The sequence below is a fragment of the Cytobacillus citreus genome (assembly GCF_018343665.1).
GTDB classification, from domain to species: Bacteria; Bacillota; Bacilli; order Bacillales; family Cytobacillaceae; genus Cytobacillus; species Cytobacillus citreus.
Map to the genome: position 1 here is coordinate 388,371 of NZ_JAGYPM010000002.1, position 87,598 is coordinate 475,968.

60 protein-coding genes and 4 pseudogenes are annotated in these 87,598 nt (G+C 37.8%); 45 read left to right on the forward strand and 19 right to left on the reverse strand.

The window, feature by feature from the left end:
• The first annotated feature begins 458 nt into the window (after positions 1-458).
• Both KHA94_RS08085 and KHA94_RS26635 read left to right on the forward strand, forming a co-directional pair.
• Positions 459-1,991, forward strand: a pseudogene (locus KHA94_RS08085) (YifB family Mg chelatase-like AAA ATPase).
• Positions 1,991-2,540, forward strand: a pseudogene (locus KHA94_RS26635) (transposase). The pseudogenes KHA94_RS08085 and KHA94_RS26635 overlap by 1 nt, the downstream one beginning before the upstream one ends.
• Positions 2,541-2,741: 201 nt before the next feature.
• On the opposite strand, the gene KHA94_RS08095 reads toward KHA94_RS26635, so the two are convergent.
• A complete protein-coding gene (locus tag KHA94_RS08095) occupies positions 2,742-5,303 on the reverse strand; it encodes an Ig-like domain-containing protein (protein ID WP_213101634.1) in 2,562 nt (853 codons plus the stop codon).
• Between the two features lie 284 nt (positions 5,304-5,587).
• On the opposite strand from KHA94_RS08095, the gene KHA94_RS08100 reads away from it, so the two are divergent.
• Positions 5,588-7,636, forward strand: a complete 2,049-nt coding sequence (locus KHA94_RS08100) for a WD40 repeat domain-containing protein (protein WP_213101635.1) — start codon at positions 5,588-5,590, stop codon at positions 7,634-7,636.
• A gap of 175 nt (positions 7,637-7,811) precedes the next feature.
• Here KHA94_RS08100 and KHA94_RS08105 read toward each other — a convergent pair whose 3' ends face one another.
• A complete protein-coding gene (locus KHA94_RS08105; RefSeq protein ID WP_213101636.1) occupies positions 7,812-8,630 on the reverse strand; it encodes a M55 family metallopeptidase in 819 nt (272 codons plus the stop codon).
• Positions 8,631-8,801: 171 nt separating this feature from the next.
• Here KHA94_RS08105 and KHA94_RS08110 point away from each other — a divergent pair, with 171 nt between their 5' ends.
• The 8 genes from KHA94_RS08110 to KHA94_RS08145 all read left to right on the forward strand — a co-directional run bounded on the left by KHA94_RS08110 (position 8,802) and on the right by KHA94_RS08145 (position 19,818).
• Entirely contained in the window at positions 8,802-9,836 is a 1,035-nt protein-coding gene (locus KHA94_RS08110) for an asparaginase (RefSeq protein WP_213101637.1), read from the forward strand.
• A 15-nt stretch (positions 9,837-9,851) separates the two neighbouring features.
• Positions 9,852-11,462: a glutathione ABC transporter substrate-binding protein GsiB gene (gsiB, locus tag KHA94_RS08115; RefSeq protein WP_213101638.1), complete on the forward strand. Its 1,611-nt coding sequence runs from the start codon at positions 9,852-9,854 to the stop codon at positions 11,460-11,462.
• A gap of 83 nt (positions 11,463-11,545) precedes the next feature.
• Positions 11,546-12,466, forward strand: coding sequence for a glutathione ABC transporter permease GsiC (gsiC, locus tag KHA94_RS08120; RefSeq protein WP_213101639.1), 921 nt, complete (start codon positions 11,546-11,548; stop codon positions 12,464-12,466).
• A gap of 59 nt (positions 12,467-12,525) precedes the next feature.
• Positions 12,526-13,389, forward strand: a complete 864-nt coding sequence (locus KHA94_RS08125) for an ABC transporter permease subunit (RefSeq protein ID WP_338030760.1) — start codon at positions 12,526-12,528, stop codon at positions 13,387-13,389.
• A gap of 18 nt (positions 13,390-13,407) precedes the next feature.
• The gene (locus KHA94_RS08130) at positions 13,408-14,400 is read left to right on the forward strand and encodes an ABC transporter ATP-binding protein (RefSeq protein ID WP_213101641.1); all 993 of its coding nucleotides are present in this window, start codon (positions 13,408-13,410) and stop codon (positions 14,398-14,400) included.
• Positions 14,401-14,402: 2 nt separating this feature from the next.
• The gene (locus KHA94_RS08135) at positions 14,403-15,383 is read left to right on the forward strand and encodes an ABC transporter ATP-binding protein (RefSeq protein WP_213101642.1); all 981 of its coding nucleotides are present in this window, start codon (positions 14,403-14,405) and stop codon (positions 15,381-15,383) included.
• Positions 15,384-15,822: 439 nt separating this feature from the next.
• Positions 15,823-17,583, forward strand: coding sequence for a sigma 54-interacting transcriptional regulator (locus KHA94_RS08140; protein ID WP_213101643.1), 1,761 nt, complete (start codon positions 15,823-15,825; stop codon positions 17,581-17,583).
• A gap of 399 nt (positions 17,584-17,982) precedes the next feature.
• Positions 17,983-19,818 (forward strand): glycosyl hydrolase family 28-related protein, encoded by a 1,836-nt coding sequence (locus KHA94_RS08145; RefSeq protein ID WP_213101644.1) that lies wholly within the window; start codon positions 17,983-17,985, stop codon positions 19,816-19,818.
• Positions 19,819-20,257: 439 nt separating this feature from the next.
• Here the strand turns inward: KHA94_RS08145 and tagU are convergent, their stop codons facing one another.
• The 4 genes from tagU to KHA94_RS08165 form a co-directional block, all read right to left on the reverse strand.
• A complete protein-coding gene (gene tagU, locus KHA94_RS08150; RefSeq protein ID WP_213101645.1) occupies positions 20,258-21,181 on the reverse strand; it encodes a polyisoprenyl-teichoic acid--peptidoglycan teichoic acid transferase TagU in 924 nt (307 codons plus the stop codon).
• Between the two features lie 975 nt (positions 21,182-22,156).
• Positions 22,157-22,537, reverse strand: coding sequence for a RidA family protein (locus KHA94_RS08155; protein ID WP_249365401.1), 381 nt, complete (start codon positions 22,535-22,537; stop codon positions 22,157-22,159).
• Positions 22,538-22,699: 162 nt separating this feature from the next.
• Positions 22,700-23,350 carry a helix-turn-helix transcriptional regulator gene (locus KHA94_RS08160; protein WP_213101646.1) on the reverse strand — a complete coding sequence of 217 codons (651 nt, stop codon included), beginning with the start codon at positions 23,348-23,350 and terminating at the stop codon, positions 22,700-22,702.
• Between the two features lie 51 nt (positions 23,351-23,401).
• Positions 23,402-24,583 carry a MalY/PatB family protein gene (locus tag KHA94_RS08165; protein ID WP_213101647.1) on the reverse strand — a complete coding sequence of 394 codons (1,182 nt, stop codon included), beginning with the start codon at positions 24,581-24,583 and terminating at the stop codon, positions 23,402-23,404.
• 230 nt (positions 24,584-24,813) lie between these two features.
• On the opposite strand from KHA94_RS08165, the gene KHA94_RS08170 reads away from it, so the two are divergent.
• The 3 genes from KHA94_RS08170 (at position 24,814) to KHA94_RS08180 (ending at position 27,509) form a co-directional block, all read left to right on the forward strand.
• On the forward strand, positions 24,814-26,100 hold the full coding sequence (locus tag KHA94_RS08170) for a cation:dicarboxylate symporter family transporter (RefSeq protein ID WP_213101648.1): 1,287 nt from the start codon (positions 24,814-24,816) through the stop codon (positions 26,098-26,100).
• A 244-nt stretch (positions 26,101-26,344) separates the two neighbouring features.
• Positions 26,345-27,121 (forward strand): sulfite exporter TauE/SafE family protein, encoded by a 777-nt coding sequence (locus KHA94_RS08175; RefSeq protein ID WP_213101649.1) that lies wholly within the window; start codon positions 26,345-26,347, stop codon positions 27,119-27,121.
• A gap of 190 nt (positions 27,122-27,311) precedes the next feature.
• Positions 27,312-27,509: a hypothetical protein gene (locus KHA94_RS08180; RefSeq protein WP_249365402.1), complete on the forward strand. Its 198-nt coding sequence runs from the start codon at positions 27,312-27,314 to the stop codon at positions 27,507-27,509.
• A gap of 249 nt (positions 27,510-27,758) precedes the next feature.
• On the opposite strand, the gene KHA94_RS08185 is transcribed toward KHA94_RS08180, so the two are convergent.
• The 5 genes from KHA94_RS08185 to KHA94_RS08205 all read right to left on the reverse strand — a co-directional run bounded on the left by KHA94_RS08185 (position 27,759) and on the right by KHA94_RS08205 (position 33,350).
• On the reverse strand, positions 27,759-28,631 hold the full coding sequence (locus KHA94_RS08185; protein WP_213101650.1) for a Gfo/Idh/MocA family oxidoreductase: 873 nt from the start codon (positions 28,629-28,631) through the stop codon (positions 27,759-27,761).
• Positions 28,632-28,633: 2 nt separating this feature from the next.
• A complete protein-coding gene (locus KHA94_RS08190; RefSeq protein ID WP_213101651.1) occupies positions 28,634-29,947 on the reverse strand; it encodes a GGDEF domain-containing protein in 1,314 nt (437 codons plus the stop codon).
• 63 nt (positions 29,948-30,010) lie between these two features.
• Positions 30,011-31,069: a dihydrodipicolinate synthase family protein gene (locus tag KHA94_RS08195; protein ID WP_213101652.1), complete on the reverse strand. Its 1,059-nt coding sequence runs from the start codon at positions 31,067-31,069 to the stop codon at positions 30,011-30,013.
• A complete protein-coding gene (locus KHA94_RS08200) occupies positions 31,069-32,085 on the reverse strand; it encodes an NAD-dependent epimerase/dehydratase family protein (RefSeq protein ID WP_213101653.1) in 1,017 nt (338 codons plus the stop codon). Before KHA94_RS08200 ends, KHA94_RS08195 begins: the two co-directional genes overlap by 1 nt.
• 20 nt (positions 32,086-32,105) lie before the next feature.
• Positions 32,106-33,350 (reverse strand): Nramp family divalent metal transporter, encoded by a 1,245-nt coding sequence (locus tag KHA94_RS08205; RefSeq protein WP_213101654.1) that lies wholly within the window; start codon positions 33,348-33,350, stop codon positions 32,106-32,108.
• A gap of 325 nt (positions 33,351-33,675) precedes the next feature.
• On the opposite strand from KHA94_RS08205, the gene KHA94_RS08210 reads away from it, so the two are divergent.
• A complete protein-coding gene (locus KHA94_RS08210; RefSeq protein WP_213101655.1) occupies positions 33,676-34,074 on the forward strand; it encodes a DUF3139 domain-containing protein in 399 nt (132 codons plus the stop codon).
• A gap of 143 nt (positions 34,075-34,217) precedes the next feature.
• On the opposite strand, the gene KHA94_RS08215 is transcribed toward KHA94_RS08210, so the two are convergent.
• Both KHA94_RS08215 and KHA94_RS08220 read right to left on the reverse strand, forming a co-directional pair.
• Positions 34,218-34,379: a type II toxin-antitoxin system antitoxin gene (locus tag KHA94_RS08215; RefSeq protein ID WP_075209255.1), complete on the reverse strand. Its 162-nt coding sequence runs from the start codon at positions 34,377-34,379 to the stop codon at positions 34,218-34,220.
• A gap of 12 nt (positions 34,380-34,391) precedes the next feature.
• Positions 34,392-35,234 (reverse strand): SPFH domain-containing protein, encoded by an 843-nt coding sequence (locus tag KHA94_RS08220; protein WP_213101656.1) that lies wholly within the window; start codon positions 35,232-35,234, stop codon positions 34,392-34,394.
• Positions 35,235-35,327: 93 nt separating this feature from the next.
• Here KHA94_RS08220 and KHA94_RS08225 point away from each other — a divergent pair, with 93 nt between their 5' ends.
• The 6 genes from KHA94_RS08225 (at position 35,328) to cydC (ending at position 44,461) form a co-directional block, all read left to right on the forward strand.
• Positions 35,328-35,507: a peptidase dimerization domain-containing protein gene (locus tag KHA94_RS08225; protein ID WP_213102249.1), complete on the forward strand. Its 180-nt coding sequence runs from the start codon at positions 35,328-35,330 to the stop codon at positions 35,505-35,507.
• A 673-nt stretch (positions 35,508-36,180) separates the two neighbouring features.
• The gene (locus KHA94_RS08230; protein WP_213101657.1) at positions 36,181-37,119 is read left to right on the forward strand and encodes a nuclease-related domain-containing protein; all 939 of its coding nucleotides are present in this window, start codon (positions 36,181-36,183) and stop codon (positions 37,117-37,119) included.
• Positions 37,120-38,603: 1,484 nt separating this feature from the next.
• The gene (locus KHA94_RS08235; protein ID WP_213101658.1) at positions 38,604-40,007 is read left to right on the forward strand and encodes a cytochrome ubiquinol oxidase subunit I; all 1,404 of its coding nucleotides are present in this window, start codon (positions 38,604-38,606) and stop codon (positions 40,005-40,007) included.
• Positions 39,994-41,007: a cytochrome d ubiquinol oxidase subunit II gene (gene cydB / locus KHA94_RS08240; protein WP_213101659.1), complete on the forward strand. Its 1,014-nt coding sequence runs from the start codon at positions 39,994-39,996 to the stop codon at positions 41,005-41,007. The genes KHA94_RS08235 and cydB overlap by 14 nt, the downstream gene beginning before the upstream one ends.
• Positions 41,007-42,734: a thiol reductant ABC exporter subunit CydD gene (cydD, locus tag KHA94_RS08245; protein WP_213101660.1), complete on the forward strand. Its 1,728-nt coding sequence runs from the start codon at positions 41,007-41,009 to the stop codon at positions 42,732-42,734. Before cydB ends, cydD begins: the two co-directional genes overlap by 1 nt.
• Positions 42,731-44,461, forward strand: coding sequence for a thiol reductant ABC exporter subunit CydC (gene cydC / locus KHA94_RS08250; RefSeq protein ID WP_213101661.1), 1,731 nt, complete (start codon positions 42,731-42,733; stop codon positions 44,459-44,461). The genes cydD and cydC overlap by 4 nt, the downstream gene beginning before the upstream one ends.
• 38 nt (positions 44,462-44,499) lie before the next feature.
• Here cydC and KHA94_RS08255 read toward each other — a convergent pair whose 3' ends face one another.
• The 3 genes from KHA94_RS08255 to KHA94_RS08265 form a co-directional block, all read right to left on the reverse strand.
• Positions 44,500-47,058, reverse strand: a complete 2,559-nt coding sequence (locus KHA94_RS08255) for an Ig-like domain-containing protein (RefSeq protein ID WP_213101662.1) — start codon at positions 47,056-47,058, stop codon at positions 44,500-44,502.
• A 309-nt stretch (positions 47,059-47,367) separates the two neighbouring features.
• Positions 47,368-48,282, reverse strand: a complete 915-nt coding sequence (locus KHA94_RS08260) for a DUF3298 and DUF4163 domain-containing protein (protein WP_213101663.1) — start codon at positions 48,280-48,282, stop codon at positions 47,368-47,370.
• A gap of 243 nt (positions 48,283-48,525) precedes the next feature.
• On the reverse strand, positions 48,526-48,909 hold the full coding sequence (locus KHA94_RS08265; protein WP_213101664.1) for a hypothetical protein: 384 nt from the start codon (positions 48,907-48,909) through the stop codon (positions 48,526-48,528).
• A gap of 235 nt (positions 48,910-49,144) precedes the next feature.
• On the opposite strand from KHA94_RS08265, the gene iolG (KHA94_RS08270) reads away from it, so the two are divergent.
• The 4 genes from iolG (KHA94_RS08270) (at position 49,145) to iolG (KHA94_RS08285) (ending at position 54,059) form a co-directional block, all read left to right on the forward strand.
• Positions 49,145-50,167, forward strand: coding sequence for an inositol 2-dehydrogenase (gene iolG / locus KHA94_RS08270; protein ID WP_213101665.1), 1,023 nt, complete (start codon positions 49,145-49,147; stop codon positions 50,165-50,167).
• A 142-nt stretch (positions 50,168-50,309) separates the two neighbouring features.
• The gene (iolE, locus tag KHA94_RS08275) at positions 50,310-51,218 is read left to right on the forward strand and encodes a myo-inosose-2 dehydratase (protein ID WP_213101666.1); all 909 of its coding nucleotides are present in this window, start codon (positions 50,310-50,312) and stop codon (positions 51,216-51,218) included.
• A gap of 151 nt (positions 51,219-51,369) precedes the next feature.
• Positions 51,370-52,995 carry a solute:sodium symporter family transporter gene (locus KHA94_RS08280; protein ID WP_420828152.1) on the forward strand — a complete coding sequence of 542 codons (1,626 nt, stop codon included), beginning with the start codon at positions 51,370-51,372 and terminating at the stop codon, positions 52,993-52,995.
• A 47-nt stretch (positions 52,996-53,042) separates the two neighbouring features.
• Positions 53,043-54,059 (forward strand): inositol 2-dehydrogenase, encoded by a 1,017-nt coding sequence (gene iolG / locus KHA94_RS08285; RefSeq protein WP_213101668.1) that lies wholly within the window; start codon positions 53,043-53,045, stop codon positions 54,057-54,059.
• Positions 54,060-54,638: 579 nt separating this feature from the next.
• Here the strand turns inward: iolG (KHA94_RS08285) and KHA94_RS08290 are convergent.
• Positions 54,639-55,403, reverse strand: coding sequence for a DeoR/GlpR family DNA-binding transcription regulator (locus KHA94_RS08290; protein ID WP_213101669.1), 765 nt, complete (start codon positions 55,401-55,403; stop codon positions 54,639-54,641).
• A 408-nt stretch (positions 55,404-55,811) separates the two neighbouring features.
• Between KHA94_RS08290 and KHA94_RS08295 the strand changes: the two genes are divergently transcribed.
• From KHA94_RS08295 to fba, 6 genes are all read left to right on the forward strand, one after another.
• The gene (locus KHA94_RS08295; RefSeq protein WP_213101670.1) at positions 55,812-56,201 is read left to right on the forward strand and encodes a tautomerase family protein; all 390 of its coding nucleotides are present in this window, start codon (positions 55,812-55,814) and stop codon (positions 56,199-56,201) included.
• Positions 56,202-56,471: 270 nt separating this feature from the next.
• A complete protein-coding gene (locus KHA94_RS08300) occupies positions 56,472-57,935 on the forward strand; it encodes a CoA-acylating methylmalonate-semialdehyde dehydrogenase (protein ID WP_213102250.1) in 1,464 nt (487 codons plus the stop codon).
• 82 nt (positions 57,936-58,017) lie between these two features.
• Positions 58,018-58,836: a 5-deoxy-glucuronate isomerase gene (gene iolB, locus KHA94_RS08305; protein ID WP_213101671.1), complete on the forward strand. Its 819-nt coding sequence runs from the start codon at positions 58,018-58,020 to the stop codon at positions 58,834-58,836.
• Between the two features lie 23 nt (positions 58,837-58,859).
• Positions 58,860-59,858 carry a 5-dehydro-2-deoxygluconokinase gene (gene iolC, locus KHA94_RS08310; RefSeq protein ID WP_213101672.1) on the forward strand — a complete coding sequence of 333 codons (999 nt, stop codon included), beginning with the start codon at positions 58,860-58,862 and terminating at the stop codon, positions 59,856-59,858.
• Positions 59,859-59,872: 14 nt separating this feature from the next.
• Entirely contained in the window at positions 59,873-61,783 is a 1,911-nt protein-coding gene (gene iolD / locus KHA94_RS08315) for a 3D-(3,5/4)-trihydroxycyclohexane-1,2-dione acylhydrolase (decyclizing) (RefSeq protein ID WP_213101673.1), read from the forward strand.
• A 113-nt stretch (positions 61,784-61,896) separates the two neighbouring features.
• Complete coding sequence (fba, locus tag KHA94_RS08320; protein WP_213102251.1) at positions 61,897-62,736, forward strand: class II fructose-1,6-bisphosphate aldolase; 840 nt, start codon at positions 61,897-61,899, stop codon at positions 62,734-62,736.
• A gap of 1,176 nt (positions 62,737-63,912) precedes the next feature.
• Here fba and KHA94_RS26475 read toward each other — a convergent pair.
• Positions 63,913-64,752: pseudogene (locus KHA94_RS26475) on the reverse strand (M15 family metallopeptidase).
• A gap of 94 nt (positions 64,753-64,846) precedes the next feature.
• Positions 64,847-65,155, reverse strand: a pseudogene (locus KHA94_RS08330) (ATP-binding protein); the annotation flags it as partial.
• Positions 65,156-65,437: 282 nt separating this feature from the next.
• Between KHA94_RS08330 and KHA94_RS08335 the strand changes: the two are divergent.
• The 14 genes from KHA94_RS08335 (at position 65,438) to KHA94_RS08400 (ending at position 87,530) form a co-directional block, all read left to right on the forward strand.
• On the forward strand, positions 65,438-65,887 hold the full coding sequence (locus tag KHA94_RS08335; RefSeq protein ID WP_213101675.1) for a YncE family protein: 450 nt from the start codon (positions 65,438-65,440) through the stop codon (positions 65,885-65,887).
• A gap of 515 nt (positions 65,888-66,402) precedes the next feature.
• A complete protein-coding gene (locus KHA94_RS08340) occupies positions 66,403-67,866 on the forward strand; it encodes a transposase (RefSeq protein ID WP_213100793.1) in 1,464 nt (487 codons plus the stop codon).
• A gap of 221 nt (positions 67,867-68,087) precedes the next feature.
• Positions 68,088-68,708: a hypothetical protein gene (locus KHA94_RS08345; protein WP_213101676.1), complete on the forward strand. Its 621-nt coding sequence runs from the start codon at positions 68,088-68,090 to the stop codon at positions 68,706-68,708.
• Positions 68,709-69,264: 556 nt separating this feature from the next.
• Positions 69,265-71,127, forward strand: a complete 1,863-nt coding sequence (locus KHA94_RS08350) for a bifunctional metallophosphatase/5'-nucleotidase (protein WP_213101677.1) — start codon at positions 69,265-69,267, stop codon at positions 71,125-71,127.
• Positions 71,128-71,491: 364 nt separating this feature from the next.
• Complete coding sequence (locus KHA94_RS08355; protein ID WP_213101678.1) at positions 71,492-72,631, forward strand: glucosaminidase domain-containing protein; 1,140 nt, start codon at positions 71,492-71,494, stop codon at positions 72,629-72,631.
• A gap of 486 nt (positions 72,632-73,117) precedes the next feature.
• Complete coding sequence (locus tag KHA94_RS08360) at positions 73,118-73,780, forward strand: hypothetical protein (protein WP_213101679.1); 663 nt, start codon at positions 73,118-73,120, stop codon at positions 73,778-73,780.
• Between the two features lie 16 nt (positions 73,781-73,796).
• Positions 73,797-74,999, forward strand: coding sequence for an efflux RND transporter periplasmic adaptor subunit (locus KHA94_RS08365; RefSeq protein ID WP_213101680.1), 1,203 nt, complete (start codon positions 73,797-73,799; stop codon positions 74,997-74,999).
• Between the two features lie 195 nt (positions 75,000-75,194).
• A complete protein-coding gene (locus tag KHA94_RS08370) occupies positions 75,195-78,650 on the forward strand; it encodes a S8 family peptidase (protein WP_213101681.1) in 3,456 nt (1,151 codons plus the stop codon).
• A gap of 843 nt (positions 78,651-79,493) precedes the next feature.
• On the forward strand, positions 79,494-80,402 hold the full coding sequence (locus tag KHA94_RS08375; RefSeq protein WP_249365403.1) for an anthrax toxin lethal factor-related metalloendopeptidase: 909 nt from the start codon (positions 79,494-79,496) through the stop codon (positions 80,400-80,402).
• Positions 80,403-80,870: 468 nt separating this feature from the next.
• The gene (locus KHA94_RS08380) at positions 80,871-83,357 is read left to right on the forward strand and encodes a phosphodiester glycosidase family protein (protein WP_213101683.1); all 2,487 of its coding nucleotides are present in this window, start codon (positions 80,871-80,873) and stop codon (positions 83,355-83,357) included.
• Between the two features lie 498 nt (positions 83,358-83,855).
• Positions 83,856-84,263 carry a hypothetical protein gene (locus KHA94_RS08385; protein WP_213101684.1) on the forward strand — a complete coding sequence of 136 codons (408 nt, stop codon included), beginning with the start codon at positions 83,856-83,858 and terminating at the stop codon, positions 84,261-84,263.
• Between the two features lie 131 nt (positions 84,264-84,394).
• On the forward strand, positions 84,395-84,910 hold the full coding sequence (locus tag KHA94_RS08390) for a GNAT family N-acetyltransferase (protein WP_213101685.1): 516 nt from the start codon (positions 84,395-84,397) through the stop codon (positions 84,908-84,910).
• Positions 84,911-85,299: 389 nt separating this feature from the next.
• Entirely contained in the window at positions 85,300-86,028 is a 729-nt protein-coding gene (locus tag KHA94_RS08395; protein ID WP_213101686.1) for a C40 family peptidase, read from the forward strand.
• 332 nt (positions 86,029-86,360) lie between these two features.
• Positions 86,361-87,530, forward strand: a complete 1,170-nt coding sequence (locus KHA94_RS08400) for an IS256 family transposase (RefSeq protein ID WP_213101687.1) — start codon at positions 86,361-86,363, stop codon at positions 87,528-87,530.
• The last annotated feature ends 68 nt before the right edge of the window (positions 87,531-87,598 follow it).

Here is an 87,598-nt window from a genome sequence, read left to right on the forward strand (position 1 = left end):
GTATCACGGTGTAAATTTAGTCCTCTAGCAGCCTCTATTACTGATTTCTCCCCATCTATTATCTGAAGTACAGCTTTTAACTTAGTTTCGACACTTGTATGTTTTCTTGTCATTTTGTATGTCCCCCCAATAATGTAGATATGTCGTATCTTTATCTATCCTATATGTCCATTATAAGGGGGGCAACCACAGTCACCACCCGAATTTTGTCGAAAGGTAGTAGACAAATAGAATGTTTGGAAAAGCTCTGTGGGGCTTCTTTTTTGAGTTTTTTAGAAATTTTGAAGGGTTTTGTAACTTTATGACGAATAGTTAAGTTTGAATAGCTCCTATTTCTTCTTCGAAAATCTACTTTTCAATTCCTACATGTATGATCTTAATTACTTTAAACATTTCTTATTTACACATTAATTTTTCAGAGGTTTTATCAATTGTATTAGCAAAAGGAGGTTTTTTGTTTGACTGTAAAAGTCTCTCGTATTGGTCTAAAAGGTTTGGAAGGCTACTGGGTGAAGGTAGAGGTGCAAATTTCGCCTGGGACGGAATCGATGGTCATTGTCGGTTTGCCAGATACATCAGTAAAGGAATCGAAAGAAAGAGTGTTATCTGCTATTCGTACTCTACATTGTGATGTAACGGATCAAAAGATTGTTGTCAATTTGTCGCCGTCTGAACAAAAGAAAAATGGTCCAATATTTGATTTAGCGATTGCAATAGGGGTGTTAAAGGAATCAAACTTATTAAAGGATGCAATTCCTGAAAAAGTGGCTTTTATTGGTGTTCTGTCGCTAGATGGTTCAATTGAGACAGTTGAAGGCTTACTTCCTGCTCTTATAGCAGCCAAGGATCTAGGGTTCAAGAAAGTATATCTTCCATTTGATCCTTTTATTCCCCTTGATATGCTGGAGGGGCTAGATTGCATTATTGTTCGGCATTTATCTGATGTTTTACATGATTTGTCCGGACAAGCATCTCTCCTGTTAACTCCTAACACACATAAAACTTATCAAGCTTCTTCTGCCTATGAATTTCAAAAAGATTTCTCTCATATTATCGGTCACTAGCAAGCAAAATACGCATTAGAAGTAGCGGCTGCCGGTGGTCACAATGTGTTAATGAGTGGTCCTCCAGTTGTGGTAAAAGTCTGCTTGCCGAAACGTTTCCTTCCGTCCTTCCACCATTGACAAAAAAAGCACAGTTGGAAGTTATTAGCTTATATCAACTTGCTAGAGAAAAACAAGTAGCCCCACAAATAGCTCCATACAGGCACCCCTATCATTCCGCTTCATCGGTTGCCATCATTGGAGGAGGATCCTATCCGAAACCAGGGGAAATATCATTAGCACATAATGGCGTTTTATTTTTAGACGAAATGGCTGAATTTACAAAAAAGACATTGGATATGCTTCGGCAGCCGATTGAAACGGGAAAAGTTACCATTAGCCGCGCACATTCCACAGTCACTTATCCTGCCTCATTTCTCCTTATTGGCGCAATGAATCCGTCCCCATGTGGCTACTTAGGCTCTAATTCCTACTATTGTACTTGTTCACCCAAACAAATCCAATCTTATAAAAACCGAGTTTCAGGTCCTGTCTATGATCGAATTGATATTCTACTATATTTACTGCCAGGTAATATTGAACAGCAAAAGAAAAAATACGAGAAATCATCTGAAATTAGAAGCAGAGTTGCAAGAGTAAGAGAACTGCTAATATAAACTCTATCAAGAGCAAATATGTAACGCAAAAGTACCCTTCGAGAGATTAACTGAGTCTAGCCCCTTACAAGAAAATCAACTGAAAATGATATCTCAAGTATCAAACAAGCAGCAATGGAGCAACCGTATCCAATTTAAAATCATTCAATTAGCAAGGACGATTTCAGATTTAGCTGGTGACACAGCCATAACCGATGAATCAATTTGGAAAGCGATGACTTTGAGAAGGATGAGTTATGACCAATATCAGTCCGCCGTGAGGGAGAGATAATGGCAAGAAGACAAAGAATCTGGATTCCAAATCGTTTCTACCATATTGTTTGCCGCGGCAAGCGTAGAGATCCTCTATTCAGAAATACTACGGATTTCTCCGCATTTTTCCTCATCCTTCAACAGCTATATGAAAAAATTCCAATTGAAATAGCAGCCTATTTGTTTAATGACCAATCACTTCCACCTTCAACTGCGTTCAAAGGAAGTGCCAATCTCTAAAGTGATGTCATTGATAAATAAGCGATATGCAAACTATTATAATACCCGTTATCGCTTAACCGGACATGTTTTTGAAAAACGATTTTTTGATAATATCATTGAGGGGATGATTGAAGTGAGTCGCTATATCCATCTCAACCCAATTGAAGCGAAGATGGTAAAGAAACCAGAACATTATCCATGAAGTAGCTTTCATCGTTTCCAATACCCAAATGCGATTCAACAAAGCTATATGGATATTCATCATATTCTTGACTATTATTGTGGCTCGATAGAAGAAAAAAGAGAAAGATACTGTCGAGGAATTGAAGAATACTTAACGAATTAGGTAGTAGATTCAAGAGAATTAAATACAAAAAGGAAAGCCAAGTGATTTTTTTCTTACACAGAGCTTTCCTTTTTATTTTTTTTGGAAATTGAAAGACTGCTTTAATCCTTATGAAACAAACCTGTGAAACAAGATTATTCGGGGAGTGACAGGCACCAACTCACGAGAGTTCGTGAAACAAGAAAATCGGGTGCAAGCTTCCTAAATCCCTTTCTTAATTCCCGCTATTATTGTATTTCCAGCATCATCTCTAATCGTTGCTCTATTGCTTGTTTCGATTGAAATACTTCCTGATTTAAATAACTCACTATCATTTACAGGAGAAATAATAATTTCCCTTTTGTTGCTAGAGTTGCTCTCTACGCTATATTCACTTCCTGTAACTGAGTTATTATCAATCGTAATATTAAAACTAGTTTTCCCGCTATCTAAAAGCTGAATGTTCTCTGAGAATGTAAGCTTAATATTACTACCTACAAGTACAGCAGACTCGAGCTCAGGCTCCTTATTTTCTTTAATAGTAATTGAAAGTGAGGTATTGGCCATTACATTTCCAGAAGGATCCTTTACACTAGTAACTGTAATTGTGTATGTTCCTGATTTTTCAATATGACCTTCAGGTAAGGTAATCGTGACGAGTTTTTTGTCACTGCTGATGTCAAACTGGGTATCAGCAGGTAACGAAATATTATTTAATTGGTAATTTGAATATAAAGTCGCTGACTCCTCTGTTACTGGCTCATTAAATGAGACTTTGAATTGACCATTTACCGATGATGCAAGGATTGTAGCCTTTGGTTTTTCCATATCCTCTCTTTTTGTAATCGAGGTTGTAAACCATTCATTCCCATTTTGAGAGCTCGAATTATCCTTAACTGTTCCTTCTTTAACGTTAAAAGTATAATCTCCATCAGGCAGATTTTTTGCATCAATGATCATTTTGTTGTCACTGTTCGCTTTTAGTTTTGCTGCAAATGTCTTTCCATCTGGACCATAAGCAGTAATGTTCGTTGCTAAAGGTGTCCCTGTTTTTAGCGGTTTGTCGAAAAATATATGAAACTCATTTGCTTTATTATCATAGACTGCACGAGTAAACTTAAGAGGTGCTACATCTTTCGTCAAGTTTACTGTATTGTCAGTTGTCCGCCCAACATTATTAGCTAGGTCCTTATAATCTTTCACTTGTACATTCAATCGAACAGAGCTCTCGTTTGTCCCATAAACCGAAATCGGTAGTTCGATTTCAAATTTTGTTTTATTCCCTGAAATGTCTTTAACAGATGTAGGGCGAATGGTTGTGTTGCCTTTTGTAATAACAAAATTGCTAGCGGTAAGGTCAATAAGAGTTTCGTTAAATTCAATAGTGAACGTTCTCTCACCTTTAGTTTGTACACTTCTTACTATTGGGAGCGAAGTATCTGCTAAAGAGTTATAGTGAAATGTGCCACTATACGTATTCATCGTATTTGGTGAGTTGACGACTAAATCTCTAGCACCAGTAACTACGATAGAATAGTTCTTTCCTTTTTGTAAACCTAGGCGATCAAGTTCAGCTTTTGGAATAACAGCCGTATCCGTATCATCATAAAGTGTATTAATACTAGCTGTTTTTCCATTGAGAGTAACATTTATCGGTGAGTTTGCATCAATCATCTCTGAGAATTTTATCTCAAGATTTCCTTTCGAATCAGTCGTTACAAATGTAACGGTCGGCTTTACATTGTCAGCAAAAGTAAAGGAAGTGACATAATCATTCGTGCTTAATGTTACATAGTCAGCAGTTTGAATATTCTTCTTCACTGTTACTGTATAGGCTGAATTTGTGTAAAGTGGTTCATATAACTCGATTAGTGCAGATTTTTTATCATCTGCCAGCTTAACGCTTTTTATCGTTCTGCCAGAAACCGAGTAATTAGAAGTGTTTTCTGCTCCGTTTGTTCCACTTCCAGTTAGCATGGCTTTGTTAAATTCAACCTTTATCCGCTTTGGTTCGGCAGCACTAACTTTTACAACCTTAGGCGTAAAATTTGTTTCAATTTTACTTAAGCGATCAGTTAATTCCTTTTTGATAACAGCATTGTCTACATACTTTAAGTATTTTTTCGCTTCTGCGATATGTTTTTCAGCTGTACTGGAATTATTAGCGGACAGTGCTTTTGTAGTTAAGTCAATTTCGATTTTCACAGTAACTGGATACATTGCCTGATCACGAACTTTTTCGGCGGCTTGCTTATATTGAGAACGAATAAGGTCACGTGTTGATTGTCCGTAAACACGATCGAGAAGGATCGCTTGCTTGCGAATCTCTGTTGAAAGCTCATGATAGGCTTTTTCTGTTTGATCATTGATTGTATTTTGATCCAGCAGATAAGCTAATGTCTGTTGTTTTTCTTTAATCTTTTCCCCAGCAGTAATCGCATCGATATAACGCATTGTGCGATCAATATGGAGCTTTACCTCTGCATCGAGCTGAGCCATATATTTATTCTTTTGGGCTGCAGGTAGAGTATTAACCGCTTTAACAGCATTGTTGTATGCTGCTTTGGCATTGTTATAAGCAGCCCACGGACGTGTTTTGCCATCAGCTGTTCCTTCGATAGAAATGGCCCATTTTAATACAGTACCAGCATCTTTAGCTGTTTGGACAAGCTTCTCAACCTGGTTGACTGTTGCAGCTTTAGCATCAGTTGATACCGTTGATACAAAAGCTGAAGCTGCAATGACAGAAGCGCTAATGACTTTTATCGCTTTTTTATTTTTCATGAATAAACCCCCTGATATGAAATAAGTGGAATATGTGGGAACATAATGAATTTACCATAATCCTATTGTAAAAGATTATTTAATATAGTGAAATAGATAAGATAATTTTTAGAAAAATATTCATATATTAATAGAATTTACTATTTATTACATTACTAACGCCCTATGTAGGTAAATATCTGTAGGGCTTTTTTTTTATTTTTATTGAAATTATGTGGTTTTGAGGAAAAACATTCCTATTAGAGTAATATTTGTTATAATATAAAAAGAAAGGAGAAGATTGGATGAGAAGAAAGATATTTATGCTGCTAATGATTCTTCCTCTATTCTTGTCACTTGGACAAACAACGGGATTTGCTAAGGACGACAATTATGATGAAATCGTAGATGAAGAAATTTTTGGTGAAGAATTTGTTGATGGAGAAATTGTTGAGAAGGAAACGAATAATGCAACTTTAATTGGCCCACAGGTGTTTCAAACATCTGCTTTAACTGCGGCTGCTGGTAAGGATGATAACGGGAATTCCTATATGTATTTTGTCATGCATGGCACACCGTCTGCTTTAGCGGTTGTTGACTTAAATAGTAATGAGTTAAAGAATACATATACTTTGTCCAATTCTACAAGTGCTTGGGGTCTGGATGTGGATAAGGATGGAACCGTTTGGGTTGGTGGAACAACGGACGGTAATTTGTACAGCTTTAACCCGAATACGGAAGAGTTTCGTGATCATGGGAATAAGCTGACACTGCCAAAGGATACAGCCATTCAAGATATTGATGCAGTGGACGGTGTTGTGTATGGTTCGACAGCATATGGTGGTTCAGTATTCAAATATGATTCTCATACCGATGAACTCGTGAATTTTGGTCAAGTTTTATACAAAAAGGAATTTGCTAAGTCGCTTGCTTATGACGAAGAGAATGATACTTTGTATATAGGGGTCGGGTCAAAGGCTGATTTAGTCAAGTTTGATTTAAAGACAAAGAAGAAAACAGCATTTCTTCCAGATGACTACAAGAATGATAAGTATGTTCGAGATATCCGTTTAATTGGGGACGAGATCTATGCTCGAATGGATCCCTCTAATCGATTAGTTGTTTTTGATAAGGAGACATTAGAGAAGGTTGATGAAGTTGAGTTAAATTCAAGAACCGTTTCTTTAAAGTCACCAAATGAGGATGCGATCTATTTTTCAAAGCAAAACAGTCTATACAAGTATGATTTAACAACGAAAGAACAGATTGATTTACAGGTTCCATTATTAAAGGGAACAGAAATGCTTGCGCTTGATTACGTCGAATTAAATGATCCTAATTATCCAGGCTACACGCTAGTTGGCCTAATCGATAATGCAGGAAATGTATTAAAGTATAACTTAGAAACAGGATTTAACGAGATTACTAAGGTGAACTTACCTCAACAGCCAGTAACCTTGTATACAATGATTCAAGATGAAAAAAGAGAGAATATTTACATTAATGGCTATATGTCTGGCGGATTGGCGATTTATAATACAAAAACGAACCAATCTGTTCTTCATCAAGATATTAGCCAAATTGAGTCCATGACAATCATAGGGGATAAGCTTTACATTGGTGCCTATCCGAAATCTCGTGTGTTAGAGCTTGATTTAACGCAGCCATGGAGTTCGACGAATCCAAGAGAGCTTATGCGACTAGGTGATTATGGTCAAGAACGTTCTACTGCGATTACAGCTGTTCCTAAGCTAAATAAAGTGTTTGTTGGAACTTACCCTGAAACAAGCATGGGCGGCGGTGCGTTAGCCGTTTATGATTTGAAGGAGAATAAACAAGAGGTTTATGAGAACTATATTTACAACCAAAGCCTTGTTTCCTTCTTACATCAGGATGAATATATTTATGGTGGCACTTCCATTCATGCAAATTATCAGGTAAATGAACGTGGAGCAAGATTTTTCCGATTTAGACCTGACTATCCGGAAGAGAAAGAGTATATTCATTTGCCTTTCCAAGCAAGTATGATTACAAGTCTAATCGCTGATAAGCAAGGAACCATTTGGGGAATGGCCGATGGAACACTTTTCTCCTATAATCCTAAGACAAAGGAAATTAGATCGCAGCAGATTTTAGAATTAATCTCAGGCCGCTTCCGTAATGCAAAGATCATTGAAGGTATTGACGGAAATATTTACGGAACTGTGGAAGGAAAAATGTTTAAAGCAGATCCGAAGACAATGGAAGTAGAGATTCTGTTAGAAGAAGGTGCTTACGAAATTGCACAAGATTCGGAAGGGAATCTATATTTCCGAAATCAAGCAGACCTTTGGAAATATACAATGAAAGAATAATAAAAAACAGCCTACAATTTTTTGTAGGTTGTTTTTTTGTCCCATATATTATAGTAGGAACTCGACTTGGGCTTCAAAAAATATCCTTTATATCCAATATAATAATAGATTGGTATATTTTAAGCATTTAACTAAATTTCAATATAAATGGATATCAATTAACTAAAAGACTATTTTAATTTAATGAACCAGCTATTGCTATTAAACTGCGAATAAATCTAAATGCTGTGATAAAATCATCTGTTTCAAAGCGATGGGTTATAGGATTTACCCTTTCGACAATTGGCAAAATTGAGGCTGCATCCGCTAAACCTGAATGGAGATAGGTGATTTCAACAAGAAAAGGTCCTTGCATGGATAAAGGTTGGATTTTCTGGATGCTTGATAGGGCTGAAATTGTTTTATCTTTTATCAGGTTTTGTGCACTTTGAGGACTTAGATTTCGTGCAGATTGCCGATTAATAGTGCGCTTGACAATTGCTGTTTCAATTCCTTGCACGATTTCTTGAGCTTCAGCAGCTGCATGCTGGCAACCTGTAACTAAAACGACTGGCACACCAAAACAACCAGATATACCGGCGTTTAGCGCGAATTCCCCCATGTCCCTTTGGTTAATTTTTATATTTTGAATGACTCCTCCGTGAAAAGTATGGTTCAAAACACCGTCATTTCCCATTCTAGAGTGATATCCTAAAAAAATGGCTGCATCGAATTCATGATTAATCCCTTCCATCATGGCAAATATTTTTGGAGAACCCGTTATATATTCGGCTTTTGGATGAATAGATTCTGGGATTAAATTTCGCATCGTACCGTGAGAATCATTTACGACAATTTCAGTAGCACCACAAGATAAAGCTCCTTCTATACATGCATTTACCTCATCTGTCATTAACATTCTAGCTCGGTCATGTTCTCTTCCGTCTCTAGCAGTATGCTCACGGTGAACTACGCCAGCAACCCCTTCTATGTCCGCAGATATAAAAATTTTCAATTTCGTCCCCCCTATTAAAACCTGTTTTAATTAGAGCATGCTATATTCATTAATTCTATAAGGGTTAATTAAAAACCTTTTTTAAAAAAATAGGTTGAAATGGGTTTTTGTTTGTAATATAATATGACAAAAGATTCTGAAAATATAAAAATGTCAAAAGAGGTGCAAAATATGGTTCCAACCAAACTGGTAGATGTATACCGTGGCAGAAGAGTAGAAAGCTCGCATTATGGACATGTAGCTGTAGTTAATGCAGAGGGACAGTTATTATATTCAGCTGGGGATCCTTATAGGGTAACTTATGCCCGATCTGCGGTTAAGCCTATTCAAACCATACCGGTAGTCGAAACAGGTGCTGCAGACTATTATGAGTTAAGCAATCCGGATCTATCACTATGTTGTGCGTCACATAGCGGAGAAGCACAACATACAGACAGAGTTTTAGCAATTCTTAAAAGAGCTGGGATTGAAGACGTTGCTTTACAGTGTGGCACACATATTCCACATGCACAAGATACATATAAGTCTTTAATTGCTGCGGGCAAGGACTTAACTCCTTTATATAACAATTGCTCGGGCAAGCATTCAGGTATGTTAGTAACCGCTAAATTTATGGGAGAAACGTTAGAAGATTACTATTTACCAGACCATCCAGTACAACAAAGAATTTTGAAAGCAATTTCTGAGGTAACTGATTTTCCGATGGAGAAAATTGAAATGGGAACAGATGGATGTGGGGTACCAGTACATGCACTGCCACTTGAAAGATTGGCTTATGGATTTGCTAGAATGGCTGATCCTAAATCTTTGGGAGAAGAGAGAGCAAAGGTTGTTAATAGAATAACGACAGCTATGATGGAGTTCCCGGAGATGGTTGGAGGGACAGGAAGATTTTGTACTGACTTTATGAAATCCTCTAATGGACGATTATTTGGCAAGGCAGGAGCTGAAGGCGTCTATTTAATTGGAGATAGAGAGACTGGAATTGGAATAGCCATCAAGATAGAAGATGGAAATGGACGAGCAGCGTATCCAACAGCACTTAAGACATTAAAGCAAATTGGCCTAATAGAAGAAGAGCAGATTAATAGTTTAATGCATCATTACCGGCCGGCTCTAAAAAATGCCCGCCAAGAAAATATAGGCGAATTGGTTCCATCATTTACGTTACAAAAGTGCTCTAGCGCCATTGTAAATAAAAATTAATAAGGGGGAAACAAAATGTTTAAAAGAAAGTATTTAGCAACCTTTTTAACTAGTTTATTAGCTGTAATGCTTGTAATTTCTGGTTGTTCTGGACAGTCAAGTACAGAAACGAACCAGAAAAAAGCCACAGATGATAAACAGGATCAACCAATTGCGAAAAAAGAAGGGAATTCCATAACAATTGCTATCAAAGATAACCTCATAAGTATGGATCCCCAGGACACGAATGACACTCTATCAGGTTCTATCCAATCAACAATGTTAGAAGGGCTAGTTGGTTTTGACAAGGACATGAAAATGATCCCTGTTTTAGCAGAAAGCTATGAAGCTAGCGAAGACGCGAAGGTATTTATTTTCAAATTAAGAGAAGGGGTTAAGTTCCACGACGGTACACCTTTCAACGCTGAAGCTGTAAAAGTAAACATTGACCGAGTTTCCAATCCAGATAACAAATTAAAACGCTACAGCATGTTTGAACTTGTAGAAAAGACTGAGGCAGTAGATGAGTACACAGTTAAAGTTACATTAAAAGAACCATTTGGAGCTATGTTAAATAACTTCGCTCACCCTGCAGCAAGGATTGTTAGTCCAGAGGCAATAAAGAAATATGGAAAAGACATTGCCATGCATCCAGTTGGTACCGGGCCATTTAAATTTCTTGAGTGGGATCAAAGTGACCATTTAACTGTTGAAAAGAATCCGGAATACTGGCAAGAAGGCTTACCAAAGGTTGATGGTATTAAATTTAAGCCTGTACCTGAAAATGGTGCGCGTGTAGCAATGCTACAAACAGGAGAAGCCGATTTCATTTATCCTATACCTACTGAGCAGGCAGAATCAATAAATGGAAAAGACGGTATTGTGGTTGAAAATAGACCTTCTATTGTAGCTCGTTATATGGCAATCAATACAACTAAGAAACCATTTGACAATGTTAAAGTACGCCAGGCAATAAACTACGCAATTAATAAGGAAGCATTCTTAAAGGTAGTATACAGGGGCTATGGAAGTGAAATGGACTCCATTATCCCAGAAGGACTTCAATTTTATTCTAAACAAACACCATATCCATATGACCCTGAAAAAGCAAAGGAATTGTTAAAAGAGGCAGGATATGAAAAAGGATTTGAAACAACTGTATGGGGTGGAAACAACTCAGATGCTATTAAGGCAATGGAGTTTATACAGCAACAATTAGGACTAGTTGGCATCAAAGTAAACGTTATACCAATGGAGTCAGGTACGCTCTCTGATAAAATTTGGTCTGTTCAAAATGAAGAAGATGCAGAAGTAGAGCTTTACTATGGAGGCTGGTCTTCTTCAACGGGAGATGCAGATTGGGGAATTCGCCCATTGTTAGCTGGTGGTTCAATCCCTCCTAAATCATATAACGTTGCCTATTACCAAAATGAAAAGGCAGACCAATTAATTAATGCGGCTCTGCAAACAGCAGATCCAGAAAAGCGTAAAGCAGCTTATGCAGAAGTACAGGAAATGATTTGGGAAGATGCGCCTTGGGCATTCCTAGTTGTAGAAGATACAATGGCGGGGATGAAGAATTATCTTCACGGAGTTTACTTGCTTCCTGATGGGTCTATGAGTGCAAGAGAGGCTGAAATTAAATAATAAGGAAATTGAAGATGAGCGCTAATGTTAAATTAGCGCTCGTTACATCTTAAATAAAAGAGGAAGAGAAGGAGACGGGTGTTATGTTTCGTTATATAGTTAGACGGTTGTTGGGTATAGTCCCTACTCTTTTAATAGTTTCTATTTTCATATTTCTGTTTGTCCATATGATACCTGGAGATCCAGCGAGGCTTGTGGCAGGACCAGATGCAAGTTATCAAGATGTAGAGCTTGTGCGTCAGGAATTAGGATTAGATAAACCACTTGTATCACAATACTTCACCTATATAAGCAACTTGGCTCAGGCTGATTTAGGTACATCCATGAAAACAAAGCGACCTGTTTTTGATGAAATTGCAGCTAGATTTATGCCTACATTTTGGTTAACCGTTTGGAGTATGGCTTGGGCTATTGTATTCGGTCTTTTAATAGGTGTCATCTCAGCTACCAAACGAAATAAATGGCAAGATTATACTGGTATGTTTAGTGCTGTATCTGGAATTTCATTACCATCCTTTTGGCTTGGTTTAATGCTAATACAACTATTTTCTGTCCAGTTAGGCTGGTTTCCGACCGGGGGTAATGAATCTTGGACAGGATATATATTGCCTTCGATTACTCTAGGTGCGGGAGTAGCTGCTGTTATCGCACGTTTTACACGTTCTTCTCTAATGGATATTTTAAGAGAAGACTATATTCGTACCGGAAGAGCAAAAGGTTTAAAGGAAAATGTAGTAGTGTGGAAGCATGCTTTAAAGAATGCGATGATCCCTGTTGTTACGATGACAGGATTACAGTTCGGATTTTTACTAGGCGGATCAATCGTTGTAGAGACTGTATTCAGTTGGCCAGGCTTGGGACGGTTATTAATTGATTCTGTATCGTTCCGTGACTACCCAGTGATACAAGCAGAAATGCTGCTATTTGCTTTAGAGTTTATTTTGATAAATCTAATTGTTGACATCTTGTATGGTGTAATGAATCCGCAGATTCGTTATGAGTAGTGAAAGGGGGAAGGGAATTGGAAAACGGTACTGTAATTGTCCAATCGGAAGATCAGGTTATTCAACATGAAGCAGAAAATGTGCGGACCCCATTATTGGAGTTTTGGAGGAAATTTAAAAAACAGCGAATGGCCATGATTGCGTCATCCTTTATTTTATTGCTTTTTGTTGTTGCTCTTATAGGCCCCTTTATTGCACCTTATTCGGCAGTTGAGCCAGACTATAATAATATTTTGAGCCCTCCATCAATGGAGCATTTGGCAGGAACAGATGCTTTTGGAAGAGATATCTTTAGCCGTATTATCGAAGGAACTAGAATTTCTCTATTTGTAGGATTAAGCTCTGTGTTTGTGGGAGCTGTTGTTGGAACGGTCTTAGGATTAATTAGTGGTTTTTACGGTGGACGGTTAGATAGTATAATCATGCGATTTTGTGATGTTTTATTCGCTTTTCCTGGAATCTTACTTGCAATTGGAATTATTGCCATTTTAGGACCGGGTTTAGGAAATGTTATTATCGCTGTTGCCATTTTTGGTATTCCAACATTTGCCCGGATTGTTCGAAGCAGCACCCTTGCAATTAAAGCGACAGTTTATGTGGAATCAGCAAGGTCCATTGGGGCACCAGCTAAACGCATCATATGGAAGCATATTTTCCCGGGGACCATATCAAGTATAATTGTGTATTTTACTATGCGAATTGGAACCTCAATTTTGACAGCTGCTAGTCTTAGTTTTTTAGGATTGGGTGCACAGCCTCCATCACCTGAATGGGGTGCAATGCTTAGCTCTGGAAGGGATTTTCTAAATACGGCACCGCATGTTACTTTTTTTCCAGGACTGGCCATTTTTATTACGGTGCTTGCATTTAATCTATTGGGTGATGGATTACGAGATGCTCTTGATCCTAAGATGAAAGATTAATAGACAGGGAGCGATATTATGAACAACAAGCTATTAGAGATATCGAATTTAAAAACCTTTTTCTTCGTAGACGATGGTCAGGTACCTGCAGTTAATGGGGTAGATCTATATATATACGAAGAAGAGACACTCGGCGTTGTAGGTGAATCCGGTTGCGGGAAAAGTGTAACATCCCTTTCAGTTATGGGTTTACTTGGACACACTCCAGGAAGAATAGTAGATGGTGCTATTCGCTTTAAGGGAAAGGATCTTCTGTCTCTGTCTGAAAAAGAAATGAGAGAGGTTCGCGGTAATGAAATCGCTATGATTTTCCAAGAACCGATGACTTCATTAAACCCCGTTTATACAATTGGAGAGCAAATAGGTGAGGCGGTAAAGCTTCATTTAAAATATGACAAAAAAAAGACGACGGAACATGTAATTAACATGTTAAAGCTAGTAGGTATACCGCGTGCTGAGGAAATTATTAACGAATTTCCACATCAGTTATCTGGCGGTATGAGACAAAGAATCATGATTGCGATGGCAATGTCTTGCAATCCAACGCTTTTAATAGCAGATGAACCGACTACTGCTTTAGACGTGACAATTCAAGCGCAAATTCTAGAGCTTATGAAGAAACTGAAAAAGGAAAAAGGAACCGCCATCATGCTAATTACTCATGATTTGGGAGTTGTAGCTGAAATGTGTGATCGTGTAGTCGTTATGTATGCTGGGAAAGTGGTTGAAGAAGCAGAAGTTATCGAAATCTTTGAAAACCCAAAACATCCATATACTAAGGGGCTGCTTAACTCCATTCCAAAATTAGGTCAAAAAATGAATAGGCTTGATTCCATTCCAGGAAACGTACCTACCCCAGCTAATATGCCTGTTGGCTGTAAATTTGCTCCGCGCTGTTCACAAGTGATGGAAATCTGTAAAGAAGAAGATCCAGATTTGATGCTAGTCGCAAAAGAACATAAATGCCGCTGTTTTCTATATCAGAATGAAATGGCAAGGGAGGCGAAATAAAAATGGGAGAACTGTTGGTAGAAGCTAAAGACTTGAAAAAATACTTTCCCATTAGAAAAGGTTTATTCGGCCAGAAAAAATCATATGTACGGGCCGTGGACGGAGTCTCTTTGTCTATTCAAAAGGGAGAAACATTGGGATTAGTAGGAGAAAGTGGTTGCGGGAAGTCAACAACTGGGCGTATGGTAATGAGATTACTTGCCCCTACAGAAGGCGAAATCTGGTTTAATGGAAAAGATATTAGCAAGTTAAATGATAATCAGTTACGTGAAACAAGAAAAGAGTTGCAGATGATTTTTCAAGATCCATATGCTTCTTTAAATCCTAGGATGACCATTGGAGACTTAATTGGAGAGCCTATAATTGTTCATAACATGATGACGAAAAAAGAGAGGGAAAGAAGAGTTCATGAATTACTAGAGTATGTTGGCCTTACTTCGTATCATGCAAATCGCTATGCGCATGAATTTAGCGGAGGTCAGCGGCAGCGAATAGGTATTGCACGGGCATTAGCCGTAAATCCAAAGCTTATTGTTGCAGATGAACCGGTTTCGGCTTTAGATGTTTCGATTCAATCTCAAGTATTGAACCTCATGCAGGATTTACAAAAGGAATTCGGCCTAACATATCTTTTTATATCTCACGATTTAAGTGTAGTAGAACATATTAGTAACCGAGTAGGTGTCATGTATCTTGGAAGAATTGTTGAACTTGCCCATAAAGAGTCTTTGTATGAGAATCCGTTGCATCCTTACACTAAAGCTCTAATGTCCGCAGTTCCTGTAGCAAATCCGCGTGTAAAAAAGGAACGAATTGTTTTGCAAGGAGATATTCCGAGTCCATCAAACCCTCCAACAGGATGCACCTTCCATCCTCGATGCCAATCTTGTATGGAGATTTGCAAAACGGTAGTTCCTGAACTAAAAGAAATTGAACCTGGCCATTTCACAGCCTGTCATTTATCGCAGATTAACGGGCAGTAAGACCCCCACTTCAAGGATTCGAGTAAAACAATGAAGAGAAAGTGGGAGATCAACAGCCAGTAAAAGCCAGTAAAATGAACACAGACTAAAAGCGCCACATCGTGTGGCAACGTCTGCGTGACCCACTTCCTGTGGGCCGCACCTAACAATCAGTGGGGGATAGAAGCCGACTAAGAACGCCACGTCCTGTGGCAACGTCGGCACTAGCACGTCCTGTGCGTCGAAAAACCCCCACTGATTGAAGTTTCACTTTATATGATTAATAAGGTATTCTTTCTTTACACATTAAGAAAGTATAAATTGCCAGCGCAGAAGATGATTCGACGTAGTTGTCAATTTTAGGAATTAAGTATAAGTGCAACTACGCCTCTGTCTTCGCCTTTCCAAGGCTCGCCAATCTGCGAGTTTTCTTTAGAGTAAGCTGTAGGAGTGAAGGATTTTGGCTGAAAAGATCGTAACAATTATTTCAATTCAAGATGAATATCTGTCGCTGATTTCAAAACAAATGACAGAAATGGCTGGAGATTTAGTTAGAATTCGTCCAATAAACATTAAAAATCTGGCGCGGGAAAAGATCTCAAAAGATGAAATTGTATTATTAGGCTCAATTCTAATTCAGATGCTTGTTCACCCTTTCTTACCAGATGGAGTAAGGTGTATTTTAGGTAAAAGGGGATTTAATTATGTCAATATGGGAAGATTGCTTTCAGTTCCCAAAGGAAAGAGAATATTAGTCGTAAATGATACAGAGCAAACAACAGAAGAAACAATTCAAGCACTCAGGGAAGTAGTATTTGAACATAAATATTATGCATATCATCCAGATGCCCCAATTCCAGAACAAATTGACTTTGTGATAACTCCCGGAGAAATGCAGCTTGTTCCAGAGGGAATAGCTGAAGTAATCGATATTGGATACCGACTTTTATCTTTAGATACAGTGTTTGAGATATTTGAGATATTAGAATTAAATTATTCACAAACCTTTCTAACGAACCGTTATATGAAATCTCTTGTGGCCTTATCCAATCAAAACAAAAATTTTAAGATAGATTCGACCTTTAATAAAGGGGCTGAACATACAGCTAGTAAAACTGCTAAATATTACTTTGAAGATGTAATTGCACATAGTCAAGCAATGAAAGATGCTTTATATATTTTTAAGAAGTTTACAGGATTGAATGATCCTGTACATATTTATGGTGAAACTGGGACCGGAAAACGAATGCTAGCGCAAGCCATTCATAATGATTCCCCGGTCAAGATGGGGCCTTATCTTAATATTAATTGTGCAGCAAGACTATTGGATGTACTAGAAAGAGATTTATTTGGTTCTGAAATAGACGGGAAGATTTCTCCAGGCCTATTTGAATTGGCAAGTGGGGGAACATTATGTATAGAAGAAATAGATGAAATCCCTTTTTCACTACAAGGTAGACTTCTGCAGGTACTTGAAGAGGGACAAATAATTAGGGTTGGGGGTCATTCACCAATTCCTATAAAGGTAAGAATAATTACTACAAGTAACTCTGACCTATCATTACTAGTAGATGACAATAAATTTCGAAGGGATTTATTCTATTATTTGGCCGCTTTAACTTGCAAGGTTCCTTCCCTTTCAGAAAGAAAGGAAGATTTTGAGCCACTTATTCAAATTTACTTAAAGTCCTACTTGCAGCGGAATGACTTGAATATTCCTCAAGATATGATTCATCTTCTAATGCAGTATTCATGGCCAGGGAATGTTAAAGAGCTATTTAATGCAGTTTCATACATGGCTTGTTTAAAAGGAAAGAAGTTATCTTTTGAGTTATTGCCATTCTATATTAAAGGTAGACTTCAAAAAAATATGGCAGAATCAGTACTTCCTCAAGAAATGTCAGAGACTGAATTAAATGCACTAGTGGTAAGTATTGAAGAACACGGATTTTTAGAAGAAAGCCGAGCCATTCTTGAAGTGTTTGAACAAGGTAAAAAACAGTGTGAATCTTATGGTCGCACTGTTGTAAGAAAAAAGCTTCAAAATAAAGGTATTGATCTTACAGAACAACAACTTCGATTAAGATTAGAAGTTCTTAATCAACTAGAATTATTGAATGTTCGTCAAGGTCGGTCTGGAACAACTATTTCTAGAAAAGGTGAATTATTTTTAGAAATGCTTCGTATACATGGGGCCGGTTCTCTTGTTTCCCGGTTGTAAACATGGGGCCGGTTCTCTTATTTCCATTGTGAGAGTGTTTAAGTTTCATTCTAAAGAAGGAGAATTAGAAATCAGCTAACCACTGCAAAAGCGAGTAGATGATAAAACACAAGAACCGTCCCTGTGTTTCTCAGCAGGGCTTTTTTTTTTGAAAAAATTCAAACGTTCCCTATTGTGTAGATATTAGTTATCTATATTTATTAATAAGATGTTAATCAAACGTTTGATTAAAGTAAAAATCATAAAATTCTCTCCGAAAACCTAGTTTTATTAGTATGGTGGGTATAAAGTTGCGGGTGTAAAGAGCTTCCTGGTGTACGATGTGAATCTTTCAGACTAGTTAAGTGGTATGGATAAATTCCTATAAGAAAGGTCATGATTAATAAGGGGAAAGATGAAATGGCAACACTAGACACAGAAAAAATTAGGGGACTAATCATGAAGAAAAAAATGGTGTACATAGCATCTCTATTTCTCTTGATAATAGCAATGATGTATTTTTTTAATACGAAAAAACCTACTAGAATACCATCAGAAGAGTATGTTTATAATGTGGATGATTTTCAAAGCATCCAGGCTGCCATAACGTATGTATCTAAAAAGTCCGGCGGGAAAATTTATTTTCCGCCTAATAAGTATGAAATTAAGGAAGAACTTGAAATCGGAGAGGGAGTTGAATTGATAGGTGCAGGACGAAATCAGACAATGATTTCTGTTTCAACTCCAAGTGGATATTTAAATCATGAAGAATCTGCTGTAAAGTTCTCTGATTTAAAGGTTAATGGAAAGGTGAGAAATTGTTTAAATTCCCCGATTTCACCGGAAGATTTTGGAGCGCTGGGAGATGCAAAGACGGATGATAGTCTAGCTTTTCAGAATGCAGTCAACAGTGGAAATGGGAGTGTCCTTGAGTTAGAAGCAGGCAAGCGATATTTAATCAAAGATACGGTAACTGTTGATATCGAAAAGATTAAAATGATTAACGGAAATAATAGCTATCTTGTATTAGAAGAAGACATTATTGGACTAAAGTTATTAGGATCAAAAGAAACGAAGGGTGCATCACCTAATAGTGAACAAAACCATTTTATAGCAGAGAAAGAATTTATGCCGATTGTGTCTGATCTGCAAATTTATTCTAAGGCTGACTCCTACGTAGGAACAGGAATTCAAGCTGAGGGTACATTTGGGCTAATCATTAAGAACAATCATTTATATAATTTAAAAACAGGAATCCAATTTGTAGGTTATAACCGGAATGTCATCATTGAAAATAATCAAATATGGAATATAAGAAACTATGGTATCCATTGGAATAAAGTTAATCTTCATCAACAAATTATTGAAAATAACCATATTTCTTTTACCAAAAAGAATTTATTCTTTGAAGATTGCGATGTTCACAATATACATATTATCGGAAACGCCTTAGAAGGCGGCGGGGGAGAGCCGGAAGGGAACGAAAATAGTATTCATTTCTTACTAACAGACAAATCCTTAGGCGATATGTCGCAAATCCAAATTATAGGGAATAGCATTGAAGAACATTTAGCAGCAACGTCCTCTTTAATTAAGTTTGAAAATCATACGGATGATACATCTAAAATGCAAATTATTGAAATCACCGGAAATGAATTAAGCGGCAGTAAAAGCCATGCAGTAGAATTTTGGAATAGTAGTAATGTAACCATTAACGGGAACAATTTTTATGGAAATCAAGATTATAATATTAAGATTTTACATAAGGCAACAGGCTTTAACATTATGGGTAACAGCTTTTCAGGTAACTTAGAAGCAGCAAGCAATAAAGGGTTCCTATTCCTTAAATCAGGATTAGAAGTCAACAATATCAATATTTACGCAAATACAATCGATCATTTGCATGGGCCGCCCATACAAATGAAGGACAATGCAGATGATCCAAATGCAAAGTTCAGAGGGCGATTATTCATAGATGGGATGAATATCTCGAATAACCTCTTTACGCTAGCAGAAGATTATCAAAGTAATGGCGAATATCTTGTTGATATAGAAGCCAATTCTATTGCTGGCTTGGTATATACTAATAACCAATTAAAAGGTTGTTCAACGTGTGTAAATGGGACACGAATTACGGCAAATTCTATTCATCATTCGATTATTAGTAAAAACATGATTTACAACGTAAAAGAAGGGGCGAATAAATATAAGTTACCTGCAAGCACACAGGATGTAATTGTTTCTGAAAATCGGTAAAATTATTGTGATTTGTGCTCCAAAAAATTTTAGTTGGAGCGGTAACTCTTTAGTAATAGATTGATGATATTGCATTGTTCAATAAGAAAGGGATATATCTATGTCAGTACTTAAACATCTTAATCAAACGTTTGATTGATATATGTGTTCATATTTTAGAACAGTGCATGGTACTTGAGATAATGTCGTCGTAATCTTCCTTTTTTAAGGAAGGGGTAATTTGAAGCGTTTATATAACTGTTTCTAAGTTGGAGACGCATGGAATCATGAAAAAACCTCTCTCAAGTGAAAGAGGTTTTTCAGCTAAAAGGAAAGTTTAAGTTTTTTTAACGTATTAAAGCAAAATCTGTTTTTAATTAAATATCTGCTAATAAGATCGCATAAGTAAAACTAAGGCATTCGCTGATAGGACTTGGCGAACGCCAAGTTTTTCTTATGATTATTTAATTTCTAAATGACGTTTCAATTCATCTTGTACCCGCTGCTTTTCCTCATCAGGAACAATTAGATAGTATATATGATTAATCTTCGTGCCGTTTCCTTCTATCGATATTTGATCGACTTTCTCGGCTGCTGCTCGATAATTTTTCTGAATCTCAACCATTTCGTCAAAATTTAGGTTGGTTTTTATATTATTGCCTAACGCATTAAAAACTTGATTGTAATTGGTTAAAGAGGAAAGGCTTGCCCCTTCCTTAATGATGGCTTCAATGATTTGGCGCTGTCTGAGCTGACGACCAGCATCTCCCCTTAGATCTTCATACCTCATTCGAGAAAACAATAATGCTTTTTCGCCATTTAATGTGATTTCTCCTTTAGGAAAATGGACACCACCATACGTAAAGTCTAAATCATTATTGACAGTAATCCCGCCTACAGCATCAACAATATCTTTAAAACCTTCCATATTAATTTGTATGTAATAGTCAATGGGGATATCGAGGAAATTTTCCACTGTCTCCATTGCCATTTTGATCCCGCCAAACGCATAGGAATGGTTAATTTTATCTTTTTTTCCGTAACCTACAATTTCCGTTCTAGTGTCGCGTGGAATGCTAAGCATTTTGACTGAGTTTTGATTTGAATTGATGGTTAATACTATGATGGAATCGGAGCGGCCACTGTCATCCTCTCGTTCATCTACACCGAGCATGAGAACAGAGAATGGTTCTTGTTTCTCTAAAATTATTTCTTCAACTCGTTTCTCTGACATTTTTCTATCAATAGGATGATGCATTGTTTCGGCTGCATTTGTTAGAGATTTATATATTGAAAAGGCATAGGCACCTGCTCCTATTATAATGAATAAAACAATAATTCCTGTTACACGGAGCCAAGTTCTATTTTTCTTTTTTTCCTTCATTCTTGTGACCCCCACAAAATGACATGTAATTTATTGTAAGTTAAATAATAGCAGAAAATACCTAAAAAAGATATGAACATATTTTGAAGGTTTCAGGGATAAAGGACTACGAGTGTGATAGAAAGCCTAATAGATTTGCTTAGATCTACTCTTAATACATGGCTGTGTTAAAGCACAGTGTTAGTATCCAAATTTAAAGATATTCGCGGAAAAGGTGGAAACAAAAGCCGCCAAGTTTCCCATTTTTAAAAAAAATCGTGGAAAAGTGGAAACAAAGCTTATTTCGTTTCCAAATTTAAAGATATTCTCGGAAAAGGTGGAAACAAGAGCCGCCAAGTGTCCCATTTTTTTAAAAAATCGTGGTAAAGCGGAAACAAAGCTTATTTCGTTTCCAAATTTAAAGATATTCGCGGAAAAGGTGGAAAAAAGAGCCGCCAAGTGTCCCATTTTTAAAAAAAATCGTGGAAAAGCGGAAACAAAGCTTCGTTCGTTTCCAAATTTAATAATATTCGCGGAAAAGGTGGAAACAAAAGCCGCCAAGTTTCCTATTTTTTAAAAAAATCGCGGAAAAGTGGAAACAAAGCTTATTTCGTTTCCAAATTTAAAGATATTCTCGGAAAAGGTGGAAACAAGAGCCGCCAAGTTTCCTATTTTTAAAAAAAATCGTGGAAAAGCGGAAACAAAGCTTATTTCGTTTCCAAATTTAAAGATATTCGTGGAAAAGGTGGAAACAAGAGCCGCCAAGTGTCCCATTTTAAAAAAAATCGTGGAAAAGTGTAAACAAAGCTTATTTCGTTTCCAAATTTAAAGATATTCGCGGAAAAGGTGGAAACAAGAGCCGCCAAGTGTCCCATTTTTAAAAAAAATCGTGGAAAAGCGTAAACAAAGCTTAACACCGTTCGAAAATAGAACGGTGTTAATAAAGAAGAACTGTAGGAATGGCTATTTCTATTGCGGTCTATGACACCAACCCATTTACTGCCCCATATAAGCAATAGCTTCAATTTCAATCAGTACGTTTTTGGGCAATGCGCTAACTTCGACTGTTGAGCGCGCAGGTTTATGTTCATTAAAGTATTTGCTATACTCCTCGTTAATGATTGGGAATTGACTCATATCTTTAATAAAAATGGTTGTTTTTATAATATTTTCGAGTGTTAATCCTTCACTTTCTAAAATGGCTTTAATATTTTTCATTACTTGGTTTGTTTGTTGAATAATATCATGTTCGACAACTTCGTTAGTAACCGGATTGACGGGAATTTGTCCAGATAGGAATAGAAAATCATTTACTTTCATTGCTTGTGAATATGGACCAATTGCCTTGGGTGCTGTTTCGGTATAAATCATTTCCATTATGATCAACTTCCTTTTCAATAAAGTGAAACTTTAATCAGTGGGGGTTTTCTTCATCCCCCACTGATTATTAGTTGAACCAATCGGGCTTTTACGGGCAGTTTATCTCCCACCTAACTTTTTTGCTTTCGCTGAATTTTGAGGTGGGAGTATTACTGCCCGTTAATGCGGGATAAAATATTCATTCTGTGTGCGGATTTTTTGTAAATAATTATAGATTGTGAATTTAGAAACACCGAGTACAGTAGCAACGTAATCAGTTGAACCTTTAATTAGGAATGTGCCTCTATCCTCTAATTGTCTAACAAATTCAATTTTTTCTTCTAAACTCAATAATTTTTTAAATGCGTGAAGTACTTGATCAACCATTCCTTGAATGACATTGTGGATAGACGTGAAGAAACTTTCCGACTTCGGTTGATGTTCATCAAATGAAATGAAGTCTTGTAACATTTCATCCATGTTCATTAGCAAGCTTATGTCATAATTCATACATAACGCCCCGATAACATTTCCTTTTTCATCACGTAAAAAAACAGTAGAGGATTTCATTATATTCCCTGTTTTAGTGTGCGTTTTATAATTCGGAATATCTTTAATTTCAGAAGGGGTTTTTCTTAGTTCTTCTAATACTAAATTTGTAATAGGAGAACCAATATCCTGATTTGTAACATTTCCAGCACTATGAATAAGGGAATTCTCCAGATTGCTAAAATCATGTACAGCCACTTCACAGCGGTTACCAAACATTTTCACAAGCATGTCTGCTGTCCTTTTCGCAAAGTCAAAGATAGTTTGATGACACGCCTCCATTCTTACCCCCCTAGAAAAGCCTAAGTTCCTATTTCTTGTACCGCTTGTGCATTAAACTTTTTCCAATAATGTAAATGCTTGTTTTAGTTGTTGTAGACTTTTTTCTAAAACGGAACGAGGACAAGCAAAATTCATACGCATAAACCCTTCCCCACCGCTTCCGAAGATCGGCCCATCGTCAAATCCTATATGTGCTTCTTCAAGAACCAATTGATTAAGCTCTTCTCTATCAAGATTAAAATCTCTGAAATCTAGCCACGCAAGATATGTACCCTCTGGCTGAATCACTTTAATTTCCGGTAAATGTTCATGGAAGAATTCCGTTAATAACTGTAGATTACCTTGCAAGTAATCAAGCAATTGGTTAAGCCAGTCTTCACCATGTCTATAAGCACTCTCTAATGCCACAATTCCAAAATAGTTTGGGGTTGCAAGGGAGAAGGCATTCACGGCACCTTCAAACTTTGTGCGGATATCTGCATTCTGAATAATAATTCCTGATGTTTGCAATCCTACTAGATTGAAAGTTTTGCTCGGTGCAATGCATGTTATGGAATGATTGGCAAATTCCTCAGAAATAGATGCAAATGGAACATAAGTATGTGGTTTAAAAACTAAATCACAATGAATTTCGTCCGATACGACAAGGATGTTATGTTTCATGCAAATTTCGCCCAGCTTTGTTAATTCTTCTTTGTTCCAAACCCTTCCTACTGGATTATGAGGATTACAAAGAAAAATCATTTTAACGGTAGAATCAAGTTTTGCTTCTAGATCATCAAAATCCATTGTATAGCGACCGTTTTCTAATCTTAATGGATTTTCAACTACCTCTCGTCCTTGTAACTTGAGAACGCGATAAAAGGCATGATGAACAGGGGATTGAACAATTACTTTATCACCAGGCTGTGTAAAGGAATGGATAATTAAAGATAGTGCGGGAACTATTCCCGGACTGTGGGAAATCCATTCTTTTTCGATTGACCATTTATACCGCCTCTTAAACCAGTCTACAATCGAGGTTAAATACGAATCTGTTCTGATTGAATAACCAAAAACACCTTGATCTGCTCGTTCCCTCAACGCTTCAATAACAGGTGCAGGTGATAAAAAGTCCATGTCTGCAACCCACATCGGAGTAATGGAGTCCGTTCCGAAATGTTCTTGAAGAGTATCCCATTTTTTACTTGCAGTTTGCCTGCGATTAATCACTTGATCAAAATTATATTTCAAGAAAAGCCTCCTCCTTTTTAAAAAATAATGCATCTCTATTTATATTTTACAATATTTTTTTAATTAATCAAATTTTTTTGTAATTAAAAAATAGTTGGAATTATTTTTTAATTGTGATTAAATTGGAATATACTGAAAATTTAAACAGGATAAAGGAGGGCTTCCAGCACAATTAGATTGGTTTTAGACAATTAATTGAAAGCGCTTAAATAATGAAGGGAGGAAAATGAATGAAACGAATTGGTTTGGCAATGCAAATATTTATCGGGCTGATCCTAGGTATTATCGTTGGTGCTATTTTTTACGGTAGCCCAGAAGTTGTAAAATTTTTGCAGCCGATTGGTGATATATTTATTCGTTTAATCAAAATGATTATTGTGCCGATTGTTATTTCAACATTAATTATTGGGATAGCAGGGATCGGTGATATGAAGAAGTTTGGCAGATTAGGCGGGAAATCCATTCTTTATTTTGAAATTGTGACAACAATTGCCCTAATGCTCGGTCTATTAGCCGCTAATATTGTACAACCTGGTGCAGGTTTAGATGTTCATGAGTTAAACCAAGCTGACGTGAGTAAGCATATGGATAATGCAGCGGAATTAGAAAATAAAGGCGGTATTGTAAGCATTATTGTCAATATTGTCCCAACAAATATTATCGATGCACTCGCTCGTGGTGACATGCTTGCTATTATTTTCTTTTCTATTCTGTTTGGTCTCGGAATTGCTTCAATAGGGGAAAAAGGAGAACCTGTTCTTCGATTCTTTCAAGGCGTTGCTGACACTATGTTTTGGGTTACGAATCAAATTATGAAATTCGCTCCTTTTGGTGTATTTGCTCTTATTGGTGTCACCGTTTCTAAGTTTGGGTTAACCTCTTTAATTCCACTTGGAAAACTAATCTTAACGGCCTACGCTATAATGATCCTGTTTGTTGTAGTTGTTTTTGGTATTTTATTGAAGATGTCAGGAACAAATCTTATCACATTGATAAAAGTGTTAAAGGATGAGCTTATTTTAGCTTTTTCTACAGCAAGTTCAGAAACCGTTTTACCACGTTTGATGGAGAAAATGGAGAAGTTCGGATGTAAAAAAGAGGTTACTTCTTTCGTTATTCCGGTAGGTTACTCCTTTAACTTGGATGGAGGAGCTTTATACCAATCACTTGCTGTCCTTTTTATTGCACAAATGTACAATATTGATATGTCAATAAGTCAACAAATTATGGTTCTTGTTGTTTTAATGTTCACAACTAAAGGGTTAGCAGGGGTGCCTGGTGCCAATTTCTCCGTATTACTGGCAACACTGGGTTCAGTAGGATTGCCATTAGAGGGAATTGCCTTTATTGCCGGTGTTGATCGTATTATTGATATGGGACGTACGGCTGTGAATGTCATGGGTAATGCAGTAGCAACAATTGTATTGGCAAAGTGGGAAGGGCAATTTGACTTAAACAAGGCGAAGAGTTATGTACATACAATTGCCAGCGTACCGTCAGCAAATAGAACAGCTTAGTCAGGCTATCAATATGAATGTTTATGATAAGAAACTAAAAAGGAAGGCACTTACAAAGCTTATAATCAAATTGTTGGTTATACTGCTAAGATTGGCAAAGACAGTTTCCTAAGGAGCAATACAAGAAAACGGAGGAACAACCAAAAATTAGACAGCCCATCTTCGTTCAAATATACGACATGGGCTTTATTCATTGTAAATCCATTCAAAAGGAATATCTAACCTACAACACTAGGAGGCACAGATGGATTTTTCATTTATTATTATCATCTTCTTAATCGGTTTCATAGGCTCATATATTTCTGGAATGTTAGGGATTGGCGGATCAATCATTAAATATCCCATGCTATTATATATTCCTCCTTTATTTGGTTTTGCCGCTTTTAGTGCCCATGAAGTCTCTGGAATAAGTGCTGTTCAAGTATTATTTGCGACCATTGGCGGTGTCTGGGCTTACCGTAAAGGTGGCTACTTAAACAAAAAACTAATTGCTTATATGGGCGCTAGTATATTAATTGGCAGTTTTATTGGTGGATATGGTTCTAAGCTAATGCCTGAGGAGGGAATCAATTTCGTCTACGGAATTCTAGCGTTAATTGCTGCAATTATGATGTTTATTCCTAAAAAAGGAATAGATGATATTCCACTGGATCAGGTGACATTTAATAAATGGCTGGCTTCTTCACTTGCATTAATCGTAGGAATCGGGTCTGGGATTGTAGGTGCAGCTGGTGCATTCATATTAGTGCCAATTATGCTGGTCGTATTAAAGATTCCAACACGAATGACCATTGCTTCTTCGTTAGCCATTACATTTATTTCATCAATTGGAGCAACAGTAGGTAAGATTACAACAGGACAAGTGGACTATTTTCCAGCATTCATTATGATTGTGGCTAGTTTAATTGCTTCACCTTTAGGAGCAAACGCTGGAAAAAAGGTAAATACAAAGGTATTACAATTTATATTGGCATTCATCATACTTGCAACAGCAGTGAATATTTGGATAGATATTTTGTAAAATTGGGGATGGAAGTCTTTAAGTTAAGTAGGAAGGAAACTATTAATATATTGATGATACCAAAAGGGTTGTCGGTACTGAAACATATTGATCAAACGTTTGATTGATATGTGTGTTCGTAGTTTAGAACCGTTCTTGGTACTTAAGATTCCCAGCACTTATTAGAGGGGATTTAAAGTGGGCTGCGATTATGTTCATAACAGCTGCAGCAGTAGGTGCTTTTACATTTGGTTTTGGAGCATGGATACCAGGCATTATATTTTCATTTGTTTATAATAGAATTTATATCAAAGATCTACTAGAAAAAGGATATCTACCTGCAGATGAACAAACAAAGATGGAATTATCTAATAGGGGCATTATTTCAGCTGTTAAATCTGCTGTTTAAATTTAAATATTAATAGAGTTTAGAAGTGCAATGGTTAGACTGTTGTGCTTCTTTTTATTAATTGCCTTTATAAAAATTCGGTCACGATTACTTCTTTTTCGTGACCGGTTTGGTTCTTATTTGATCTATTCGGTCACGATTAACGCCTTTTCGTGACCGGTTTGGTGATTTCTTTATAAATCGTATCCCCACTAAAATGAATGCCTTCTATATATGAACGTTGGCTTTTCTCAATGAAGACGATATTCATCAAACACCAAATTCATCCAACCCATTGATCTGTTCAATCAGTTTTATAATCGCTGCAGTTTCCTCGAGGGATACAGGTGATAAGCAGGTTTCGAAAAAATTCACAATCTCAACCAATAAATTCGCATAATAGGGCCTTTCATCCTTCCAAAGCTGGAAGGTTTCCACGCGGTTATGATAATGAATCACTCCGCCAAATCGGTCATGCCATTCATAATCTCCTCGCACCATTACTTGACGGCCATCAGAAAATGACAACTTCAACATTTCATATTTTCCCGCATATTTCTCCTTTTGAATCGTACTAATATCCGTTCCGAACAGGGCAACGATCATTTCAATCAAGTGAATCCCATACCAAAAATATCCTGGCATTGCATCCTGTTGCGGCAATGGCCCGTATATATAGCCGCTCACAAAATCTCGAGCATTGATATTTTTAATAGATTCGGCATATCGCAATGAAGAAGAACTCATGATTGGTGTTCGATGCTTTGCAGAAAGGTCCATCACGTTCTCCATTTCAGCACTACTCATGACAATTGGTTTATCGATAAAAATCGGCTTTTGGTGATGAATAATGTTCTTTAGCCAAGACAGATGATTCCTTCCATCGACTGTTGCTAGTAGAACGGCATCTACATTGTGCATAAACATTTCTACATCTTCAACAATCTTTACCTTGTATTTATTTTCAACGATCTCCTTATAGTGCTGGAATCGGTCCTTACTAATCGGCAAATCTTCTGAAAAGACAGGGAGGGCGTGTGTGATTGTAGCACCAGCTACATAATGCAGATCTTTTGGATCGTTCAGTAATCGTGTGAAAATTTCACTATGAGACGTGTCTAAGCCAATCAAACCAATTCTCATCTTCACAACTCCTCATTGTTAATCATTGAAAAAACTTGACGTGGTCTCCCTCTGCTAGTTAGTTTTTCTGTTCCGACCACTTCGACAATTTTCACATCTAACCATGCCTGTAAGATTCGATGGGCACTTCTTACCGTTATTCCTAGCATATTTGCTACATCTTGAGCGGTAAATTCATTCTGGTCATTCCGTTTAATCATGGCTAATGCCTTTTCTAAATGGACTGCATTGATCCCTGATTTTTCAGCCAAACTTAATAACTTTGCATCGGTAATAGAGAGTGGGTATTTAATGGGGGATACAAGATCGATTGGTCCAAAGACTTTACGATCTTCACGAACGATGAAGCCGCATTGCCCTCCATAATCCTGTGCTTGGTAAAGTGCGAATCGAGCATTTTTTCCCGATTCAAAGGCTGTTGTCCCAAACCCTATTCCAATTGATAGATTAATATTCAATGATTTTTTGACGTCGTTCAATAATGGCAGTGATTTGTATCCTTCCGTAATTCTTTCAAATGTTCCTCGATTTGTGACAAATAAATATTCAGCATCATTTAGGGCAGTTAAATAAGCATCAAACTGTTCTGCAAAATTTAGCAAGGATTTATAGATATCATGAATGCGTTTTTGCAATTGTTTTTCAGTAGTAAAGTCTTTCATAAGTGTTGAATGATCTACGGAGATTCTCCCGAAGACAATTTGAGTTTCTTTCTGTTTTCGTTGAGTCGTGGAAAGCAATAGCCGTTCTAAAATGACAATGATATCCTCTTCCGTTGGCTTTAGCCATTTATTAATAATTCCAAGATCACTTAATCTTTCACTTATCAATTTTAAACTTGTTATGACGGCGCTATTCGGATTGTTTTCTATAATTGCTTTATGGTATTCCACTACTTCATCTACATTTTCTGCGTGTACTAATTCATTAAAATGAGAATATGTGAAAGATTCATGGAGTGATTGTCTAGCAATTTCAATATAAGGTACTTGAATCCCATCGAAACTTATATGTGACAGGGTCTGTTTTTTATTAAGTAAATAAAGGACACGATATAAACCAGAACCCTTTAGCGGAATGTAGAAGGAGGGCAAGTGTGCAGGTATCTCCATTCGTGCAGTTAAATACGGGGCCTTTCCTGAAAAGAGTAAACAATCGACCTGCTCGCGGAGATCTTTTGTAAAAACAACTGCATCACTTAATTGATCGGACAAGCGGAAAATGGGTGTCATGGATGGAAATAGATTGAAGCATCTCTGGAGTAATTCCTTCATCCAGAGTGGACCAATCACCCCAACTTTAATATGTACATCCATTCTAACAACTCCCTTCCACATATCGTAAAAGACACACTCGAAAGAATGTGCCTCCTACATTCATTATACATGAGCTTCTGTCGATAAAAAGGTTTTAATAAACGCATCGTCACCCAGCTCTGGATATGCTGCTGCGACGCGGCTGATTTCTTCGCTTTGCCCTTCGCTCATCACTTCATGATCAGCTAAACACCAATTTCCTTGAAGTAATCCATGTCTTCTTAAAACCTCATTAATTCCTGCGATGCTCCCTTTAAATTGGTTGGCAGAGTCAAAAAATGCTGCATTTGCATCTGTTACTTTCTGTGCGATCGTCAACCATTTTAAATCGATGGTGGTTTCCTGTCTTGCTTCTTTTATCGCTTTAAATAATTGAACAGCATTCTTCGTCCAAACAGACCAATGACCAAGCAAGCCACCAACAATCTGCTTTTTTACTTCATAACCATTCACATTGAATGCATATGCTGTCAATAAATCAATGACAATATTATCATCGTTCCCTGTATAAAGAGCAATTTCGTCCTTTCGTTCAGATTCGCAAACGGCTCTTACAACATCAAGCGTCTGATAGCGATTAAACGGTGCCATTTTAACGGCCAATACATTTTGAATATTGGCGAATTCCTTCCAAAAATGATAGGTGAAAACTCGGCCACCAACAGCAGGCTGCAAATAAAATCCAAAAACCGGAATGATTTCAGCAACGAATCTAGTCCGTTCAAGTAATTCAGTTTCTGAGTAATGATTTAAACCGCCATTGCTTAACAAAACCATGTCATAGCCCAGATCCTTCGCTATCTTTGCTTCTCCGATTGCTTGCTTAGTAGGACCACATACACCGGCAATTTTTAAGAAGGGACGATTTACATTCGCTTTGTCCACTTCCTCGGAGGCCATCCGCAATACGTCCTCAAAAAGGTTGAATTTAGGATATCTAATTTCGAATTGTGTCGTATGAACGCCGACCGCAATCCCATCTACTCCTGCTTCAATGTAATAACGGGTTAATCTTCTTTGGGATGCTTCATCTAACTGCTTCTGTTCGGTTAACGCTAATGGATGTGCAGGGATGAATGCACCATCATGTAATAATTCCCATTTTTCAGGAGTAAGCGCCATTAAAATTGCCCCTTCCTTTCTTGGAAATGAGTCGGTTTATTAATGGTTTCGCCATCATTCATGACCCAACCCGATGTCCAATCGATCATTTCATGTATAGATACGCTCGGATATCCAAACAATTGATGCGCTTTTCCAGCATTATTCAGCAGGGCAGTCGCCTGTTCCTGTCCTTCAAAAACAGGCTTCTTCCCAAATCTTTTTCCAAATTGCTCTGCAAGCCAGCGTACAGACAATGTTTCAGGACCGGTGACATTCAAGATGGTTGGAGGGCTGCTTGCGATCAATAGGGAGCGGATAGCGTATTCGTTTGCATCACCTTGCCAAATAACATTTACATGCCCCATCGACAAATCAATAGAGGTAGAATGATAGACAGCCTTTGCAATTTCAAGGAGCACACCATATTTCATATCTATCGCATAATTTAAACGAAAGAGTGCAAGCGGGGTCTGATCTCGATGTGAAAAATATGTTAAAACCCTTTCGCGGCCTAAGGAGGATTGACCGTACTCTCCAACAGGCTCTACAGGATGTGATTCATCACATCCGCCTTTTTGAACAGGAACTAAAGGGTATACATTTCCAGTGGAGAACGCTACGATTCGAGAGCCTTTGAAATGTTCAGCCAATCTTCCAGGTAAATACGTATTCATCGCCCAAGTGTAATGCTCATTCCCAGCTGTTCCGAATTTGTTTCCAGCCATGTAAATAACATTGGGCAGCTTCGGTAAAGCAGCAAGCTGTTCTTCATCCATTAAATCCGCTGTAATGGTTTCAATGCCTGCTTCCTCTAATTCTTCTTTTAATGAGCCCGAAGAAAACCTTGAAACGCCCACTACTTTTTTGCTGATTCCAGCTTCATCAATCGCTCGCTTTGCTTTCTTTGCAAGTGTTGGCCCCATTTTTCCGCCAACCCCAACGATTAAAATATCACCATCCAATTTTCTTATATCCTCTATCAATTCATTGGATGGCCTTGTCATTATTTCTTCCAATTGCTGTACATTCTGCATGAGATACAACTCCTTATTGTTTAAGAAAGAAAAATATTTTTAAAATTATTGAATGCTAAGAAGAGCAAGACTAACAAACCTAATATCCCGAAAAGATTACTTGTTAATTTATTTTTCAAAGACCCCATAATCTTTTCGTCATTCGCAACAACCAAAATACAAATCGCAATAAATGGAACAATGAAAATCGTCACAGCTTGCGCGAAAACAATTAAATTTACAGGTGCGGATCCAAATATAATAGCAACAATGGATCCGAATAAGATCACACCTACAATGGCAAACTTTACTTTCATATTCGAAAGCTTGCTTCCGAACCCTAATCCATCTGCTAACATCGATCCGCCAATCGTTGCATTCCCAATGAGTGAAGAGTAAGAAGCTCCTAATAGCCCTATCATAAATACAACCATTGCCCATGAACCAAATAGTGGTTCAAGTGATGCCCCCATTTCCGAAGCATTGTTCACGACAAGTCCTTGGGGCTTTAAAACAGTTGCAGCTACCATCATGATTAAGAAAGAAATAAAGCCTAAAATAAAAATTCCTAAATAGGATTCGCGAGCCCCGCTTTTTGCATCTTTAATTGTCCAGCCCTTTTCTTGCACTAAATACGATTGATAGACGGCACCAACAATCGAAAAACTCGTTGCAAATAAGGCAATGACTAAACCGATACTGCCTGAAGGAATAACTGGAACAAATCCACTAATAATATCTGAAAAGGATGGTTTTACAGCTATAAAAGTAACTAAAAATGCACCTAGCATGACCAAGACAAGACCGAGCATTAGCTTTTCTAAAATGGCATAAAACTGTTTAGTAAATAATAGCGCAATGGCAAGGACGGACATGATGACAATCCAAACAGTTGAATGAATACCAGTTAGTGTATTCAATGCAATCCCAGTACCAATTGAATTACCTGCTTGGAAGGATGCAGTAACTAAAAATGCCCCTACACCTATTAAGACTGATGCAGCTTTTCCCCACTTATCCAGCATCACCTTTATGAAGCTTTGATTAGCAGCAAGCCCAATCCGTGTACTCATTTCTGTGTAGCACATCATAAAAATAATCGCTGCAAAAATTGCCCAAACAAGGTCAGAGCCATATATCGCACCGATTTTCGATGAAAGGGTGACACTACCAGGACCTAACATTAAAGCAGCAGTAATAAATGCAGGACCAGAATACTTTAGAATACTCCCTTTCCTTTTTTCTGCCGCAATCTCAGGTGAACCTCCTTCATTTTCTAGCTTCATTATTCTCGTCTCCTTTTATTATCCGAATCTTCTATATAATCATAAAACAGAATTGATTTAATTGACATGTCTTTAATATGTCTTTAAATCACGGGAGGGGAAGGGGATATTTCGAAAGGAGTACCAAGTGGCGGTGTTATGGGACAGACGCAAGTTATGTATGCGATGGCTCGTGCGTTAATATTAGATCTGAATCTTTAAAACTAGTAAAAAGTTTTTTTGTAATTAATCAACTTTTTGTATACGTAATTGTGTTTTGTGATATATTCAGTTTGAATTTACATATATTTCAATATTAGGAATTTAACGAGAGGATTGGTAGTGAGTGAGTAGGAGGAAAATTAACGGATTTATAATTTTAATTTTATTTATATTTATGGTTGGAAGTATTATATGGTATATTAATTTTCCATATTATGAGAAAGTTGCCGAAAAGAGAATTAATACCTATATGGAAGCACAAAATGTTGATAAGAAGAAGATATTGGACAAAGATTCACATTTAGATTTTAAAACAGGTAGATGGGAAATTAATTACAAATTTAAAGACGAACCAAATTTAACATACGAATATACTTTTGATAGAAAAACAAACCAAGTTTTACTGTTAGTATTTAATAGTACAAAATTAATAGGTGGGAGTTCGGTTGAAAGCGGAATGAACTATCCGAGTATTCATGAAGGATGGTCAAAGTTTGATGAAGATGGAAACCTAATAGACTAGCGAAAAATATAGCTTATAAAAGGGGCATCCAATAGCCGAGAAATTGGACAGCCCCTTTGTGTTTTACAGTTAAGGCAATTAATCAAACGTTTGATTAATAGGTTTGTTCTATATTGCTAAGCAGGAAAACTATTACATTTTCTCTACTCTTGCGACTTTTTCAATCGGCCAGCCTTTTTAGCTGCGTCACGAAGGAGAAACTCAATATGGCTGTTTACGCTTCGAAAATCATCAGCCGCCCACTTTTGCAAAATCTCATACAATTCAGGGTCCAATCGTAATGGAAAACTTTTTTTCTTAGACATAGAGCCCACTCATTAATATAACGTCCCCGTATTAATAACAGGCTGGGCTGGTTTTTCAGCGACGATGGCCACTAGTAAATTATTAACCATTTGTACTTTGCGTTCATCATCTAAATCAATCGTATTATCCGCTTCTAATTGTTTAATGGCCATTTTTGCCATTCCAACAGCACCTTCAACAATTTTTTGACGGGCAGAGATGATGGCAGTTGCTTGTTGACGCTGCAGCATCGCTTGAGCAATCTCAGTTGAGTAAGCAAGGTGAGTAAGTCTGGCTTCAATCACTTCAACACCAGCTACATTTAGACGTGCCTGTAAATCGGCTGTTAATTCATTGGAAACTTCCTCGGCATTCCCTCTTAATGTAAGATCTGCACCCTCAAATGTGTCATAAGGGTATTTCGTTGCCACATGACGAATAGCTGTTTCACTTTGAATTTCAACAAATTCCTCATAATTGTCTACATCAAACACAGCTTTAGCTGAATCGACTACTTTAAAAACAATCACTGCTGCAATTTCAATGGGATTTCCTTCAACATCATTTACCTTCAAGCGCTTGCTATTAAAGTTTCGAACCCTAAGTGAAACATTTCGTCGCAGGGAAAGCGGCACAGTCAAGTATAGTCCGTTATTACGAATAGAACCTAAGTATTTTCCAAAAAAAGTAACGACAGCTGCCTTATTTGGCTGAACAATCGTAATTCCGCTAGCCAAAAGAACGGCTACAGCAAGTAAAGGAATGGCAACGGCAAATACCTCATTAATTAAAAGCCATACACCAAGTCCGAGTAGAGCCACTATTGCTAAAATACCAATAAAACCATTTACCTGAAAGACGTTTTTTTCTTTCATCTTGTTCACTCCCTACAATATCTAACTTATATTATTATGATATCACTTTTAGAATAAATTGTAAATTAAAACTTTACTTTAAAAGAAAAGCTTATTTATCAGCCTACTTGCACAATCTGCGGCATTGAATCTGGCTATACAAAAGATGAAGGAGCCAAAACGGTTTTACCATCAACTTCAAAAGTAAAACTGGACTTTCGGTTAGTTTCAGAACAAAATCCTGAAGAAATACTTACATTACTAAGAAAGCACTTGGATAAGCATGGATTTTAAGACATCGAAATCATTCCATTAAAAGGACAGCGTGCCGCAGTAACGGACCTAAAGGTTCCATTTGTTGAAAAGGTAGTAGCTAGCACAACTAAATTTTATCGCAGATTAACGGGCAGTAAGACCCCCACTTCAAGTTTGTGAGAGAATCAAAGAAACCTAAGTGGGGGATCAACTGCCCGTAAAGGCCCGTAACCATCAGTGGGGGATGAAAGCCGACTAAGAACGCCACGTCCTGTGACAACGTCGGCACTAGCACGTCCTGTGCGTCGAAAAACCCCCACTGATGGAAGTTTCACTTTATAAAAAAGAACCGCAAGTCTTAAGATCCCAAGCAGGTACCGCCCATTGTACAAGCTTTGTCAAAAATTCAGTATTCCTTCCGGAGGTTCGGAGTTGGCCACGCCAATTCAAAAAACCATGCTCCAAATGAAAGTATCTATGTATTAGACTTTATTGAGGGAATTAAATTAATAGCCTTGGTGATGCATGAATTCTCTGAATAATAGAAGGAAAGTGGGACGAGTGAAGGACAATCGTCCCGGAATTTTTTTTAAGGTAGAACAACGATAGTAAAAAATTTTGCAAAGTGGAGTGGGGATTCTTGCGGAAATTACGGATTATTAATAGAATGGGTAATAATTAGCATTTTTAATTTTATATAGGAGTTGAAAAAATGATAGTGAAGTCCCGCTCTGAGTCAAAAGAACTAAAGCTGTTGAGGACCTTGGATAGTCGAATGAAACTTTCAGTGAAAGACGAAAAACATTTTGAAAACCTTGAAAAGGGATTTAAGGGGGAGAAAAAGTTTGATGATTGGATAGAAGAATTTTTCCATAATGATTGCCTTATTTTAAATGACCTCCTGTTCGACATGAACAATACTATTTTTCAGATAGATTCATTGCTCATGTCATCTGATAAAGCACTTCTAATCGAAGTGAAAAATTTCGAAGGTGACCATTATATTGAGGCGGAACGCTGGTATATGTCAAATGGAATTGAAATTCAGAACCCTTTGCACCAGGTGGAGCGAGCAGAAATGAACCTTCGTAGAATTTTTCAAGCAATTGGATGCAATGTCCCGATTGAATCTTATCTTCTCTTCATCAATCCTAATTTCCACTTATATCAAGCGCCGCGGAACACTCCAATTATTTTTCCCACACAGCTCGATCGCTTCATGAAAAAATTAAACAAACCCTCTCCACCATTAAAAGAAATCCATCACAAATTTGCAGAAAGACTAGTTTCCTTGCATTTAAACGATCCGCCTTTTAAGCGGCTGCCCATTTATAGCTATGACCAGCTAGAAAAGGGAATAGTTTGCGGAAGCTGCTTTTCATTTTTTGAAGATTTTCAAACAAATAGAAAGGACGTCATCTGTAAAGAATGCGGCTACAAAGAGAATGTGAAAAGTGCCATTTTACGGAGCGTGGATGAATTCCGCCTTCTATTTCCAAAGAAGAATATTACTACTCATGCTATCCATGATTGGTGTAAAGTGATTAAGGCTAAAAAAGTAATTTGGAGGATTCTTACGAACAATTTTAAAGTGATAGGGCAGTCACGATCTACCTATTTTGTTGATTTAGTGGAAACAAAGCCTCGTTAGTTTCCAAATTTAAAGATATTCGCGGATAAAATGGAAATAAGAGTCGCGTAGTTTCCAAATTTAATGATATTCGCGAAAAAGGTGGAAACAAGATCCGCGAAGTTTCCCATTTTTAAAAAAAATCGTGGAAAAGAGGAAACAAAGCTTCGTAATTTTCCAAATTTAAAGATATGCGCAGAAAAAATGGAAATAAGATCCGCGAAGTTTCCCATTTATAAAAAGAATCGTGGAAAAGAGGAAACAAAGCCTCGTAATTTTCCAAATTTAAAGATATGGGCGGAAAAAATGGAAATAAGATCCGCCAAGTTTCCCATTTTTAAAAAATAATCGTGAAAAAGAGGAAATAAAGCTTCGTAATTTTCCAAATTTAAAGATATGCGCGGAAAAAAATGGAAACAAGAGCCGCGAAGTTTCCCATTTTTAAAAAGAAATCGTGAAAAAGTGGAAACAAAGCTTCGTAATTTTCCAAATTTAAAGATATTTGCGGATAAAATGGAAATAAGAGTCGCGAATTTTCCCATTTTTAAAAAAAATCGTGTAAAAGTGGAAACAAAGCTTCGTAATTTTCCAAATTTAAAGATATTCGCGAAAAAGGTGGAAACAAGAGTCGCGAAGTTTCCCATTTTTAAAAAAAATCGTGTAAAAGAGGAAACAAAGCTTCGTAATTTTCCAAATTTAAAGATATGCGCAGAAAAAATGGAAATAAGATCCGCCAAGTTTCCCATTTTTAAAAAATAATCGTGAAAAAGAGGAAACAAAATTTAAAGATATGGGCGGAAAAAGTTTTTTTCATAAGGAACGACTAAACTTTAACGCTTTTTCACCATTTAATGTTATGTTCCCTTTTGGAAAATGGACACCTTCATAAGATGTGTGGGGGCTGAGAAATTCAGTCCTCTTTTTGATCAAGTTAGACTAGAACTGCTGGCATCGAATTAGTCATTGCCTTATTTGCAACGAGTTTTTCGATTTTTGGTGCCGTCTATCAATCGTATTTAGTTCAGTGACCTATCCAGCAAAGTGATGGCCAAGGAAGGAAAAGTGGGATTTATTCATGAGAACAACCTAAATCATTCACAAAGAGAAGTAATCGCCCTCATGGGTAATTACTTATTTTTTTCGTTGAAAAATAAGAAAGTATAACTATTCTAGAGTTTGAGAATTGTCTAGCTCCAGCGCCTACCCCCTCGAGGTCATAAGCCAGTCCGCCAAGAAAGTTAAAGAACAACTTTCCCGTCGGCCTGTCTTATGCTTGTCGGGGGTGAGCAAGGCGCTTGCGCTTTTCTTATTGCATATCCATCAGAACTTTCAAAAAAATCACACCTATTCTTTTCCTTCTGTGATTTTTCTAACAAATAGTACAAATGTCACAAAAACGCCTAATTATGTATAAAACTTCGTCACAATACCCCCACGTATAACACACAAACGTCATTTATGATATTTGAGTAATATACCAGAATAATATAGGAGGGATAATCCTAATGGAAGAACTAATGCTGGCACGGATTCAGTTTGCTTCCACCACGCTGTTTCACTTTATTTTTGTTCCTTTATCCATCGGATTAGCTTTCATCATTGCGATTATGCAATCGATGTATGTAATTAAGAAGCAAGAAATTTATAAGAAGATGACGAAGTTTTGGGGCATCTTCTTCTTAATAAATTTTGCAGTGGGTGTTGTGACGGGAATTATTCAAGAATTCCAGTTTGGAATGAACTGGTCAGACTATTCTCGGTTTGTCGGTGATGTGTTTGGTCCACCGTTGGCCATTGAAGCATTGCTTGCTTTCTTTGTCGAATCGACTTTTATCGGACTGTGGATTTTTGGTTGGGATAAGCTTCCGAAAAAATTGCATTTAGCCTGTATTTGGATTGTATCTATCGGGACGATTTTGTCAGCATTATGGATTTTAGTTGCTAACTCGTTTATGCAAAATCCAGTTGGTTATGCCATTAATAATGGTCGGGCTGAAATGACTGATATTGTCGCTGTCCTTACAAATGAAAAGCTATGGGTAGCTTTCCCGCATACGGTATTCGGAGCCTTTACAACTGCGGCTTTCTTGGTTATTGGTGTAAGTGCATGGAATTTATTGAAGAAAAGGGACATCGAATTTTTTAAACGCTCAATGACTATTTCTTTAATCGTTGGTTTAGTATCAGGACTTGGAATTGCTTTTTCAGGGCACTCTCAAGCTGCATATTTAATGGATGCTCAGCCGATGAAAATGGCTGCGGCTGAAGCACTGTGGGAAGATAGTGAGGACCCAGCTCCATGGACCCTTTTTGCTAATATTGATGTTGAAAACAAAGAAAGTACAGCAAGGATTGAAATTCCGTATATGTTAAGTTATTTAGCTTACGGTGAGTTTTCTGGAAAAATAGAAGGAATGAACACGTTACAAGAAAAGTATGAGAAAAAATATGGTGAAGGGGATTATATTCCACCTGTAAAAACGACATTTTGGAGCTTCCGTGTAATGGTGGCAGCAGGCGGTCTTATCATATTGCTTAGCGCGATAGGACTGTTCTTAACATGGCGTAAAAAAATCGAAAAAAGCACTCGCTACTTAAAGTGGCTAGTTCCTGCTATTTTTCTTCCTTATATTGCAAACTCGGCCGGATGGATTATGTCTGAGATGGGACGTCAGCCGTGGGTTGTAAATGGCTTAATGTTAACGGCTGATGGAGTTTCACCAAATGTATCCTCAGGACAAATATTGTTTTCGCTTATTTCATTCTCATTAATATACACGTTGCTTGGAATTGTCATGGTGTATTTATTTATTAGAGTGATTAAACGAGGACCAAATGAGAAGCCGAAAGAAGATATTTCTGCCTCAGATCCTTTTAATGCGGGAGGGTTGCAAGATGCAGTTAAGTGAGTTGTGGTTTGTTCTTGTTGGTGTCTTGTTCGTCGGTTTTGTTTTTCTTGAAGGATTTGACTTCGGGGCTGGAATGAGTACAAGATTCCTTGCAAAAAATGACTTAGAAAAACGAGTATTGATTAATACCATTGGTCCGTTCTGGGATGCCAATGAAGTATGGCTGATTACAGCCGGAGGAGCCATGTTTGCAGCGTTTCCTCATTGGTATGCGACACTGTTTAGCGGTTATTATTTACCGTTCGTCGTTCTCTTGCTCGCTTTAATTGCAAGAGGTGTTGCCTTTGAGTTTAGAGGCAAGGTTGACTCCAAAAGATGGACGCAGACATGGGATTGGTCGATCCTGCTTGGCAGTATTTTACCGCCGTTTTTGTTAGGTGTGTTATTTTCTGGTCTTATCAAAGGACTGCCGATTGATGAGAACATGAATATGCACGCTGGATTCTTAGATATAGTCAATGTCTATACCGTTGTTGGCGGACTTGCGTTCGTATTGTTATCGTATTTACACGGCTTGATGTTTATTACATTAAAAACGACAGGCTCCCTTCGTGAACGTGCCCGTCAAGCAGCATTGAAAATGTATATTGCTTCTGGTGCAGTTGTGGTGCTTTTTGTTGTATTAACAGCGGTTTACACAGAGGCATTTGCAGAAAAAGGCGCTATCCTAATTCCGGTGTACGGGCTTGCTATTGTTTTATACCTGCTGCTGTATCCTTTATTACGCAATAAAAAAGAAGGTTTCAGCTTTACAGTAACAGGTTTAATTATGGTACTTGTCACATCGTCGTTCTTTATTGCTTTATTCCCGAATGTGATGATTAGCTCCATCGATATTGTTAATAATTTGACTGTTTACAATGCGGCATCTGGTGATTATTCATTGAAATTTATGGCGATTGTTGCAGCGATTATGGTTCCGATTGTTCTTGGATATACGATTTGGAGCTACTATGTATTTAGAAAACGCGTAACAAGTAAGGAGCATTTAGAATACTAATGGACAAACAACTTTTCAACTATCATGGCAGTAAAACACATATGCTAGTAGTTGGAATACTTACGGTTGCACAGGCTATCACAATTATTTTTCAAGCGATTTTTTTATCGGAAGCAATTGTGAAAATGTATAACGGGACTGCTTGGTCAGCAGTCCTTCCCTCGTTTTATTGTTTTATCGCAGCGTATGTGCTCCGGCATTTAATCCAATGGGCGAAGGAAAGACTTGCCTATCGTTTTGCTGATAAAACGTCTCTTTACGTTCAGCAGTTACTTGTTCGAAAGTTATTCGAGCTTGGTCCTCGCCGGATCGGAAAGCACGGTTCCGGAAACATGATCACACTATGTTTAGAAGGAATCCCCAATTTTCGAACATATCTCGAGCTTTTTATTCCTCGTTTTATTGCAACCGTTTGTATTCCGATTGTAGTACTCATCTACGTTTTAACGGTTGATATAACTTCAGCCATTATTCTTGCTATCGTCATGCCGATTTTGATTGTTTTTCTTGTTTTACTAGGGCTGCTTGCTCAAAAGCAAATTGATGCACAATGGGATACTTATCAGCTGCTTTCCCGTCACTTTGTAGATTCATTACGGGGGCTTGTCACGCTGAAATATTTGGGACAAAGTAAAGCTCATCAAAGTGCCATTGCAACAGTAAGTAATAAATACAGGATTGCTACGAATCGCACACTAAGGATGGCTTTCTTATCGACATTTTCATTAGATTTCTTTTCGAGCTTATCTGTCGCCATTGTAGCTGTTGAGCTTGGACTGCGCCTTATAAATGGAGACATTGGCTTTGAGGCTGCGTTAGCCATCCTCATTTTAGCACCAGAATATTTCTTGCCAGTGCGTGATCTAGGGAATGATTATCATGCGACGATGGATGGGAAGGAAGCTGGAGAGAAAATCCGTGAACTGCTTGAGATGGAGACATTTGCTAGTGAAGATAGTGAGATATCCGTTCCCAAATGGAATGAAGAAAGTACATTAACGGTGCAACAGCTTGCAAAAAGCTCAGATGATGAAGAGAGGCTGCTTTTGAAAAATATAAGTTTTCAAGTGAACGGCTTCAAAAAAGTAGGGATTGTCGGAGCGTCTGGAGCTGGTAAATCTACGCTTATCGATCTTTTATCAGGCTTTTCTTATCCAACAGGTGGAGAAATTGAAATAGATGAAACTGAAATTCCTTATTTTTCATTGAAAGATTGGCAGGAGCAAGTGACCTATATCCCGCAGCATCCGTATATTTTTGCTGGAACAGTCGCAGAGAATATTAGCTGGTATGAACCAAATTCTCCAAGTGAAAAGATAGAAGAAGCGGCAGAAATGACTGGCTTAATGGAATTAATTAAAAGCTTTCCGAATGGTCTAGATGAAAGAATAGGCCAAGGCGGGCGGAGTTTAAGTGGAGGGGAAGAGCAGCGCATTGCATTAGCACGCGGTTTGCTGCAAGTCCGTCCAATTATGTTAGTGGATGAACCAACAGCCCATCTAGATATTGAAACAGAACATGAGATTAAGAGCTTAATGCTTCCATTATTAGAAAATAAACTCGTCTTTTTTGCGACACATCGTCTGCATTGGATGCGAGATATGGATGTTATTTTGGTATTGGAAAATGGCCAAATCGTTGAACAGGGAACACATGCTGAGCTTTATCAGCAAAAAGGTGTCTATTATCGACTAATAAAGGCACAAAGGGGGGAAAGTGCGGAATGAACTTATTTCGAACCTATATTGCTCCCTACTTAAAACAATATAAGTGGTTAATGGGTTTTACGATTTTTTTAGGCATATTAACGGCTCTTACTGCATCCATGCTAACATTTACGTCGGGGTATTTAATTACAAGGGCTTCTGAAATGCCAGAGACGATTCTTCTTCTCTATATTCCAATCGTTGGTGTTCGGACATTTGGGATATCGAGAGCTGTCACACGGTATTTAGAGAGGCTGACTGGACATAATGCAGTACTCAAAATATTGTCTGATATGCGCGTGAAGCTGTACGGAATATTAGAGCCGCAAGCATTGTTTATCCGTTCCCGGTTCCAAACGGGGGATTTACTAGGCACACTTGCAGACGATATTGAACATTTGCAAGATGCTTATATTCGAACAATTTTTCCGACCATTATTGCACTATTTCTCTTTATGTATTCCATCAGTGTCTTAGCCCTGTTTGATTGGGTATTTGCCTTGTGGATGGCCTTTTGTTTAAGTATCATCGTGTTTGTTTATCCGCTCTTGTCCTTATTTTCCTTGAAAAAAAGGCAGATCGAGCAAAAAGAAAAACGAAGTCGATTGTATCAAACATTTACAGATGCTTTATTTGGTTTAAGTGATTGGATTATTAGCGGGAAGAAGGAGCGCTTTATTAAGCGATTTGCCTCTGAAAGTCAGGAAAGCCATAGCATTGATAAGAGAATTGCCTTTTGGAACCAGGCTCGTACGTTTCAGCTTCAGGTTTTGTCAGGCATTATCTTAATTATTGTCGGAGTGTGGGCAGGCTCTGCGGCTCAGGCGGGTGAGATTATGCCGACTTACATTGCGGCCTTTACTCTAGTTACACTGCCAATTTTGGAAGGGATGCTCCCACTCTCACATGCCATTGAGCGAATCCCGGTCTATCAGGAATCATTACAGCGCATTGAACATATTCGCCAATTTGTTCCTGAAAAAAAGGTGTTAGCTGAAAAAGGAGAATTTTCTCATCATCCAGAGATTCTGTTTAAGGATGTTTCCTATCGTTATGAAGGGGAAAACAAGGATGCTCTTCGTCACGTTTCTTTGTCTATTCCGCATGGGCAAAAAATAGCGCTTCTTGGAAAAAGTGGGGCAGGAAAATCAACCTTATTACAATTGCTGCTAGGTGCCATTTCTCCTACTACCGGGACGGTCCATTTTCACGGACAGCATCCAGAATCATATGATGAGGACATCTATAAATATGTAGGTGTTCTCAACCAAAAACCGTACTTATTTGCCACAACAGTTGAAAATAATATTCGGTTAGGCAATAAAGAGGCAAAGGCAGAGGAAGTGGCTGAGGTCATTAAGCAAGTAAAGCTCGATCACTATATCCATTCACTTCCGAAGGGGATTCACACGCAAATGGAAGAAACAGGTCAACGGTTCTCTGGCGGCGAAAGGCAGAGAATCGCATTGGCACGAATTTTATTAAAGAATACGCCCATTGTCGTATTAGATGAACCGACAGTAGGGCTAGATCCGCAAACCGAAGCGGACTTGCTGGAAACCATGTTTACGACATTAAAGGATAAAACGGTTATTTTAATCACGCATCATCTCATTGGAATTGAAAAAATGGATCAGATTCTATTTTTAGATAAGGGGCAGGTTGCGATGAGCGGGACACATAAGCAGCTCATGGAGACGAGTGCTCGCTACAGGCAGCTTTATTTATTGGATCGGGGAGAAGAATAAAGAAAGGATTTGCTCACCACGAGCAAATCCTTTTTCCATTATTTTTTAATCGTAATTTCAGTTCCTGCTTTTAGAGTATTGTTTGCTTTGTCTTTAATTGCTGCAGTTTCTCTTGTCAAAATTACTATTTTACCAGTAGTAAATGTAGTACCATTTTGCGGAATAATGAACAATTCATTTTCATTAGAACTGCCTTGTACTTTATATTGATCATTTTTTAGTTTTTCATTATTGACCGTTATATCTAAATTTGATTGATTGCCATCAAACAGGAAGATATTTTCTGAGAATGTTAGTTTGATATTTTCATTTTCAACGGCACCGCTTTTCAAGAGTGGCTGTGTATTATCGGTCAGTGTAATGGAACTTGTGTATATGTCCATGGTGTTATCTGAGAGATCCTTTACGCCTTTTGCAGTAATGCTGTATTTCGTTGTTGTCGGGATGGTGCCTTCAGGGAGCGTAATCGTCACTTCTCGTTGGTTAGGGCTCAAGGTTAAGGTTGAATTTGACGGTATCGTGCTATTTCCAATGAAATAGTTTGAGTACAATGTTGCGGTCCCTGCATCTACTTCTTCATTAAATTCGGCGGTGAATATCCCGTTTCCAGATGCTTCGGAAAATGTAACCTTTGGCTTTTCTGAATCCAATTTTTTCGTGATGGAAGTAGTAAAGGCACTGTTATTATTTTCCGATATGCTTCTATCTTTGACAGCCCCCACTGAGCCACTTATAGTGTATGTCCCGTCCTTTAATTTACTCGCATCAATGATAATTTGGTTCTCCCTGTTCGATTTGAAGGTTGGTGTTATTGTATTTCCTTTATAGGAAATATTTATTTTGTCAGCGGCTGGAGTGCCTGCTTTTAGCGGCTTGTTAAAGGTTAGCCGGAATTCATTTGTATTCTTATCGAATTGGGCACTAACAAATCTAGGTGGTGTCAGATCCTTGGTCATCGTGACGGTTTTTTCATATGTCCGTCCTGTATTGCCATCAAGATCCTTATATGACTTTACTTGTATATATAAATAAACGGAGATGTCATTTTTACTGTAAATGGTTGCAGGCAGTTCAATTTCGAATTTTGTTTTTCTGCCGTCGGAGATGTCTTTAATGGATGCTGGTCTAATGGTGGAATTGTTTTTTGTAATGGCAAGGTGATTTGAAGCATTGAAGTCTGCTAATGCTTCGCTAAATTCAATTGTAATGGTTTTCTCATCCTTCACCTGCAGAGAGCTAACCGTAGGGGCTATCGTATCGGCTGCAGGATTATAGAGAAAATTGCTGCTATATGTGTTCATCGTATTAGGCGTGTAGACAACTAAATCCCTTGCCCCTGATACAACAATCGAATAATATTTGCCTTTTTGTAAACCGATTTTTTCAAGCTCTGATTTAGGGACAACGACTTTGTCAGTTTCATTAGATAATGAATTGAACTTAACAGCTTTTCCATTGATTGAAACGTTTAGAGGTGAGTTGCCGTCAATTAGCTCGGAAAAGGTGATCTCGACATTACCATTTAAATTCGTTGCCACAGCGGAAACAGTTGGCCTGATTGTGTCTGAAAATGTGAAAGAGGAGATATAGTCTTCCGTGCCTAATGGTTCGTAATTAGTGGTTTGGATATTTTTTTTCACTGTGACGGTGTAGGCCGAGTTTGTATAAAGTGGTTCATATAGTTCGATAATGGCCGTTTTTTTGGTATCTGACAGCTTGATGCTTTTAATCGATCGACCAGAAACGCTATAATTTGCTATGTTTTCAGCCCCATTTGCCCCATTGCCGGAAAGCATCGCTTTATTAAACTCAACTTTTATTCGCTTTGGTTCGGATGCGCTAACTTTTCCAACCTTAGGGGTAAAATTAGAACCAATGGAATTTAAGCGATCGGTTAGTGTTTTTTTGATGACAGGATTGTCTACATAGGGTAAGTAAAATCTTGCGGCTTCTAGATGTTTTTCCGCTTTTGCGAAATTATTGGCAGCGATCGCTTTTTGCGCCAAATCGATTTCAATTTTCACTGTAACAGGATACATCGCACTATCGCGAACCCTTTCAGCAGCTTGTTTATAATGAGAGCGGATGAGGTCACGTGTCGACTTGCCGTATACGCGATCCAAGAGGATGGCCTGCTTGCGGATTTCCCGCGAAAGCTCATGATACGCCATTTCTGTAGCATCATTGATAAGGTTTTTATTTATTTGATTAGCTAACACTTGCTGCTTTGCTCGAATCTTTTCTCCAGCAGTGATCGCATCGATATAATACATTGTTCGATTGATATGAAGCTTAACATGTTCATCAAGCTCGGCCATATATCTGTTCTTTTGTGAAGCGGGTAAGGTGTTGACTGCTTTTACAGCCTTGTCATAGGCTGTCTTCGCTGCGTTATAGGCTGCCCACGGCCGGGTTGTTCCATCTGCTTTGCCTTCAATTGATATGGCCCATTTTAAAATGGTCCCCGCATCCTTTGCTGCCTTTACTAGCTTTTCAACCTCAGTGACAGAAGCAGCTTCAATGGAGTTTGTCGCAACAAAAGCAGAAGCTGCAATGGCAGAGGCACTTACAATTTTAATGGCTTTCTTTTTGGTCATAGATATCCCCCTTGGTAACGAATAAGTGGTATTTGTGGTAATGTCTGGAATGCATTTGTGCTTTTATTGTAAGAGATTGAGGGATATTGATAAATAGATAAAATGGCATACTTTTATAATGGTCTTAATGATATAATGGCTTTTTTTCATATCCTTCCTAATGACTAATTTATAAACAGTATTTGGAAATAAAGGGCATTATTATTGGAGCTATTATTGAAAGAAGCGATAAAACACCGTCAAAATTAGTGCTCCTAAAGAGGATGCTAATTTTGACGGTTTAATCTGAGTTCTAAATCTTTAAATCAATTATCTGAATACAGAATACGGAACTTTAACTTCTAGCATTCCAGCTGCATAGGCGGCAGCTTCGTAATGCTGGAATTTAACAACGATTCCATTGTCGTAAAAATAAAAAGGTCGACTATTATCAAATGTTAAATCATCAAGCTGGTCTGTAAATACCATGCCGATTTTTTTATTCTGATTTAACAGATCTGCTTTTGTATACTTCATTAACTTAGTTAGCTCACTTTTATTTTCTGCAACATTGGTTAATGCAATTTGATTTCCAGTCCGAACATCAAAATTATAAGACTGAACAGTAGTTATACCATGGGCTCCACCTGTATAGGTGTAGTCATAAATAAGGATACTGAGGAGGTTGTTTTTGTTGTATTTTACTTCATAACTTACTTCATAGCTGTATTCATGGTCAGGATCCTCTTTATTAGATTTTTTCACTTCGAGTGCTGATTTATAGGAAGATTCTATATGTTTTTGTAAAACGTCATTAATATTTTTTTGTGCAGTGCTATTCAATAATCCTTCTACTTGTGGATATTGAAATACGTCTTGATAATTTGCTTTTGCAACCTTTACACCGAGTGCTTGCAGTTTAGCTTTGGAAGGCGTTTCGTATTTTGCAGCTGCGGATTTCTTAATGAATGACCCTTCGCCAACACCGTAAAGTCCTCCTAAATCATTCCTGTATGAATAAACGCGATATTCTTCACCTTTATTAAGTTTTCTGACCTCAACTAACGTTTTATTATCTTTGTCAAACTTCCACAGTTGTGAATCTTGTAAGATAGTTACTTTTCCTATTTGCCCATTTCTCAGTTCTGTTTTTCCCCACATGACACTTGCCTTCGCAGAAGTGTTAGGTAAAATTGAAAAAATAAGAACAATAGCAAACAATAAACTTACTATTCTCTTCATCATAAAAGCCTCCCCGGAAAATTTTAATTTTTTTTAACTTTCTTAAACTTATAGACGTTCTGAATTAGAAAAAAGTTGACGATAAATTGAAAATTTTTTAGCTTAAACTCAGGCACGCGCCATGGGGATTTTATTTTTTTTATGATTCCTAATGTTTGTTTTAATCAAACGTTTGATTAATAAGATTTTCCCTTTGATGAAGTAAAGTTAATAATTAAACTAGAATGTCTCAATTCCACCAAGTCTTTAATTCTGTAAGTGTAACATCCCATAACAGTTCATTTGCTTTAATTGTATATGTTTCACATTATCCAATGAGATTCCAAAAGATCTTATGTATCTATTTTCGGTATCGTTAGAATAGCTCTCTATATCTTTACTATTAATAGAAATCATGATGTTACCGTCAAAGTTACTAGCATCATCTGGTATGCCATAATTTCCTGAAAGTATAATATCTTTACCGTTTAGCGAGTAGGTAAACTCTTTAACATTTTTTTCATCACTACTATTTATATTTAATAGGGGTTCAATTTTTTGCTGTGCGATTTCAAAACTAGGGAGATTTTTATCTACTAATGTGGTGGCAGAAGGCGGTATTCGTAAGAAAAAACGATGTAAAAAGTACATCAAATGCCTATAATAAAGACTGATAATTCTGAATTTATATATAATCCTGTTTTTATAAATATTAAATAAAAATAATTGACTGAAAGCTTAATTAATAATAAGATTTATGTAGAGATAATCAAAATGTACCCAAAAGTTGATAGACACTTGAGGTTGTCATCAAATCTCATATCACAAACTGATCTTTTTAATAAATTATGAAAGCGCTTATCAAGCAGATAAAAGGAGAATCACCATGAACGAAGTTAGAGTAGGGATTGTTGGATTAGGTAGACTTGGAAGAACACATGCAATAAATCTAGCTCAAAATGTTCCGGGTGCAAAATTAGTAGCAGCCTGCAGCTTTGTAGAAGATGAACTGGAATACGCTAAAAGGGAATTAGGTGTAACAGAAACATATAAATCCTATGAAGAAATGGCTGCAAGCCCAAATCTTGATGCAGTATGTATCGTTTCACCATCCGGGTGCCATCCGGAACAAATTCGATTAGCGATGGAAAAAGGCCTGCATGTATTCAGTGAAAAGCCAATTGGATTAGATATTGAAGATATTGAAAAAACAATGGAAGTTATCAAGGCTCATCCTGATCAAGTATTCCAGCTTGGATTTATGAGAAGATACGATGAATCCTATCAATATGCTAAAAAGATGGTAGACGAGGGGCAATTAGGTGAACTAACAGTTGTTCGTTGCTACGGTATTGATCCAAGTTCTGGATTGGAGAGCTTCGTCAATTTTGCCCGAAACAGCAATAGCGGAGGGCTATTCTCAGATATGTCCATCCATGATATTGACTTGGTAAGATGGTTTACGAAAAAGGAAGTCAGCCGTGTGTGGGCGATGGGTAAAAACGCTGCTTATCCGGAGCTCGATGAATTAAATGAATTAGAAACCGGCGCAGCTATGATGCAACTGGAAGATAAAACAATGGCCATTTTAGTTGCAGGACGAAATGCGGCACATGGTTATCATGTAGAAACAGAATTAATTGGAACAAAGGGAATGCTTCGTGTAGCTGCTGCGCCAGAGAAAAACCTGGTAACGGTCTTTGATGAAAATGGTGCAGTAAGACCTACATCACAGAACTTCCCTGAGCGCTTTAGTGATGCGTTTGTTCATGAAATGAAGGAATTTATTTCTTGTATTAAAGAAAAACGCCAGCCGGAAGTAGGTGCTATTGATGGTCTGCAAAGTACTAAAGTAGCAATTGCATGCCAACAATCTGTTGAAGCAAATCAAATTGTTGAAGTGAAGTAATATCCAATTTACGGAAGATAAAAAAAGGGAATCCATCGCACAATGGATTCCTGAAAATAAAAAAATACATGTAAACAATAATATACGCTATTTTCAAATAAACAGCAAATTCATCCATTCATTATCAGGGAGGAAATAAATAATGACAGCGGAAACAAAAATTCAGTTCGGTTGTGCGCCTATTGCTTGGACGAATGATGATATGCCTGAATTAGGCGGAGAAAATACATTTGAACAATGTATTAGTGAAATGGCGTTAGCCGGCTATACAGGAACAGAGATTGGAAATAAGTATCCCAGTGATCCAGAGACATTAAAAAAATATTTAGAACTCAGAAATCTTCGAGTTGCAAGTGCCTGGTTTAGTGCATTTTTAACAACAAAACCTTTTGAAGAAACGAAACAAGCATTTCTTGAACATCGTGATTTCCTCTATGCCATGGGTGCAAAAGTCATTGTTGTATCTGAGCAGGGACATAGTGTTCAAGGACAAATGGATACACCGGTATTCAAGGAAAAGCCAGTGTTTACAGATACTGATTGGGATAAATTAACACATGGACTAGAGGCATTAGGGGAGTTAGCTAACGAAAAGGGAATGGAAATCGTTTACCATCACCATATGGGGACAGGCGTTCAAACAACTACTGAAATCAATCGGTTAATGGAAAATACTTCTGCTGATAAAGTGTCGCTGCTATTTGATACAGGCCACCTTGTATTCTCAGGTGAAAATCCAATTGAAATTTATCAAAAATACCAATCACGTATCAAACATATCCATTTTAAAGATATTCGAGAGTCTGTTGCGAAAGAAGTTAAGGACAATCAAGATAGTTTCCTTACCGGTGTTAAAAAGGGTGTATTTACGGTTCCTGGAGACGGAATGATTGATTTTGAACCTATTATGAAAGCGATTTCTGAAAGCGGATACGAGGGCTGGATTGTTGTTGAGGCTGAGCAAGACCCGAAGAAGGCGAATCCATTTGAATACGCTTTAAAGGGAAGAAGATATATTGATCAATTAATGCCCCAAAAACAGTTAATCTAAAAACTCATATATTATTTTATTCGGCTCATACCTATTCACCCATGAGATTTAATATTAGCCGGGTTGCTTATATATTACCGAGATTACTTGATTAGTAAACTTAGTTTTATAGGTTCGGTTGGATGTTTTCAATACATACTTACAAGGCTGCATGGTTTTTCTACAATGGGAGGGTAAACCTTTGGGTGTCTTTTCAGTTATTTCGTTTATTATCATTATTGGTGTCATTGGGATTTACGCCTTTAAGAGAAGTAGGGCAATTGATAATACCAGTTCGGAAGGATTTTTCCTTGGTGGGCGAAGTTTAACAGGTATAACGATCGCTGGTACGATTATTATGACCAATTTATCAACGGAACAAATTGTTGGACAGAATGGTCAAAGTTTTGTTGGCGGTATGGAAGTAATGGCTTGGGAAGTTACCGCAGCGATTGCTTGCGTATTTTTGGCACTTGTCTTCCTTCCAAAATATTTAAAATACGGTGTAAATACTGTATCAGATTTTATTGAAATACGTTATGATACAACAACGAAAAGAATTGTATCTGCTTTATTTATCTTTACCTATATGACTTCATTTTTACCTGTTGTTTTATATTCAGGCTCATTAGTTTTTAATAAAATATTCCATATTGATAAAGCATTAGGTATTGACCCGTTAGTAGCTGTTGGCGCTATATCAGCAGTGATTGGTATTGTCGGTCTTTTATATCTGTTAATCGGCGGACTATCGTTAAGTGCCTTTAGTGACACGATCTATGGTGTCGGGTTGCTTGTCGGAGGTCTTTCAATCCCGATTATTGGCTTGACAATCCTCGGAGACGGCAGCTTTTTTGGCGGAATGGAAACGGTTAAAAATGAAACCCCCCAATTATTAAATGCAATTGGTGATGTCGATTCGAAAATTGTTCCTTGGCCAACTCTATTTATGGGGATGTTATTTAACAACCTCTTCTTCTGGTGTACGAACCAGATGATTGTTCAAAAAACATTAGCCGGAAAAAGCCTTAAAGAAGGACAAAAAGGCGCATTATATGTCGGGTTCTTTAAAATCTTTGGTGCGTTGTTCCTAGTATTCCCAGGAATTATTGCCTTTAATATGTTTGGTAATACCCTTGCAACACCAGATGATGCCTATCCGTCCTTAGTTACGGCTGTATTACCAGAGTGGGCATACGGAATTTTTGCTGCAGTTATTTTTGGCGCCATTTTAAGTTCATTTGTTGGGGCATTGAATGCAACTGCAACATTGTTTACTTTAGATTTCTATAAACCGGTTATTAAAAAGAATGCAACGGATAAGCAGGTAGCAAGAGCGGGAAAATTCATTACCATTGCCGTTGGTTTAATTTCAGTTATAATTGCTCCATTTATTTCATTCGCACCAGCTGGACTGTATGCTGTTGTGCAGGAATTTAACGGAATCTATAGTATGCCGTTATTAGCGCTTGTCTTATTAGGCTTTTATTCTAAACGTGTAACACCGCTGGCCGCGAAAGTAACATTTGTCTTCCACATTGTAATTTATGGTCTGTCTAAGGTAGTTTTAGCGGACATTCATTATCTATATGTTTTAGGATTCCTATTCCTAGCAGATGTTTTAGTTATGTGGTTAGTTGGAAAAGTAAAACCTTTGGATACTCCCTTTGAGTTCCAAGAAAATATTAATAAAGTTGATTTAACCCCATGGAAGCATAGAAAATGGGTAGCTGCCTTGGTTATTATTGCAATGTTGGGTATGTATATTTTCTTCTCTCCGCTAGGTATTGCAATTTAAATATAATAATCTAATAATTGAGATAATTAGAAAGGAAGTCTAATATTATGATAGAGTCAAAAATTATCGTCGGGGTAATTGGTGCTGGTAGAATTGGAAAATTACATATTGATAACATGAAAAATATGAAAAATGTACGCCTTAAAACCGTTTCTGATGTTTTTGCTGATCAATTAGAGGAGTGGTTTCAATCTTCTGGTGTTGAATATATGACAACGGATTATCAAGATATTATCAATGACCCGGAAATCGATGCTATTTTTATTTGTTCTCCAACTGATACACATACAAGTATTATTAAAGAAGCGGCTAATAGTGGAAAACACATCTTCTGTGAAAAGCCAATTAGTTTTTCTGATGAAGAAACATTGGAAGCTTACGAAGTAGTGAAAAAGACAGATGTGAAATTCCAAATTGGTTTCAATAGAAGATATGACCGCAACTTTAGTAAAGTTAGATGTTTAGTAGAAACGAAAGAAATTGGTGACTTGCATATTTTAAAAATTACTTCTAGAGATCCTGAACCGCCATCATTAGATTATGTATCACGTTCTGGAGGCATCTTTGTTGATATGGCTATTCATGACTTTGATATGGCACGTTTTATCACGGGTTCTGAAGTTGAAGAAGTGTATGTTCAAGGTGCTGCATTAGTCAATCCGAAAATTGCTGAATTAGGTGATATTGATACAGCGGTTATTTCATTGAAATTTGCAAACGGGGAAATCGGTGTGATTGACAACAGCCGCCAAGCTGTCTATGGCTATGACCAGCGTCTTGAAGCATTCGGATCAAATGGTTCAGCCATCGCAAACAATGAAACTGAATCAAGAGTAGAAGTGCTATCTAAAGAAGGTGTGAAGGGGGATAATCCATTACACTTCTTTTTAGAGAGATATAATGATGCATACATTCGCGAAGTGAAAGAATTCTTTGATGCAATCGAGAATGATTCAGAAACAACATGCAATTTTGTAGACGGTATCATGGCACAAAGAATTGCCATGGCTGCCAAAAAGTCATTAGAAACTGGACTTCCAGTAAAGGTAGAAAAATTATCGTAACATTACGAGATATAAACAAAGGGTTGCCTTATATAGTTGGGCAACCCTTTTTAACTTAAAAATAAAACGGCCTTTTCTCATGTGAGGTAAGGCCGTTTTTAATTGTATAGGAAATGATAATTTTCGCTATCTGTTGATAATTTGAGATATAGTTTATCTACGTTCAGCTCCAGCGCCTTCCTCCGACATACAGGACGTACTAGTGTCGACAATGCGACAGGACAAGGAAAGCTACGTCAGCGACACATCGCACGACCAAAAGAGAAGCTTTTGGGAGGACGTCGCGCTTTTGTCGACATCGAGGTCACAAGCTTGGCTAGTTGCGGCTCCTAGGGACGAATGTCTAGCCAATCCCAGCCAGAAGACAAAGAACGTCTTCTGGCTGAGCTCGTCTTATGCTGTCGTCCCTAAACAGTCGCCTCCATTTTTCGATCAATCCTCCCAGAAAGGTAAAGAACACCTTTCCGTGAGTCTCGTCTTGTGCTTGTCGGAGGTGAGCACTAAGGAAAGCTTCTTTGAATATTCATCGCAGGAACAATTTGTCCTTTAATTGTTCCGAAGGCGCTTGCGCATTTGTTCTTACTCAGCTATAACAAGTTGAATGTCGTTCTTTTCTGCGTAATTCTGGTAGACTTCACTTGGCGTGATGTCCGTTACCAGGTAATCGATTTTATCTAATCTGCAATAGGTCATTAACCCGTATTTATCAAATTTATCATGGTCTACCAGTAAAAATACTTCAGAGCTTCTGTCAATAATAGACGTTTTCAATTCGCTTTCAAGCGGAGAAGCATTCGTAACACCATTTGATAAGGAAATACCTGTTGAGGCCATAAATGCCTTATTAATATTATAGGCATTTAAAATATCCATATATTTTAAGCTTCCGAAAGAATTCGTTTTTCTCTCGAGGATGCCTCCAGCTGTTATCACATTTAAATTTTCATAAGGAAGGGCACGAACGATAAAATCGAGACTATTGGTGATAATCGTGACCTCTTTCTGTTTGATATATTCAATCATTTCAATGGTGGTAGTACCAGAATCGATAAAAATGATATCACCATCATTTACATGATTCGCTGCCGCTTTCCCAATCATCTCCTTTTCCGTTTGGTTACGTACTTGGCGGTCATGGAAAGATTCTAACTTCGCACGCTTATCATCAATTACAGCTACACCGCCATAAACCTTTTTGAAATCTCCTTTTTCAACAAGTTCCTGAACATCACGCCGAATCGTATTTTTAGACACATTAAACACCGTCATCAGTTCATCTAAAGATACTGATTTGTGTTCGATAATATATTCCTCAATTTTATTAATCCGTTTATCTTTAATCATACCTGCTCACCCTCTGATTTCAAATCGTACTCATGCCGTTACCGCTTTCAACAGAACTTAATAATTATATATTACCAACAAATCATCAGAACTTCATCATATAAATTGAAGATTTTCATTCATATTACCTACCACTTTTTAGAATTCTGTTCCTACCCTTTTTTTTGCGCCCAGGCATTAGAAAATAGTGCCAGAGAGATCGGTTCCATTCACCCGATAAACTTACAATAAAAACTGTACACAATGAATTTATATTGGTATCTAAATTTAGCAGACTCCTATCCATTTACATTGACTGAATGGATTTTTCGTATTACGATGAATTAAATATAACCAAAACATTATCAAAAGTTAATAAAGAAATAATCTTTTGTTCAACCGAACGATCAATTCTTAGGAGGAATATCCATGCCGTTAATTAGATTTGATGTTATAGAAGGACGAAATGAGGAGTCTTTAAGAAAATTATTAGATGCAGCACACCGAGCTGTAGTTAAAGCATTTGATGTACCGGAAAGAGACCGATATCAAATTGTTACCCAGCACCCTGCAAATGAATTAGTCATTCAAGATACGGGCTTAGGATTTGAAAGAAGCCGCGATCTTGTCGTGATTAGTGTAACAAGCACAGAAAGAAGCAACCAGCAGAAAAAAGACTTCTATCGATTGGTTGTTCAAGAGTTGAGGGAGAGCTGCGGTATTGAACCTAATGATATTATGATATCCATTGCGACAAACGGAGCGGCGGATTGGAGCTTTGGATTTGGTGAAGCACAATTTTTAACGGGGAAGCTGTAATTCCCGGATTTTTCCTTTGAAAATGGTAGATTCAATTAAAATAGATTAATATTAAAAAGTACCCAACATATTACAAAGAGTTTGAAGAAAAGTTGACTGAAAGCGTTTTTAGTATTAAAATATAATCAAAGATAACCAAAACATAACCAAAATGTAATAATGTTAAAGGGTGCTAGCAGGTTATCAAACTATAAGAACATATTAAAAGGCATAAACAACTTATTCATAAAACAACCGTTAATCAAGGAGGAACTAGAAATGTCTGAAGTAATGGTACAAGTTAAAAAACTAAAAAACTATATTAATGGTGAGTGGGTAGAAAGCAAAACTACACAATACGATGATGTATACAACCCAGCTACAAAAGAAGTAATTGCTCAAGTTCCAATCTCTACAAAAGAAGAACTTGATTATGCAGTAGAAGCAGCCGCAAAGGCGTTTGAAGAGTGGAAAAATGTCCCTGTTCAAAAGCGTGGAAGAGTTTTATTTAAATTCCAACAATTATTACAAGAAAATACAAATGAATTAGCGCGGATTATTACCATCGAAAATGGTAAAGCTTTTTCCGAAGCATTAGGTGAAGTGGGACGCGGAATTGAAAATGTTGAGTTTGCAGCAGGAGCTCCTACACTCATGATGGGCGATTCATTAACAACTATAGCAAAAGATGTTGAAGTTACGAACTACCGTTATCCAATCGGGGTTGTCGGCGGTATCACACCATTCAACTTCCCAATGATGGTACCTTGCTGGATGTTCCCAATGGCAATTGCAGTAGGTAATACATTTGTATTGAAGCCATCTGAAAGAACTCCATTATTGGCACAAAAATTAGCAGAGCTATTAGAACAAGCAGGTCTCCCTAAAGGCGTATTCAACATAGTTCATGGTGCACATGATGTGGTAAATGGACTTCTTGATCATCCACAAGTGAAAGCTATTTCGTTTGTTGGTTCACAGCCAGTTGGTGAATATGTTTACAAACGTGGAAGCGAGAACCTAAAACGTGTTCAAGCGTTAACAGGCGCTAAGAACCATTCCATCGTTTTAAATGATGCTGATTTAGAACATGCGACAACAAACGTAATTGCTTCTGCCTTTGGATCAGCTGGCGAACGCTGCATGGCTTGCTCTGTTGTAACAGTTGAAGAAGGTGTTGCTGATGCATTCCTTGAAAAATTAATCGAAAAAGCAAAAGATGTGAAGATTGGTAACGGCCTTGATGAAAGTGTGTTCTTAGGTCCGGTTATTCGTGAACAAAACCATCAACGTACATTAGGCTACATCCAAAAAGGTATTGAAGAAGGGGCGAAACTAGTTTGTGACGGCCGCGAAAGACAACCAGAAGAAGGGTACTTCGTTGGACCAACAATTTTTGACGGTGTAAACACTGATATGCAAATCTGGAAAGATGAAATCTTTGCTCCTGTATTATCAATTGTTCGTGTTAAAAACTTAAAAGAAGCAGTTGAAACAGCAAATAAATCAGAATTTGCAAATGGTGCATGTATTTATACATCAAATGCTTCATCTATTCGTTACTTCCGTGAAAATATCGATGCTGGTATGTTAGGAGTTAACTTAGGAGTTCCGGCACCAATGGCATTCTTCCCATTCTCTGGCTGGAAATCATCATTCTACGGTACATTACCTGCAAACGGAAAAGATGGCGTTGAGTTCTACACTCGCAAGAAAGTAGTAACAGCAAACTACAAAGCACCATCATTTGAATAGACTTGGAACGAAGACTATTATCCTGACTATCTTAAGTCAGGGTAATAGTCTTCATAATTGATGATATAGGAGTTGAAGAAAAGTGAGTAAATTACTTCGAAAACCGAATCAAGTGGAAGTAGCACCTGGAGTCAAAGTAATCCATGAAGTAACAAGTGAAAATTCACCATTAGAATATGTAGCAATGAAAGTAGTGGATTTAGCACTAGGAGCTAGCTACAGAGAAGAATTAGGAAAAGTAGAATGCTGCATTGTTGCCCTAACTGGAAAAATCAATGTCACAGACCAACAAGAAACATTTGACGAGATCGGTACGAGGGAAAGTGTTTTCGAAAAGAAACCTACAGATAGTGTCTATGTTTCAAATGACCGTACGTTTGCAGTTGAAGCAGTAACAGAAGCACGTATTATTCTTTGCTACTCTCCTTCAGAGAAGCAATTACCAACAAGACTTATTAAAGCTGAAGACAACAGCATTGAACATAGAGGGAAATATAATAATAAACGATTAGTACACAATATTTTACCTGACTCAGACCCATCTGCCAATAGTTTGCTAGTAGTAGAAGTGTTCACTGAAAGCGGAAACTGGTCAAGCTATCCGCCGCATAAACATGATCAAGATAATTTGCCGCATGAATCATTTTTAGAAGAAACTTACTATCATGAAATGAATCCTAGACAAGGCTTTGTTTTTCAACGTGTCTATACAGATGATCGTTCCCTTGATGAAACGATGGCAGTGGAAAATGGAGATGTTGTATTAGTGCCTGTAGGGTATCATCCTGTAGCGGTACCGGATGGGTATGAATCCTATTATTTAAACATTATGGCCGGACCGAAGCGAATTTGGAAATTCCACAATGAACCTGCACATGAATGGATCCTAGAACGCAAATAAATAATAAGGAGATCTAAAACAACATGAAAATTGAATTTAATTCAGAGAGAGAATTTGACATAATCGCGATTGGCCGTGCATGCATCGATTTAAACGCTGTCGAATATAACCGTCCAATGGAAGAAACAATGACATTCAAAAAATATGTCGGCGGATCACCTGCAAATATTGCGATTGGAACATCTAAGCTTGGCTTAAAAGCAGGCTTTATCGGGAAACTAGCAGACGACCAGCATGGCCGTTTTATTAAACAATATATGGCTGGTGTCGGTGTTGACACATCCAATATGGTAACAGACCAAAAAGGACATAAAACAGGCTTAGCTTTTACCGAAATTAAAAGCCCTGAAGAGTGCAGTATCTTAATGTACCGTGATGAAGTGGCCGATCTTTACTTAGATCCTTCTGAAGTAAGTGAGGACTACATTAAAAGATCTAAAATCCTTTTAGTCTCCGGAACAGCTCTTGCAAAAAGCCCATCACGTGAAGCGATATTAAAAGCTGTACAGCTTGCAAAGAAAAATGACGTAAAAGTTATTTTTGAACTGGATTACCGCGGTTATACATGGGCATCGAAGGAAGAAACATCTGTTTACTATACAATGGTTGCCCAGCAGGCTGATGTTGTCGTTGGTACACGGGATGAATTTGATGTCATGGAAAATATCGAAGCAGGCAGCAACGAAGCAACCATTTCTGCTTTATTCAACCATTCTCCGGAACTAGTTGTCATTAAGCACGGTGTCGAAGGCTCATACGCCTATACAAAATCAGGCGAAACGTTCAGAGGCCACGCTTATTTAACGAAAGTATTAAAGACATTCGGCGCAGGGGATTCCTACGCTTCCGCTTTCCTCTATGCTTTAATCACTGGCAAAGATATTGAAACAGCACTAAAATATGGCAGTGCTTCTGCAGCAATCGTTGTAAGTAAGCACAGTTCTTCTGAAGCAATGCCAACAGTAGAAGAAATTGAGCAATTAATTGCTGACCGCTCTAAAGAAGCAGTGACAAATCAGTAAGAGGTGAAAATGTCATGGGGAAAACTAGATTAACAACTGCGCAAGCCCTAATCAAATTTTTAAACCAGCAATATATCCATGTTGACGGAGAAGAATTCCCATTTGTTGAAGGTATATTCAGTGTGTTCGGACACGGAAACGTATTGGGAATTGGCCAGGCATTAGAACAAGACCCAGGCCACTTAAAGGTTTTTCAGGGGAAAAATGAACAAGGGATGGCACTTGCAGCGATGGCTTACAGCAAACAAATGCTACGCCAGAAAATCTATGCTGTGACAACATCTGTTGGACCAGGATCTGCGAATCTAGTGACTGCTGCCGGAACAGCACTTGCAAACAATATTCCGATGTTACTTTTACCAGGGGATACATTTGCATCAAGACAGCCTGACCCTGTATTACAGCAAGTGGAACAGGAATATAGCGCAGCGGTTACGACAAATGATGCCCTGAAACCTGTCTCGAGATATTGGGACCGTATTACCCGTCCTGAGCAGTTATTGTCAAGTCTTATTCGGGCATTTGAAGTCATGACTGATCCAGGCAAAGCAGGCCCTGTAACGATTTGCTTAGCGCAGGATGTCGAAGGTGAAGCATATGATTATGATGAAGAATTCTTCGAAAGACGCGTACACTATTTGGATCGTAAAGCACCGGTGGAACGTGAACTAAAAGGCGCTGCCGAAATGATTAAAGCAAGTAAAAAGCCGTTAATCCTTGTTGGCGGCGGAGCTAAATATTCAGAAGCACGTGACATTTTAGTGGCTCTCTCTGAAAAACATAGTATTCCATTAGTAGAAACACAAGCTGGTAAAGCAACTGTTGAATCTACTTATAAAAATAACTTAGGTGGTATGGGCGTTACTGGTACACTGGCAGCTAATAAAGCAGCACGCCAGGCAGATTTAATTATCGGAATCGGTACCCGCTATACAGATTTCGTAACATCATCTAAAACAGCATTCAACTTTGAAACAGCTAAGTTTTTAAATATAAATGTCAGCCGCATGCAGGCGTATAAAATGGATGCCTTCCAAGTAGTTGCCGATGCAAAAACAACATTGGAGCAATTAGCACCGCTATTAGATGGATATGAGAGTGAGTTCGGACAAACAATTGCTGAATTGAAGCAAGAGTGGAATGCTGAGCGTGACCGCTTAAGCAAAGTAACCTTTACTCGTGAAAACTTTGAACCGGAAATTAGGAACCACTTCTCACAAGAGGTTTTAAATGAGTATGCCGATGTATTAAACACCGAATTAGCGCAGACAACAGCATTAATCGCTGTCAATGATACGATTGATCCGGGTAGTACGATTATTGCTTCTGCCGGATCCCTTCCTGGCGATGTTCAGCGTATTTGGAATTCGACTGTAGCGAACACGTATAACGTAGAATACGGATACTCATGTATGGGATATGAAGTTTCAGGTGCACTAGGTGTTAAATTAGCTAATCCGGATAAAGAAGTTTATTCTCTTGTTGGTGACGGTAGTTTCTTAATGCTGCACTCTGAGCTGATCACAGCGATTCAGTATGGTAAAAAAATCAATGTTGTTCTTTTTGATAACTCTGGTTTCGGTTGTATTAATAACCTGCAAATGGGCAATGGCATGGGAACTTATTTCACAGAGTTCAGAACACATGACAATAAAGTTTTAAATATTGACTATGCAAAAGTGGCTGAAGGCTATGGTGCGAAAACATACCGTGTTAATACTATCGAACAATTGAAAGTAGCTTTAGAAGATGCGAAAAAGCAGGAAGTTTCTACTTTAATTGAGATTAAAGTGCTTCCAAAAACAATGACAGAAGGTTATGACAGCTGGTGGAATGTTGGAGTGGCAGAAGTATCTAATAAAGAGGGCATTCAACAGGCATTTGAATCTAGAAAGCAAAAATTAGAAACGGCAAAACAATACTAATAGAGTGAAGAATCGGTTGCGAGGGTCTGAAAAACCCTCGCTTCCTACAATTCTATTCACGATTAAGAGAGGTGAGACAGGTGACAACAGCACAATCATCAAGATTAGTTTCTATGAAAGAGATGCTATCAAAAGCTAAAGAAGGAAAATATGCAGTTGGAGCATTTAACATAAACAGCTTTCAATGGGCAGAAGCGATTCTAGAGGCAGCACAGGAAGAACAAGCTCCTGTTATTGTATCATCTTCTGACAGACTAGTAGATTACTTAGGCGGGTTTAAGACAGTTGCCGCAATGGTTAATTGTATTGTAGAAACAAAGAACATTACCGTTCCAGTTGCCTTGCACTTAGATCATGGCCGCAGTGTGGAACGTTGCATGGAGGCGATTGATGCCGGGTACACTTCCGTTATGATAGACGGATCACATCATCCAATTGATGGAAATATTGAAATGACCAAACAAGTGACAGATTATGCAGGAAATTATGGAGTGACGGTTGAAGCGGAGGTTGGAACTGTTGGTGGTAATGAAGATGGACTTATCGGCGGGATTCAATATGCAGATCCGGAGGAATGTTTACGTATTGTCAAAGAAACAGGGATTGATGCATTAGCAGCCGCTCTAGGGTCTGTTCATGGTCCATACCAAGGTGTGCCCAAATTAGGATTTGCGGAAATGAAGGAGATTTCAGAAATGACTAATTTGCCGCTTGTACTACACGGCGGTTCAGGTATCCCTGACTACCAAATTCAACAGGCAATTGAACTTGGCCATGCAAAGATTAACGTGAATACAGAATGTCTGCAGGCATGGACAAAAGCTGTTCGCGAAGTTTTGGAAAGGGACAAAAATGTATATGATGCACGTACCATCCTTTCTCCGGGTAAAGAAGCTGTAAAACAAACTGTAATAGAAAAAATTAGAGAATTTAAATCAAATAATAAAGCGTAAAGAAAGGGACGATGTCGATTTATTTTTCAAAGGCATCCTCTAATTTTCACTTTTTTAGGAACCAAGAATTGTTTTTGGCCAATAGGAGCTCAAAAGTAATGATTATTAAACTTATTAAGTAATAAATTGTGATCTCCCGCAGGTCGGGCAGAAGAATTGAACAACGATGGGTCGTTTCAGGCAGTAGCCCATTTTTCTTGGTCCTTTATTAATTGCGCAAGCAATGTCTGAACGAAGCTATCTGATTCTACATTTCATCTTTGCATATACATAAAAAAATATTGAATGAATTGGATTAGTTGGAACGCCGTATGCGGGGAAACTCGCCTGTACGGTGTGAAGTGGGGGAAAAGCTGGCGATAACTTCAAAAGCTTACCTATCTCTATAACAAGAAATGGTGATGTAAGCTTGTAAAAAGGATGAGATTTTAGTCCATTAAAAAGTATATAAGGGGGTCCAAAGGGAGAATAATCAACCTTTGAAGTCACCCTCATCTGTTGGTTCGCTATTTTATGAAAAGCAACAATGTGAAAACATGAAAATCAAAGAGGTACGAGTTTAATCGCCCCTTCCATTTTTTCTTCCTCTTGTCCCAAAGTTAATTTCAGCTATTACTGGAATGGAGTCAAGGGCGACGGTAGTCGGGCGGAGCCTTTACCCTTGATGGAATGGAAGAAATGGCTATCATCTCAAAAGGACAAAAGGAAATGAAAAAGAACGTAATTTTAAGATAAAGTGAGATTAAGAGAGATGCTGTCCAAAATACGGGGGTTAATCCGAAATATCTGCTAATAAGATCGCATAAGAAAAACTAAGACATTCGCCAAAAAGGACTAGAGGAACGCCAAGTTTTTCTAATGATTCCTAATGCTTGTTTAATCAAACGTTTGATTAAAGATTTTCCCTTTGATGAAGAAAAGTTAATCATTAAACTAGAATGTCTCAATTCCACCAAGTCTTTAATTCTGTAAGTGTAACATCTCCTAACAGTTCGTTTGCTTTAATTGTATTAGTGCTGTATAGATTACTAATAGTGTCAGGGGAATTTTCAGTTAATAATTACTCCTCCTTTTATAATCCTATAAATTTTTTCGTGGATTAATTTCTAATGTGAAATTGAGGGAGCAAATTATAGGTAAGATTAGCTGGCTTTTACTAGTAGTCCTATCTATATATCATTCAGACACAGTCACAATTACTCCATCCATATTGTTGCCTGATATCTCATAATAGAGATTCACCGGTACTTTAATTGTCACGCTGTGAGAAACGGGGTAATAAGAAACTGTATATTTTATCCCATTAATACAAGTGAAAATGTCCTTTTCTTCTTTTAGATAATTTAAATATTCTTCCAAAACTAAATTTTTTTCCTTCATAATCGCGCTGTGAGGCAAACCAGCATAGTGAATATGCCATGGCTCATATTGAATTCCGGTAACATCAGTTTTGTCCTTTGGATACCGTAAAACAAAGCCGTATTTCCAAGCGCTTTCCTTCAGGTGCTTCACTCATCTTCTTTTGAGTAGATCCCACATCAAGTGATAACCATAATTATGTTCGCTGTAGCCTGCTGGCAAGGCGTAGTTAGAACCCATTTCTTGATAAAGTCTATTTTGCTCTTCAAAGTCTCGATACCCGCTACTAATTAAAAAATGGTGAACCCCATCTTTTTCAGCAGCGTCTACCATCTCTGAAAATTTTTGTGCCACTTCCTCTGACAAATGAATATCGGTATCAAACACCCCATATCCTTTTGATAATTCTCCATGCTTAAATAAATTTACGACATCGGATTTCACACTCTCTTGACGAACAGGGTATTCATAGTTGACCAAGAGTAGATTTCCTTGATAGATCTGATCTTCTGTAATCTCTTTATTTTGAACGCTTTCATAAGACTCCCTATAATCTAAATGATTTTTGTCATCTTGAAAAATCGATGTTGTATTACCGGCTACAAACCCTATGCACAATATTAATAATAAAAAAAATCCCCACTTCTTCATTTTCATTTTCCTCCCTAATAGTACTTATAGGATAGAAAAAACTTCTTAAATAAAGAGTAGGGTAAATATAAAATTTTTCTGAAATTTACTCACTTGAGATTTAAACATATTCTTTCGATAAATTTTCCTGAGGCAAACGAACTTCAAATAACGTACGTATTAAACTACTTTTTGCAGAAATCGTTCCATTATGTTGTTCCACAATATTCTTCGCAATGAACAATCCAAGACCTGTGCCACCGTTTTGAAGAGTTCGTGCTTTATCACTAATATAAAACATATCAAAGAGATGCGGAAGATCGTTAGGAGGAATCATATTGCCTCCATAATTCACAATCTGAACAACCACTTCCTCTGAATCAATAAAGCCGTTAATATCTACAAACTGACCATCGTATCCATAACGATTGAAACAGATGGAAAAGGCGAGGTTTGGATTGGAGGAACGCCTTCAAATAAGCTTTATAAATATAACCCGAATCAAAAGAAACTGACGGATGTTGGCAAAGCGACGAGCGGCAGTACCTCTATTCATGACATCGAGGTTGATAAGGACGGCAATATTTACGGGAGTACTTCCTATGAGGGCGGGCTTTTCAAATATAGCAATGGAAAGTTCCAAAATCTTGGCCAAGCTTCCAAAGGAAAAACGATTGGCCGAAGTCTAGCCTATAATCCAAAGACCCATACGATGTTTGTTGGAGTTGGGGCAAATGCTGATTTAATTGCCTGGAATCTGAAAACAAATGAGAAAAAATCCATTTTGCCGGCTCAGTATAAGAACATCACTTCTATTTATGATTTAGATCAAGCAGGCGGTGTACTATTTGCCAAACTGGAAAAGCCAAATAAGATTCTCATGTTCGATGCACAGTCATATAAGTTCAAAGGCGAACTAAATGCAAAATCAAGAGGCGTTTCAAAGCTGTCTCCGAACGGGAAGAATGTTTATTTTACAAATGATTACCACTTACAAAAATTAGATTTACAGACTGGGAAAATAACACCATCTAAAAACTCATTATCAGGTACAGAGGCAGTATCACTTGATTATGTTAAACAAGGGGGCAAAACATTTTTAACAGGTTGCTTGGAAATACAGGGACCTTCTTTACATATGATTTGGAAACGGAAGATTTAGTTGTAGATCGCTTTACACTGCCTGCTTTGGGTGTGCCCATTTACAATTTGGCAGCGGGACCTGATGGGAATATTTATATTAGCAGCTATGTATCGGAAAAAATGGGCGTCTATCATCCAGAGACCAAATCTTTTTCAACGATCGATAGAGTGGGACAAGTCGAAGGATTTGCGGCGATGAACGGTCGGTTTTACTTAGGGGTATATCCGGGTGGAAAAATAAATGAGATTAATTTTTCCCAGAATCCTTATGTTGAGCCCCTTTTTACAGATTTCCCGAACGAGAAAGCCCACACCGGGCATAGCCCGTCTTTAGACGTGGGATGAAAGTGAGGTCAGATACGGAGTACCGCTAAAAGGTCAAAATCGTTAGCGGTACTTCAAGTATCTGAAAATTCGTACAGAAACATATGTTCTTTATTCTTTGAATCTGATATACTATGTTAGAAATGGTCTTTAGGTTCCAACTGTGGTGAATAATCAATAAAATGCATGAGAAGGAAAGGAGGCTGCTGCATGGCTTCTTCTACGTCCAGTTATGTATTAACACTTCCTCTTCAAACTCGACATCATGAGGCCCATATTCTTGAAAAAAGGTTTGAGATTGCTCGAAAAATCTATAATGCATGTTTAGCAGTAGCGGATAAACGATTGCGAGTCATGCAAGAATCTAAGGATTATCAGAAAGCCCGTAAACTTCCTTCATCGACCCCATCAGAACGCAAACTACGATCCACTACATTCCGTCATTTGCACAAACGATTTAAATTGGAGGAATATGCACTCCATACATATGTAAAGTCCATGCAAACTCGATTTAAACATTTAATCGATTCCCATACAGCTCAAAAACTCGCATCTCGTGCATTTCATACAGTTAAAAAGAAACAAATAGGGATGGCGACAAAAGTTTCTTTTAAAGGATTTGGAAAATTGAATTCTGTAGAGGGAAAAACGAACGCCGCTGGGATTCGTTATAAGGACAGAAAGATTTATTGGCTGGGATTAGAGTTGCCTGTTCGAATAAAACCAAAGGATGACTATGCGTTTCTTGCTCTAGAAAGCAGAGTAAAATATTCCCGGATTTTGCGAACCTTTATGAAAGGAACCATTCGATATCAAATTCAACTGATCTTGGAAGGTACACCTCCTCAAAAATATAATCAAGTTGGAATAAAAGGCAAACTTGGAAAAGGCAGAGTTGGCATTGACATTGGTACACAAACAGCCGCGATTGTGTCAGATTCTAAAGCATCTTTAGTTGAACTAGCTCCCAGTGTCATACATATTCAAAAAGAAATCCGTCTAATTCAACGGTCCATGGACCGAAGCCGAAGGGCCATGAATCCAGAGAAGTTTAATAAAGACGGAACCATCAATCGTTCCTCAAAGAAATGGGTGCATTCCAAAAGATACGGCAAGCTAAAGGCAACATTTCAAGAGATAAATCGACTTCTTTCCGTCTATCGAAAACAAGACCATTGCCTTTTAGCTAATCAAATATTAGAGCAAGGTGATGAATTCTTTATTGAAACCATGAATTTTCAAGCCCTTCAAAAACGGGCAAAAGAAACAACTAGAAACAAGAACGGACGTTTCAGCCGAAAGAAACGGTTTGGAAAATCTATAGCTAGGAAAGCGCCCTCTATGCTTATAACCATTTTAGAACAAAAGCTATCTATCTTCGGCATAGAACTGAAAAAGATCAACACCTCGAAGGTAAAAGCTAGTCAGTATCATCACGAGACGGACACCTTTCAAAAGAAATCCTTGTCTGAAAGATGGAATCTTATAAGAAATGAACGTGTCCAACGTGATTTGTACTCTGCTTATCTCATAAAAAATGTAACGGAATCTCTTGATAGCATTAATAGGTATTTATGTATGGATGAATATGATCATTTTAAGAAACTACATGACATAGAAATTATACGAATAAAATCAAGTAATCAAAACAAAATAAGTAGTTTTGGAATTTAAAGGAGTGTTGGGTTAGAAACGAGCCCATGCAGTCGATAAGCACCGCTGAGGTGTTTGGCTGTAGAAGTCTTGAGCAAACGCTTTGTAGTGTCTGTATGTTGTACCCTATTGTATATTAAAGCAGGGGAGAGTATCGAAGAAACAAGCTAGTCGCTCAAGAACCCCATTGCTTTAGCTATGGGAGTTTCAGGATTGGAAATGGACAGGATAGACCGGTTACGATGACAGGGGCACCAGGAACAAACTATTTATATATCGGCACTCATCCGAAAAACGGAGAGGTTGGGGGCAGCTTAACGATTTACGACACTGCTAAAAAGACACATTCTGTTAGAAGAAATCTCGTGAAGGATCAGAGCATTATTTCACTAACGACTCATCAAGGCTATGTGTATGGTGGCACCTCCATATTTAGTGGCAAAAATATTGAAGGCAAGCAAAATGCTGTATTTTTTAGATTGAAAAGTAATTCCCCGACTGGCAAGATTGAAATTTTACCTTTAGGCATTAATAAGCCGCGCATGATCCATGCGCTGACTGCGGATGACAAAGGCAAAATATATGGATTATCCGATGGCAATTTCTTTGCTTATGATCCACAGTCAAAGGAAACTCAATCGGTCAATGTCGTCAAAAATACAAGCGGCCGCTTCCGCAACGGCTCCCTTGTGATCGGAAACGATAAATATATATACGGTACAGTTGAAAACACTCTCTTTAGAGTTCATCCTAGTACATTTAAATTAGAAATCTTAAAGAGTAACGGAGCAGAAAGACTCACTAAAGGAATGGATGGGGTTATTTATTTTACGTTTAAGGATGAGCTGTGGAGGGTGGAGTAGTTTTTTTTTCGAGTGGTGATTGTGCGTTGGAAGAAAGCTTGTAATAAAATGCTGCTAAAAGTGAGATGGGAAAGATTGAAGTTAAGTTGAAATTATTGTTTTAGAGACAATTTTCCAGAGAGGTCTTAATGGAGTTTGAATAGACCACATTACAAGAAAAACCAGAGCGAAGTGGTCATAAACGAAGGGAAATAGACCACATTACAAGAAAAACCAATGAAAAGTGGTCATAATCCTAGTACGATCAAAATTCATAAAAGACAGTATTCTTTACTTCACTTCTCTAATATAACGAAAAAAATAGACATCGGATTCCCGATGTCTATTTAAGTTAGGTAAGCACACTGGAAAATAAACCAATTGATTTATCTGCTAGCGTACACTTACTATTGTAAACTAGTATGACGAGTCTGGGAATACAAAACATGATTAAATGATTATTTAATCATGGGTATAATTGACTAAAAGTTAAATATTTTACATTCTGTTTACCAAAGGTTAACAGTTTTAATATATAATACTTTTGAAATAGTAAGTGATTACAAGGAGGTAAGCCATGCAAAAGTTTAAAAAAGGGTTTGCTGTATTAGTTTCATCTGTAGTAATATGGTCCGGTTTTGGCGGACAGTTTTCTGTAAAAGCTGAAAGTACAACGGCTAATACAGATACGAAGAATATCACTATTCTACATACGAATGACTCACATGGACGTGTAGAGGAAAGCCAAAATGATGGAATGGGCTTTGCTAAATTATCAACACTTGTAAAGAAATATGAAAGTGAAAATCCGAATACTCTTTTATTAGATGCAGGGGATACACTTCATGGAACAACTTTTGCAACCCTTAGCCAAGGGGAAAGTATTGCCAAAGTTATGAATAAAGTTGGCTATGATGGTATGGCTGCAGGAAACCATGACTTTAACTATGGCTATAAGAGACTATTAGAAATTGAAAAAATGTTAGATTTCCCTGTTTTAAGTGCGAATGTTCGCCAAAAGGATGGGTCTAATCTATTAAAACCGTATACAATTAAAGAAGTAGATGGCATTAAACTAGGTATCTTTGGTTTATCGACTCCAGAAACTCATTATAAAACACATCCGAAAAATGTTGAGGGCTTAACTTTTACTGACCCTGTTAAAGAAGCGCAGGCAATGGTGAAGGAATTAAAAGCTCAAAATGTTGATATGATCATTGCGGTTACACATCTTGGCATCGATGAATCTAGTACAGATACATCCATTAAGGTAGCAAAAGGTGCACCTGGCATTGACTTGATTGTAGATGGTCACAGCCATTCTACTCTTGTTGAAGGCCTAAAAGGCGAGAATGATACTTTAATCGTAAGCGCTGGCGAATATACAAAAAATCTTGGTGTCGTTGAGTTAACGTTTGAAGGAAAGAAATTAACGAATAAAACAGCAAAGCTTATTAATAAAGATGCAACTGCAGATGTAAAACCAGATCCAGAAGTAGAAAAAGTTATTAAAGATATTCAAAAGGATCAAGAGAAAATTTTATCAGAAGAGATTGGTAAGACTGCTGTGAAGCTAGATGGCGAACGCGAACAAGTTCGAGCAGGTGAAACAAATCTTGGTAATCTAATTACTGATGCAATGGTAGACATGACAGGAGCGGATATGGCAGTAACAAATGGCGGCGGAATCCGTGCATCCATCAATGAAGGTACGATCACAAAAGGTGATGTCGTTACTGTTCTCCCATTCGGAAACTATATTGTTACAAAAGAGTTAACTGGAGCTCAGATTAAAGCAGGACTTGAAAATGGAGTAGATTCATACCCAGAACCAAAAGGTGCATTCCCGCAAGTATCTGGCTTAACATTCGCTATTGATACAGCTCAAGAAAAGGGCAGCCGCGTACATTCTATGAAAATTAAAGGGCAGCCAGTGGATATGAATAAAAAATATTTGGTTGCGACAAATGACTTTATGGCTGCAGGCGGAGATGAGTATACCTCATTCAAAGATAGCCCAATTGCTAACGAGTTCCCTGCTTTAGATGAAGCATTGATTAACTATATCCAAAAGATAGGAACAGTGAATGTAAAAGCAGAAGGACGTATCGTTGCAAAACCGATGGAGAAAGAAGAAACACCAAAACCAGAAACACCAAATCCAGGTTCGAAGGTTTACTGGGATGGCTTATTAATGAAAAAAGGTCAAATTGGCCGAGTGGTCATCGAAAAGCCGATCAACCTATGGAAACGCGATGCAAATAACCAGCTTACTTTTGTCCGTGTGTTAAACCCAGGTGAGAAATACAGAGTTTACAGCTATGATAGCAAGTATTCCGGCCAATATGGCGTAGGTGACGGTCATTTCGTTACGAACATGAAGGGCTATATTAAATACGAAACACCGTCTAAGAAAAAATTGGCTGAGTTGAATAAATAGAAGTTAAGTAGAAACAGAGAGTCTGCGGGCTCTCTGTTTTTTTGCAATCTTAAAATAGGGTTTGCTAACTTATCGGCGAAAGACGAGCTAGTTATTAGCAAATCTTAAGTTTATCTGCAAAATCTAGCTGGCTATCAGCTGAATTCACAAGTTTATCAGCCAAAACTATCAAGTTATCAGCCAATCATACACGATTCCCAACGTAATCAAAAAAAATGTAATCAAAAGAACAAAAATGTCAACAAAATGAAATAATAGTAACCAAATTGAAAAGAATAAATACCCCTACTTCCTTTTGTTCCCACCAATATCCATGTAAAATAAAACTATATTACAAAAAAGATAGATTTCAAGGGAGAAGAAGATGAAGAAATTAGTTACATTGTTTTTTGTTTTAGTTCTTAGCCTTGCCTCTTTTACACCTGTACAAGCATCAAGTGATAAAGTGCCTATTGCAGGCAGCTCGATTTTAACTGCTAAGCAAATGGGGGATTTTGTTTTATTAAAGAATCCTGAGCCGAAGTTAACGACGGTGGATATTTATAGATTGGCAGAATTATATTTATCTTTAGGTCGTCAAGAGGGAATTCGCGGCGATATTGCTTTTGCACAAGCGATTTTGGAGACGGGATATTTTCAATTTGGGAACGATGTATTGCCTGAACAGAATAACTACGCAGGTATTGGCGCTGTTGGCGGCGGTGCAAAAGGGGCTTATTTTAATACGCCTGAAGAAGGGGTAAGAGCGCAAATCCAGCATTTGAAAGCCTATGCAAACACCGAGCCGCTTGTCACTGAGAAAATTGATCCGCGGTTTGATTATGTAAAGCGGGGGATAGCTCCCTATTGGACAGATTTGAATAATCGCTGGGCTGTTCCTGGGGATCAATATGGAGAGCGAATTCTGGCTATTTATTCAGAGATGAAGAATATCAATTTATCGATTCCGAATGTAAGCAGTAATTGGTCTTCTAAGCTTCCTCCAGCTGCCCTTTATTTGAAAGCGGACATGCCGCTTATTAGTCCTGAGGGAAAAGTAAATAAGGTGCTAAAAAAAGGGTATAACTATAAAGTTTTCGGAACGATTGGAAACAACTATAACATGGGTGGAAACTATTATATTGCTGCCAATAGCGGTAAAATGAGTGTCTATATTGGCAAGCTACATATAAAAAATAAGGATGTTAATCTCTATCGACCAGATGGAAAAGTTCATCGGAAGCTAGCTCCTGGTGAGATTGTTCGCGTCTACAGCTATGATGACAAAGCCTATTATGTAGGCGGGGGCTACTATGTTCCACGTAATGCCGATGTTTCTTTTTATAAGGGCACAATCCAAATAACAGCAGATAGTCCGTTGTATGCTACAAATGGCACAGTTTCTAAAACCTTGAAAAAAGGCCAAGTGTTTAGAGTGTACGCGATCAATGGCAATAAGCTTGATCTAGGCGGCGGCTTCTATCTAAATTATGATAAACAGAAACAGGTTTACACTAATCATTAATAAATCATCTAAAGGGATGTCTTCTAAGTCTGCTTTTTAGCTTAGGGACGTCCCTTTTCTGTTTAGATCGATTTGCTTTTATTCCGCATTAACGGACAGTAGACCCCCACCTCAAGATTGAGAGAGAAGCGAGGAAGATAGGTGGGGGACAACTGCCCGTAAAAGCCCGTAAAATGAACACAGACTAAAAGCGCCACATCGTGTGGCAACGTCTGCGTGAACCCACTTCCTGTGGGCCGCAACTAACCATCAGTGGGGGATGAAGGCCGACTAAGAACGCCACGTCCTGTGGCAACGTCGGCACTAGCACGTCCTGTGCGTCGAAAACCCCCACTGATGGAAGTTTCACTTTATCTATAAAATCGGCTAGCATCCCATCCTTCTGTGCTATAATACCTAATTTTTACAATCAATGAAGTTGGAAAGGGAATTTTTTCTACTAATGAGATAGAATGAAAGTGAAGCATAAATTTGGAGGTACGACAGATGATTTATTACGTGCATCTATGGAAGGGACTTTTTGACCCGAATGTGTTCTCTTATCAAATCGGGAAGGCAGAGGAAGTAAGAGGAGTATGGAAAAAGGCTGCTTTATTGACCTTGTTTAGTATTCTTCTATTTTCATTAAGTGGCTACTTCGGCTTAGGTCAGGATTTTTTAATGAAAGAAATAACGGAAATCAGTCGACAGGAATTGGAGGCTAAGAAGCTTCTCATCACTGCAGGCCAGCTTTTATGGGGACTTGCCTATGCTTTGTTTATTCTTTTTGGTTTCTCGGTCATTCTTTGGGCTATGATGGATTTACCATATAAGAAAATCGTAGTGGTTCAACTATTTGTCCTCAGTCTATTGCTGGCGGAAAAAGCGATTTTGCTGCCGCTGAACATCTGGCTAGGGATTGGTCCTGAAGCGTCACCTTTCTCACTAGGTGTGTTGATGAGATATATGACCTCAAATATTATAATCGTTCATTTCTTTTCCTATCTTTCTATTTTTAAAATTTGGGTGATTTATTTTCAATATAAAGGCCTGAAAAATGTAAGTGAAAAAAGTCCGAGATTGGTATTATTCATTATTATTTTCGTGAATGTATTCTTCTGGCTTGCGTCTGCATTATTATCCTATCTAAAAATTGAAAGTTTGATATAGACAGGTGGTGGGAAGAATGAAGAAACAGATCAAGCTTATTTTATTTATTGCTGGCGGCTTGCTTATCGCAGGAAATATGTTTTTAATCCTGAAAGACGATTCCAAAATTGAACGATCCGCTTATATCAAAAACTTTTCACCTGCTGAAAAGGAAAATATTAAGCAGTCCTTTCATACCAAGGCAATCGTTGCTCCTGAAGAAGAGTCCCATTATTTCTACGATCAAAAAATGGGGTCATTTAAACAATTCTTCGTTAAAGAAGGGGAGGAAGTGGAGGTTGGAACCCCGTTATATGAGTATATTTCTGCGGATATCGAGGCGGATCTTGCAAGAACGATGGCGAAGAAAGAAAAGATTGAAAGTGAAATCAGTGTTTTAGAAAAGCATATTAGAGAGCTTACTGACTATCGGGATTCTTTATCGTTTGATGAAGAAGAAAAGGCTATTGAGCGTTCGATTATACATAGCATTGATCAAGATATTTCCAATAAACAGTTACAGGCTGACATGTTAAGGCAAACGGCTGATAGTGTTGACCAAGAGCTGCAAGCTATCCAAACGAGTGAAGGAAAGCTGACGGTTGTGAGTGAGGTTGACGGCATTGTGAAGGATGTAAATGTGAGTTTAGGAAACCCATTGATAACGATCAGCTCAGCGATTCCAACGATTCAAGGAAGCTTGAATGAAGAAGAAAGGGATATGGTGGAAATAGGTATTCCTGCTGTCGTTTCTACTAAAAAGGGCAAGCTTAATGGAACTCTTGCAAAAGCTGACCATTTGCCCAATGGAGCTTATTCAGAACAAAAAGCAAGCAAATATCCTTTTTCCATTCAATTGGATGATGAAGCACCTGATCTTCTTCAAGGATCTCATGTGGAGGTTACCTTTATAACAAAGGAGATTAATGGTGCACTTATGATTCCTCAGCAAAGTGTAGTAAAGAAAAAGAAGGGCTCCTTTGTCTGGGTCATTAATTCGAGTGGCAAGCTTGAGGAAAGAGAAATTAAGACGGGAATAAAATCCGGTCACAATGTCCAAGTCAAATCTGGAGTTGAAAAAGGTGAGCTCATTGTTAGCGAACCATCCGCCATAAAAAAAGGTGAAGGGCCGTCCATTTATTCACCTATAAATCTAGCAAAGCTAGAAATCTCTGAAATAAAAGAAATGAGAAAAAAGCAGATTTTAAAATATATGTTAAAAGGTTTTTTAATCAGATAAACGTGGTGAAAGGGGCAGAATGACTTGTACATGTCATTCTGCCCCTTTTAAATAGCTAAATGACAGTGAAAGTGTCCACTAAAACAGCTTTTACACATAATTGTCGAATAATACGAAAAGTTTTTACATGGTATTTCTTGCTATTATTTGCCAGATATATGTAATATAAGGGTAGTAAAAGAGAAGGGGGATATTATGAAGAAATGGGTTAGGAATGCATTGACAATTACTATTGGGCTTGGTTTGGTTTCTAGTAATCTAAGTCCAGCCATAACAGCTTCAGCAGACTCTTTAAAAAATTTTCCGAATGTTTCGGCTGTTGAAGTGAGTCAGCCACAGCTTCAGAAAAAGCTGGAACAGCAAAATGAAAAGGCTTTGAGTGAAGATACCTTTGTTATCAAATATTCAAAACCATTAACACAGGCAGAGCATAGAATTGCAGGAGGAACACTCGTAACGAATTTTCCATCCCTTAACTATGCCGTTGTGAAGGTAAAAAACAAAAAAGATCTCCAAAAAGTCATGCAGAAATATAGAGGCTTTTCACATGTTAACTCAGTTAATCCAAGTGCCCTATATAAACCTTTAAGTACACCAGATCCAAAGGTCAGCGAGTCCTATCATATTGACATGCTTAAATTAAATGAAGCCCATAAGCTTGCTGGGAAGAATTCTGTTACAGTTGCCGTGATTGATCAAGGGGTGGACGTGAATCATCCTGAACTAAAGGGAAAGATATTGCCTGGCTATAATGCCGTCAATCCGATGAATCAAGGTACCCCTGATTTCCATGGAACTCATGTTACCGGGATTATCGCAGGTAATAAGGATAATGGTATCGGCGGATATGGAGTGAACCCGAATGTGAAGATCCTTCCAATCGATGTATTCGATCGAAGCTGGGGGGCTTATGACTATTCGATTGCCCAAGGTATTTTACACGCAGTCGAAAAGGATGCCAAGGTAATTAACATGAGCATAGGCGGACCAATGAAATCGCCAATCATTGAAGAAGCAATTAAAAAGGCGTTAGAAAAAAATATCACGATTGTTGCTTCTGCCGGTAATAGTGGAAGTGATATGGCGAGTTACCCTGCTGCCTACGAAGGTGTCATTAGCGTTGGTTCAGTCGATAAGTCTAAAAATCTATCATCGTATTCTACTTTTGGGCCATCGGTTGACATAGTGGCACCAGGCGAGGACGTATATAGCACAATCTATGAATATGAGAAAAAATCAAGCTTCCGAGAAATGAGCGGAACCTCCATGGCCTCTCCAATGGTCGCTGGTGTTGCATCACTGCTTTTATCGAAGCATCCAAACTTAACTCCTGCTCAGGTTGAATATATTTTAGAACATACAGCAGACGATTTAGGTGATCCTGGATTTGATATCAAGTTTGGAAATGGGCTTGTCAATCCGGTTGCTGCTCTAAAATTTGATGTGAAAAAGCTTCCTGCATTAGCAAATAAGCCTTGGACTGATAAAGAAATCGCTGAAAAAGCAGAGGAAGTTAATTTAGCGAAAGTGTCAGAACTAAAGGGAGCCATTACGAAGTCTTTTGAAGAAAAATGGTATTATACAGATGTAAAGGCTGGAGAATATGTTCAATTTTCTCTAGATGGAACAAAGCAGTATGACTATAAATTAATGATTAATCTTCAGTCTCCAGAAGGGAAGGATAAGCTCGATATTAATAATGTGCTAGATGGTAAGACGGAAGGCAAGCTATATAAAGCGCCTTACACTGGAAAACTAGCATTTGGTGTGAAGGATGTTAATGGAAGCTATGATGATTCCAAAAAACAGCTTTCAAAATTTAATCTTTCTGTCAAAAAATATTCAGTTCTTCCTGCTGATGAATCAACCTTCGAAAAGCCAATTAACATTGAGCTTCCATACGATTCTTCAAAGGAAAAGTATACATTAATTGGTGAAGAAGGAGACAATGACTATTTCACCCTTACTGTCAAAGAGCAGCAAGTCATTAAAATGGACCTTTCTGGCATACCAGGCGTCGACACTAGTTTAAGTGTTTACGAAAAATTTATCATGCCGCCTTCTGAAGATGGTGAAATGTACGAGCTTCCAGAATTAAAGGAGGACGAGGTAGAGCCATCCTTCTACGCTAATAATAAAGGGAAAAGTGAAGGAGAGACCTTATCCTTTGTTGCACAGCCAGAAGTGGAATATTCAATAAAAGTTTCAAATAAAGTAAAAAGTTATTTTGGGTTCTTCGACTTCTTCATCAATGGAAATATGATGGAGGAAGAGCAGAAGCCTGAATCATCTGCAATTCCGTATCAGTTAAAGGTTCAAGGAAAGGTTCTTCCTCCAGATGAAGATTCCTTGCCATTCCTTATGCCTAAAGAAGAAGAGGCTAGCGCGGTAGAGAAGAAGAAAGAGCTCCTATTTATGGACCCAGTTGAAGAGGAATTTGATTATGTTCAAACAATCAAGGATGGCGCACAGTCTTATACTATAGGCAAAGCAGCAACAGGATATTTACAAACCTTAGAGGATGAGGATTGGTTCAGTGTAACTCCTGGGGATACAGGTATTTATGAGTTTTCTTTAGAAAAAAACAACGCCAATATTCCTATTCTTGGAATCTATCAAATTAAAACAGAAAAGGATCATAAAGGAAAAGAATATTCCTACTTTGAACAAATTGGTTCAAACGAATATTCTTTCTGGCAGACTGGTAAATTAGACGAGATCTTATATACAGGGTTAAAAAAGGAAGAAACCTATTATGTTAAGGTCAATACAAATTACTTTAACGGATCCATCTCATTTGACCCATATACATTTACTTCTAAGCTGATCGTCAAAAATCCACAGGACAAATATGAGGATAATGATAAGTTAGAAGATATTAAGAATCTTCCAGCCAATAGCATAGAAGGCAATTTTGCGATGCCGTATGATCAAGATAACTTCTACTTTGAAAGCAAACAGAGTGAAATTTACGGAGTGAAGCTGGAAAGAAAGCAGGTTAGCGATAAGTTTAAGAAGCAATATCCGAAGGAGCTCCTAAGCCAGTTTGCAGGGGTACTCGTAATTTACAAGGATACGAATAAAAACCGCAAGCTTGATGATGAGGAAATGGGAACCGCTCAATACATTCAAAAAGGTGCAGGACTTGGTAAAACATTCGGTTCCTTCAAAACGGAAAAAAATAAAAACTATATCATCTCGGTAATGGCTTACTTTGAAGGGGGAAGCTCATTCTCACTATTGCCGTACACATTAGCAGTAAACCCGGTAAACAAAAATGACGAGGATAAAGACTCAGTCGTAAAAAATAACATCCCATCTAAGCCGCTCGCTCTCAAAGCGAAGTCAGCGAAGCATTTGCAAGCAACTGGCCATTTAAATGCAGGCGTTGCTTATGGAGATGAAGACTGGTACGTGCTTAAGCTTGATAAAGACACAAAAGGAAAAATCGAGCTTGAAACAGGCATTGAGATCGATGGCGTGATCTCTCTATATAGTAATGGAAAGCTTATTACAACAGCTGATTACTATCCTGAAGGAGACAAGGAAGTCCTGAATTTCGATCTGAAAAAGGGAACCTATCACATCAAAGTCCGCGATGTCAACGGCAACGCGACTTTAACACCGTACACATTAAATGTTTACAAGTGATCTTGCTTCAGGAATCAGGTTGAGATTCTAACGTAGCATTCATTAACAGGGCAATTTTTATAAAGAGCCAGTCCATCTTGGGGACTGGTTTCTTTTTTGTGAAAAGGGCTTAGTCTGTTAAACTGTTGGATTGGCTGATAATTGAGGGTGGTGGCTGATAAGGAGTAAGATTGATGCCCGTCTAAAGGAAATATTGCCGTAAGCGGTAACCAAAGCGCACGTTTGATGCCCGTTTAGATGAGATATTGCCGTAAGCGGTAACCAAAGCACAAGATTGATGCCCATCTAGATGAGATATTGCCGTAAGCGGTAACCAAAGCACAAGATTGATGCCCATCTAGAGGAAAAATTGCCGTAATCGGTAACCAAAGCGCAAGATTGATGCCCGTCTAGATGAGATATTGCCCTTAAGCGGTAACCAAAGCGCAAGATTGATGCCCATCTAGATGAGATATTGCCGTAAGCGGTAACCAAAGCACAAGATTGATGCCCATCTAGAGGAAAAATTGCCGTAAGCGGTAACCAAAGCACAAGATTGATGCCCATCTAGATGAGATATTGCCCTTAAGCGGTAACCAAAGCGCAAGATTGATTTCCATCTAGAGATAATTTTTGCTGTTACCGGTACCTAGCTGACAAAATTGTCATGCCAAACTCAATATCGATTCGGGAGTCACATCATTATAAGATTTGGCTATTAGGAGAAGTCCTACTGATTTACAACTAAGCTTATTTTATTCAGCATTTGAAGGGCTATTCTTACATGTGAATCTAATATAAAATGAAGTTAATAGTATCAAAAATAGTAAAAGCTAATACTGCCACAATCGTAGGGGGATGAACATGAGAAAATGTCTATTAATGATTGCCGCATTATTCCTATTAATATTGATTAACCCCGAGACACCACAGGCAGCAACTGTTTATTGGGATGGTGTGGAGCTTAAAAAAGGTCAAATTGGCCGAGTAACCATTGTGAAACCACTTAATTTATGGAAAAGAACAGAAAATGGTCTCCAGTTTGAAAGACAGCTTCAGCAAGGCGAAAAATACCGAGTATACAGAATGGATGACCTGTACGGCGGTCAATTTGGAGTTGGAGGGGATTTCTATATTACAAATATAGAAGGTTATGTCATCTATGAAACTCCTTCCATATCAAAAAAAAAGCTTCTTGACTGTGATCAAGAGTGTTTAGTTGAAACTGTTGTGATTTCACCTGAAAATAATAAAGACTCTGCAGCAGTTAAGCAAATAAAAGAACGGTTAAAGGCTCTGCCAGAATCTATTTTAGTTCAGCTCATCACTCAAAATATACATGTTCACCTAGTTGATGGTCCGATTACGGATACAAAAGAATATTCGTATCTAAAAGGAGTCATTCCTAGAGGCTGGGAGGGCACGAATAAGACGTGGGATGACGTTCCTGGAATTGGCGGAAGTAAAACCGTCGTCGTTCGAATTGGCTATAGTGAAAAGGGGAGTGGCCATGGCTCGATCAACCTTGAATTACATGAGCTAGCTCATTCTATCGATAGTATTCTAAATAATCATTTATCATCCTCTGCCGATTTTCATGCAATATGGAATTCAGAAAAGAAAAAGCTTTTTCCAGAGGAACCATATTTTAATTTATACCCTGAGGAATACTTCTCAGAAGCTTTTGCCATGTATTATCGAGACAAGGATTCAAGAAAAAAACTACAAGAATTAGCGCCGAAAACCTATCAAATTATAGAGAATATTAAGTAGTTAGCTCTCGAAATTCGAGGGCTTTTTCAATGCGAAAAATAAATTGCAGGGTGGTTCCGCAGCTAACAGTCCTAATAGAGTTTGAAAAGAAGCCATGACCGAACCAAAATCGAATGAACGTGTCCTCATAGAGGTAGAAAGAAGCAATCACCGATCCAAAATCATGAGACCATGTCCTCGTCAAGCTCGATCGAACTCTATATGACTATCATTTCAATAAAAATATTAATCAAGCATGCATGAATCTCGATAGTTTTTGTAGGCTTAATGCAAGTGCTATGAATCAAAGTAAACAAACAAATGATTCTTACAAACTCAAGCCATTCAGCTGCTTTTTGGGGGCGAAGTTTGAGAAAATTAAAGAAACTCACGATTAATATAATTGAATAGTAGTTTTATACAGTTATTTGTCCTTTTTTTGGGAAAATGTCATATAATAATAGAATAGTATAAAAAAGGAGAGTAAAAATGAGGAAAAAATGGTTTATTAATGTAGTGGTCATTGCGGCGTTGATTTTTGGACTTTACTCACCTGCTCAAGCTCAAGCAAGCGAACCGAAAGTGTATTGGGACGGTCTGCTAATGGTTAAAGGGCAAGTAGGTAAAATTAAAGTGATAAAGCCTATTAATCTATGGAAAAGAGAAGGAAATAAGCTAGTATTCACTCGTGTATTAAAGCCTGGTGAGCAATATCGAGTCTATCGTTATGACAATCTATATGGTGGTCAGTACGGACTTGGCGGCGGCTATTATATTACGAAAATGGAAGGTTATGTCGATTATCGAACACCTTCTAAGAAAAAGCTTGCTGAACTCGAAGCTGCCTATGGCGGCGGTGGCAGCACAACGAAGCCAATCGGCAATCTATCAATCGGGAAAGTAACTCAGCAGCAATCGAAGAAACTTGCCCCTGGTGTTACGGAAACTCAGCTTTCAGTTGAAAGCAAACGCGGAAAGCAGAAAATTTTTACCGTTGAATATGATGGGAAAACAGAAAAGATCAGCTTAGAGACAGCATTGGCAAATGATCAATTATTCGGCTATGAAACAGTTAAGAATCAAGCAAATGGTGCACAGACTGGAGACAAGCATGTTGTGGCTGGTATCAATGGAGATTATTTTGATAAAAATGGTCATCCCCTTGATTTGATGATTCAAAAAGGAAATATCGTCACAACAAGTCAAACTCCTTTGGATCAATTAGCTGTTTTTGGTGTAACAAAGGACGGAAAGCCTCTCATCGGAAGTCCTGAATTAAAATTATCGGTCCAAGTGAACGGACAAGAACCATATAAAATTAATTCCGTCAACCGCACTCGTTCAGCTAATCATCTTGTTCTTTATACACCAGAGTTTGCTAGCTCAACAAGAACAAATGAGCTTGGCACAGAGGTCGTTGTCAAGATCGATTCTGGTCAGTTGAACGGACATAGTGTCTTAACAGGAACTGTCCTAAAGGTAGCCAGCAATGTAGGGAATGAATCATTAAATAGTGGCGAATTTGTTTTATCCGGACATCATTTTGCCAGCGATTTTTTACATACGATCCAAGAAGGCGACAAAGTAGAGGTTAAAGCGGAATTTGCCCAAAGCGAATGGAATCAAGTAGTGGAAGCAATCAGCGGGCGTTATCATCTTGTGAAAAATGGCTCTATCGTTAATCAGGACGTTCCTGGTGTTCATCCAAGATCTGCGATTGGAATTAAAGCGGATGGCAGCGTTGTCACTGCTGTTGTTGATGGACGTCAAAGCAGTCATAGTGTAGGGCTAACATTACCTGAAATGGCTTCTGTTATGAAGGATCTTGGTGCCGTTCAGGCCTTTACGTTTGATGGCGGCGGATCTTCGACGATGGTCACAAGAGACCATGGGGATGATAAGGTTTCTGTCACTAATAAGCCATCTGACGGTAGGGAGCGCGGCGTTGCGAATTCATTATTATTTATTAGTCAATGGATGAAAGGTCCTCTTCATCAGCTTGTCGTGAAGCCTGCAGAAATTACGCTTTTTGCTGGAGCAACGTATAAGGATTTAGGCATTACCGTAAGAGGCATGGACATGTTCTATAATGCAGTTCCAGTCACGCAGCCTATTACGTTTAGTTCGCCAGCCTTAAAGAAAAATGCAGATGGCAGCTATACGGTTTTAACAGCATTAAGTAACAGCGAGGTAGCGGTTTCAGCCGGAAATATTAGCAGCAAGGTTAAACTTAATATTATCAATTCTCTAGATAGTATTCAAGTAGATGAAAAGGATATTATCGTTGAGAAAAATAACGTTTATAAAATTCTCCCAAAAGGAATTTATAAAGGAAAGACAGTTATTACAGATCCTTCATTATTCAAATGGAGTGTCACTCCGAATATAGGAACGATTAACAATAAAGGTGAATTTAAAGCAGGTGCAGCGAATGGAACAGGCGTTATTACAGTTTCGCACGGAAAAGTATCTGCAAAAATAAATGTTACAGTTGGCACACCTGAGCCGATCCTGCTTGAGGGATTTGAAGGTGGGATTGCAAATTACAAAGCTTCAGGTGCAAGATATAAGAGTGTAAAAATTGAACATGATCCTGCAATTAGTAAAACAGGAAAGCATTCAATCAAGCTCAGCTATGATTTCACTGGTACAACAGGAACATCTGGTGCTTATATTGATACCGTAAATCCACTTGCATTAAAAGGATCTCCGAAGAAAATCGGCATGTGGGTTTACGGAGATGGCAAAGGGCATTGGTTAAGAATGCAGCTGAAGGATGGTAATAATCAAGACGTTCAGCTTGATTTCACGAAGAATATTGATTGGACCGGCTGGAAGTACGTTGAAGCAAGCCTGCCTCCAGGACTGAAAACACCATTAAAAATCGATGTCCCAGTCCGTTATATGGAAACAAATGACTCCAATAAAAACAGCGGCGTCATTTATATCGACCAAATTCAAGCAGTATACAAATAGTTGTCACAAAGTAAAAGGGTCTAATGCCTCAAGATAAAAAATCGTAAGCAAACATTGCCTTCGGTTTTTAGATCATAGAGGGATTGAACCCCTTTTCTATTGATATCCTATGAACGGGCTTTTCAAGCTTTTTTTAGCTAAACTAATAGAATTAACAGGGGTATCACCCAATCTATTAGGTTTAACGGCCAAACTTAAGTAAATAAAAGCCAATGCCATCGGAATGTTTATTTTCCCATAAAAACTTTACAGAAATAAGACAACCATGTTAGCTAATGAAATATTATGTTATGATAGTGCAAGTGAAGTTTTGATAAAGCTTCATTTAAAAAGATCGCATTAATCAAGATAAGGCATTCACCGGAAGGACTTGGTGAACGCTATAAAATTGTTTTAGGCATTGGTTTGATTTGTAATATATGATATGATACGCTAATATATGCGGTCCTATTTTAGTAGGATAAATCTTTAAAGACCCTTTTCGTTGGAGGGAAAAGAATGTCATCAAGATCTAAATATGATCAAATTAAGAAACAGTTTGAAAAAGAGCCTCCGAAAATTATTGGGGGTTATAAGAGGCAAGGCTGGGCTCAGAAAACTTTAGATAAAACAGCAAACGATGATATTGAGCAAGAGCCGAAAGGGTTTGTTACGGCAAAGGCAATTCTCGAAGCTAATGATGGCAGTTATTATCCTGCTTTTTTATTAATTGATACGAAGAAGAGTGGAAAAGTTAAGGATGCATTCTTTATTTCAGAAGCAGAGGATCAATTTCATCTTATTCCTTTACAACTAGCTCTGGAATTTATTGAAAAAGAAGCAAGTGATTTAATGCCTTTCCGATATAAAACACTTGGAAAAATAAAAGGAGACCAATACCAAAAAAATTGGCCAGACTTCTCCTAAACCTTCTTAATAATCTATTAAGAAGGTTTTTTCCGTTATGGAGAAAAAGTCATATTAAATACTAGACACCATCAACTGGGTGATAATGGTACCATTGAGTAAATGCAGTTATTGAATGGTGGTTATGACACATGGAAGTATTTATTGAAAAATTACAAGTTACAGATGCAGAAAATTTGTATAATTTCGAACTCGAAAACAGAACTTTTTTCGAAGAAATGGTACCGACTCGTGGAGATGACTACTATAACCCTGAGATTTTTAGAAAAAGATATGTAGCCTTACTGGAAGAACAAGCTCAAGGAATTTCTTATTTCTATTTAATTAAAGATAAAGATCATTCAATTCTGGGAAGAATAAATTTAGTAGATATTGATAAATCTCAAAAAATCGGGCATCTCGGTTATAGAGTAGGGCAAGCACATACTGGAAAAGGTTTTGCAAATAAAGCTTTAAAATTGTTATTAGAAACAATTCCTGACAAAGACATAGTACAGATTAAAGCGAAAACAACGACTAATAACATTGCATCTCAAAAAGTTTTAGAGAAAAATGGATTCAAGAGAGTAGCTACCAGTAGTGAAGAATTCGAAATGAATGGTAAGAAGTTAAATTTTGTTTATTATACTTTGCCCATTAGGTTTTAGTCTTTTTGAACTACCGGAGGGCTTTTGTATAATAAAAATTGGCGAAGTCAGCAGTTACTGTTGGCTTTTTTATGTCGTAGTCGGATGATAATGTGCAACAGCATATACAGAGATATTAGACCGTTATACGGGTGTGAGGATACTAAAGTGGAAGCGAATTGTTTCTTGAATTAATCGGCAAAGATGCTGAATTCCTGCCCCTCCAAAAATCTCATGACTTTTGGGGTGGAAGGCCATCTAAAATCTAGTGATTTAGGCCATTTGTAACATTAATGTAATATAACACCCCATAATTTAATAGAATTGAAATGATAAATTACCTGAAAATAATGTAAAATAATCGTATTAGCGATAAATTATGACATTTTTCTTGTTTTCAGGAGGATAAAATGAAAAGAATAGCGAAAGTGATCTTAACTGCCTCATTATTATTACCCACTTTTTTCGGAGTTGGACAAGCAAGCGCTGCGAGCGTTACTGATGAAATGATTGATTATAGTAAAACATTAATTGGGATTCCTTACGTTTATGGTGGAAACAATACAAGTGGATTTGATTGCTCCGGATTTATAAAATTTGTTTACGATAAATTTAACATCTCACTTCCAAGAATTTCAGCTGATCAATATGCTGGAGGTACAGCAGTTAATAAAGAAGATTTAATTCCTGGAGATCTTGTCTTCTTTAATACAGCAGGTGGAGGGAAAGTTTCTCACTCTGGTATTTATCTTGGAGATAATCAGTTTATCCATGCGGATTCAACAAAAGGAATCAAGATTAGTAATTTAGAAACTGAACGCTATTGGAAAAATGCCTATCATGGTGCAAAGCGATATATAGAAGCTCCGGCAACTGAAGCGGCTGGAATGTTTCAAGGCCTTGACATTAGGGAGAACCAGGTCGGTGTAATTGAAGTAAAGAAATCTATTAATCTATGGAAACGTGACAGCGATAATAAATTAATATTTGAAAGAGTACTTAATCCAGGTGAAAAGTACCGAGTTTATGGATATGATTCAAATCATGGTGGACAATATGCATTAGGCGGAGGCCTTTACATTACCGATATGAAATCGCATATTGACTATCATTCACTACCGCAAGTTGCAAAGAACTAAAAGAAATTTACATCATGTATATGTTTGATCCAGCCTGTGGGGCATGTGGACAGACCTTTGATTCGTTCGTCGAATCACTTTCTGTGCATGTGACCAACAGGCTTTTTTATATTGTGGTTAGCGGAAACCAAAGTGTATGAATGATACCCATCCAGAGGAAATATTGCTTTTAACGGTAACCAAAGTGATTGGTGCCCGTCCAGAGGGGTTTTTGTCGTAAGCGGTAACCAAAGTGAGTAAAGTCCATATAATTGTGTAAAAAGAAAAGGGCATCATCATGACCCGTGTTACAATGTTTTCGACCAAGAAAACGACAAACGGAGGACATGATGATGACCCACATTAATATTACAATAAATTTAGAGGATCTCAAAGAAAAAATCGAGAATAGCCCATTAGAATCTCCTGTTAAAGCCTCATTGGCACTAATTCTAAATTCTTTAATGGAAAAAGAACGAGACGAACATATTAATGCGCTCTCCCATGAAAGAACCGATGAGCGTAGAGGTTATCGCAATGGTTACTATGAACGAGAACTTATTACTGGGACCGGATCCCTAAAATTAAAAGTTCCTCGTACTAGAGACGGTGAGTTCTCTACAACCGTCTTTGAAAAGTACAAGCGCTGCGAAAAGGCGTTAATTCTGTCCATGATTGAAATGGTGGTTAATGGTGTTTCTACTCGTAAAGTAACGAAGATTGTGGAAGAATTATGCGGGAAAAGTGTATCTAAATCCCTTGTTTCTAATTTAACCAAATCCCTTGATCCAGTAATTAATGAATGGAGAAACCGACCATTAAACACTCTTTATTACCAGTATCTCTATGTAGATGCTTTGTATATTAAGGTTCGCGAAAACAATAAAGTTGTTTCCAAAAGCGTTCATATTGCATGTGGTGTAAATGAAAAGGGCTTTAGAGAAATCATTGGCTTAAAGATTAACCATTCCGAATCAACTGAAAGCTGGTCTTTATTCTTTGAGTATCTAAAATCAAGAGGGCTCCAATCCCCTAAATTGGTTATTTCTGATGCCCACTCGGGTTTGGTTACAGCGATTAAACAAACATTTTTGGGGACTGCATGGCAGAGGTGTTGTGTTCATTTTTTAAGAAACATTTTCGAAACAATGCCTAAAAAGGGAACAGCTGAGGCTCGCCAAGAACTGAAGGATCTGTTTCGTAATTCCGAATTAGAGATTGTGAGAGAGTTGAAAAATCGCTTCATAGAGAAGTACGAAGAGGTAAAAGGCTTTTCAAAAACAATTGATACTCTTGAAGCAGGATTTGAGGACGCTATTCAATTTCACTCTCAGCCGGTTCAGTACCACAAGCATTTAAAGACAACGAATATGCTTGAACGTTTAAACAGAGAAATTCGAAGGAGAGAAAAAGTCATTCAAATTTTCCCAAATGATCAGTCAGCAATTAGAATCATTGGTGCCGTATTAATGGAGATTGAGGAAGAATGGACCAATAAGAAATCTCCATATCTAAAAAAATAAAGGCGTAATAACTGACCATTTACAGAGTGAAATAGCCTAATTTCGAATTGACATTGAGACTCTGCGGG

Coding starts and splice junctions, on each gene's coding strand:
- KHA94_RS08220 (WP_213101656.1), bottom strand. CDS start 35,234: ATGAAAGAAAAAAACGTCTTTCAGGTAAATGGTTTTATTGGTATTTTA.
- KHA94_RS08395 (WP_213101686.1), top strand. CDS start 85,300: ATGAAAAGAATAGCGAAAGTGATCTTAACTGCCTCATTATTATTACCC.
- KHA94_RS08355 (WP_213101678.1), top strand. CDS start 71,492: ATGAAGAAATTAGTTACATTGTTTTTTGTTTTAGTTCTTAGCCTTGCC.
- tagU (WP_213101645.1), bottom strand. CDS start 21,181: ATGAAGGAAAAAAAGAAAAATAGAACTTGGCTCCGTGTAACAGGAATT.
- KHA94_RS08260 (WP_213101663.1), bottom strand. CDS start 48,282: ATGATGAAGAGAATAGTAAGTTTATTGTTTGCTATTGTTCTTATTTTT.
- KHA94_RS08265 (WP_213101664.1), bottom strand. CDS start 48,909: ATGTACTTTTTACATCGTTTTTTCTTACGAATACCGCCTTCTGCCACC.
- KHA94_RS08380 (WP_213101683.1), top strand. CDS start 80,871: ATGAGGAAAAAATGGTTTATTAATGTAGTGGTCATTGCGGCGTTGATT.
- KHA94_RS08335 (WP_213101675.1), top strand. CDS start 65,438: ATGTTTGTTGGAGTTGGGGCAAATGCTGATTTAATTGCCTGGAATCTG.
- KHA94_RS08130 (WP_213101641.1), top strand. CDS start 13,408: ATGAACAACAAGCTATTAGAGATATCGAATTTAAAAACCTTTTTCTTC.
- KHA94_RS08385 (WP_213101684.1), top strand. CDS start 83,856: ATGTCATCAAGATCTAAATATGATCAAATTAAGAAACAGTTTGAAAAA.
- KHA94_RS08390 (WP_213101685.1), top strand. CDS start 84,395: ATGGAAGTATTTATTGAAAAATTACAAGTTACAGATGCAGAAAATTTG.
- KHA94_RS08170 (WP_213101648.1), top strand. CDS start 24,814: ATGAAACGAATTGGTTTGGCAATGCAAATATTTATCGGGCTGATCCTA.
- KHA94_RS08235 (WP_213101658.1), top strand. CDS start 38,604: ATGGAAGAACTAATGCTGGCACGGATTCAGTTTGCTTCCACCACGCTG.
- KHA94_RS08375 (WP_249365403.1), top strand. CDS start 79,494: ATGAGAAAATGTCTATTAATGATTGCCGCATTATTCCTATTAATATTG.
- fba (WP_213102251.1), top strand. CDS start 61,897: ATGAAAGAGATGCTATCAAAAGCTAAAGAAGGAAAATATGCAGTTGGA.
- cydC (WP_213101661.1), top strand. CDS start 42,731: ATGAACTTATTTCGAACCTATATTGCTCCCTACTTAAAACAATATAAG.
- KHA94_RS08175 (WP_213101649.1), top strand. CDS start 26,345: ATGGATTTTTCATTTATTATTATCATCTTCTTAATCGGTTTCATAGGC.
- KHA94_RS08290 (WP_213101669.1), bottom strand. CDS start 55,403: ATGATTAAAGATAAACGGATTAATAAAATTGAGGAATATATTATCGAA.
- KHA94_RS08205 (WP_213101654.1), bottom strand. CDS start 33,350: ATGAAGCTAGAAAATGAAGGAGGTTCACCTGAGATTGCGGCAGAAAAA.
- iolC (WP_213101672.1), top strand. CDS start 58,860: ATGAAAATTGAATTTAATTCAGAGAGAGAATTTGACATAATCGCGATT.
- gsiC (WP_213101639.1), top strand. CDS start 11,546: ATGTTTCGTTATATAGTTAGACGGTTGTTGGGTATAGTCCCTACTCTT.
- KHA94_RS08190 (WP_213101651.1), bottom strand. CDS start 29,947: ATGGATGTACATATTAAAGTTGGGGTGATTGGTCCACTCTGGATGAAG.
- KHA94_RS08155 (WP_249365401.1), bottom strand. CDS start 22,537: ATGGAAATGATTTATACCGAAACAGCACCCAAGGCAATTGGTCCATAT.
- KHA94_RS08180 (WP_249365402.1), top strand. CDS start 27,312: ATGTTCATAACAGCTGCAGCAGTAGGTGCTTTTACATTTGGTTTTGGA.
- KHA94_RS08360 (WP_213101679.1), top strand. CDS start 73,118: ATGATTTATTACGTGCATCTATGGAAGGGACTTTTTGACCCGAATGTG.
- KHA94_RS08215 (WP_075209255.1), bottom strand. CDS start 34,379: ATGTCTAAGAAAAAAAGTTTTCCATTACGATTGGACCCTGAATTGTAT.
- KHA94_RS08095 (WP_213101634.1), bottom strand. CDS start 5,303: ATGAAAAATAAAAAAGCGATAAAAGTCATTAGCGCTTCTGTCATTGCA.
- KHA94_RS08135 (WP_213101642.1), top strand. CDS start 14,403: ATGGGAGAACTGTTGGTAGAAGCTAAAGACTTGAAAAAATACTTTCCC.
- gsiB (WP_213101638.1), top strand. CDS start 9,852: ATGTTTAAAAGAAAGTATTTAGCAACCTTTTTAACTAGTTTATTAGCT.
- KHA94_RS08110 (WP_213101637.1), top strand. CDS start 8,802: ATGGTTCCAACCAAACTGGTAGATGTATACCGTGGCAGAAGAGTAGAA.
- iolG (WP_213101665.1), top strand. CDS start 49,145: ATGAACGAAGTTAGAGTAGGGATTGTTGGATTAGGTAGACTTGGAAGA.
- KHA94_RS08295 (WP_213101670.1), top strand. CDS start 55,812: ATGCCGTTAATTAGATTTGATGTTATAGAAGGACGAAATGAGGAGTCT.
- cydD (WP_213101660.1), top strand. CDS start 41,007: ATGGACAAACAACTTTTCAACTATCATGGCAGTAAAACACATATGCTA.
- KHA94_RS08185 (WP_213101650.1), bottom strand. CDS start 28,631: ATGAGAATTGGTTTGATTGGCTTAGACACGTCTCATAGTGAAATTTTC.
- KHA94_RS08400 (WP_213101687.1), top strand. CDS start 86,361: ATGACCCACATTAATATTACAATAAATTTAGAGGATCTCAAAGAAAAA.
- KHA94_RS08145 (WP_213101644.1), top strand. CDS start 17,983: ATGGCAACACTAGACACAGAAAAAATTAGGGGACTAATCATGAAGAAA.
- KHA94_RS08200 (WP_213101653.1), bottom strand. CDS start 32,085: ATGCAGAATGTACAGCAATTGGAAGAAATAATGACAAGGCCATCCAAT.
- cydB (WP_213101659.1), top strand. CDS start 39,994: ATGCAGTTAAGTGAGTTGTGGTTTGTTCTTGTTGGTGTCTTGTTCGTC.
- KHA94_RS08300 (WP_213102250.1), top strand. CDS start 56,472: ATGGTACAAGTTAAAAAACTAAAAAACTATATTAATGGTGAGTGGGTA.
- iolE (WP_213101666.1), top strand. CDS start 50,310: ATGACAGCGGAAACAAAAATTCAGTTCGGTTGTGCGCCTATTGCTTGG.
- KHA94_RS08370 (WP_213101681.1), top strand. CDS start 75,195: ATGAAGAAATGGGTTAGGAATGCATTGACAATTACTATTGGGCTTGGT.
- KHA94_RS08340 (WP_213100793.1), top strand. CDS start 66,403: ATGGCTTCTTCTACGTCCAGTTATGTATTAACACTTCCTCTTCAAACT.
- KHA94_RS08230 (WP_213101657.1), top strand. CDS start 36,181: ATGATAGTGAAGTCCCGCTCTGAGTCAAAAGAACTAAAGCTGTTGAGG.
- KHA94_RS08255 (WP_213101662.1), bottom strand. CDS start 47,058: ATGACCAAAAAGAAAGCCATTAAAATTGTAAGTGCCTCTGCCATTGCA.
- KHA94_RS08100 (WP_213101635.1), top strand. CDS start 5,588: ATGAGAAGAAAGATATTTATGCTGCTAATGATTCTTCCTCTATTCTTG.
- KHA94_RS08195 (WP_213101652.1), bottom strand. CDS start 31,069: ATGGCGCTTACTCCTGAAAAATGGGAATTATTACATGATGGTGCATTC.
- iolG (WP_213101668.1), top strand. CDS start 53,043: ATGATAGAGTCAAAAATTATCGTCGGGGTAATTGGTGCTGGTAGAATT.
- KHA94_RS08160 (WP_213101646.1), bottom strand. CDS start 23,350: ATGGAGGCGTGTCATCAAACTATCTTTGACTTTGCGAAAAGGACAGCA.
- KHA94_RS08365 (WP_213101680.1), top strand. CDS start 73,797: ATGAAGAAACAGATCAAGCTTATTTTATTTATTGCTGGCGGCTTGCTT.
- KHA94_RS08345 (WP_213101676.1), top strand. CDS start 68,088: ATGACAGGGGCACCAGGAACAAACTATTTATATATCGGCACTCATCCG.
- KHA94_RS08280 (WP_420828152.1), top strand. CDS start 51,370: ATGGTTTTTCTACAATGGGAGGGTAAACCTTTGGGTGTCTTTTCAGTT.
- iolD (WP_213101673.1), top strand. CDS start 59,873: ATGGGGAAAACTAGATTAACAACTGCGCAAGCCCTAATCAAATTTTTA.
- KHA94_RS08350 (WP_213101677.1), top strand. CDS start 69,265: ATGCAAAAGTTTAAAAAAGGGTTTGCTGTATTAGTTTCATCTGTAGTA.